The 113323-nt window shown below is 64.2% G+C and carries 101 protein-coding genes and 2 tRNA genes (1 of these 103 cut by a window edge); 51 read left to right on the top strand and 52 right to left on the bottom strand.

All coding sequences use genetic code 11. The features are described 5' to 3' along the window. Positions 1-917 carry the 5' portion of a sensor histidine kinase gene (locus tag AC1DN9_RS19280; RefSeq protein WP_478102964.1) on the bottom strand. The gene continues 568 nt to the left of window position 1, outside the view, so the window shows 917 of its 1485 coding nt (coding positions 1-917); it begins with the start codon at positions 915-917; its stop codon lies off the left edge, out of view. 41 nt (positions 918-958) lie between these two features. Between AC1DN9_RS19280 and AC1DN9_RS19275 the strand changes: the two genes are divergently transcribed. Together AC1DN9_RS19275 and AC1DN9_RS19270 are read left to right on the top strand one after the other, a co-directional pair. Continuing rightward, positions 959-3235 (top strand): glycoside hydrolase family 3 N-terminal domain-containing protein, encoded by a 2277-nt coding sequence (locus AC1DN9_RS19275; protein ID WP_478102962.1) that lies wholly within the window; start codon positions 959-961, stop codon positions 3233-3235. A 7-nt stretch (positions 3236-3242) separates the two neighbouring features. After that, positions 3243-4304, top strand: coding sequence for a DUF72 domain-containing protein (locus AC1DN9_RS19270; RefSeq protein ID WP_478102960.1), 1062 nt, complete (start codon positions 3243-3245; stop codon positions 4302-4304). Between the two features lie 10 nt (positions 4305-4314). On the opposite strand, the gene AC1DN9_RS19265 is transcribed toward AC1DN9_RS19270, so the two are convergent. Continuing rightward, a complete protein-coding gene (locus AC1DN9_RS19265) occupies positions 4315-5055 on the bottom strand; it encodes an SDR family oxidoreductase (RefSeq protein WP_478102959.1) in 741 nt (246 codons plus the stop codon). Between the two features lie 156 nt (positions 5056-5211). On the opposite strand from AC1DN9_RS19265, the gene AC1DN9_RS19260 reads away from it, so the two are divergent. The 3 genes from AC1DN9_RS19260 (at position 5212) to AC1DN9_RS19250 (ending at position 7225) form a co-directional block, all read left to right on the top strand. After that, entirely contained in the window at positions 5212-6096 is an 885-nt protein-coding gene (locus tag AC1DN9_RS19260; protein ID WP_478102958.1) for a LysR family transcriptional regulator, read from the top strand. 65 nt (positions 6097-6161) lie between these two features. After that, entirely contained in the window at positions 6162-6758 is a 597-nt protein-coding gene (locus tag AC1DN9_RS19255) for an antitoxin Xre/MbcA/ParS toxin-binding domain-containing protein (protein ID WP_478102957.1), read from the top strand. Next, positions 6755-7225 (top strand): RES family NAD+ phosphorylase, encoded by a 471-nt coding sequence (locus AC1DN9_RS19250; RefSeq protein WP_478102955.1) that lies wholly within the window; start codon positions 6755-6757, stop codon positions 7223-7225. Before AC1DN9_RS19255 ends, AC1DN9_RS19250 begins: the two co-directional genes overlap by 4 nt. Before the next feature lie 6 nt (positions 7226-7231). Here AC1DN9_RS19250 and AC1DN9_RS19245 read toward each other — a convergent pair whose 3' ends face one another. The 6 genes from AC1DN9_RS19245 to AC1DN9_RS19220 all read right to left on the bottom strand — a co-directional run bounded on the left by AC1DN9_RS19245 (position 7232) and on the right by AC1DN9_RS19220 (position 14456). Beyond that, positions 7232-9244, bottom strand: a complete 2013-nt coding sequence (locus AC1DN9_RS19245; protein ID WP_478102954.1) for an acetyl/propionyl/methylcrotonyl-CoA carboxylase subunit alpha — start codon at positions 9242-9244, stop codon at positions 7232-7234. 16 nt (positions 9245-9260) lie between these two features. Continuing rightward, positions 9261-10880, bottom strand: a complete 1620-nt coding sequence (locus tag AC1DN9_RS19240) for an acyl-CoA carboxylase subunit beta (protein ID WP_478102952.1) — start codon at positions 10878-10880, stop codon at positions 9261-9263. A gap of 57 nt (positions 10881-10937) precedes the next feature. Next, positions 10938-11807: a phosphatidylglycerol lysyltransferase domain-containing protein gene (locus AC1DN9_RS19235; protein WP_478102950.1), complete on the bottom strand. Its 870-nt coding sequence runs from the start codon at positions 11805-11807 to the stop codon at positions 10938-10940. Next, a complete protein-coding gene (locus AC1DN9_RS19230; RefSeq protein ID WP_478102949.1) occupies positions 11804-12613 on the bottom strand; it encodes a TIGR03084 family metal-binding protein in 810 nt (269 codons plus the stop codon). The genes AC1DN9_RS19235 and AC1DN9_RS19230 overlap by 4 nt, the downstream gene beginning before the upstream one ends. 30 nt (positions 12614-12643) lie before the next feature. Further along, positions 12644-13819, bottom strand: a complete 1176-nt coding sequence (locus AC1DN9_RS19225) for an acyl-CoA dehydrogenase family protein (RefSeq protein ID WP_478102948.1) — start codon at positions 13817-13819, stop codon at positions 12644-12646. A gap of 61 nt (positions 13820-13880) precedes the next feature. Then, positions 13881-14456 carry a DUF2889 domain-containing protein gene (locus AC1DN9_RS19220; RefSeq protein ID WP_478102946.1) on the bottom strand — a complete coding sequence of 192 codons (576 nt, stop codon included), beginning with the start codon at positions 14454-14456 and terminating at the stop codon, positions 13881-13883. A 180-nt stretch (positions 14457-14636) separates the two neighbouring features. Here AC1DN9_RS19220 and AC1DN9_RS19215 point away from each other — a divergent pair, with 180 nt between their 5' ends. Then, entirely contained in the window at positions 14637-16445 is a 1809-nt protein-coding gene (locus AC1DN9_RS19215; protein ID WP_478102945.1) for an acyclic terpene utilization AtuA family protein, read from the top strand. A gap of 54 nt (positions 16446-16499) precedes the next feature. On the opposite strand, the gene AC1DN9_RS19210 is transcribed toward AC1DN9_RS19215, so the two are convergent. The 3 genes from AC1DN9_RS19210 to AC1DN9_RS19200 form a co-directional block, all read right to left on the bottom strand. Beyond that, complete coding sequence (locus AC1DN9_RS19210; RefSeq protein ID WP_478102944.1) at positions 16500-16721, bottom strand: nucleotidyl transferase AbiEii/AbiGii toxin family protein; 222 nt, start codon at positions 16719-16721, stop codon at positions 16500-16502. After that, entirely contained in the window at positions 16718-17413 is a 696-nt protein-coding gene (locus tag AC1DN9_RS19205; RefSeq protein ID WP_478102943.1) for a type IV toxin-antitoxin system AbiEi family antitoxin domain-containing protein, read from the bottom strand. Before AC1DN9_RS19205 ends, AC1DN9_RS19210 begins: the two co-directional genes overlap by 4 nt. A 200-nt stretch (positions 17414-17613) precedes the next feature. After that, positions 17614-18549: a LysR family transcriptional regulator gene (locus AC1DN9_RS19200; protein ID WP_478102941.1), complete on the bottom strand. Its 936-nt coding sequence runs from the start codon at positions 18547-18549 to the stop codon at positions 17614-17616. A gap of 140 nt (positions 18550-18689) precedes the next feature. Between AC1DN9_RS19200 and AC1DN9_RS19195 the strand changes: the two genes are divergently transcribed. The 4 genes from AC1DN9_RS19195 (at position 18690) to AC1DN9_RS19180 (ending at position 23151) form a co-directional block, all read left to right on the top strand. Further along, complete coding sequence (locus AC1DN9_RS19195) at positions 18690-20027, top strand: DUF3100 domain-containing protein (RefSeq protein WP_478102940.1); 1338 nt, start codon at positions 18690-18692, stop codon at positions 20025-20027. A 23-nt stretch (positions 20028-20050) separates the two neighbouring features. Continuing rightward, complete coding sequence (locus AC1DN9_RS19190; protein WP_478102938.1) at positions 20051-21220, top strand: M20 aminoacylase family protein; 1170 nt, start codon at positions 20051-20053, stop codon at positions 21218-21220. Between the two features lie 7 nt (positions 21221-21227). Beyond that, entirely contained in the window at positions 21228-22622 is a 1395-nt protein-coding gene (locus tag AC1DN9_RS19185) for an L-serine ammonia-lyase (RefSeq protein WP_478102937.1), read from the top strand. 91 nt (positions 22623-22713) lie between these two features. Further along, positions 22714-23151 (top strand): PaaI family thioesterase, encoded by a 438-nt coding sequence (locus tag AC1DN9_RS19180; RefSeq protein ID WP_478102935.1) that lies wholly within the window; start codon positions 22714-22716, stop codon positions 23149-23151. Between the two features lie 21 nt (positions 23152-23172). On the opposite strand, the gene guaA is transcribed toward AC1DN9_RS19180, so the two are convergent. Continuing rightward, the gene (guaA, locus tag AC1DN9_RS19175) at positions 23173-24786 is read right to left on the bottom strand and encodes a glutamine-hydrolyzing GMP synthase (RefSeq protein ID WP_478102934.1); all 1614 of its coding nucleotides are present in this window, start codon (positions 24784-24786) and stop codon (positions 23173-23175) included. Positions 24787-24796: 10 nt separating this feature from the next. After that, positions 24797-26266: an IMP dehydrogenase gene (gene guaB / locus AC1DN9_RS19170; protein ID WP_478102932.1), complete on the bottom strand. Its 1470-nt coding sequence runs from the start codon at positions 26264-26266 to the stop codon at positions 24797-24799. Between the two features lie 172 nt (positions 26267-26438). Between guaB and AC1DN9_RS19165 the strand changes: the two genes are divergently transcribed. Continuing rightward, complete coding sequence (locus AC1DN9_RS19165; RefSeq protein WP_478102931.1) at positions 26439-26948, top strand: DUF4124 domain-containing protein; 510 nt, start codon at positions 26439-26441, stop codon at positions 26946-26948. 8 nt (positions 26949-26956) lie between these two features. Here AC1DN9_RS19165 and AC1DN9_RS19160 read toward each other — a convergent pair whose 3' ends face one another. Next, the gene (locus tag AC1DN9_RS19160; protein ID WP_478102930.1) at positions 26957-27292 is read right to left on the bottom strand and encodes an RnfH family protein; all 336 of its coding nucleotides are present in this window, start codon (positions 27290-27292) and stop codon (positions 26957-26959) included. After that, positions 27292-27738, bottom strand: coding sequence for a type II toxin-antitoxin system RatA family toxin (locus AC1DN9_RS19155; RefSeq protein ID WP_478102928.1), 447 nt, complete (start codon positions 27736-27738; stop codon positions 27292-27294). The genes AC1DN9_RS19160 and AC1DN9_RS19155 overlap by 1 nt, the downstream gene beginning before the upstream one ends. A 62-nt stretch (positions 27739-27800) precedes the next feature. On the opposite strand from AC1DN9_RS19155, the gene smpB reads away from it, so the two are divergent. The 5 genes from smpB (at position 27801) to AC1DN9_RS19130 (ending at position 30790) form a co-directional block, all read left to right on the top strand. Next, a complete protein-coding gene (smpB, locus tag AC1DN9_RS19150) occupies positions 27801-28280 on the top strand; it encodes an SsrA-binding protein SmpB (protein ID WP_478102927.1) in 480 nt (159 codons plus the stop codon). Positions 28281-28291: 11 nt separating this feature from the next. Beyond that, entirely contained in the window at positions 28292-28891 is a 600-nt protein-coding gene (locus AC1DN9_RS19145; RefSeq protein WP_478102926.1) for an LbetaH domain-containing protein, read from the top strand. A 225-nt stretch (positions 28892-29116) separates the two neighbouring features. Next, positions 29117-29623: a sigma-70 family RNA polymerase sigma factor gene (locus AC1DN9_RS19140; RefSeq protein ID WP_478102924.1), complete on the top strand. Its 507-nt coding sequence runs from the start codon at positions 29117-29119 to the stop codon at positions 29621-29623. A 13-nt stretch (positions 29624-29636) separates the two neighbouring features. Next, positions 29637-30365, top strand: coding sequence for an anti-sigma factor family protein (locus tag AC1DN9_RS19135; protein WP_478102923.1), 729 nt, complete (start codon positions 29637-29639; stop codon positions 30363-30365). A 44-nt stretch (positions 30366-30409) separates the two neighbouring features. Further along, a complete protein-coding gene (locus tag AC1DN9_RS19130; protein WP_478102922.1) occupies positions 30410-30790 on the top strand; it encodes a COG4315 family predicted lipoprotein in 381 nt (126 codons plus the stop codon). A gap of 66 nt (positions 30791-30856) precedes the next feature. Here AC1DN9_RS19130 and AC1DN9_RS19125 read toward each other — a convergent pair whose 3' ends face one another. The 13 genes from AC1DN9_RS19125 to AC1DN9_RS19065 form a co-directional block, all read right to left on the bottom strand. Next, the gene (locus AC1DN9_RS19125; RefSeq protein WP_478102920.1) at positions 30857-31270 is read right to left on the bottom strand and encodes a YXWGXW repeat-containing protein; all 414 of its coding nucleotides are present in this window, start codon (positions 31268-31270) and stop codon (positions 30857-30859) included. Between the two features lie 67 nt (positions 31271-31337). Further along, positions 31338-32258 (bottom strand): DMT family transporter, encoded by a 921-nt coding sequence (locus tag AC1DN9_RS19120; RefSeq protein WP_478102919.1) that lies wholly within the window; start codon positions 32256-32258, stop codon positions 31338-31340. Beyond that, the gene (gene typA, locus AC1DN9_RS19115; RefSeq protein ID WP_478102918.1) at positions 32258-34090 is read right to left on the bottom strand and encodes a translational GTPase TypA; all 1833 of its coding nucleotides are present in this window, start codon (positions 34088-34090) and stop codon (positions 32258-32260) included. The genes AC1DN9_RS19120 and typA overlap by 1 nt, the downstream gene beginning before the upstream one ends. After that, entirely contained in the window at positions 34087-35031 is a 945-nt protein-coding gene (gene truB, locus AC1DN9_RS19110) for a tRNA pseudouridine(55) synthase TruB (RefSeq protein ID WP_478102916.1), read from the bottom strand. The genes typA and truB overlap by 4 nt, the downstream gene beginning before the upstream one ends. A gap of 2 nt (positions 35032-35033) precedes the next feature. Continuing rightward, positions 35034-35405 (bottom strand): 30S ribosome-binding factor RbfA, encoded by a 372-nt coding sequence (gene rbfA, locus AC1DN9_RS19105; protein WP_478102915.1) that lies wholly within the window; start codon positions 35403-35405, stop codon positions 35034-35036. Positions 35406-35426: 21 nt separating this feature from the next. Then, positions 35427-38351 carry a translation initiation factor IF-2 gene (gene infB, locus AC1DN9_RS19100; RefSeq protein ID WP_478102914.1) on the bottom strand — a complete coding sequence of 975 codons (2925 nt, stop codon included), beginning with the start codon at positions 38349-38351 and terminating at the stop codon, positions 35427-35429. A 24-nt stretch (positions 38352-38375) separates the two neighbouring features. Beyond that, entirely contained in the window at positions 38376-39860 is a 1485-nt protein-coding gene (gene nusA, locus AC1DN9_RS19095; protein ID WP_478102912.1) for a transcription termination factor NusA, read from the bottom strand. Between the two features lie 17 nt (positions 39861-39877). Further along, a complete protein-coding gene (rimP, locus tag AC1DN9_RS19090) occupies positions 39878-40501 on the bottom strand; it encodes a ribosome maturation factor RimP (protein WP_478103038.1) in 624 nt (207 codons plus the stop codon). 149 nt (positions 40502-40650) lie between these two features. After that, positions 40651-41874 carry a YbfB/YjiJ family MFS transporter gene (locus AC1DN9_RS19085; RefSeq protein WP_478102911.1) on the bottom strand — a complete coding sequence of 408 codons (1224 nt, stop codon included), beginning with the start codon at positions 41872-41874 and terminating at the stop codon, positions 40651-40653. 20 nt (positions 41875-41894) lie between these two features. Next, positions 41895-43508 carry an ABC transporter ATP-binding protein gene (locus AC1DN9_RS19080; RefSeq protein ID WP_478102910.1) on the bottom strand — a complete coding sequence of 538 codons (1614 nt, stop codon included), beginning with the start codon at positions 43506-43508 and terminating at the stop codon, positions 41895-41897. Continuing rightward, positions 43505-44557, bottom strand: a complete 1053-nt coding sequence (locus AC1DN9_RS19075; protein ID WP_478102908.1) for an ABC transporter permease — start codon at positions 44555-44557, stop codon at positions 43505-43507. The genes AC1DN9_RS19080 and AC1DN9_RS19075 overlap by 4 nt, the downstream gene beginning before the upstream one ends. Further along, positions 44550-45578: a microcin C ABC transporter permease YejB gene (locus AC1DN9_RS19070; RefSeq protein ID WP_478102906.1), complete on the bottom strand. Its 1029-nt coding sequence runs from the start codon at positions 45576-45578 to the stop codon at positions 44550-44552. Before AC1DN9_RS19070 ends, AC1DN9_RS19075 begins: the two co-directional genes overlap by 8 nt. 28 nt (positions 45579-45606) lie before the next feature. Further along, a complete protein-coding gene (locus tag AC1DN9_RS19065; RefSeq protein WP_478102905.1) occupies positions 45607-47406 on the bottom strand; it encodes an extracellular solute-binding protein in 1800 nt (599 codons plus the stop codon). A gap of 37 nt (positions 47407-47443) precedes the next feature. Here AC1DN9_RS19065 and fabI point away from each other — a divergent pair, with 37 nt between their 5' ends. After that, the gene (gene fabI / locus AC1DN9_RS19060; RefSeq protein ID WP_478102903.1) at positions 47444-48232 is read left to right on the top strand and encodes an enoyl-ACP reductase FabI; all 789 of its coding nucleotides are present in this window, start codon (positions 47444-47446) and stop codon (positions 48230-48232) included. A 63-nt stretch (positions 48233-48295) separates the two neighbouring features. Next, positions 48296-49210 carry a DNA ligase gene (locus AC1DN9_RS19055; RefSeq protein WP_478103036.1) on the top strand — a complete coding sequence of 305 codons (915 nt, stop codon included), beginning with the start codon at positions 48296-48298 and terminating at the stop codon, positions 49208-49210. A 21-nt stretch (positions 49211-49231) separates the two neighbouring features. Here the strand turns inward: AC1DN9_RS19055 and AC1DN9_RS19050 are convergent, their stop codons facing one another. Further along, positions 49232-49786 carry a fasciclin domain-containing protein gene (locus AC1DN9_RS19050; RefSeq protein ID WP_478102902.1) on the bottom strand — a complete coding sequence of 185 codons (555 nt, stop codon included), beginning with the start codon at positions 49784-49786 and terminating at the stop codon, positions 49232-49234. Positions 49787-49892: 106 nt separating this feature from the next. Further along, positions 49893-52163 (bottom strand): Orn/Lys/Arg family decarboxylase, encoded by a 2271-nt coding sequence (locus AC1DN9_RS19045; protein ID WP_478102900.1) that lies wholly within the window; start codon positions 52161-52163, stop codon positions 49893-49895. A gap of 108 nt (positions 52164-52271) precedes the next feature. Here AC1DN9_RS19045 and AC1DN9_RS19040 point away from each other — a divergent pair, with 108 nt between their 5' ends. The 4 genes from AC1DN9_RS19040 (at position 52272) to AC1DN9_RS19025 (ending at position 54977) form a co-directional block, all read left to right on the top strand. Next, entirely contained in the window at positions 52272-52703 is a 432-nt protein-coding gene (locus AC1DN9_RS19040) for an NfeD family protein (protein WP_478102899.1), read from the top strand. Positions 52704-52739: 36 nt separating this feature from the next. After that, a complete protein-coding gene (locus AC1DN9_RS19035; RefSeq protein WP_478102898.1) occupies positions 52740-53672 on the top strand; it encodes an SPFH domain-containing protein in 933 nt (310 codons plus the stop codon). 59 nt (positions 53673-53731) lie between these two features. Further along, a tRNA-Ser gene (locus AC1DN9_RS19030) sits at positions 53732-53822 on the top strand. Positions 53823-54017: 195 nt separating this feature from the next. After that, the gene (locus AC1DN9_RS19025) at positions 54018-54977 is read left to right on the top strand and encodes a tyrosine-type recombinase/integrase (RefSeq protein ID WP_478102896.1); all 960 of its coding nucleotides are present in this window, start codon (positions 54018-54020) and stop codon (positions 54975-54977) included. 48 nt (positions 54978-55025) lie between these two features. Here the strand turns inward: AC1DN9_RS19025 and AC1DN9_RS19020 are convergent, their stop codons facing one another. The 3 genes from AC1DN9_RS19020 to AC1DN9_RS19010 form a co-directional block, all read right to left on the bottom strand. Further along, a complete protein-coding gene (locus AC1DN9_RS19020) occupies positions 55026-55565 on the bottom strand; it encodes a hypothetical protein (protein ID WP_478102895.1) in 540 nt (179 codons plus the stop codon). 46 nt (positions 55566-55611) lie between these two features. After that, the gene (locus AC1DN9_RS19015; RefSeq protein WP_478102894.1) at positions 55612-56520 is read right to left on the bottom strand and encodes a DUF2971 domain-containing protein; all 909 of its coding nucleotides are present in this window, start codon (positions 56518-56520) and stop codon (positions 55612-55614) included. Positions 56521-56851: 331 nt separating this feature from the next. Next, positions 56852-57280 carry a hypothetical protein gene (locus AC1DN9_RS19010; protein ID WP_478102892.1) on the bottom strand — a complete coding sequence of 143 codons (429 nt, stop codon included), beginning with the start codon at positions 57278-57280 and terminating at the stop codon, positions 56852-56854. Positions 57281-57604: 324 nt separating this feature from the next. On the opposite strand from AC1DN9_RS19010, the gene AC1DN9_RS19005 reads away from it, so the two are divergent. Continuing rightward, positions 57605-58927 (top strand): hypothetical protein, encoded by a 1323-nt coding sequence (locus AC1DN9_RS19005; RefSeq protein WP_478102890.1) that lies wholly within the window; start codon positions 57605-57607, stop codon positions 58925-58927. A 770-nt stretch (positions 58928-59697) separates the two neighbouring features. Further along, positions 59698-60033 carry a hypothetical protein gene (locus AC1DN9_RS19000; RefSeq protein WP_478102889.1) on the top strand — a complete coding sequence of 112 codons (336 nt, stop codon included), beginning with the start codon at positions 59698-59700 and terminating at the stop codon, positions 60031-60033. A gap of 87 nt (positions 60034-60120) precedes the next feature. On the opposite strand, the gene AC1DN9_RS18995 is transcribed toward AC1DN9_RS19000, so the two are convergent. The 4 genes from AC1DN9_RS18995 to AC1DN9_RS18980 form a co-directional block, all read right to left on the bottom strand. Continuing rightward, complete coding sequence (locus tag AC1DN9_RS18995; protein ID WP_478102887.1) at positions 60121-61338, bottom strand: branched-chain amino acid ABC transporter substrate-binding protein; 1218 nt, start codon at positions 61336-61338, stop codon at positions 60121-60123. 121 nt (positions 61339-61459) lie between these two features. Further along, a complete protein-coding gene (locus AC1DN9_RS18990; protein WP_478102885.1) occupies positions 61460-61879 on the bottom strand; it encodes a hypothetical protein in 420 nt (139 codons plus the stop codon). Beyond that, complete coding sequence (locus tag AC1DN9_RS18985) at positions 61879-62316, bottom strand: DNA polymerase III subunit chi (RefSeq protein ID WP_478102884.1); 438 nt, start codon at positions 62314-62316, stop codon at positions 61879-61881. The genes AC1DN9_RS18990 and AC1DN9_RS18985 overlap by 1 nt, the downstream gene beginning before the upstream one ends. Further along, positions 62313-63818, bottom strand: coding sequence for a leucyl aminopeptidase (locus AC1DN9_RS18980; RefSeq protein ID WP_478102882.1), 1506 nt, complete (start codon positions 63816-63818; stop codon positions 62313-62315). The genes AC1DN9_RS18985 and AC1DN9_RS18980 overlap by 4 nt, the downstream gene beginning before the upstream one ends. A 21-nt stretch (positions 63819-63839) precedes the next feature. Here AC1DN9_RS18980 and lptF point away from each other — a divergent pair, with 21 nt between their 5' ends. From lptF to AC1DN9_RS18950, 6 genes are all read left to right on the top strand, one after another. Then, on the top strand, positions 63840-64946 hold the full coding sequence (lptF, locus tag AC1DN9_RS18975; protein ID WP_478102881.1) for an LPS export ABC transporter permease LptF: 1107 nt from the start codon (positions 63840-63842) through the stop codon (positions 64944-64946). Next, on the top strand, positions 64943-66049 hold the full coding sequence (lptG, locus tag AC1DN9_RS18970; protein WP_478102880.1) for an LPS export ABC transporter permease LptG: 1107 nt from the start codon (positions 64943-64945) through the stop codon (positions 66047-66049). Before lptF ends, lptG begins: the two co-directional genes overlap by 4 nt. Before the next feature lie 12 nt (positions 66050-66061). Then, entirely contained in the window at positions 66062-66430 is a 369-nt protein-coding gene (locus tag AC1DN9_RS18965; protein ID WP_478102878.1) for a sirohydrochlorin chelatase, read from the top strand. Between the two features lie 64 nt (positions 66431-66494). After that, complete coding sequence (locus tag AC1DN9_RS18960; protein ID WP_478102876.1) at positions 66495-67436, top strand: CysB family HTH-type transcriptional regulator; 942 nt, start codon at positions 66495-66497, stop codon at positions 67434-67436. An 11-nt stretch (positions 67437-67447) separates the two neighbouring features. Next, the gene (locus AC1DN9_RS18955) at positions 67448-68605 is read left to right on the top strand and encodes a pyridoxal phosphate-dependent aminotransferase (RefSeq protein WP_478102875.1); all 1158 of its coding nucleotides are present in this window, start codon (positions 67448-67450) and stop codon (positions 68603-68605) included. A 110-nt stretch (positions 68606-68715) separates the two neighbouring features. After that, positions 68716-68874 (top strand): DUF3309 family protein, encoded by a 159-nt coding sequence (locus AC1DN9_RS18950; protein WP_478102873.1) that lies wholly within the window; start codon positions 68716-68718, stop codon positions 68872-68874. Between the two features lie 48 nt (positions 68875-68922). On the opposite strand, the gene hrpA is transcribed toward AC1DN9_RS18950, so the two are convergent. Then, positions 68923-72708, bottom strand: coding sequence for an ATP-dependent RNA helicase HrpA (gene hrpA, locus AC1DN9_RS18945; protein ID WP_478103035.1), 3786 nt, complete (start codon positions 72706-72708; stop codon positions 68923-68925). A 136-nt stretch (positions 72709-72844) separates the two neighbouring features. Here hrpA and argA point away from each other — a divergent pair, with 136 nt between their 5' ends. The 16 genes from argA (at position 72845) to AC1DN9_RS18865 (ending at position 94147) form a co-directional block, all read left to right on the top strand. Continuing rightward, complete coding sequence (argA, locus tag AC1DN9_RS18940; protein WP_478102871.1) at positions 72845-74191, top strand: amino-acid N-acetyltransferase; 1347 nt, start codon at positions 72845-72847, stop codon at positions 74189-74191. A 152-nt stretch (positions 74192-74343) separates the two neighbouring features. Then, on the top strand, positions 74344-75543 hold the full coding sequence (dapC, locus tag AC1DN9_RS18935; protein ID WP_478102869.1) for a succinyldiaminopimelate transaminase: 1200 nt from the start codon (positions 74344-74346) through the stop codon (positions 75541-75543). 8 nt (positions 75544-75551) lie between these two features. After that, entirely contained in the window at positions 75552-76376 is an 825-nt protein-coding gene (gene dapD, locus AC1DN9_RS18930) for a 2,3,4,5-tetrahydropyridine-2,6-dicarboxylate N-succinyltransferase (protein WP_478102868.1), read from the top strand. Positions 76377-76457: 81 nt separating this feature from the next. Continuing rightward, positions 76458-77606, top strand: coding sequence for a PilT/PilU family type 4a pilus ATPase (locus tag AC1DN9_RS18925; protein ID WP_478102866.1), 1149 nt, complete (start codon positions 76458-76460; stop codon positions 77604-77606). Positions 77607-77622: 16 nt separating this feature from the next. Next, positions 77623-78798, top strand: coding sequence for a succinyl-diaminopimelate desuccinylase (gene dapE, locus AC1DN9_RS18920; RefSeq protein ID WP_478102864.1), 1176 nt, complete (start codon positions 77623-77625; stop codon positions 78796-78798). After that, a complete protein-coding gene (gene prmB / locus AC1DN9_RS18915) occupies positions 78795-79658 on the top strand; it encodes a 50S ribosomal protein L3 N(5)-glutamine methyltransferase (protein ID WP_478102862.1) in 864 nt (287 codons plus the stop codon). The genes dapE and prmB overlap by 4 nt, the downstream gene beginning before the upstream one ends. Before the next feature lie 157 nt (positions 79659-79815). Then, the gene (locus AC1DN9_RS18910; protein WP_478102860.1) at positions 79816-81840 is read left to right on the top strand and encodes an ABC-F family ATP-binding cassette domain-containing protein; all 2025 of its coding nucleotides are present in this window, start codon (positions 79816-79818) and stop codon (positions 81838-81840) included. Between the two features lie 13 nt (positions 81841-81853). Next, positions 81854-82426 carry a hypothetical protein gene (locus AC1DN9_RS18905; RefSeq protein ID WP_478102858.1) on the top strand — a complete coding sequence of 191 codons (573 nt, stop codon included), beginning with the start codon at positions 81854-81856 and terminating at the stop codon, positions 82424-82426. A 186-nt stretch (positions 82427-82612) separates the two neighbouring features. Beyond that, on the top strand, positions 82613-82846 hold the full coding sequence (locus tag AC1DN9_RS18900) for a hypothetical protein (protein WP_478102857.1): 234 nt from the start codon (positions 82613-82615) through the stop codon (positions 82844-82846). Positions 82847-83009: 163 nt separating this feature from the next. Further along, the gene (locus AC1DN9_RS18895; RefSeq protein ID WP_478102855.1) at positions 83010-88874 is read left to right on the top strand and encodes a GAF domain-containing protein; all 5865 of its coding nucleotides are present in this window, start codon (positions 83010-83012) and stop codon (positions 88872-88874) included. A gap of 179 nt (positions 88875-89053) precedes the next feature. After that, positions 89054-89410, top strand: a complete 357-nt coding sequence (locus AC1DN9_RS18890; RefSeq protein ID WP_478102853.1) for an STAS domain-containing protein — start codon at positions 89054-89056, stop codon at positions 89408-89410. Then, positions 89410-89847 (top strand): ATP-binding protein, encoded by a 438-nt coding sequence (locus AC1DN9_RS18885; protein WP_478102851.1) that lies wholly within the window; start codon positions 89410-89412, stop codon positions 89845-89847. Before AC1DN9_RS18890 ends, AC1DN9_RS18885 begins: the two co-directional genes overlap by 1 nt. A gap of 80 nt (positions 89848-89927) precedes the next feature. Then, positions 89928-90551, top strand: a complete 624-nt coding sequence (locus AC1DN9_RS18880) for a hypothetical protein (RefSeq protein WP_478102849.1) — start codon at positions 89928-89930, stop codon at positions 90549-90551. Between the two features lie 19 nt (positions 90552-90570). Continuing rightward, positions 90571-92433, top strand: coding sequence for an OmpA family protein (locus tag AC1DN9_RS18875; protein WP_478102847.1), 1863 nt, complete (start codon positions 90571-90573; stop codon positions 92431-92433). Between the two features lie 2 nt (positions 92434-92435). Next, positions 92436-92930 carry a Rab family GTPase gene (locus tag AC1DN9_RS18870; RefSeq protein ID WP_478102845.1) on the top strand — a complete coding sequence of 165 codons (495 nt, stop codon included), beginning with the start codon at positions 92436-92438 and terminating at the stop codon, positions 92928-92930. A gap of 2 nt (positions 92931-92932) precedes the next feature. After that, on the top strand, positions 92933-94147 hold the full coding sequence (locus tag AC1DN9_RS18865; RefSeq protein ID WP_478102843.1) for a PP2C family protein-serine/threonine phosphatase: 1215 nt from the start codon (positions 92933-92935) through the stop codon (positions 94145-94147). A gap of 8 nt (positions 94148-94155) precedes the next feature. Here the strand turns inward: AC1DN9_RS18865 and AC1DN9_RS18860 are convergent, their stop codons facing one another. Further along, positions 94156-95028, bottom strand: a complete 873-nt coding sequence (locus AC1DN9_RS18860; protein ID WP_478102841.1) for a hypothetical protein — start codon at positions 95026-95028, stop codon at positions 94156-94158. Between the two features lie 310 nt (positions 95029-95338). Here AC1DN9_RS18860 and AC1DN9_RS18855 point away from each other — a divergent pair, with 310 nt between their 5' ends. Then, on the top strand, positions 95339-97549 hold the full coding sequence (locus AC1DN9_RS18855; protein WP_478102839.1) for an LTA synthase family protein: 2211 nt from the start codon (positions 95339-95341) through the stop codon (positions 97547-97549). A 67-nt stretch (positions 97550-97616) separates the two neighbouring features. On the opposite strand, the gene AC1DN9_RS18850 is transcribed toward AC1DN9_RS18855, so the two are convergent. The 5 genes from AC1DN9_RS18850 to tolB form a co-directional block, all read right to left on the bottom strand. Further along, a tRNA-Lys gene (locus AC1DN9_RS18850) sits at positions 97617-97692 on the bottom strand. A gap of 57 nt (positions 97693-97749) precedes the next feature. Beyond that, positions 97750-98553: a tRNA threonylcarbamoyladenosine dehydratase gene (locus tag AC1DN9_RS18845; protein ID WP_478102838.1), complete on the bottom strand. Its 804-nt coding sequence runs from the start codon at positions 98551-98553 to the stop codon at positions 97750-97752. Between the two features lie 13 nt (positions 98554-98566). Next, entirely contained in the window at positions 98567-99304 is a 738-nt protein-coding gene (gene ybgF / locus AC1DN9_RS18840; RefSeq protein WP_478102836.1) for a tol-pal system protein YbgF, read from the bottom strand. Positions 99305-99306: 2 nt separating this feature from the next. After that, entirely contained in the window at positions 99307-99816 is a 510-nt protein-coding gene (gene pal / locus AC1DN9_RS18835; protein ID WP_478102834.1) for a peptidoglycan-associated lipoprotein Pal, read from the bottom strand. A gap of 19 nt (positions 99817-99835) precedes the next feature. Beyond that, complete coding sequence (tolB, locus tag AC1DN9_RS18830) at positions 99836-101062, bottom strand: Tol-Pal system beta propeller repeat protein TolB (protein ID WP_478102832.1); 1227 nt, start codon at positions 101060-101062, stop codon at positions 99836-99838. Positions 101063-101298: 236 nt separating this feature from the next. Between tolB and msbA the strand changes: the two genes are divergently transcribed. Beyond that, the gene (gene msbA / locus AC1DN9_RS18825) at positions 101299-103083 is read left to right on the top strand and encodes a lipid A export permease/ATP-binding protein MsbA (protein WP_478102831.1); all 1785 of its coding nucleotides are present in this window, start codon (positions 101299-101301) and stop codon (positions 103081-103083) included. Positions 103084-103198: 115 nt separating this feature from the next. Here the strand turns inward: msbA and rng are convergent, their stop codons facing one another. The 8 genes from rng to AC1DN9_RS18785 are packed head-to-tail and all read right to left on the bottom strand — an operon-like array spanning position 103199 to position 110086. Beyond that, a complete protein-coding gene (rng, locus tag AC1DN9_RS18820) occupies positions 103199-104725 on the bottom strand; it encodes a ribonuclease G (protein WP_478102829.1) in 1527 nt (508 codons plus the stop codon). A 12-nt stretch (positions 104726-104737) separates the two neighbouring features. Then, the gene (locus tag AC1DN9_RS18815) at positions 104738-105343 is read right to left on the bottom strand and encodes a Maf family protein (RefSeq protein ID WP_478102828.1); all 606 of its coding nucleotides are present in this window, start codon (positions 105341-105343) and stop codon (positions 104738-104740) included. 10 nt (positions 105344-105353) lie between these two features. After that, a complete protein-coding gene (rlmH, locus tag AC1DN9_RS18810) occupies positions 105354-105821 on the bottom strand; it encodes a 23S rRNA (pseudouridine(1915)-N(3))-methyltransferase RlmH (protein WP_478102827.1) in 468 nt (155 codons plus the stop codon). Further along, positions 105818-106492: a ribosome silencing factor gene (gene rsfS, locus AC1DN9_RS18805; RefSeq protein ID WP_478102826.1), complete on the bottom strand. Its 675-nt coding sequence runs from the start codon at positions 106490-106492 to the stop codon at positions 105818-105820. The genes rlmH and rsfS overlap by 4 nt, the downstream gene beginning before the upstream one ends. Beyond that, positions 106492-107112 (bottom strand): nicotinate (nicotinamide) nucleotide adenylyltransferase, encoded by a 621-nt coding sequence (nadD, locus tag AC1DN9_RS18800; RefSeq protein ID WP_478102825.1) that lies wholly within the window; start codon positions 107110-107112, stop codon positions 106492-106494. The genes rsfS and nadD overlap by 1 nt, the downstream gene beginning before the upstream one ends. A 1-nt stretch (position 107113) precedes the next feature. Continuing rightward, positions 107114-108040: an oxygen-dependent coproporphyrinogen oxidase gene (gene hemF, locus AC1DN9_RS18795; RefSeq protein ID WP_478102823.1), complete on the bottom strand. Its 927-nt coding sequence runs from the start codon at positions 108038-108040 to the stop codon at positions 107114-107116. Next, positions 108040-109335, bottom strand: coding sequence for a phosphoribosylamine--glycine ligase (gene purD / locus AC1DN9_RS18790; protein ID WP_478102821.1), 1296 nt, complete (start codon positions 109333-109335; stop codon positions 108040-108042). Before purD ends, hemF begins: the two co-directional genes overlap by 1 nt. Before the next feature lie 25 nt (positions 109336-109360). Continuing rightward, entirely contained in the window at positions 109361-110086 is a 726-nt protein-coding gene (locus AC1DN9_RS18785; RefSeq protein ID WP_478102820.1) for a YebC/PmpR family DNA-binding transcriptional regulator, read from the bottom strand. Positions 110087-110301: 215 nt separating this feature from the next. Here AC1DN9_RS18785 and AC1DN9_RS18780 point away from each other — a divergent pair, with 215 nt between their 5' ends. The 3 genes from AC1DN9_RS18780 to AC1DN9_RS18770 are packed head-to-tail and all read left to right on the top strand — an operon-like array spanning position 110302 to position 112890. Next, positions 110302-111333, top strand: a complete 1032-nt coding sequence (locus tag AC1DN9_RS18780) for a chorismate transformation FkbO/Hyg5 family protein (RefSeq protein ID WP_478102818.1) — start codon at positions 110302-110304, stop codon at positions 111331-111333. 16 nt (positions 111334-111349) lie between these two features. After that, positions 111350-112147 (top strand): lysophospholipid acyltransferase family protein, encoded by a 798-nt coding sequence (locus AC1DN9_RS18775; RefSeq protein WP_478102816.1) that lies wholly within the window; start codon positions 111350-111352, stop codon positions 112145-112147. Continuing rightward, positions 112114-112890, top strand: a complete 777-nt coding sequence (locus AC1DN9_RS18770) for a glycosyltransferase family 2 protein (RefSeq protein WP_478102814.1) — start codon at positions 112114-112116, stop codon at positions 112888-112890. Before AC1DN9_RS18775 ends, AC1DN9_RS18770 begins: the two co-directional genes overlap by 34 nt. Positions 112891-113323: the final 433 nt, after the last annotated feature.

Below are 113323 nucleotides of genomic sequence, written 5' to 3'. Positions count from 1 at the left end.
ATCGCCGTTCGCGCGGTCGCGAGTTCCGGCGGATCGTCATCGAGGAGCCGCCGGGCGGCCTGCGTGTTGGCCAGCATCGCCGTCAGAGGCTGATTCAGCTCGTGCGCCATGCCGGCGGCGAGTTCGCCCAGCGCGTTGAGCCTCGCGACCTGTCCCAGCCGCAAGAGATCTTCGGCGCGCTGCCGTGCGATCCGCTGGCGCCGAAACATGGCAGCGCCGCCGAGCACGAGTCCCACCGCCAGCGCCCACCCACTCATCGCGCCCCAAGGCAGTTCCGTCCACGACACCCGGCGCTCCGCCACGAGATCGAAGGCCTGGCTCTCCGAAGCCAGCACCTTGCGGAAGCCGAAGTGCCAGCCGCCGCCGGGTAGGGTTTCCGCCCCCGGCTGGACCACGAACTGCTGCCCTTCCCTTTCAAGCGTGACGCGGACCGGGCTGGTCTTCGGGTCCATCGGCCAGTCTCGCCATGGCACCGTCGTTGCGAGGTCGATGTCGATCACATAGCTGGTCGGGAGCGCACCGATCACCAGGCTGTAGCGACCGCCGGGAAAATCGTCCGCAACGAATTCGGGACGCCGCAATTCAAGCGAGCGGGCTGCCGCATCGGCGAGGCGGGGGTCGGACCAAGGCGCGTCGGCCTCGTGGCGCTGAACGCCAAGGATCGACGGATAGACAGACGGCAATCGCCGCTCGGGCTGACTCCCGCCGGGCACGGTTTCCAGCAGCGCGAGCGTCGCGAGTACCGCGTCGTACTGCACCACCTGCTGGCTCATCAGCCGGTGCGCGATGCGCCCGTTGACCTCGAAATCCTCGTGCAACTGCTGGATTTCGGCACGCGCAATCCAGGCCGCGCCGGCGCCGGTGACCAGCAGCCAGGCGAGCCACCAGCCACCCCGGGTGCGTAACCATTGCCTCATGGCGCGGATTGTGCCCGCGCTGTCCGCGAAAATCGGCAGCCATGAGTGTTTGCAGATTTCCGGCGGCCACCCTTGTCCTCTTTGTCGTGGCCGGCATTACGGGCTGTTCGACCGCCGTTCAGCAATCGGTTGCCGAAGCGCGTGTCGAATCACTGATCGGCCGGATGACGGTGGAAGAAAAGGTGGGCCAGCTGAGTCTTTACGCCCCGGCCGGTGTGGACATCGTCGCCAATCCTCAGGCTGCGAAGCAGAGCGTCGACCAGCAACTGACCGACATCCGCGCGGGGCGCGTGACCGGACTCTTCAATGACGAAGGCCTGGAAGGCAAGCGGCGCGCACAACAGGTGGCCGTCAACGAATCGCGGCTCGGCATCCCGCTGATCTTCGGCGCGGACATCATCCATGGCTTTCGCACGGTGTTTCCGGTGCCGCTGGCCGAAGCCGCCAGTTGGGAACCGGCGCTGGCTGAGCGCACGGCACGCGCTTCGGCGGAAGAAGCCAGTGCCGACGGCTTCCGGTGGACGTTTGCGCCGATGGTCGACATCGCGCGCGACGCCCGTTGGGGCCGCGGGGTCGAAGGCGCAGGCGAAGACGTCTACCTGGGCCGCCAGTTCGCCGCCTCGCGTGTGCGTGGCTTCCAGGGCCCCGATCTGTCGCGCGCGGATGCGATGCTCGCGACGCCCAAGCATTTCGCCGGCTATGGCGCCGCCGAAGGCGGGCTGGACTACAACACGGTCGACCTGTCGGACCGGACCCTGCGCGAGGTCTATCTGCCGCCGTTTCGCGCCGCGATCGACGCCGGCGCGCTGTCGATCATGAGCGCCTTCAACGAGATCGGCGGCATTCCGTCGAACGCCAATCCCGCGTTGCTTACCGGGGTGCTGCGCAAGGAGTGGCACTTCCAGGGCTTCGTCGTCTCCGACTACACCGCCGACGAAGAACTCATCGCGCATGGCTTCGCCGCGAATGGCCGTGAAGCGGCGCGGCGCGCATTCCTCGCCGGGACCGATGTCAGCATGCAGAGCGGGCTCTACATGAAGTACCTCCCCACCCTTGTCGCGGCCGGCGAGGTGCCGATGTCGCGGCTCGACGACGCGGTTCGGCGCGTCCTGCATGTCAAGACCAAGCTCGGGCTCTTCGACCAACCCTTCAGGGGCCTCGACGACAGCCAAGACGGTCCTCGCTTCGATGTGGGTGCGCATCAGGTGCTGGCGCGCGAGGCGGCGGCCCGCTCCATCGTGCTTCTCAAGAACGACGGTGATCTTCTGCCGCTGCCGAAGTCGGGCAAGAAGATTGCGCTGATCGGCCCCTTCACCGGTACGTCGGACCTGTTCGGGCCTTGGCGCATCTTTCCCGGCCAGACGCCGCCTGTCGGCATCGAGGACGCGCTGCGCGGCCGACTGTCGCCGCCCGAATCGCTGACTGTGGTGCGCGGTTCGGATGTCGACGCGCCGATCGATGGCGGCATCGCCGCGGCGGTGGCCGCAGCGAAAGACGCCGACATCGTGGTGCTGTCGATCGGCGAGAACGAACAGATGTCGGGCGAATCGCGTTCGCGTTCCGACATCGAGATTCCGAAGGCGCAGCAGGATCTCGCCGACGCGATCGCCGCGACCGGCAAGCCGGTGGTCATCCTGCTGCGCAACGGACGGGCCCTCGCGCTCAAGGGCGGCGTGCGCGGGGCGAACGCGATCGTCGTCACATGGTTCCTGGGTTCGCAGACGGGGCCGGCCATCGCCGACGTGCTCTTCGGCGACGTCAACCCATCGGGCCGGCTGCCTGTCAGCTTTCCGCAGATGCCGGGCCAGGTGCCCTACTACTACAGCCACAAGCGCACGGGCAGGCCGCAGCTTCCGGACGCGCCCTCACAGATGTACAAGGCGCGCTACCTCGACGCAACCAACGATGCGCTCTACCCCTTCGGCTACGGGCTGGGCTATGCGCGAGTGCGCTACGACGCGCTTGAACTCAAGTCCGGGCGAATGGAATGGAACGGCAAGCTGGATGTTCGCGCACGGGTCACCAATACCGGCGCGCGTGACGCCGAGGAAGTGGTGCAGCTCTACATCGGCGCCAGGGCCGCGAGCGTGACGCGGCCGGTGCGCGAGCTGAAGGGCTTCCGGAAGCTGCGCATCAAGCCGGGCCAGACGGTCGATGTGGACTTCACCTTGTCCCGCGCCGACCTGATGTTCATCGGGCAGGACCTGAAGCCGACCGTCGAGTCCGGTTCGTTCGACCTGTGGGTCGGCCCGTCGGCGACGCAGGGCATCAAGAGCAGTTTCGTGCTGGCTCCGGAACCGGAATCGGAATCGGGGTGAAGGGCTGATGCAGGAATCTCTTTTCGACGACCTGAGCGAGCCGGACGACGAGCCGGCACCCTCGCCGTCACTTGCTCCCGCTGCCGGGAAGCGTGCTGGCAAGCGCACGGCAAAGGTCCAGGCGGTTTCACCCGATCCGTTGCTCCAGGCGCTCGCGGCAGATCTTCCGCCGGGCCTGCGCCTGGGCACATCGTCCTGGTCCTTCCCGGGATGGAAGGACACAGTCTGGGACGGCGACTACGAACCATCCGTCCTGTCCAAACACGGCCTCGCGGCCTATGTCCAGCATCCGCTGTTTCGCGCGGTGAGCATCGACCGCAGCTTCTACAAGCCTTTGTCCGCCAGCCAGTTCTCGGTCTATGCGGCGCAGGTGCCGGAGGATTTCCGCTTCGTCGTGAAGGCGCCGAGCCTCGTCGCCGATGCCGTGGTGCGCGGCGAGGATGGGCGCGGTATGGAGCCCAATCCGGCCTTTCTGGACCCGATGCTCGCTGCGATGGAATTCGTCCAGCCGGCGCTCGATGGCCTGGGCGCCAAGCTGGGCGCGCTGGTGTTCCAGCTCAGTCCCCTGCCCGGCCCGATGCTGGGCCGGCTCCCTGAAATCCTCGACCGGCTCGGCGCGATGTTGAAGGCGATGCCGCCCCTGCGCCCTATCGCTCCCGACGCCGTGATCGCGGTCGAAGTGCGCAATCCGGAGTTCCTGACGCCTGCCTTCTGCGATGTGCTCCGGGAAGCAGGCGCGACTTACTGCCTCGGTCTTCACTCCAAGATGCCGCCCATCGAGGATCAGCTTCCGCTGCTGCGCGCCCTCTGGCCCGGACCGCTCGTGTGCCGATGGAACCTCCACCGGCGACACGGCGCCTATGGCTACGAAGAAGCCAAGACGCTGTACGAGCCGTTCGACAAGCTGGTCGACCTCGATCCCGAGACCCGGACCACCCTGGCGCGGGTGATCCACGGAACCACGAGCGCAGGCCATCGCGCCTACGTCACCATCAGCAACGAGGCCGAGGGCTCGGCGCCGCTGACCGTGCAAGCCCTGGCCGAGGCAGTGCGGCAATTGCGGCGCTGAAGGCGTCGGCTCAGACAAGGCCGCCGTTGACGCGCAGCGTCTGGCCGTTCACCCAACCGCCGGGAGCCGCCAGTTGAGCGACCGCGGTTGCGATGTCATCCGGCGTACCGAGCCGTTCCAGCGGCGCAGCCTTGGCGAGGCGCTCGACCGCTTCGGGCGTCTTGCCGTCGAGGAACAATGCGGTGGCCGTGGGTCCCGGCGCAACGGCGTTGACGGTGATGTTCCGTCCGCGCAATTCCTTGGCGAGGATGTTGGTCATGACCTCGATCGCGCCCTTGGTCGCCGCGTACACCGCATAGCCGGGCAAGGCCAGGCCGATCACACTGGTCGAGAAGTTCACGATACGGCCACCCGATTGAAGGCGGCTCGCGGCCTCGCGCAGGGTGTTGAAACTGCCCTTGACGTTCACAGCGAACAAGCGATCGAAGGTCTGGTCGTCCGTGTCCGCGAGATGCGGCAAGGCGGGCGGCATGATCCCCGCGTTGTTCACGAGCACGTCCACGCGGCCATAGGCGAGCAGCGCTTCGTCGAAGAGGCGGCGGGCGGCAGCCGGGTCGGCCACATCGGCCTGCACGGCCTTTGCCTCGCCGCCGGCGGCTGCGATGGTTTCCACCACCTTCGCGGCTTCCTTGGCGTTGCCGGCGTAGTTGACGATGACCTTGTAGCCATCCTTGGCAAGACGGGTTGCGATAGCGGCGCCGATGCCACGCGATGCGCCGGTGACGATGGCGACCTGTGAAGCGTTATTCATGACGGATTCCCATGGGTTGGGTTGACGTTGGTTGAGGGCTGATTTCGCCGCTCATTGCCGAGTCGGTGAATGAATTGTTCTGTCTATCGCCTTTCAGATAAATGCGTTAGATTTGCCTTCACTGTTCAATCAGAACAAACAATTGAGGGCTTTCAGATGGACCGTTTCGAAGCCATGCGAGTCTTCGTGCGCATCGTCGACCAGCGCAGCTTCACCAAGGCCGCGGACGAGCTTCAGCTGCCGCGCGCGACGGTCACGCACACCATCCAGCAGCTTGAAAGACGTCTCGGTGTTCGCCTGCTGCACCGGACCACGCGGCAAGTCAGCGCCACGCTGGACGGCGAGGCGTATTACCAGCGCTGCCAGCAACTGTTGGCCGATCTCGAGGAAACGGAGGCCGCCTTCACCCAATCGGCGGCGAAGCCGAAGGGCAAGTTGCGCGTCGACCTGCAAGGCACCCTCGCCCGGTATTTCCTGCTGCCACACATCGGCGATTTCTTCGACAAGTACCCCGACATCGAGCTGGAGATCGGCCTCGGCGACCGTTTGGTCGACCTGGTGCGCGAGCGCATCGACTGCGTGCTGCGCGCCGGCGAGCCGCGCGAGTCAAGCATGGTGGGCCGACGCGTCGCGCTGCTTGAGCAAGTGACGTGTGCGAGCGCCGCCTACCTTGACCGCTTCGGCGAGCCCATGACGCCGGATGAATTCCGCGCCCACCGCGCAGTGAACTACGCGAACGCCAGCGGCAAGGTCCTGCCCTTCGAGTTCACCGTCGACGGAGAACGGCAGGCGATGCAGTTGCGCGGCTCGGTCACGGTGAGTCATGCGGATGCCTACGTCGCCTGTTGCGAGGCCGGGCTGGGCGTCGTGCAGCTGCCACGCTACCACGTGCAGGAACTGCTGGCGTCTGGTGCGCTGCGCGAGGTGCTCACGGAATTCAGGCCTGCGCCGATGCCAGTTTCGGTGCTCTATCCACATCACAGGCAGTTGTCGGCGCGTGTGCGCGTCTTCGTGGACTGGGTGGCGGATCGGATGCGCTGAACGCTTGGATTCATTCAAATGCAACATACCAGCATTGCATTTGCAACTATGCTAGTGTCTGAGCCATGACTTCCACCCAACGATCGAGCAAACAACCGGCGGCCAAGACACGGCGATACCCCCGCCTCGGCTCGAAGCCTGTCGCCGTGGCGGCCGAAGACGCTGCCGCGTACGGCCAGGCCGCCAAGTTCCAGCGCGTGTTCGAGGCGGCCTATGGCAGCATCGGCGAGAACCGCCCCCTCTGGGTCTTTCACGCGGCCGGCAACGACGCGGCGCACGGCATCCTGCTCTTCAACCGCCAACAAGCGGCCGAAATGGCGGCATCCCCGGTCAGGGCCAGAGTCATCGACGAATGGTTCGCCGCCTCCGGACTGGAGCGCCGCAAGGACCTGCAGATCGCGCTCAACCTCACGCCTTCGATGCTGTCGCGCAAGGGCGGCGGCGACAAGGACCTGGACGCCACCGTGACCGAGCGCATGCTGCGCCACTCCGACCTCCTGGTCCGGGCCGCCGAGGTTTTCGGCGAAGACGGCCCGGCCTGGATGACCAAGTCCCATCCGCTGCTCGACGGCAAGACGCCGCTGGAATTCGCGTCCAACGAATTCGGCGCCGAGCGTGTGCGCGAAATCCTGAATGCGATCGAACACGGGGGCGTCGTTTGACGCTGCCCGTCTGGCGCATCGCGAGCACCAGGAATCTCACGCTCGACTCCCTGTGGATCGGCTCCACATTGGCTGCCGGGCGATGGCATCCCTTGCCGCCTGTCGGAAAACCGGTGGTCTACGCGGGTTCGAGCCGGTCCATCTGCCAACTGGAAATGCGCGTGAATTGCAACGGCATTGCGCCGAGGAATCTGGCGCTGATGCGGCTCGACTTGCCCGATGAGGCGACGCTCGATGCGAGCGTCATGTCCGCCCTGCCCGCGGACTGGGTGACGAACCAGGCTCTGACGCAGGCGGTCGGGCTGCAATGGCGCGAGCGGGGCCAGACCTTGGGCCTATGGGTTCCTTCAGCAGTCGAGCCGGGCGACCTGAACCTGGTCATCAATCCCGATCACCCTCAGTACCGGCACATCGCGGTGCATGTCGAGCGCAATCCTCTCGAGTTCGATCCCCGGATGTTCAACTGAAGCGCCTCACCGGCCCGCTTCGACGGGCTCGGCCGCATCAGCTTCGATCTCGGCCACCACGCGGCTGGCCGCCACCTGATCACCGTTCGAGACATGCACCGCCGCGAGCCTGCCGCTCAACGGCGCGGTGTGGACGTGCTCCATCTTCATCGCCTCCAGCGTCACGATCGGCTGGCCGGCTCGGACCTGTTGACCCACCTCGGCCAGTACGGCAACCACGCGTCCATTCATCGATGCGCGCAGCTTGCCATCCCCGCCCGACTCGCCTTGTCGCGCCGGGGCAGCGCGGCTCTTGTCCTCCACATGCAACGAGAGGCCGCGGTAGTGCATGAGCAGCATCGGGCCGTCGCGATGGTAGGTAGCGCTTTCGAGCACGCCGTCGCAAATGACTCGCACCGCGTCGTCGCCGAGCGTGATCAACTCGATGGCAAAAGTCGTTCCGCCCAAGGTGACATCGAAGTGCCGCCGTTCGGACAGCACCATGCCGGCACTGCGAAGCTGCCCGGCAAGTTCGAAGCGCGCCGATATGGGCAGGCTGTGCCACATGCGACGTCCTTGCGGCTGTGGGCGACGCTCGCCGGTCGTCTCGTAGAGAAGCACGGCGGCGAGCGCCGCGGCCCGCTCTTGCGTGACGGCGTCTGTCGCAAGCAGTTCGTCGTGATGCTGGCCAATGAAGGCCGTCGTCGCTCCGCCGCTTGCGAATACCGGATGCGAAATGCAACGCCGCAGGAAAGCCTGATTGGTCGTCACGCCGAGCGCCACCATGTCTTCAAGGCCTGAGACGAGCTTTCGCCGCGCCTCGTCGCGCGTGCGGCCGTGACTGATGATCTTCGCGATCATCGAGTCGTAGAACGGCGGGATTTCGCCGCCGTCCTGCAACGCTTCTTCAACGCGCAATCGCGCGGGCATCCTCCAGAGTGCGACCGCGCCGCTTTGCGGCATGAAGCCCTTGTCGACATCTTCCGCGCACAGCCGCACTTCGATCGCATGGCCGTCAAGACGGACATGCTCCTGGGACAACGGCAGCGGCTCGCCGGCCGCGACGCGCAGTTGCAGTTCCACCAGATCCAACCCGGTCACGGCCTCGGTCACGGGGTGCTCCACCTGCAACCGCGTGTTCATCTCCATGAAGTAGAAGTTGCCTTCGCGATCGAGCAGGAATTCGAGCGTTCCCGCGCCTTCGTAGCGAATCGCCTTGACCGCCGCCACTGCCGTTGCGCCCATGCGCTCGCGGAGTTCGGCATTCACTGCGGGCGACGGCGCCTCCTCGATCAGCTTCTGATGGCGCCGCTGCACCGAGCAATCGCGTTCGCCAAGATGGATCGCGTTGCCGTGGCGATCCGCAAAGACCTGGATCTCGATATGGCGCGGCTCGACGATGGCACGCTCGAGGATCACCTCCGGATTCCCGAACGCGCTCTGCGCCTCCGAGCGCGCGCTGCGCAGCAGGTCGGGAAACTCCTCCGCGGACGAGACAAGCCGCATGCCGCGGCCTCCCCCACCGGCCGTGGCCTTGATCATCACCGGGAAGCCGATGCGCGCGGTCTCTCGTACCAGGCGCTCCTCGCTCTGGTCTTCGCCCTGGTAGCCCGGAATGCAAGGCACGCCGGCCGCCTGCATCAAGGTCTTGGCGCCGGCCTTGTTGCCCATCGATGCGATGGCCTCGGCCGAGGGGCCGATGAAGACCAGTCCCGCGTCCTTGCAAGCCCGCGCGAAATCTTCGTTTTCCGCGAGAAAGCCGTAGCCCGGATGCACCGCGTCGGCACCGCTGAGCTTTGCGGCTTCGATGATCGCAGGGATGTTCAGATACGACTGCGCCGGCAGCGGTTCGCCGATGCACACGGCCTGATCGGCCTCTTGTACGTGGCGCGCCTGGGCGTCCGCGGTGGAGTAGACGGCCACGGTGCGATAACCGAGAGAGCGCGCGCTGCGGATCACGCGCAATGCGATCTCGCCGCGATTGGCGATGAGCAGCTTGTGAAAAGGCGTGGCGTGGGAAGTGGGTGCGGGTGCGGTCATGAATGGAACCCGTAGGTCATGGGCGGGCCACCGAGAACTGCATCTTTTGCGGTTGGCGCAATTCAGCTTCGCGGCAGATCGAGAGCACGTTCGAGAGCACGGCGCGCGTGTCGCGCGGATCGATCACGCCGTCGTCGAGCACGCGCGCGCTGGTGGTGAACACGCTCATCTGGCTGTCGAAGCGCTCGATGATGCGGCGCTCCAGATCGTCGAGCTTCGCCTGGTCGACCTCGCCCTTGCGCTTCATTGCCGCCTCGGTGACCATGACCATCGTCCTGGCAGCTTGCTCACCCCCCATCACCGCAGTCTTGGCGTTCGGCCATGAAAAGCAGAAGCGTGGATGAAAGCCGCGGCCGCACATACCGTAGTTGCCGGCCCCGAAGGATGCGCCGCAATAGATCGTGATCTGCGGCACGGTGGCATTGGTCACGGCCTGGATCATCTTCGAGCCGTGCTTGATCATGCCGCCCTCCTCGTAGTCCTTGCCCACCATGTAGCCGGTCGTGTTGTTGAGGTAGAGAAGCGGCGTCTTCGACTGGCAGCAGGCCTGGATGAAATGCGTGGCCTTGGTCGCGCCGGCCAGGTCGATCGGGCCGTTGTTGGTCACGATGCCCAGCGGCAGTCCTTCGATCTTGATGTGGCCCACCACGGTGGCGCTGCCGTAGTTTTCGCCGAATTCGAGAAACTCCGAGTCGTCGGCGATGCGCGCGATCACCTGCTTCATGTCGACCGGGCGCTTGGGATCCATCGGCATGATGCCGAGCAACTCCTCGGCGTCGTGGCGCGGCGGCTTGTAGCGCCGCGGCGGCTCCTGTGGCAGGTCGCGATTCCAGTCGATGTTGGCGAGGATCTCGCGCGCGATGCGGATGGCGTCGCGGTCGTCCTCTGCAAGATAGTCGCCCAGGCCCGAGATCGACGTGTGCATCACCGCGCCGCCGAGTTCTTCTTCGGTCGCGATCTCGCCGGTGGCGGCCTTCAGCAGCGGCGGCCCGGCCAGGAAGGCCCGCGAACGCCCGCGCACCATCACGATGTAATCCGACAGGCCCGTCTGGTAGGCGCCGCCTGCCGTCGATGAGCCGTGCGTCACGGTGATGACGGGCAAGCCGGCGGCCGACATGCGCGCGAGGTTGCGAAACAGGCTCCCGCCGGTGATGAATTCCTCGACCTTGTAGGTCATGAGATTGGCGCCCGCGCTTTCGACGAGTTGCACGTACGGCAGCTTGTTCTCCAGCGCAAGTTCCTGAATGCGCAACTGCTTCGGAATGCCCATCGGCTGCAGCGCACCGGCATCGATGCCGGAATCAGATGCATTGACCATGACGCGCACGCCGGAGACCCAGCCGATGCCGGCGATCACGCCGCCCCCCGGAACGCTTTTCTCCAAGTCGGGGTTGTCCAGGCCCAGTCCCGCAAGCGATGAAATCTCGAGGAAAGGCGTGCCGGGATCGAGCAGAAGAGACAGCCGCTCGCGTGGGAGCAGTTGGCCGCGCTTCTCGAAGCGTTCGCGTGATTTGGCCGATGTCGCGATGCTGCGCTGCTCGTAGCCACGCACGCGCTCGATCAAGGCCTGCATGCCTTCGGCGTTCGCCTTGAAGGCTTCGCTGCCGCTGGAAATGGTCGATTCAATGGTTGCCATTCGTCGAGCTTAGGCACCGGGTCCCGGCCGGTCTTGCGCGAAGTGGCTGCATCGCCGTCAGGCACGCCGACGAACCCGGAATTTGGGGATCAGCGCGGAGGGCCCGTACGAGCGCTTGCTGCGCCGGAAACCCGGCAGTCCCATGTCCTGCTCGAAGTTGAGCCAGGTGACCGGGCGCGCGAAGGCGCGGCAGAAGTGCTGGAACATGTGCGGATAGATGCCGATATGGCTGTCGAGGCCTTTGGCGAAACGCATCACGAACACGCCCGGCTGCAGCGCCTGCGCCAGGACGAAGCCTGCGGGGAAACCGTTCGCGAAATGGACAAAGCCTTCGAATCCGAAGCGCGCGGCATGGTCGAGCGCTTCGATGCAGGCCGCTTCATCGGCTTCACCCTCGCTTTTTCCCTTTTGCGCCATCCAGCCGCGCAGCACCTCGCGTGCCGCGCCGGTCCATGCTTCGCCGAAGGGCTCGGCCGAGAGGGTGTGGGTGGCCAACAACTGCCGTACTTGGCTGCGTTTCGCGGCGAGTGCGCGGCCCGGGTAGTCCGCGAACTGTGTCGCTGCGTAGAGATAGTCGGCGTCGTCCGGTGAATCCGACAGGCTGAAGACCTCGGATGGCAGCGCGTCGGCATCGCGCCGCGCTACCGGATAGAGGCAATCGTGGCCTTCGAGCAGCCCGAGCAGGACTTCGAGCGGCGCGTCCGCGGACGCAAACAGGGGCATCAGGTGTCGTGTTCCGTCGTAGGTTCGACCCGACACGCACGGCCACTCGCCGGGAAGATAGCGATAGTCGTGCGCGGCACGGAACAGATAGAGATTGGAGAAAGTGTGGTCGGACAGACACCACTCGGCGCTGCCCTCACGCAGCCGCGAAAGCGCCGCCTCGATCGGCGCCTGCATATCGAGCGCCAGCGGCAATCCGGTCATGCGTTGGCGTCATCCACCTTGCGCACGCCGGGTGCCGGCGGGTCGGCGGGAGGACCGGCGAAGCATTGCGCGATCGACAGCCATTGCTTCGCGCTGCCTTGCGTATAGCGCAGCGCCGTGTCCGCAACGTTGCGCCGCTGGGTCACGAGCAGACAGAAATCGAGCGCGGTGCCGCGCACCGACTCCGTCGAAGTCGGATCGCCCCAACGCCAGGTTTCGCCGTCGGGCGCTTCGAGTTCGATGTACGGCACCACGGGCGGTACCGGCAGTCCTCGATTGACAAAGGTCCACCCGAAGGTCGTGACGCCAATGTGCGCGATGTGCTTCAGGCGCGCCGTGCCGGGCCTGCGGCGCCGGAGCACGTCCCACACATCCTGGCCATGCGCCCAGGTCTCCATCAGGCGCGCTGTGGCGAAGGAGCGCGCGCTCATCATCGGCCCGTACCAGGGCAGCCGCGCCTTGGGGTCGAGGCCCGCGAGCACATCGGTCAGGCGCATCGCGATCGGCTCCCAGAGCGCGAGAAGTGCTGCACCATCGAGGTGGCCGTATTTGTCGCGCGCGATCGTGCTGAACTCCTTGCCGGCGGCGAGCATCTCGTTGAGCACCTGGGCATCGCGTGCGAAGGCGTCTGCATCGGTGACCGCGAGCAAGGCGGTCTCGTCGAAGAAGCAGAGGTGGGCCACTTCGTCCCAGGGCGTCCAGCCGTAGAACTCGCTGCGCAGGCGCCATTGCCCGGGTGTCAGCGTGCGGCAGAGGTCCGCGAGCGCACGGTATTCGGCGCGGAGATCGTCGGCGGTATCTTTCATCGTGCTTGCCCTGGTTATCTCAGCGGCCGATCAAAGGCCGAGTTGGCGCGCCGCCAGGTCTTTCATGACCTCCTCGGAGCCGCCGCCGATCATCATGACCTTGACCTCGCGGTAGATGCGTTCGCTGCGCGTGCCGCGCATGAAGCCCATGCCACCGAGAAGCTGCACGGCCTGGTCGGCGCAGAACTGCATTGCCTGCGTGGCCTGCACCTTGGCCAGGCACACGCGCGCCACCAGCCGTGCAGGGTCGGCCAGCTTGTGCTCGATGCGGTAGGCCAGGTCGTAGACCAGCGTGCGTGCGGCGTCGATGCGCAGCGTCATGTCCATGAGCTTGTGTCTCACTACCTGGCGTTCGGACAGCGGCATGCCGAAGATGGTGCGCTGCCGCGCCCAGTCGACAGCCTCTTCCAGGCACACCTCCGCAAAGCCGCAGGCCGACGCCGACATGAAGAGGCGCTCGCTGTTGAAGTTGTTCATGAAGGTCTTGAAGCCCTTGTTCTCGACGCCCACGAGATTCGCCGCAGGCACGCGGCAGTTCTCGAAGCGCAGATGCGCCGTGTCGGAACTCCACCAGCCCATCTTCTTGAGCGGCGAGCGCGTGAGGCCGGGCGTGTCGCCGTCGATCACCAGCACCGAAATGCCGCCGGCACCCTTGTTGGCCGGGTCGGTGCGCACGGCGGTGGTGATGAAATCGGCGCGCATGCCGGACGTGATGAAGGTCTTCTCGCCGTTGACGATGTAGTGGTCGCCTTCACGGACGGCCGTGGTCTTCAGGGCCGCCACGTCCGAGCCGCCCGAGGGCTCGGTCACGGCCAGCGCCGCGATCTTCTCGCCGGCGAGCACCCGCGGAATCACACGCTGTTTGAGCGCCTCGCTGCCCGCCAGGAGGATGGGCGGCAAGGCGATGCTGTGGGAGTTCAGCGAGGCCTGCAGGCCGCCACCGCCGCAACGCGCGAATTCTTCGGCCACCACGATTTGATAGAACACGTCTGCCGGGGTGCCGCCGTAGGCCTCCGGATAGCCGAGGCCTTGGACGCCAAGCGACGCTGCGCGCGCATAGAGTTCGCGGGGGAAGGTCTCGGCCTCATCCCATTCGGCGACGAAAGGCGTGATTTCCTTCGCCACGAATTCGCGCAGGCTGGCGCGGAACTGCTCATGCTCTGGCGAGAAATAGAAAGGGAGCGGCGGCGCCTCCAGAAACTCCATGGATGTCTCCTTGTCCGCCAAGGCTAGCCGCGCCGAGGCCGGACGGTCTTGCGCCGACTGGCTATGACTGCGGGTCCACCTCGGCGTCCGGATCGTCCTTCCCCGGCCGATACCAGCGTGGATAGAACAGTGCCACGCGCGGTCCGTCGCTCGCCAACGCGTGGCAGCCGTCGAGCTGGAAGGGCTTCTCCGTCTCCGACACCGTGAGGTTGGTGCCGGCGAGCGTCTGGATGACACCGGTCGCCATGGTCCGAAGCAACTCCGACATGTGGGTGCAACCGCGAATCCCGCCGAAAAGCTTCGAGATGTGACGGTTGAATCCCGCCCCCACGCGCAGGCCGATCAGCCCTGCGTAGTTCGGCGCGATGTCGCCGCAGGCATCGGGAAACGGCGAATCCTCCGTTGCGGCGACTGCATCGACGATCAGCGCCGAGTTGTCCACCGTGAGACGCAGCCACATCGAATGGATCGCCTCACCGCCCGGCCTTTCGCCGCCCGGAAACTTGAAATGCTGGTCGCGAACGTCGCGAAGGTGACCTTCGATGTCCCAGAGGCCATCGTTGCGGCGATAACCGCGGATGGTGATGGTTCGGCCGTGGGCAGGAGCGCGCTCGGCGGTAGGTGGAGGCAATGACATGGCAGATGCCGCGCAGGAAAGACACATGGAACATGAAGCAGCGGCCATCCGATCATGCCCCAGCGCCTCGTCGGTTGTCTCCTCCGCAGCGCTTGCCCCCACGCAGCGAGTTGGCGCAAGCGTCGCCCCGCCCTCCTCGCCTAAGCTCGCTTCATCCGTTGCCATAGAGGACCGTTCGCCATGACCACGCCCACGCCCGCCGCCGTGCAGAAGACCGTTCGCGTCGGGGGTGCCTCAGGTTTCTGGGGCGACAGCATGGTGGCGGCGCCGCAGTTGGTGAAGCTCGGCCGCCTCGACTACCTGGTGTTCGACTATCTGGCCGAAACGACGATGGCGATCCTGGCCGCGGCGCGCGCCAAGAAGCCGGAGATGGGCTACGCCACGGATTTCGTCGACATCGCGATGAAGCCGGTGCTGGCAGAGGTCAAGCGCCAGGGCATCAAGGTCGTGAGCAATGCCGGCGGCATCAATCCGCACGGCTGCGCTGCCGCGCTCCAGGCATTGGCCGAGGCCGAAGGCGTGGCACTGCGCATCGCGGTGGTCGAAGGCGATGACGTGAGCGCGCAGATGCCCGTCGTGCGCGATGCCGGCACGAAGGACATGTTCACCGACGAGTCGCTGCCTGAGAAGGTATTGAGCGCCAACGCCTACCTGGGCGCACTTCCCATTGCCGCCGCGCTGGCAGCGGGCGCCGACGTGGTCATCACGGGCCGCTGCGTCGACAGCGCCGTCACGCTCGGCCCGCTGATGCACGAGTTCGGCTGGCGCGCCGACGACTACGACCTGCTTTCCTCCGGCAGTCTGGCGGGCCACATCATCGAATGCGGCTGTCAGGCGACAGGCGGCCTGCACACCGACTGGGCAGATATCCCCGACTGGGCTCACATCGGCTATCCGATCGTCGAATGCCATGCCGACGGCAGCTTTGTCGTGACCAAGCCCGAAGGCACCGGCGGCAAGGTGATACGGGCGTGCGTGGCCGAGCAACTGCTCTACGAAATCGGCGACCCGGGCGCCTACATGCTGCCCGACGTGAGCTGCGACTTCCGGGAAGTAACGATCGAGCAGCAAGGCGCCGACCGGGTGCGCGTGAGCCCGGCGCGTGGCCGTGCGCCGTCGCCGAGCTACAAGGTCTCGGCAACCCAACTGGACGGTTTCCGTTGCGCTGGGAGCATGGTGATCGTCGGTATCGATGCCGAGAAGAAGGCGGTGCGCACGGCCGAGTCGATCATCGAGCGAACGAGCGAAATCCTCGCCGAAATGGGCCTGCCGCCGTTCACGTCGACCTACATCGAGGTGATCGGCGCTGAATCGCTCTATGGCCCGCACGCGCGTACGCGGCATGTGCGCGAGGTCATGATGCGCGTGGTTGCCAACCATCCCCAGAAGGCCGCGCTGGCGATGTTCGCGCGCGAGATTGCACCATCGGGTACTTCGTGGTCACCCGGTACCACGGGGCCCGGCGGCGGCCGGCCGGCGGTGTCGCCGCTGATCAAGCCCTTCGCCTTTTTGCTCGCCAAGGAGGCGGTGCCGATGGCTTTCGTGCTCGATGATCAACGACACGCCGTGGCGGTGCCGCCAGCCGTCAGCCCGGCGCAGGCCGTGGCGATCGCAGAGCCCCCGACCTTCGCGGAAGACGGCGGCCAACAAGTGGAAGTGCGCCTGATCGAACTAGCCTGGGCGCGCAGCGGCGACAAAGGCAACCTGTCGAATATCGGCCTCGTGGCGCGCCGACCTGAATGGCTGCCGCTCATCTGGTCGCGCGTCACGCCCGAGGTGGTGGGCGCGTATTTCGCGCACATGGTGCACGGCAAGTTCGAGCGCTTCTACCTGCCGGGCATCGCGGGGATGAATCTGCTGCTCCATGATGCTTTGGACGGCGGCGGGCCGTCCTCCATGCGCATGGACCCGCTCGGCAAGGGGATGGCGCAGATGCTGTTGGACATGACCGTGCCTATTCCGATCGCCGAGGCTTCGAAGCTGCTCTGAGCACGCTGGTGTCAGCTTGGTAAATCGATTCCGCGTGCCGCACCTGCACCCGGTTCAGCGCTCGACCAGAGGGATGTCTTCGGAGTAACGCAGAGGCTGCTTGAAGAGCAGCTTGTGGATGGCGGTACCGCCGCGAAACGCGATCTTGCCGGCCAGGGAGGGTGCATTGAACAGGTCGCACAAGGCGCGGCAGATGATCAGGTCCTGCTCAACCTGTCGTGGGTCGGGCCAAGGCGTCTTCGCGCTCCAGGCCTGAATATATGCAGAGGGGATCAAGTGTCGATTTCCAGGGTTTCATTGATGATCAGCTTCCATCTCGAATCCTTCTCTTGAAGGTCGGGGAGCGATTCGATCAGCGGTTTCACAGAGGGATCCAGAAGAACGAGCGTCCTGGCTTTCTTGGCGAAGGATTCGAGCGCTCGGGCTTGCCGTTCGTGACCGGCTCGTTCCAGCAGATAGCCGAGCCGACGCACTGAAGAGTTTTCGTAGGCATCGGCAATGCGAGCCAGCAAACGCGGGTCGGCTTGGGCACCGATGTCACTCGCGATCTGCGCGACGCCGCTGATGCCGGCGGCCTTGTGAAGGTAGCGGGCGGAATCCAGCAAGGTCAACTCGACGCCGGCAACGTTGGCGAATCCGGCGGCGCTCTTCAGTTGTGCCAGATACTCGGGTCGATTGACCTGCTCAAACGACGCGGAGGTCTGGTAGAGAAATTGGAGGCGATGGCGGCCGATCTCGAAGTCCCTCAGTTGCCGAGGCACCACCACCTGGAAAACCATGGCCGCTTGATGAGAGGAGCCGTGGAATGCAGCCGCCCGAAGCAACGAAACGCGATAGTCGAGATTCTGGTGCTTCATCAGGGGACCGATCCATTGCGCCGGATCCGGCGCACCGGCGATCCGGTCTTCGGGGCGAAGAATGAGATAGAACCCGTGTCGCGGATTGGCGAGCCGCCGCTTCTTCGTCAATCGCGTAATGGATGCGGCCAGGGCTCTAGGCTGAACGCCGAGAGCGGTCAGTGCTTCCTCCTGGGAGAAGTAACCGCGACCCTGTTCGAGTTGAGCGTCAAGAAATTGGCCTAGCGATGGCATTCCGAATCATACGCAAAACTCTACACAATTCTTCGTTTTTTGCATACGATTTGGAATAAGCCAACTCCTTCGCCCAGTCAGCGGCCGGCCATCGAACCAGGACCGGCATTCGACACCGTATCGCTCACGATCTGTCGCAACAGTTCGGTCGCCGCTGGCGCCAGCACCCGGCCGTGGCGCGAGATGATGTGCGTGCGCCCTTGATACAGCAGCGGATTCTTCATGGGCAACGCGCTGATTTCCGACGTATCCAGATGCGCCGGAAGCGACAGGCGGGTCGAAAGCGCGTAGCCCAGTCCCGCCGCGACGAAATGCCCCAGCGCGCTGAATGAACTCGTCGTGAGCAACGCATTGAGGCGCACACCCTCGCTGATTTCCGCCGCCTCGATGTGCTGGCGCACGCCGAAGCTGCGATGCAGAGTCGCGCCGGGATACGGCGTCAGGTCGGCCAGCTTGAGCGGACGATCCAGCAGCGCCAGCGGATGCGTCTTCAGGACCAGGGTCTCGATGGGCTGTGGATGCGAATGGTGCGAGCGCAGGCGTTCGTCCTTCGGCGGCTGGAACAGCATGCCGATATGCGCCCGCTCGTCGACGATGCGCTTGACGATCTCGTCGCTGCTGCCGACATCGAGCGCAATGGTGATCCCGGGATGCGCGCGCATGAAGGTGCGAAGGCTGTTGCGCATCAGCCAGTCGACGAATCCTTCGCCAGCCACGATGTCGATGTGGCCGCGCTCGACCTTGCGGATGCTGTCCATCTGCGCCAGCAAGTGCTGCTTCTGGCTCTGCTGGCGGCGCAAATAGCCGGCCAGAAGTTCGCCCGCGTCGGTCGGCACGACACCCCGGCCGCGGCGCTCCAGCAGGCGCGTGCCGCATTCCGTTTCCAGAAGGCCGATCGCGCGACTCACGGCCGACGGGTCCATGTCGAGCACTTCGGCCGCGCCACGGACCGAGCCGCTTTCGAGGACCTGCATGAAGTAGCGCAGCCGGCGCGTTTCCAACTTGTCGTCCATTCGGATGCTCCGGGATCGTTCGGCGAGCGTTGCATTTAATGCAACAAAGATCCGGACATTTTGTCATTGATGCACGAAGTCCTTTCTTTGAGACTTGCCGCACCCGCCCCGGGTGTCTTCAAGAAGGTCGAACACTTCCCATGACTTCCGCCTCCGTCACGCTCGCCCCCGAATCTTTGAATTGCTCCGGCTCCGGCAAGCTCAAGCTCGTTGTCGTGTCCCTGGTCGTCGTGACGATCGCGGAGCTGATCGGCGCCACGCAGTTCAAGCTGGGCCCTGGAAAGGTCGTTCTACTGCCGATGTTGTGGGCGCTGCTGATCGCCGCCGCCTGGGGCATCGCATCCCGTCGGCTGCCTTCGACGGCGCGCGTGACGGTCGGCCTGCAGGGCTACGCGGGCGGATTGCTCAATGCGGGCCTGCTGCTCTTCATGGTCAAGCTGGGCTTGACGGTCGGCGCCGCGCTGCCGCAAGTCAAGCAAGCCGGATGGGCGCTGGTCTTCCAGGAATTCGGCCATGCGCTCGGCACGCTCGCGCTGGGGTTGCCGCTTGCACTGCTGCTGGGCATCAAGCGCGAAGCCGTGGGTGCGACCTTTTCGGTGGGACGCGAAGGCAATCTGGTGATCATCGGCGAGAAGTACGGCATGGACTCGCCCGAGGGGCGCGGCGTGCTCGCCGAATACATCACCGGAACGGTACTCGGCGCGTTGTTCATCGCGGTGCTGGCGGGCTTCATCACCAGCTTGCACATCTTCGACCCGCGTTCGCTCGCCATGGGCGCCGGCGTCGGCTCGGGCAGCCTGATGGCCGCCGCCATCGGCGCGATCGGCGCTCAGCAACCGGCGGACATGCTGCCCCAACTCACCGCCATCGCCGCCGCGTCCAATCTGCTGACCACGGTGGTCGGCTTCTACTTCACACTCTTTCTCTCGCTGCCGCTGTGTTCGTGGTTGTACGGCAAGCTGGAGCCAGTGCTCGGACGCTTTTCGAAGCGCCAACCGGCGGACAGCGCTGCGTTGACCGGTGCAAGCGCCGGCATGGGCGCATCCGAACTCTCCTTTGCGGACAAGCTGGTGGCATGGACCGTGATCACTGGCGGCGTGATGATCGGCAACCTGCTGTCTTACAAGGTGCCGCTGTGGGAGTCGCTCGTCGGCATGCTCGCGATCGTCGCCATCGTGCTGCTGGTCGACATTGCCAAGCGGCTGATTCCGAAGATGCCGATGGTGCTGGTGCTCTCGCTGGTGGCGACCGTCTTCGGCGTTCCCGGCCTGCTCCCCTTCTCCGATGCGCTCATCGCCGTGACGGCGAAGCTCAATTTCCTGGCGTTCACGACACCGGTGCTGGCGCTGGCGGGCTTCTCTGTCGCCAAGGACCTGCCGATCTTCCGGCAGCTTGGATGGCGCATTGTCGTCGTCTCGCTGACTGCGACTGCCGGCACCTTCATTGGCGCGACATTGATCGCCGAATTCTTCCACTGACCACGACAGAACCGGAATCCACCATGTACCGTGACCCCGAGATTGCCGAAGACACCCGCGCCCGCATGCTGGCCTGGCGCCACGACATCCACGCCAATCCAGAAACCGCCTTCGAGGAACACCGGACCGCCAATGTCGTCGCCAATGCGCTGATGCTGATGGACATCCCCGTGCATCGCGGACTCGCGGGCACCGGCGTGGTGGGCACGCTCCGAAACGGCGACGGCCCGAGCATCGCGCTGCGCGCCGACCTCGATGCGCTCAACATGACCGAGCTCGGCGACCGCGCTCACAAGTCCACCTGCGCCGGCAAGATGCACGGGTGCGGCCACGACGGCCACACGGCCATGCTGCTGGGCGCGGCCGACCACCTGGCGCGCCACAGGCCCTTTGGAGGCACCGTGCACTTCGTTTTTCAGCCGGCCGAAGAAAACGAAGGCGGCGGCCGCAAGATGGTCGACGAAGGCCTCTTCGACCAGTTTCCCGCCGATGCGGTCTACGGCATGCACAACTTCCCGGGCATGCCGCGCGGCCATTTCGGGATTCGCACCGGCACCATGACCGCCTACCTCGATACCTTCGAGATCGTCATCACCGGCAAGGGCTGCCACGGCGCGATGCCGGAGACCGGCGTCGATCCGGTCATGATTTCCGCGCAACTGATCAACGCCCTGCAGACCATCGTGAGCCGACGCATCGGGGCGACCGAATCGGCGGTGGTCAGCGTCACGCAGATCCATGGCGGCGACACCTGGAACGTGGTCCCCGAAACCGTCGTGCTGCGCGGCACGGCACGCACGCTCGACGCCGCCATCCAGGACAAGCTGGAAGCCGCGATGAACCAGATCTGCAGCGGCATGGCACAGACGCACGGCGCCATCGTCGCGCTCAAGTACATGCGCGGCTATCCCGGCGTGGTCAACACGGCAGCCGAAACGGCGGCCGCCGTGAGCGCCGCCGCCAGCCTCGTCGGCGAAGCGCAGGTCCATACCGACATCAAGCCCGCCATGGGCTCGGAAGACTTTGCCTTCATGCTGCAGAAGCGGCCCGGCGCCTACATCGGCATCGGCGCGGGCGAAGGCCCGGACGATCCGCCGGTGCACAACCCCTACTACGATTTCAACGACGCGATCCTGCCGCTCGGCGCTGCCTACTGGGTGGCGCTGGTCAAACAGCAGCTTCCGGTTGCATAGTGCGCGCATGCTGTCCGTCTTCGATATCTTCAAGGTCGGCATCGGTCCGTCGAGTTCGCACACCGTCGGTCCGATGCGCGGCGCGCGCATGTTCGCGGACGCGCTGGACCGCGAAGGACTGCTGGCGCGGACTGCACGCGTCCATGTGATCCTCTACGGTTCGCTCGGCGCAACCGGCCGCGGTCACGCGACCGACGTGGGCGTCATCCTTGGCTTGCTCGGCGAGGCGCCTGACACCGTCGACCCCGCGACAGTGCAGTCTCGGATCAATGCCATGCGGCGCTCGGGCGAGCTGATGCTGCTGGGGCGTCAGCGGGTCGCGTTCCAGCAATTGCGCGACATCGAGTTCGCGGGCGACGAATCCCTGAGCGAGCATCCCAACGGAATGCGCCTGACCGCGTTGGCTGCCGATGGGTCGGTGCTGACGGACCGCTGCTACTTCTCGGTCGGCGGCGGCTTCGTGGTGGAACGCGGCGCAGAGGCTGGTCCGGCGGAAGCGCCCGGCGCTCTCGCATGGCCGCATCCCTTTCGCACCGGCGATGAGCTCATGTCGCAGGCCCGGGCCAGCGGACTGTCGGTGGCGCAGCTGATGCTCGCCAACGAAAGCGTCTGGCGCGCACCGGTGGATGTGCGCGCAGGTGTCTTGCGCATCTGGCAGGTGATGCAGGAATGCGTGCGTCGCGGCTTCGGCATCGACAACGCCGCCGCTTCCGAACGCCTGCCCGGCTCCCTCAACATCCGTCGTCGTGCACCGCAGCTCTACCGCGAACTGCTGGCGCGCGACGGCAGCGTCGAAGGTGCTGATCCGTTGGCGGCGATGGACTGGGTCAACGCCTTCGCGATGGCCGTCAACGAGGAAAACGCCGCGGGCGGCCGCGTCGTCACGGCGCCGACCAACGGCGCAGCGGGCGTTGTGCCTGCCGTGCTGCACTACTATGACAAGTTCGGCCGAGGTGCATCGGAAGACGGCATCGTCGAATTCCTGCTCACCGCTGCTGCCATCGGCATGCTCTACAAGGCCAATGCGTCCATCTCGGGCGCGGAAGTCGGCTGCCAGGGCGAGGTCGGCGTCGCCTGCTCGATGGCAGCCGGCGCCCTCGCGGCCGCGATGGGAGGCACGCCGGCGCAGGTCGAGAATGCCGCCGAGATCGGCATGGAGCACAACCTCGGCCTCACTTGCGACCCGGTCGGCGGGATGGTGCAGATCCCCTGCATCGAACGCAATGCGATGGGCGCCGTCAAGGCCATCAATGCCGCGCGCATGGCCCTGCGCGGCGACGGCAGCCACTATGTGTCGCTCGACGCGGTGATCCGCACCATGATGCAGACCGGCGAGGACATGAAGTCGAAGTACAAGGAAACGTCGCTGGGCGGTCTGGCGGTCAACGTCGTGGAGTGCTGACCACGAGAGGCGCAACTGTCGCGTCCGCAACCTTCGGGCAGGGCGAAGCTCGCTAAGCTGCGCTGCATGAGTGTTTCGGAGGTTGCCCAGCATGAACACGACCGAATCCATGACCGAGCAGGTACGCCGCTCGGTACTCGCCGTGCCGATGGCGCAAACGCTGAAGCTTGCGTTTCGCCGAATCGAACCCGGTGATGTGGAACTGGAGATCCCGGTGCAGGACGCCTGGTGTTTTCGACCTGGGCAGCTCCAAGCTACCGCGATCTTCGCCGCAGCCGATTTCGCGGCGGTGTCGGCGGCCGGTACGCTGTTGCCGCCGGGCTTTATCAACGCGACGATTGATACGTCGTTGAAGCTCGTGGCGCCTGCGCGTGGCAGTCACCTGGTCGCGCGAGGGCGGGTGGTGAAGGCTTCGCGCACGCTCACAGTGTGCGCGGCCGATGTGTTTGCCGTGGATGGTGGCAAGGAAACGCTGTGCGCTACCTTGCTGGGGACCGCCCGGAACATCGATGCGGCTACGGCGTCGTGATCGCGAGCCGGGGGTCTCGGATCACTCCCACTCGATTGTCGCCGGCGGCTTGCTGCTCACGTCGTACGTCACGCGATTGATGCCGCGCACCTCATTGATGATGCGGCCCGACACCTTCTTGAGCAGCGCATAGGGCAATTCGGCCCAGTCCGCCGTCATGAAGTCGCTGGTCTGCACGGCGCGCAACGCCACGACATAGTCGTAGGTGCGCCCGTCGCCCATCACGCCTACGCTCTTCACCGGCAGGAAGACGGTAAAAGCCTGGCTCGTGAGGTCGTACCAGCTCTTGCCGGTAGCGGGATCGATGAAGTTGCGCAGTTCCTCGATGAAGATCGCATCGGCACGGCGCAGCAGGTCGGCGTATTCCTTCTTCACCTCGCCGAGGATCCGCACACCCAGCCCAGGGCCCGGGAACGGATGGCGATAGACCATCTCCGGCGGCAGGCCCAGCGCCACGCCCAACTCGCGCACTTCGTCCTTGAACAGGTCGCGCAGCGGCTCCAGCAGCTTCAGGCCCAGTTGCTCGGGCAGGCCGCCGACGTTGTGATGGCTCTTGATCGTGACAGCCTTCTTGCTCTTGGCGCCGCCGGACTCGATCACATCCGGATAGATGGTGCCTTGCGCCAACCACTTGGCACCCTTCGCCCCCGCGCTCGTGAGCTTGGCAGCCTCCTGCTTGAACACGGTGACAAACTCGCCGCCGATGATCTTGCGCTTGGCTTCGGGATCACTGACACCCGCCAGCTTGCCGAGGAAGAGCTCGCTCGCGTCGACACGGATCACCTTGGCGTGCAGCTTGCCGACGAACATGTCCATGACCATGTCACCTTCGTTCAGCCGCAGCAGGCCGTGGTCAACGAAGACGCAGGTGAGCTGGTCGCCGATCGCGCGATGGATCAGCGCAGCAGCCACCGACGAGTCGACGCCGCCCGAAAGTCCGAGGATGACTTCCTCGTCGCCCACCTGCTGGCGGATGGCTTCGACGGCTTCTGCGATGTGATCGCGCATGACCCAGTCGGGACGTGCGCCGCAGATCCCGAGCACGAAGCGATCGAGGATTGCCTTGCCCTGCTGCGTGTGCGTGACTTCGGGGTGAAACTGCACGGCGTAGAAATGCCTGTCCTCGTCGGCCATGCCGGCGATCGGGCAGCTTTCGGTCGATGCCATCAGCTTGAAGCCGGGCGGCAACTCGGTGACCTTGTCGCCGTGGCTCATCCAGACGTTGAGCATGCCGTGACCTTCGTCGGTCGTGAAATCGACGATGTCCTTGAGCAGTTCGGTATGGCCGCGCGCCCGAACGGCCGCAAAGCCGAATTCGCGCTTGTGCCCGCCCTCGACCTTGCCGCCCAACTGGTGCGCCATGGTCTGCATGCCGTAGCAGATGCCCAGCACCGGCACGCCGAGTTCGAACACCGCCTGCGGCGCCTTGTCGGTCGTGTCTTCGTAGACGCTGGCGTGGCTACCCGAAAGGATGACGCCCTTCAGGCTGCCGTCTTTCGCGTAGTCGCGAATCCACTCGTCCGTGACGTCGCAGGGGTGCACCTCGCTCAGCACGTGCGCCTCGCGCACGCGACGGGCAATCAGTTGCGTGACTTGCGAGCCGAAATCGAGAATCAGGATCTTCTGGTGTTGCATGGCTGACCGATCACTCGGCGCGGTAATTGGGCGCTTCCTTCGTGATCTGCACGTCGTGCACGTGGCTCTCGCGAATGCCTGCGGTGGTGATTTCGACGAACTCGGCCTTGTTCTTCATGTCCTCGATCGTGGCGCAGCCGCAGTAGCCCATGCTGGCCCGCAGGCCGCCGGACATCTGATAGACGATGGACACCATCGAGCCCTTGTAGGGAACCCGGCCCTCGATGCCTTCAGGCACGAGCTTGTCGGCGTTGGGATTGCCGGTGGTGGATTCCTGGAAGTAGCGGTCGGCACTGCCCTGCTGCATCGCACCAATGGAACCCATCCCGCGATAGCTCTTGTAGCTGCGGCCCTGGAACAGCACGATCTCGCCCGGTGCCTCCTCGGTGCCGGCGAACATGCCGCCCATCATCACCGTGCTTGCGCCGGCGGCAATGGCCTTCGCAATGTCGCCCGAATAGCGGATGCCGCCGTCGGCGATGAGCGGAATGCCGGTGCCCTGCAATGCGGTCGCGACGTTGTCCACCGCCATGATCTGCGGCACGCCGACGCCGGCCACGATCCGGGTGGTGCAGATCGAGCCCGGGCCGATACCGACCTTGACTGCATCGGCACCCACATCAGCCAGCGCACGGGCTGCGTCGCCGGTGGCGATGTTGCCGCCGATCACGTCGACCTGCGGATAGTTCTTCTTGACCCAGCGAACCCGCTCGATCACGCCGGCGCTGTGGCCATGTGCGGTGTCGACGACGATCGCATCGACGCCGGCCTTCACGAGCGCCTCGACGCGCTCTTCGGTGCCCTCGCCCACGCCGACCGCAGCGCCCACGCGCAGGCGACCGCTGGCGTCGCGTGCCGCGTTGGGGAAGCTGGTCTGCTTGGTGATGTCCTTGACGGTGATCAGGCCCTTGAGCTCCCAGGAATCATTGATCACGAGCAGGCGTTCGAGCTTGTGCTTGTTGAGCAGGGCCTTGGCGTCGGCGAGCGTGGTGCCGTCGGGCACGGTGATGAGCTTGTCGCGCCGGGTCATGATCTCGCTGACCGGAGCGTCGTAGCGGCTCTCGAAGCGCAGATCGCGGCCGGTCACGATGCCGACCACCTTGCCGGCATCGCAAACCGGGAATCCGGAAATGCCGAGCTGCTCCGAGAGGGCCATCACCTGCCGGACGGTATGCGTCGGGGTGATCACGACGGGGTCGCGCAGCACGCCCGACTCGTAGCGCTTGACCTTGGCGACCTGGGCGGCCTGCTCTGCGGCGGTGAAGTTCTTGTGGACGATCCCGATGCCCCCTTCCTGCGCCATGGCGATCGCGAGGCGGGCCTCGGTCACTGTATCCATCGCGGCAGAGACCAGCGGGAGATTGAGCGTGATGTTTCGGGAGAGCCGGGTGGCGAGAGAGGTGTCCTTGGGGAGGACTTGGGAGTACGCTGGCACCAGCAACACATCGTCGAAGGTGAGCGCTTTGCCGAGAAGGCGCATGGGTGAAGCTCCAAAAGACGGATTGTAACGATGGCTCGACGCCTCCCGATGCCGTGGGGAATTGCGCTTTCTCGCACGCATTCGACGGGAAACGCGGCCGAAACGGTGCTCAATGTTGCAAAAACGCCAGCCGCCACGTTGCAAAACGTAAGGCGGCGCTAAACTGCCCGCCATGAAACTCGCGCACCTTGCTGTCATTGGATCGGTCTTCCTCCTGCCCCTGGGTGCCCAGGCGCAATGGCAGTGGATCGACAAGGACAACAAGAAGGTGTTCAGCGATCAACCGCCGCCGGTCGACATTCCTGACAAGAACATCCTTCACAGGCCTAACACGCCTTCCAAGCGCGTGAATTTCAGCACTCCGGCAGCGCCCGCTGAACCTGGCGCGCCAGCCGCGGCACCGCCCGCCGCCCCCAAGCCGTCGGGCGTCGACAAGGATCTTGAAGAGAAAACGCGCAAGGCCGAGGAAGCCGAGAAAGCCAAACAGGCCGCCGAGACTCAGAGAATCGCGCAGGCCAAGGCCGAGAACTGCGATCGCGCGCGTCAGGGCAAGGCAACCATGGACAGCGGCATTCGCGTGGCGCGCATCAATGCACAGGGCGAGCGCGAGATCATCGACGACGCCGCCCGGGCCAGCGAGCAACAGCGCTTGCAATCCGTGATCGACTCTGACTGCAAGTAGACAGAACCTTAGTAACCGGCTTTGCCGCCTTTGCGGCGGCGAGCGAACAGGCCCGTTCCGCGCGCGCCTTGCTGCTTGAATCGTTCGCGCCGCGCCACCTTGGGGTCGACCGTGAGCGGGCGGCACAGTTCGACGCGATCGAGATCGGCCAGGACCTGGCTCCATGCCACTTGCCGTCCCCAGATGCCCGGCGCGGCCGCTTGCCAATCGAATTGCGGAAAAGCTGTGGCGAGGCCGGTGGCGAGTACCGCATCCCTCACAGAGGAACCCTCGGGCACACGCACGACCTCCTCGAACACCTCTCGGGGTGCGGGCGAACACACCACGGTCACTTGCAGCAGCATCAGGCCGCGCCGTAGATGTGCTCGGCACGCTTGACGAAGGCCTCCACCAGGTTCGAAGCGATCTTGTCGAAGACGGGGCCAACCAGCGCCTGCAGCGCGAAATTGTTGAAGCCGTAGCTGAGATTCAACTCGACGCGACATGCACGCTCGCCATCGTCGCCAACCGGCGTGAACTTCCAGACGCCATCGAGATTGGAGAAAGGCCCGTCAACGAGCTTCAGATGGACTTCGCGGCCCGGCACATGGGTGTTGCGCGTGGCGAAACTGTGGTGAAAACCGCTGAAAGCGAGCCCGACTTCGGCGGTCATGCCGAAGTCGTCCTGCTCGTTCACCTTCGAGCGGTCGCACCACGGCAGAAACTCCGGGTACTTCGCGACGTCGGTGACCAGGGCATACATCTCGTCGGCGCTGTACCAGATCAGAACGGACTTGTGGACGGTTTTCATAGAATCGGCACAGCGTGCGCGACGGATTGTATTGAAGCCATGCAGACCTCACCTGATTCACCATGGCCACCAAAAAAAAGCAAGACACCTCCTCCCGGATCGCGGACAACAAGAAAGCCGCATACAACTACTTCTTCGAGGAGCGCTTCGAGGCCGGGATGGTGCTCGAGGGCTGGGAGGTCAAGTCGCTGCGTGAAGGCAAGGTGCAACTGACCGACGGCTATGTCGTGATCCGCGACGGCGAACTCTTCGTGATCGGCTGCCAGATCAACCCGCTGCGCTCCGCGTCGACGCACGTCACTCCCGATTCGGTGCGCACCAAGAAGCTCCTCTTGCACAAGGAGCAGATCCGCCGGCTGATCGGCAAGGTGGAGCAAAAAGGCTATACGCTCGTGCCGCTCAACCTCCACTGGAAGGCCGGCAAGGTGAAATGCGAAATTGCACTGGCGAAGGGCAAGGCCGAGCATGACAAGCGTGACACCATCAAGGACCGTGAAGGCAAGCGCGAGGTCGAGCGCGCGATGAAGAGTCGAAGTCGCTGAAGGAACCACCCATGGCGCTCCAACCCCTCGACGCTACGCGCGTCAATCCGCTTCAGGGCGGCCCGAGCTTTTCGCTGGGCAACCGGATATCGCGCGCCGTGTGGAACCTCACCTGGGCCCTGTTCGCCTCGTGGACGCCGCCACAGTTGCACTTCTGGCGGTGCTTTCTGTTGAAGCGCTTCGGCGCACACTTGGGCGAGTCCTGCGATGTGCGCGGCAGTGCCCGGGTCTGGTATCCCCCTCACCTCCACCTGGCAGACCGCGCCATGCTGGCTGAGCGCGTGATTTGCTACAACATGGCGCCGATCTCCCTCGGCCGCGGAGCGCTGGTCTCGCAGGGTGCGCACCTCTGCGCCGGCAGCCACGACATTTCTTCGGCGGATTTTCAATTGACGGCCCAGCCGATCAACATCGGCCCGCGGGCCTGGATCGCGGCCGAAGCTTTCGTCGGGCCGGGTGTCGACGTGGGCGAAGGTGCGGTTCTGGGGGCGCGAAGCGTCGCTTTCCGATCGCTCGATCCATGGACCGTCTACGGCGGGAACCCCGCCAAGCCGCTCAAGCGCCGCGTGCTGCGCGACGGGACCGGCAGCAATCCCGGCGGTGCGGCCTGATTTATTTCGAGGCGGATGGAATAAACGCCGTGGCGGCGGCGTTCATGAGGCAAGCAACCGAAGACGGTTGACCTGTTTCAAGGAAGAACTTCCATGTCGCCCATCAATCTGCCGCTTGCCGTCCTGGTCGCATACGTCACGATCCTGAGCGGCTACCTGGCTGTTTGCGATCCGGATCATCCGGCGCCGATCTGCCGGGCCATCCAGCACTGAAAACCCAGGGCCATGGATTCAAGCGCCATCGTCGAACAGATCCCGAGCCTGCGGCGCTATGCCCGTGCGCTCACCGGTGACCGCTGGGCGGCTGATGATCTCGTGCAGGACACGCTCGAGCGGGCCTGCAGCAAATGGCGTTTGTGGATCGTCGGAACCGACTTGCGGGCCTGGCTCTTCACGATCATGCACAACGTGTTCGCAAGCCAGGTCCGTCGTGCGCCGCCGCGCGCTTCGGTGGATGTGGACGATGTGGTTCACGAACTGCGCAGTGTCGATTCGCATCGCGATGAGGCGATCGATCTCCAGCGCTGCCTGCTGCTTCTGCCCGAGGACCAGCGCGCCGTGCTGCTGCTGGTGGCACTCGAGGATCTTTCTTACGCCCAGGTTGCCAAGGTGCTCGGCGTCCCGGTCGGCACGGTCATGTCGCGCCTCTCACGGGCGCGCAGTCGCCTGCAGGATCTGATGGAAGGGACGACGACACCGGCCCATCGCACGGGCCTGCGTCGCCTCAAGTAACCGGCCCATTGCCATGAAAACGCCCACTCCCCCCATCGACGATCTGCCCGGCTGGGACGCCCAGCGAGAAGCGTTGCGTCAGTTGCATCGTGAAGTCCTCGACGAACCGGTTCCGCCTGCGTTGCTGGCCGCCGCCGGGCTTGCCGCCCGGCATCACGCCCGGCAAGCCCGCTGGATGCGATGGGGCGGTATGGCCGCCGGCATCGTCGTTGCGTTCGCGGCCGGATGGCTGGCCAACACTCAGTGGACATCTCAGACCGGATCGCTTTTGGCTCGGGGACCCGCAACGCGCGAATTCGTCCACGCCGCGGCTGTGGCTCATGCGGTCTATGTGCCCGAGAAGCGACATCCCGTCGAAGTGGCCGCCGCAGACCAGCAGCATCTCGCGCAATGGCTTTCCAAGCGCCTCGACCGGCCGCTCAAGGTGCCGGATCTATCGGCACAGGGCTACGCCCTCGTTGGTGGACGCCTGCTGCCGGGCAGCGAAGGCGCACGCGCGCAATTCATGTTCGAACGCGCGACCGGGGAGCGTGTCACGCTCTACATCGGCAGTCTGGGCGCGCCCGAAAAGGCCTCACGCCCGGATGAAACAGCATTCCGGTATTCGACGGACGGTCCGGTGCCGACCTTCTATTGGGTCGACCGAGGGTTCGGCTATGCACTGACCGGGCCGCTTTCGCACGACACGTTGCTCAGCATCGCCACCGTCGTATACCGTCAGCTTGAAAAGGCCGGCGGATAGACTGTCCACTCGCACTTGTTTTTTTAACCGAAGGAGAAAACTTCATGAAACTGCTCAGCGCCTCGATCCTTGCCGCTGCCCTGCTTGCTGGATGCGGAAGCATGTCGCCTGCGCCGGACACGCCCACGCGCACCGCCGACGGCGTACTGATCGGCCCGACCGGCATGACGCTGTACACCTTCAACCGCGACGCCGTCGGGAGCGGCAAGTCCGCCTGCAATGGTCCGTGCGCCACCGCTTGGCCGCCGCTGACGGTCGCAGACACGGCCAAGCCGATGGGTGCCTACACCATCATCGTGCGCGATGATGGCAAGAAGCAATGGGCCTACAAGGGCGCACCGCTCTACTACTGGTCCAAGGATACGAAGGCCGGTGACAAGACCGGTGACGGATTCAATGGGGTCTGGAAGGTCGCGCGTCCCTGACCTGGGCGAACGATCGATTGGGGCCGGCCTGCGTCGGCCCTTTTCTTTTCTGGCCGCCAGGGACGATCAGCAGCGACCCTTCTTGGCCTGACCGGGCGGGCAGTGATAGTGGTCATCGTCGTCCCTGTCGTGGCCGTGACCGTGGTGATCATGACCCTTCTTGTACTTGACCGGTTTCCAGTTCGGCTCGACCCAACGCCATCCGCCGTCGGCGCGCACCCAGCGACCCGGCGCATATTCGTAGTCGGGACGTGCGGGCTGCCAGTACCCCTGGTTCCACGCGTAAGCGTTCTCGCGATACCGCCAGTTGCCCGGCACCCAGACATAACCCGGACGCGGCGGCGGCAAAGGCTCGATGCGCGCAGGCGGGGGCGCTACGGCAACAAGCCCGGGCACGTTGATGTTGATCGACACCTGCGCCGAAGCGCAGAACGGCGCGGCGCCCAGGGCGCAGGCAAGGAGAGTTGCTGAAAGTCGCATCTGCTGTGGGGTCCTAAAACGATTCAACGCCGAGGGCTGACCCCCGCCGTCAGTGATTCACCTGATTTCAAGATGTGCCGGACAAGGCGGCAGCTGGCACGCGCCGCTCGCGCATGCCCAGAAGTTCGTTGAACACCAGCGCGCCGATGACCAAGGCGCCGCCTGCGAGAACGCTCGACTCCGGCTCCTCGCCTGCACCGATCCAGGCCAGCGCGATGCCGAAGATCACCTCAAGGAGGCCCAGAAGCGATACCTCTGGTGCCTTCAGGATGCGCGCGCACATCACCGAAAGGACGCAGGGAATCGCGAGTTGGAAAAGTCCGAGGAAGGCCAGCAAGCCGAGGTCATGCACGTCGGCCTGCAACGGCCACGCCAGCGGCAGCGTGACGAGGGAGGAAATCATGGCGCCGATCAACACGGCGGGAACGAGATCGACGTCATGGCCCTTTGCATGAGCGTGCTGAACCACTGTCCAGTTGCAGGCTGCGGCAAGCGGTACGCCCAGCGCCACGAATGTGCCGAGCAGCGAGCCTTCAACGATCTGCGCGCCGTACATCCAGCCGATGCCGAGGCCGGCCACGATGATGGCGCCCCAGGTGCGCGCTGCGAGCCGATGTCCGATGAAGATTCGTGCCCCCATTGCAGTGAACAGCGGCCCCAGGGCCATCGTGACGAGCACATTGGCAACACTCGTCATGGTGAGCGCGACCATGAAGGCCGTGAACATCACGCTCCAGCAGACGCCGGAGATCCATAGCTCGCGACCGCCATGCCGGATTCTGGAAAAGACCGCCCTTCCCCGCCATATCGGCAGGATCACCAGCAGCGAAACGACCGTGAAGAAGCTTCTCCAGAAAGTCACCTCGAAGCTGCGCGCATGCTCCAGATGGCGCGTGACGACACCCGCCGTGGCCCACATGAGGGTCACGACAACCATCAGCCAGGCTGCACGGCCGTGCGTCAGTCCACGGCCGCCGGCGGATTGCATCAGGCGCTCTCGCGGGAAGCGCGCTTGCGCTCGTGTTCCTTGAGGTAGCGCTTGCGCAGGCGCACGCTCTTGGGCGTGATTTCGACCAACTCGTCGTCCTCGATGAATTCCACGCCGTATTCCAGCGTGAGATCGATTGGCGGCGTGATCTTGATCGCGTCTTCCTTGCCCGACACGCGGAAATTGGTCAGCTGCTTGGTGCGCGTCGCATTGACCACGAGGTCGTTGTCGCGGCTGTGTATGCCGACGATCATGCCTTCGTAGACCGGGTCGTTCGCACGCACGAACATGCGGCCGCGATCGTCCAGCTTGCCCAGGGCATAGGTGAAGATCTCACCGTCGTCCATGGAGATCAACACGCCGTTCTTGCGGCTGCCGATTTCGCCCTTGTGCGGCTCGTAGCTGTCGAAGATGTTGGAGATCAGGCCCGATCCGCGCGTCAGGTTCAGGAATTCATTCGTGAAGCCGATCAGGCCTCGTGCCGGAATGCGGTATTCGAGGCGCACGCGGCCACGGCCGTCTGGTTCCATATTGACGAGTTCGCCCTTGCGCTCGCCCAAGGCTTGCATGACCCCGCCCTGGTGCTGCTCTTCGATGTCGGCCGTCACCAGTTCGATCGGCTCGTTCTTCACGCCGTCGATGTCGCGGAACACCACGCGCGGCTTCGACACGGCCATCTCATAGCCTTCGCGACGCATGTTTTCCAGCAGGATTGTCAAGTGCAGTTCGCCGCGACCCATGACCTCGAAGACGCCTTCTTCGTCGGTTTCCTTCACACGCAGGGCCACGTTGTGCTGCAACTCCTTCTGCAGGCGGTCCCAGATCTGGCGGCTGGTGACGAACTTGCCTTCACGGCCAGCCAGAGGGCTTGTGTTGACGCAGAAATTCATCGTCAGGGTCGGCTCGTCGACCTTGAGCATCGGCAGAGGCGTGGGATCCACAGGATCGGTCACCGTGACGCCGATGCCGATCTCGGGGATGCCATTGATCAGCACGATTTCACCCGGACCCGCCTCGGTGGCCTGAACGCGTTCGAGACCCTGGAAGGTCAGAACCTGGTTGACGCGGCCCTTGATCGCCTTGCCGTCCGGTCCTTCCATCACGACGACATCCATCATGGGCTTGATAGTGCCCGCATTGATGCGACCGACGCCGATCCGGCCCACGAAGGTCGAGAAGTCGATGGCGGAAATCTGAAGCTGCAGAGGCGCCTCAGGATCACCGTCATGCGCCGGCACGTGCTTGAGGATGGTGTCGAACAGCGCCGACATATCGGGACCCCACTGCTCGCCGTGCTCGCCCTCTTCCAACGACGACCAGCCGTTGATGCCCGATGCGTAGACGACGGGGAAGTCGAGCTGCTCGTCGGTGGCGCCGAGCTTGTCGAACAGGTCGAAGGCGGCGTTGACCACGTGGTCGGGACGCGCGCCGGGCTTGTCGACCTTGTTCACCACCAGGATGGGCTTGAGGCCAAGGGCCAGCGCCTTCTTGGTCACGAAGCGAGTCTGGGGCATGGGGCCTTCCTGCGCGTCGATCAACAGCACCACGCCGTCGACCATGCTCAGTGCGCGTTCGACTTCGCCGCCGAAGTCCGCGTGGCCGGGGGTGTCGACGATGTTGATGTGCATGCCCTTCCACGTGACCGCACAGTTCTTGGCCAGGATCGTGATGCCCCGCTCTTTTTCGATGGCGTTGTTGTCCATCACGGTGTCGACCACTTTCTCGTGCTCGGCAAAGGTGCCGGACTGGCGCAGCAATTGGTCGACCATCGTGGTCTTGCCATGGTCCACGTGGGCAATGATGGCGATGTTGCGGATCTGGTTGGTGCTCATGGTGTCGCTTCGGTCAAAAGTGTCTGCTGGATTTCGATGGGGTTCAGCAAGCGCCCCGGAATCAATTCGCCCGCCGTGACATGGGCCGTGCCCAGGAACGCGTGCGGCTCGCGGCCATATACGGCCACCTGCGGTGCGTCGGGCCAGTTGCCGCGGCGGCGCAGGCCCGAAAGGAACCGTGCCGCATCTTCGGCGCCGATCGTGACGGTCGTATGGCCGGCAACAAGCGCCTCGGAAGGCAAAAGCTGCATCAGGCGCTCTTCTTCACTCATGGCTTCGAGCGCTTCGAGCGTCACGCATTGGGAAATGTCGAAGCCACCGGTCGCGACCCGGCGCAAGAAGGTCAGATGCGCGCCGCAGCCGAGCGCTTCGCCGATGTCTTCGCCGAGCACACGAATATAGGTGCCCTTGCTGACCGCAGCGCGGATGTGAATGGTGTCGGCCGTCTCGGCCTTCAGCGTGAGTTCATGGATGACGACGTCGCGCACTGCGCGCTCGATCTCGATGCCCTCGCGCGCGTATTCGTACAGGGCCTTGCCGTCCTTCTTGAGCGCGCTGTGCATCGGCGGCACTTGGGAAATCGGCCCGGTGAACTTTGCTTCAACGCGCACAAGATCATCCGCCGTGATCGACACCGGGCGCTCGGCGATGACTTCGCCTTCGGCATCCCCGGTAGAGGTCTTCACGCCAAGAAGGGCGCGAGCTTCATAGATCTTGTCGGCATCAAGATGAAGTTGGCTGAACTTGGTGGCGGCACCGAAGCACAACGGCAGCACGCCAGTCGCGAGCGGATCGAGCGTACCGGTGTGCCCTGCCTTTTCGGCGCGCAGCAACCATTTGGCCTTCTGCAAGGCTTGGTTGCTGGAGAGACCCAGCGGCTTGTCGAGCAACAACACCCCATGCACAGGGCGCCGCTGCACCCGTGTGCGTGGCGCGTTCATCGTCAGTCGTCTTTGGAGCGCGACGCGACGGCCTGCGCGATCAGTGCGTTCATGTCGGCAGCGCGTTCGGTCGTGCGATCGAACTGGAAGTGCAGCGTCGGCACCGTGTGGATGTGCAGGCGCTTGAACAGGCCGTTGCGCAGGAAGCCTGCGGCCTGGTTGAGGGCCTCGGTGGTCTCGACCGGATCACCCACGAGCAGGCTGAAGAAAACCTTCGCATGCGCGTAGTCCGGCGTGACCTCGACCGCCTGGATCGTCACCATGCCCACACGCGGGTCCTTCAACTCGCGCGCGATCAACTCGGTCAGATCGCGCTGGATCTGATCGGCCACCTTGAAGGCGCGGTTGGGGGTTGCGGTCTTTCTTTTGGGCATGGATGAGGTCGATCCAGGTGCTTACAGCGTCCGGGCGATTTCCTTGATCTCGAAGAACTCCAGCTGATCACCTTCCTTGATGTCGTTGTAGTTCTTGAGCTTGATACCGCACTCGAAGCCTTCGCGGACTTCGCGAACGTCGTCCTTCATGCGCTTGAGCGAGTCGATCTCGCCGGTGTAAACCACCACGTTGTCGCGCAGCAGGCGGAAATGCGCGCTACGGTTGACCGACCCGGAGGTGACCATACAACCCGCGACAGTACCGATCTTCGAAGCCACGAACACGGTGCGGATCTCGGCGGAGCCGATGATTTCTTCGCGGCGCTCGGGCGCCAGCATGCCGGCCATCGCCGTCTTGAGCTCATCCACGGCGTCATAGATGATGCTGTAGTAGTGGATGCCGATGTTGTTGCCTTCGGCGAGCTTGCGCGCACCTGCGTCGGCACGCACGTTGAAGCCGATGACCATCGCCTTGGAAGCGATTGCAAGATTGATGTCCGACTCGCTGATGCCGCCCACTGCCGCGTAGACCACCTGCACTTTGACCTCGTCGTTGGAAAGCTTGAGCAGCGACTGCGCAAGCGCTTCCTGCGAACCCTGGACGTCGGCCTTGATGATGATCGGCACCATCTTGACCTCGCCGGCGGTCAGGTCGGAGAACATGTTCTCCATCTTGGCGGCCTGCTGCTTTGCCAGCTTGGTGTTGCGGAACTTGCCCGCACGATACGTCGCGATCTCACGCGCGCGGCGCTCGTCGCCCATCACCATGAACTCGTCGCCGGCTTGCGGGACTTCGGTCAAGCCCTGGATCTCGACCGGGATCGACGGGCCTGCAGTCTTGATGGTCTTGCCGTCCTCGTCGATCATGGCGCGCACGCGGCCATAGGTCGAACCGGCCAGCACCACGTCACCGGTCTTGAGCGTGCCGGACTGAACCAGCACGGTCGCGACCGGGCCGCGACCCTTGTCGAGTTGAGCTTCGATCACCAGACCCTTGGCGGCGGCATCTACCGGCGCCTTGAGTTCCAGGACTTCAGCCTGCAGCAGGACCTGTTCGAGCAGGTCATCCACGCCCTGCCCCGTCTTTGCGGACACGGGCACGAAGGGCGTGTCACCGCCGTATTCTTCAGGCACGACTTCTTCAGCGACCAGTTCCTGCTTGACGCGTTCGAGGTTGGCATCGGGCTTGTCGATCTTGTTGATTGCCACCACGATCGGCACCTTCGCCGCCTTCGCGTGCTTGATGGCTTCCTTGGTCTGCGGCATGACGCCGTCGTCCGCGGCAACCACCAGGATCACGATATCGGTCGCTTGCGCACCACGGGCACGCATGGCGGTGAACGCCTCGTGGCCGGGCGTGTCGAGGAAGGACACCATGCCACGTGCCGTCTGCACATGGTAGGCACCAATGTGCTGCGTAATGCCGCCGGCTTCGCCCGCTGCGACCTTGGCGCGACGGATGTAGTCCAGCAACGAGGTCTTGCCGTGGTCGACGTGACCCATCACGGTCACGACCGGTGCGCGAGGCAGCGCCTCGGCCTGTTGCGCCGACACGTCCTCGTCGGTGAAGGCTTCGGGATCGTCCAGCGCGGCAACTACTGCGTTGTGGCCCATTTCCTCCACGATGATCATCGCGGTATCCTGGTCCAACGACTGGTTGATGGTCGCCATCTGGCCGAGCTTCATCAACTGCTTGATGACTTCCGACGCCTTCACGGCCATCTTGTGCGCAAGTTCCGAGACTGTGATGGTTTCAGGAACATGCACCTCGAGAACGCGGGCCTCGACCGGCGCCGCCGGTGCGCGTTCTTCTTGTCCGTTGCGGTCGCCGCCGCGACGGCCGCGAGGGCCTCCGCGCCAATTGCCGCGACCGACGCCGCCGCTGGCATCGCCGCGGGTCTTGATTTCCTTCTTCTTGGCCGTGTCACCAGCCCAGCTCGACGAGAGCTTGGCCGATTTGACTTCCTTGCCTGCACCGGGACCGCCTGCAGGCGCCGCAGCTCCAGGTGCGGCAGGTGCACCGGCACGGGCTGCAGGCGCGGTGGGCTTGTGCAACGTACCCTTCACGCCACCCTTGGCCGGATCGGCGGCGGGCTTCTCTGGCGCCTTGTGCGGCACCAGCACGCGGGCCGGCGCATTCATCATGGCGCGGATGGCCTCGGCTTCAGCCAAGGCCTTGCGACGGCGTTCGTCCAGGTCCCTGGCGCGCGCAGCTTCTTCATCTGCACGTGCCTTCGACTCGGCGGCGGCCTTGGCCTTGGCGTCGTCCTTGGCCTGCGCAGCAGCGGCCTCTGCGGCGGCCTTGCGATCCGTCACGGCGGGAGTCTCTTCCGGCGCTTCCGGAGCGCCTTCCGTGACCGTGGCTGCCGCGGCCGCTTCGGCAGCCTTCTTCTTGGCGGCTGCCTTGGCTTCCTGTTCAGCGCGTTCGGCTTGCTCAGCCTGCGCGCGCTCACGCGCCTCGGCTTCTTCGCGCAAGCGACGCTTCTCGATCAGCTCTTCTTCCTGACGGCGGATCAGCTCGGCTTGACGACGCGCTTCTTCCTCACGGCGGGTGAGTTCAGCTTCATCGATCTGGGGAGCTGCGGGCTGCGCGACGGCGGGGGCCTCGCCGTGCGCCGCCGGTTCGGCAGCTGCCGGATGACCTTCGTCGCGCTGGATGAAGGTGCGCTTCTTGCGCACTTCGACCTGGATCGTGCGGGCGCGGCCGGTGGCGTCGGCCTGCTTGATTTCGCTGGTCGATTTCTTCGTCAGCGTGATCTTCTTGCGCTCGGGCTCGACCGTGCCATGGCTGGCCTTCAGAAAGCCGAGCAATCGCTGCTTGTCGGCCTCGGTGAGCGCGTCGGTTGGCGCCTGCTTGGGCACCCCGGCACTCTTGAGCTGGTCAAGCAGGATTTCGGGAGTCTTCTTGAGTTCGTTCGCGAACTCGGCGACAGTGGTACTGGACATATTGGTTTCGTGCCTCCATGACCATCACTCTTGGCCGGCGAACCAATGTTCGCGGGCTTTCAAGATGAGGTTCTTGGCGTCATCGGCGCTCTGGCCGGTGATCTCGGTGAGTTCATCGACCGCAAGGTCGGCCAGGTCGTCGCGAGTGTGCACACCCGCCTCGGCCAATTTCGGAATAAGTGCCGGGTCTAGACCGGCGAGGTCGCGCAGATCCTGCGAAACACTCTCCACGTTCTCTTCGCGGGCGATCTCCATGGTCAGCAGCGCATCCTTGGCGCGCGACCGCAGTTCGTTGATCGTATCTTCGTCGAAGCTTTCGATCTCGAGCAGTTCGGAAATCGGCACATAGGCCACTTCTTCCAGGCTTGTGAAGCCTTCGGAAATCAGGATGTCCGCGATTTCTTCGTCGACATCCAGCTTTTCCATGAAGAGCTTGCGGCTGGCATCGGTTTCGGTCGCCTGCTTCTGAGCCGATTCGTTGGCGTCCATGATGTTGATCTTCCAACCGGTCAGGTCGGAAGCCAGCCGCACGTTCTGGCCACCACGGCCGATCGCGATCGCAAGGTTTTCCTCGTCGACCACGACGTCCATCGCATGCTTCTCTTCGTCGACCACGATGGATGTGACATTGGCCGGGGCCAACGCACCGATCACGAATTGGGCGGGATCCTCGCTCCAGAGCACGATGTCGACGCGCTCTCCGGCGAGTTCGTTGGTCACGGCATTGACGCGCGTACCGCGAACGCCCACGCAGGTGCCGATCGGATCGACCCGCTTGTCATGCGACAGCACGGCGATCTTGGCGCGTGAGCCGGGGTCACGGGCGCAGCTCTTGATTTCGAGCAGACCTTGCTCGATCTCAGGGACTTCCTGGCGGAAGAGCTCGATCATGAATTCGGGCGCGGCGCGTGACAGGATGATCGGTGCGCCGCGCAGCGTCAGGTCGACTTCCATGATCATGGCGCGCACGCGATCACCGTTGCGGAGATTTTCCTTGGCGATCATTTCGCTGCGGCGCAGACGCCCTTCGACACGGCCGGCCTCGACGATGATGTCGCCCTTGTCCAGCCGCTTGACGGTGCCGGTAAAGATCTTCTCGCCGCGCGACATGAAGTCGTTGAGCAGCATTTCGCGCTCCGCATCGCGGATTTTTTGAAGAATGACCTGCTTGGCGGCCATCGCGCCGATACGGCCGATCGGCACCGAATCCACGGCCTCTTCGATGTACTCGTCGACCTCGATGTCGGGCATCTCTTCCTTGGCTTCGAACAGCAGGATTTCCTGATCGGGCAATTGCAGACCGGCCTCGTCGGGGACCACATGCCAACGGCGGAAGGTCTCGTAGTCACCGCTGTCACGGTCGACGGCGACGCGAATGTCCACGTCGCCCTGGTAGAGCTTCTTGGTAGCTTGCGCCAAGGCAGACTCGACAGCGCCGAAGACGACGTCACGTTCGACGTTCTTCTCGCGCGAGATCGCATCCACCAACATCAACATTTCGCGATTCATGCCACCACTCTCCTCGTTCAGTCCGACACCACCGTGCCAGGTTTGGGCCTGCGCCCCTTGAAATCCACTATCGGGGCGAGCCGCGCCTCGCGCAACTCGTCCAAGGCAAAACCCAGCGCCTGCATCGGCGCAGGCGCGCGCTTCTTGCTGATCTTCTGGCCGGGCTTCGGCGCCGGTCTGCCTTCGGGCTCCTGGGTCCAGACGATCTGCCACCCATGCGAGCCATCAGTCCCTGCGACGCGCTCCAGCGTGCCGCGAAATTTCTTGCGATTGGCCGCCACGTGGCCACCCGCCGCGGCACCCATCGGCGCCTTGAGCGTGATGTCGATCACCTCGCCGGCAAAACGCTCAAAATCCTGCTCATTGCGCAACGGTCGGTCAATACCTGGAGACGACACCTCGAGCCGCTTGTAGTCAGCGCCATCCACCTCGAGCGCGAATTGCAACTGCCGCGTGACCTTTTCGCAATCCTCGACGGTCACGAAGGGTTCGGGCGCCCCGGCGGCCGCATCTACAGATTTGGGGCCACCCCAGGGCAAATCAATCGTAACGCGCAGCAATCCCCCGGCCGACCGCTCGATCTCGACCAGGTCGTAGCCGAGTCCGGCCACGGTTTGTTCCACTGTCTGCTGCAATGCCACGTGTCTGTTTGCGCCCTTGATGTACCAGATGTCTGTGCCCGATGCCGCCGCCCGCTTTTGCGACATCAAGAAAATGCTTCGACCAATAAAAAACGGGCGGTTGGTACCCGCCCGTTTGGTCGTGAGCCTCGAATTATATGCCAAACGCGTTACGAATTCAGCGTTTTCTGAGCTCCAGACCGTTGTTTGGCCCCTTGCGAATGCCACCAAACGTGCGTAAAAAGCGCCGCGCCAATACCCAGAGCGGCCGCCGCGCCCAACAGGGGTACCGCAAATGACCCAGTGCGTTGCGCCAGCGGCGCCGCGAACAAAGGGCCAAGAATCTGGCCGGCGCCATACGAGCCTGTCGCATAACCAATCAGACCAGCAGAGGAATTTCCGCGCAGGCGACGCGCTTCCCGCATGGCGAAAAGAGTAATGGCCGTGAAGGGCATTCCGAGCAGCAGGCTGCTCAGGGCGAGCCCTTCGATCGTCGGCCATGTCACCGACAGTACTGCGCCCAATGCCTGCAGCGTATAGCCGACCGCAAGCAGCAAGCGGTTATCCCAATGAGTCGGTGCACGTGCCCCAATGAGCGCACCGGGAACAACCGCCAAGCCAAAAAGCGGCCAGAAAAAATCTGGCCAGGAAGAGCCCGGCAGCGCCTGATGCGCGATCACTGGGAGAAACGTCGCGGTAATGATGTATCCGAAGCCTGCCAGCCCGTAGAGCGCCACCAACCAGCGGGCGTCGCTGCGGTCGGTAGGCGGCTCAGCGGACGTAGGTGCACCCGTCGGCCGTGCATGCGCATCGACGTGGGTCGCTTCACCGTCCGCGAAGATGCGCCAGATCAGGGCGATCAGCACCGCCGACAGCAGGCCGAAGCCGATCCAACCAGCCTCGGACCCCCAGCGTCCCGTCGCCCCAGCCAGAAGACCGGAGATCGCGATGCCGATGCCGGGCCCACCGTAGATGACACCGGCCAAGGCCGGCGCTCTTGTTTCAGCCAGCCGCCGCAGCCCCCATCCGGAAGCAAAGACGAAGGCCCAGGCACTCATGACGCCAGCTGCCAGGCGCAAGACGCCCCATGCGGGGAACCCATGGAGCACCCCCATGCCGAACAGCAGCGCCGCCGTGGCGACGAGACTGCCGCGAATCATGCTGGCGGGCTTTGCCCGAATCAGGGCACAACTGAGCGCACCCACGAAATAGCCGAGGTAGTTGAGCGATGCGAGCACGCCGCCGGCCTGCAGGTCCAGCTTGCCTTCGCGCAGCATGATGGGAAGCATGGGCGTGAATGCGAAGCGCCCCAAACCCATCACCACGGCCAGAGCGACCATGCCGGCGAGCGCTGCGCGCCAGGCTTCTCGCCTGTCCTTGCTGATCAGCGACATTTGGCGTTCTCGAATCGTTTCTAATCAGCCAGTGCTGCAGCAACCAACTTCTGCGTGTAGGGGTGTTCGGGTGCGTCGAGCACACGCTCAACCGGGCCGGACTCGAGGATCGCACCATCTTTCATCACGATGACCTGATGCGCCATCGCGCGGATCACCTCCACGTCGTGCGTGATCAGCAGATAGCTCAGGCCGCGTTCACGCTGCAGACGCTGCAACAGACCCAGCACCTGTTTCTGGATGGTCACATCGAGCGCACTCGTGGGTTCGTCGAGCACCAGCAGGCTCGGATCGACGATCAGCGCCCGCGCAACCGCGAGACGCTGCCGCTGCCCGCCGGAGAATTCGTGCGGATAGCGGTCCAGGAGCGCCGGGAATTGCGCCTCGGTCAATCCCACGTCGGCCAGCGCCTGAAGCGCCCGTGTTCGACGTTCCGCCGGAACGAGTTCAGGCGCGTGGACGGTCAGGCCCTCGGCGACGATCTGCTCGACCGTCATGCGCGGTGACAGCGACGAGAACGGGTCCTGAAAGACCACTTGCATGACCCGACGCAGCGCGCGATTGCTGGCTCCGCCCTTATCCCAGCGCCGACCGGCGACGTCCAGTTCGCCTTGGTGCTTCAGCAGCCCGAGCGCCGCCAGCGCCAGTGTGGATTTGCCCGAACCGGACTCGCCGACGACACCCAGGGTTTCGCCGGGCGCGATGCTGAAGTCGGCGCCTTGCACCGCGATGAACTCGCCCTTGCGAAACCAGCCAGTCACACCCGGCCTTGAGACTGGATAGCTCACGCGCAGCCCCTTGGCAGTCAATACCGGCGTGCTGCTTCCTGCCGGGACAGGATCCACATCCCGCGTCGGCCGGCTGTCGATCAGCTTGCGTGTGTAAGGGTGGCGAGGTGCGCCGAACACGGTCGACACGGCACCATGCTCGACGATGTGGCCGTCTTCCATGACCGCCACGCGGTCCGCGAATCGGTGCACCAGATTGAGATCGTGGGTGATGAGCAGCACTGCCATGCCGTACTTCCGCTGCAGTTCCGCCAGCAGTTCGAGGATCTGCGCCCGGACCGTGACATCGAGCGCCGTGGTTGGCTCGTCGGCCAGCAGCAGTCGCGGCCTGCAAGCCAGCGCCATCGCGATCATGGCGCGCTGGCGCTGCCCGCCGGACAACTGATGCGGAAACGCCCTCGCCCGCCGGGCCGGCTCGGGAATGCCGGTATCTGCCAGCAACTGCACCGAGGCTTCGTGCGCCGCCTTGGCGGACAACGCCTGATGCAGTTCGAGCACCTCGGCAATCTGGTCGCCCACCGTGTAGAGCGCATTGAGTGCGGTCATCGGCTCCTGGAAGATCATCGCGATCTCCTTGCCGCGGATGCCACGCAGCCGTGGCTCGGGCAGAGACAACAGGTCACGCCGGGAACCCGCGGATTCCTCTCCAGCAAAGTCGGCGACTCCCGAGATGTCTGCGTTTTGCACCAGTCGCAGCAGGCTCAGGGCGGTGACGGTCTTGCCCGAACCCGATTCGCCGACCAGTGCCAGCTTTTCTCCCTGCGCGATGCTGAAGTCGATTCCATGCACCACTTCCTTGTCGCCGAAGGAGACCCTGAGCCCCTCGACCTTCAGCAAGGGCGTCATCTGTCGGCCTTTCGCGGATCGAGCGCGTCGCGCAGCGCGTCGCCCATGAAGGTCAGCAGCATCAGCGTGACCACGAGCACCCCGAAGGTGGACAACGAGATCCACCAGGCGTCGATATTGGCCTTGCCCTGGCTCAACAGTTCGCCGAGTGATGGAGTGCCAGGCGGCACACCGAGGCCCAGGAAATCGAGCGAAGTCAAAGCCAGGATCGCCGCACTCATGCGAAACGGCAGAAAGGTCACGACCGGCGTCATGCTGTTGGGCAGGATGTGCCGCCACATGATGTGCAGGTTGCCCACGCCGAGCGCGCGTGCGGCGCGCACGTAGTCCATCTGCCGATTTCGAAGGAACTCGGCGCGCACATAGTCGGAAAGGCCCATCCAGCCGAACAGGCTCAGCAGAATCAACAGCAGCGCGACACTCGGCGCGAAGACGGCGCTGAAGATGATGAGCAAGTAAAGCTCGGGCATCGAACCCCAGATCTCGATGAAGCGCTGGAACGCGAGGTCGGTCTTGCCTGCAAAGTAGCCCTGCACGGCGCCCGCCGCCACGCCGAGCACGGTTCCGATGGCCGTGAGTGCGAGGCCGAACAGCACGCTCACCCGGAACCCGTAGATCAACTGCGCCAGCAGGTCGCGGCCGCGGTCGTCGGTGCCCAGCCAGTTGTCGCGCGTCGGTGCCGCTGGACTCGGCGACTTGGCGAAGTAGTTGAGCGTCTTCGGGCCGTACGGGTTGGGCGCGTAGATCGCCCAGTTGCCGCCTTGTGTGATGCGTTCGCGGATGAAGGGGTCAAGGTAGTCGGTCGGGGTCTCGAAATCGCCGCCGAAGGTCTTTTCGGAATAGTCGCGAAGGACCGGGAAATACATCTTTCCCTCATAGCGCATGACGAGCGGCCGGTCGGTCGAGAGCACTTCGGCGAAGAGGCTCAGGACAACCATGACGACGAACAGCACCAGACTCCAATAGCCCAGGCGATCACGCTTGAAACGCAGCCACGCGCGGCGTCCCGGACTCAGCGACACGGGCTGGGCGGTGCGGGCGCTAGTCAAACTTCACCCTCGGATCGACCCATACGTAGCAGAGATCGGAAATGAGCTTGGTCAGCAAGCCGATCAGCGTGAAGAGATAGAGCGTGCCGAGCACGACCGGGTAGTCGCGCCGGATCACGCTTTCGTAGCCCAGCAGGCCGAGCCCGTCGAGCGAAAACAGTGTCTCGATGAGCAGCGAGCCGGTGAAGAAGGCGCCGATGAAAGCCGCCGGGAGGCCGGTGACGATCGGAATCAGCGCATTGCGAAACACGTGCTTCCACAACACCTGCCGCTCGCCCAGGCCCTTGGCCCGTGCGGTCAGGACGTATTGCTTGCGGATCTCCTCCAGGAAGGCGTTCTTGGTCAGCATCGACGTCACGGCGAAGCTGCCCAGCACCATGGCGGTCACCGGCAAAGTGATGTGCCAGAGATAGTCGACGATGCGCGCACCCCAACCGAGGTCGTCCCAGTTGGCAGAAGTCAGGCCGCGCAGCGGAAACCATTGCAGCTGTCCGCCGAAGACCACCAGCAGCGCCACCCCGAGCACGAATCCCGGAATCGCATAGCCCACGAGGATCAGCAAGGTAGTGACGAGATCGAAGCGCGTGCCTGCGCGCACCGCCTTGGCGACACCCAGCGGCACCGCGACGCCGTAGCTGATGAAGAAGGTCCAGAGCCCGAGGCTGATCGAGACGGGGAGTTTTTCAAGGATCAGCGACCACACATCCTTGTTCTGGAAGAAGCTGCGGCCCAGGTCGAAACGGGCGAACTGGCCCAGCATTTGGAACAGCCGCTCGTGCGCCGGCTTGTCGAAGCCGTAGAGCGCCTTGATCTCCGCCAGCCGCTTGGGATCGACCCCTTGATTGCCACGGTAGTTGGAGCCGCCCGATTCGACGCCCCCGCGCCCGCCCGCCTTCGCTTCGGCGAGGTACTGCTCCACCGGCCCCCCCGGCACGAACTGGATCACGAAGAAGGTCACCAACAGCACGCCGAGCAGCGTCGGGATGAACAGCAGCAGCCGCTTGAGGACATAGGACAGCATGGCGTCTCGGGCTCCTGTTTCCTATTTCCTATTTGGCCCACCAGGTCGACATGACCCAGTCTTCGGCCGCTGCATACGGTGGCATCGGTGCCTTGTAGGCCAGACGCCAGGCGTTATAGGCGAGGCGATGCGCAGTCAACGTCCACTGCGGGATCAGGTAATGGCTGTGCATGATCACGCGATCGAGCGCCCGGCAGGCCGGAAGAAGTTCGGCCTTGGTCTCCGCGCGCACGATTTCGGTGACCAACGCGTCGACCGCCGGACTGCTCACGCCCATGTAGTTGCCCGAACTCTCCGTCGTCGCTGCCTTGCTGCCGAAGATGTCCGCAAGTTGCTGGCCGGGATTGTTCGTGCCCGGGAAGTTGATGGTCGTGATGTCGAACTCGAACTTGTCCAGGCGCTGCTGGTAGAGCGCGAAGTCGACCGAAGCGAACTTCAGCGTGATGCCGAGCTTCTCGAGATTGCGCACCCACGGCGACACGGTACGCGCCCCGCCCTCCTTGCTGTCCAGGTATTCGAGCTCCATCGGGTCGCCCTTGGCATTGCGCAGGGCGCCGTCGCGGTATTCCCACCCGGCCTGTCTGAGCAGATCCTGCGCACGGCGCAAGTTGTTGCGCAGCGATTCCCCGGGTCCTTCGGTCGTTGGCGGTTCATACATCGGCCCGAACACCTCGTCGGGGACCTTTCCGCGCCAAGGCTCCAGCAGCTTGAGTTCTTGCTCGGAGGGCATGCCCTCTGCTGCGCAATCGGTGTTGCCGAACAGATCCCTCACGCGCGGATAGCCGCCATAGAACATCTGGCGGTTCATCCACTCGTAGTCGAGCGCCAGGCCCAGCGCTTGCCGGACTCGCCGGTCCTGCAGCAGCGGACGCCGGCTATTGAGCACGAAACTCTGGAATCCCGAAGGCAGCCGATGGGCAAATTCGCGCTTGACCAGCTCGCCGGTATCGAAGCGCTTCCCCGTCACGCGGCGCGCCCAGTCGCCCGCCGAATAGAAGCTCATCATGTCGAACTCGCCGGCCTTGAATGCCTCCAGACGCGCCGTGTTGTCCTTGTAGATCTTGATGGTGATGCGGTCGAAATTGTTCGTGCCGCGCCGAACGGCAAGGTCGCGCGCCCAATAGTTGGGGTCGCGCACGTAGGTGATGTCCTTGCCGAAACGCACAGGTCCGATCTTGTAGGGGCCGCTTCCGATGGGGATGTCCATGACCACCTGGTCGAAAGGCTTGGCCTTGCCATTCTCCATGCCCCATCGGCGGCTGAAGACGGGCAATCCACCGACGGTCAGCGGAAGTTCGCGATTCGGCTTCTTGAACTTGTAGCGAATGGTGCGGGCATCGATCACTTCGGCACTTTCGACATCTTCGAGCATGGTCTTGAAGCCCGGAGACACATAGGGGCCGATCAGGGTGTCATAGCTGTACTTGACGTCGGCCGCCTCGACCGGCGTGCCATCGTGAAAGCGCGCCTCCGGCCGGAGTCTGAAGGTTGCGCTGAGCCGATCGGGCGAAACGACCACATCCTCGGCCAGAAGACCATAACCGGACGCCGTCTCGTCCATCGAGCCGACCAGCAGCGAATCGAACATCAGGTTGGCCAGATACGCCGGTGCCGCGCCCTTGATCGTGAAAGGGTTGTACTTGTCGAAGGTGGAATAACGCAGGTTGCTGACCAGCCGCAACTCTCCGCCCCGTGGCGCGTCGACGTTGACGTAGTCGAAGGCCTTGAAGCCGGGCGGGTACTTGAGGTCGTCCCACATGGCATAGCCATGCGCCGCCCATGCGGGAACCGCACACACCAGCAACCAGCAGAACCAGAGAACCCGCATGCGAGAATTCTGCCCAAGATTTTCACGAGGTCGTTCCATGGGCTTTCTTTCTGGCAAAAAACTTCTGATCACCGGCGTGCTGAGCAACCGCTCCATCGCCTACGGCATCGCCAAGGCCTGCCACGCGCAAGGCGCCGAACTGGCGTTCAGCTACGTGGGCGAGCGCTTCAAGGATCGCATCACCGAATTCGCCGCCGACTTCGGTTCGAAGCTGGTCTTCGACTGCGATGTCGGCGACGACGCACAGATCGAGAAACTCTTCGCCGATCTTTCGCAGACCTGGCCCAAGTTCGACGGCTTCGTGCACAGCATCGGCTTCGCGCCGCGTGAGGCGATCGCCGGCGACTTCCTCGACGGCTTGTCGCGCGAGTCTTTCAAGATCGCGCACGACATCAGTGCCTACAGCTTCCCGGCCATGGCAAAGGCGGCCCTGCCCTACCTCAACGACAAGTCGGCGCTGTTGACGCTGACCTACCTCGGGTCGATCCGCGCCCTGCCCAACTACAACACCATGGGTCTCGCCAAGGCTTCGCTCGAAGCCTCGGTGCGTTACCTCGCCGAATCGCTCGGTCCCAAGGGCATGCGCGTCAACGGCATCAGCGCCGGTCCGATCAAGACGCTGGCTGCCAGCGGCATCAAGGACTTCGGCAAGCTCCTCGCTGCGATCTCCAAGGTGGCGCCGATCCGGCGCAACGTCACGATCGAGGAAGTCGGCAACGTCGCAGCCTTCTTGCTGAGCGACCTCGCGAGCGGCGTCACCGCGGAGATCACCTATGTCGACGGCGGCTTCAGCAACGTCGTCGGGGGCATCTCGGAATCTGCCTGAACCGGCGCGCCGCCGCGTTTCATAATCCTGGCATACCAAAAATGCCAGGGAGTTGACTTGAGTATTTCTATTCGCAAGAGCGGCAAGGGCGGAGCCACGTCCGTGGCGCTGCCGCGCCGCACGCTGTTGCTCGCGGCCCTTGGCGCCGCATTCGGGCTTTCGAGGCCGGGCGATGCCCGCGCGCAGAGCACCCCCAAGACGCCGCCGCCTCTCATGCTGGCCGAGGTCTATCGCCACGGCATGTCGCTCAGCGACTACTGGGTCAGCGAGAAATACGACGGCGTGCGCGGATACTGGGATGGCCATGAACTGCGAACCCGCAGCGGCGAGCGGATCGCCGCGCCGAGATGGTTCGTGGAGGCGCTGCCCCCGATACCGCTGGACGGCGAACTGTGGGCTGGCCGCGGCCGTTTTTCTCATGCAGTCTCGACCGTGCGAAGCCAGGACCCGTCGGATGCCGCGTGGCGCGAGATGCGCTACATGGTGTTCGACCTCCCCGCCGAGCCCGGCGACTTCACGACACGACTCGCGCACCTGCGCCAACTGTTTCCCATTACCACCGTCCCCTGGGTGGTGGCCGTGCCGCAGCAGCGCGCCACGACTTCGGAGGAACTCGACGCTTTGCTTGACAAGACGATCACGATGGGCGGCGAAGGCCTGATGCTCCATCGTGGCGCGTCGCTGTATAGAACGGATCGAAGCACTGACCTCCTCAAGGTCAAGCCCCATGACGATGCGGAGGCGCGCGTCGTCGCCTACGTCGGCGGACGTGGCAAGCACGCCGGCCGAATGGGTGCCATGCTGGTCGAAACGCCCGACGGCAAGCGCTTCAAGCTGGGCGGCGGCTTCAGCGACGCGGAGCGCGAGAAGCCACCGGCCATCGGCACCTGGGTGACCTATCGCTACAACGGCAAGACCTCGTCCGGCCTGCCGAGGTTTGCGCGCTTTGTCCGCGTGCACGACGACGCCGATTTCTGAAGCGTTCCGTCAAGCGGTGCGCTACTTGGGCAACAGCACCTTGTCGACCACGTGAATGACGCCGTTCGACTGGATCACGTCGGCCGTCGTCACCGTTGCGGTGTTTCCGTTCTCGTCGGTAACCATCACCTTGCCGCCGCTCGACTTGGCGACGAGCGTGCCGCCCGAGGCCGTCTTCAGTGGCGCCATGCCCTTCCCGGCCATGATCTGCTTCATCAACGTGGCGGCGTCCAGCTTGCCGGGCACGACGTGGTAGGTCAGGATGGTCGTGAGCTTGGCCTTGTTCTCCGGTTTGAGCAGCATGTCGACCGTGCCGTCAGGCAATGCCGCGAAGGCGTCGTTCGTCGGCGCGAACACCGTGAATGGGCCAGGGCCCTTGAGGGTGTCGACCAAGCCTGCGGCCTTCACTGCCGCGACCAGCGTGGTGTGATCCTTTGAATTGACGGCGTTGTCGATGATGTCCTTGGTCGGGTACATCGGCGCACCGCCGACCATGACCTGTGCAAAGGCGGAGGCGCCGGCTGCCATGGCGACGGCAAGGGTGATCGACGCGAAGCGATGGGTGCTGCTCTTCATGAAAGGCTCCTGAAGGTTGATACCGCTGCAGAAGGCGCAACGGCTGCAACCAATACGCGGCGCCTTCCATATCGGATTCAATCCTCAGGGCCCAGCCGGCCCCGACTTACGCCGCTCGCACGCAGTCGGCGTAGTAGCGCTTCTTGCCCGAGTCGTCGACCCGCCCAACCAGCCCGTGGATGTCGGTTTCGAAACCCGGGCATTGGGTGTTGAACTCCCGCGCGAACTTCAGGTAGTCGACGATCTTCTTGTTGAAGACTTCGCCCGGGATCAGCAGCGGAATGCCGGGCGGGTACGGGGTGATCAGGCTCGTGGTGATGCGCCCTTCCAGCTGGTCGATCTCCACGCGCTCGGTCTTGCGATGCGCGATGTGCGCGAAGGCGTCGCTCGGCTTCATCGCCGGCGTCAGGTCGCTCAGGTACATCTCGGTGGTCAGACGCGCGACGTCGAAGCGTGCGTAGAGCTGGTGGATGTGCTGGCACAGGTCGCGCAAGCCGAGACGCTCGTAGCCTGGATGCTGCTGGCAGAACTCCGGCATGATCCGCCACATCGGCTGATTGCGCGCGTAGTCGTCCTTGAACTGCTGCAGCGCGGTGAGCAGCGTGTTCCACCGGCCCTTGGTGATGCCGATTGTGAACATGATGAAGAAGCTGTAGAGGCCGGTCTTCTCCACGATCACGCCGTGCTCAGCCAGGAACTTGGTGACAACGGCGGCCGGAATACCGGTCGGCGCGAACTTCCCGTTGAGGTCCAATCCCGGCGTCACGATGGTCGACTTGATCGGGTCGAGCATGTTGAAGCCGTCGGCCAGCTTGCCGAAACCGTGCCACTTCGCAGTGCGGGATTCGCCCTTGATGATCCAGTCGTCGGCACGGCCGATGCCCTCGTCGACGAGCTTCTCGGGGCCCCAGACCTTGAACCACCATTCGTCCTTGCCGAACTCTTCCTCGACCTTGCGCATGGCGCGACGGAAGTCCAGCGCTTCGAGGATGCTCTCCTCCACCAGCGCGGTACCGCCGGGCGGCTCCATCATTGCGGCCGCAACGTCGCAACTGGCGATGATCGCGTACTGCGGGCTGGTCGACGAGTGCATCAGGTAAGCCTCGTTGAACAGATCGCGGTCGAGCGCACGATTCTGCGAGTCCTGCACCAGCACGTGGCTGGCCTGGCTGATACCGGCAAGCAGCTTGTGGGTCGACTGGGTGGCGAACACCAGCGAATCCTTGGGCCGCACGCGGCGCTTGCCCATCGCGTGATAGGCGCCGTAGAACGGATGGAAAGCCGCATGCGGCAACCAGGCCTCATCGAAGTGCAGCGTGTCGACGTAGCCGTCGAGCATGCCCTTGATCGTCTCGGTGTTGTAGATCACGCCGTCGTAGGTCGATTGTGTCAACGTCATGACGCGCGGCTTGACCTTGTCGGCATCCACGTGCGAGAGCAGCGGATTGGCGCGAATCTTGGCCTTGATGGCCGCAGGCTCGAATTCACTCTTCGGAATCGGGCCGATGATGCCGAAGTGATTGCGCGTCGGCTTCATGAAAACCGGAATGGCGCCCGTCATGATGATCGCGTGGAGGATCGACTTGTGGCAGTTGCGGTCGACCACCACCACGTCGTCCGGCGCCACGGTGTGGTGCCAGACCATCTTGTTGCTGGTGCTGGTGCCGTTGGTGACGAAGAAGCAGTGGTCGGCATTGAAGATGCGCGCCGCATTGCGCTCGCTGGCCGCGACCGGGCCGGTGTGATCGAGCAACTGGCCGAGTTCTTCGACCGCATTGCACACGTCCGCCCGCAGCATGTTCTCGCCGAAGAACTGGTGGAACATCTGCCCGACCGGGCTCTTCAGGAACGCCACGCCGCCCGAATGACCCGGGCAGTGCCACGAATAGGAGCCGTCTTCCGCGTAATCGATCAGCGCCTTGAAGAATGGCGGCTGCACGCCTTCCAGGTAGCTCTTGGCCTCGCGGATGATGTGGCGCGCCACGAACTCCGGCGTGTCCTCGAACATGTGGATGAAGCCGTGCAGTTCGCGCAGGATGTCGTTGGGAATGTGCCGCGAGGTCTTGGTTTCGCCGTAGATGTAGATCGGCACGTCGGCGTTCTTGCGCCGCACTTCGCCAATGAAATTGCGCAGATTGAGCACGGCCGGATCAAGATCGGGGCCGACCGTGAATTCCTCGTCGTCGATCGACAGGATGAAAGCGCTCGCGCGGCTCTGCTGCTGCGCGAATTGGCTCAAATCACCGTAGCTGGTGACGCCAAGCACCTCGAAGCCCTCGCTCTCGAAGGCGTGCGCCAGTGCGCGGATGCCGAGCCCCGAGGTGTTCTCGGAGCGGAAGTCCTCGTCAATGATGACGATGGGGAAGCGAAATTTCATGAACAGGCTCCGGACGGGCAAATAGGCGCGAAGTGTACGGAATTCGGATGAAGCTGACGTTCAGCTTTGACACAATCCCCTGCACCTAAAACAAAGAGAGGAATCGTCATGGCGAGTTCCACCATTTGGTGGCTGATTGCGGGTGCGGCCGTCGTCCTCGAACTCCTGTCCGGGACCGGCACGCTCTACCTGCTGCTGATGGGCGTCGGCTTCGCCGCTGCGGCGCTTTCCGCACATGCCGGCGCCGGGTTCGACACGCAATTGATCGTAGCGGCGGTGGTCAGCGTGTCGGCCGTGATCGCCTGGCACGCGATTCGTCGCAAGCGCCCTCCAGAGCCGCCGACCGGCGCCAATCCCAACGTCAACATGGACATCGGCGAACACGTCCACGTCGATGCATGGAATGAGGACGGCACTGCCACAGTCCGCTACCGTGGCGCGCAATGGACCGTGGTCGCCCGACCCGGCAGTACGCCCTCGGCCGGCGAGCACAAGGTGACCCAGGTGATCGGCAGCCGCCTGGTCGTCGAGAAGGTCTGAATCGGACATCCCCAAAGAGAGCAAAGAGAGAATTCAATGGAATACGCAGCCGTCCCCCTGGTCCTCCTGATCATCGCGATCATCGTCATCACGCAAACGATCAAGTTCGTTCCGCAACAGAACGCCTGGGTGCGCGAGCGCCTCGGCAAATACCACGGCACCATGACGCCGGGCCCCAACTTCCTCATCCCCTTCATCGACAGGGTCGCCTACAAGCACAGCCTGAAGGAAATCCCGCTCGACGTGCCGAGCCAGGTCTGCATCACGCGCGACAACACGCAACTGCAAGTCGACGGCATCCTTTATTTCCAGGTGACCGACCCGATGCGGGCAAGCTACGGTTCGTCGAACTACATCTTGGCCGTGACCCAACTCGCACAGACTTCGCTGCGCAGCGTCATCGGCAAGCTCGAACTTGACAAGACTTTCGAAGAGCGCGACATCATCAACGCGCAGGTCGTCGCCGCGATCGACGAAGCGGCGCTGAATTGGGGCGTGAAAGTCTTGCGCTACGAAATCAAGGACCTGACGCCGCCCAACGAGATCCTCCACGCCATGCAGCGCCAGATCACCGCCGAGCGCGAGAAGCGCGCATTGATCGCGGCTTCCGAAGGCCGGCGCCAGGAGCAGATCAACATCGCTACTGGCGAGCGCGAAGCTTTCATCGCACGTTCCGAAGGCGAAAAGCAGGCGCAGATCAACAACGCGCAAGGCCAGGCGGCTGCCATCACCGCCGTGGCCGAGGCAACGGCGGGTGCCATCGAGCGCGTGGCTGCCGCAATTCGCCAGCCCGGCGGCGAACAGGCCGTGCAGCTCAAGGTGGCGGAACGCGCGGTCGACGCCTACGGCAAGGTCGCGGCCGACGCCACGACCACGTTGATCGTGCCAAGCAACATGAACGAAACGGCCGCCCTTATCGCCTCCGCGATGCGCATGGTGCAGGCCGGCAAGGCATCGAGCAGCAGTTGACGCCATTCACGCGCGGCGGCCGAGAACAAGGTCCGCGCACTGCTACAATCGCGGGCTTCGGAGCGGTGGATGAGCGGTTTAAGTCGCACGCCTGGAAAGCGTGTGAGGGTTAATAGCCCTCCGCGGGTTCGAATCCCGCCTGCTCCGCCAATGCCCTTTTTCGCTTCCCATGAAGTGAACCCCCAAAAGCCTCGCAAACCCGCATGAATACAGGGTTTGCGAGGCTTTTTTGTTGCGCATCCGGTCGCCTTCGTTCGCATAAGTCCATATTGGCGAGGTAGGTTCAAAGGTAGGTAGCAACGAAGGGGCGCGCGAACATGGCACGGGGCATCGACAGCGGCGAGCGTGGCGAAAGCCGTCAAGGGGCCGGACAAACTGCACAGCGATGGCGGCGGTCTCTGGCTGCAAGTCAAGGGCGAAGCCGGGGCAAGCTGGATTTTCAGGTACGACCGCCAGGGCAGGCGGCGCCACATCGGGCTCGGGCTCATTCATACCATCGACCTCGCCCATGCGCGCGACCTCGCGAAGCAGCATCGCATCGCCCTGCTCGAAGGCCGCGACCCTGCTGGCGAGCGTGCCGCGTTCAGGCGAACTGCCCCTGCCCGTGCAGCGGCGGAAGCTGCACGTGGCAAGACATTCGCCGAGTTCGCCGAAGAGTACGTGACCAAGCGCGAACCCGAATGGGCCGACAAGCTCGTGAAGGCCGCCGCAGCGGCAGGCAAGAACGCTCCGAAGAAAGGTAGCGCGAACCAGTGGCGACAAAGCCTGCGCGACTACGTGAATCCGATCGTCGGAGATCTTCTGCCGAGCGAGATCGGGAACACTGAAATAGAGCGCGTGCTCGCACCGATCTGGCTCACGAAGAACGAGACCGCCCGGCGCGTGCGCAGCCGCATCGAGCTCATCCTCGGCGCGGCAATGGTCAAGGGCCTGTGCCCGAAGGGGCCGAACCCTGCCGCCTGGAGCGGCAATCTGGAACACCTGCTCGCGAGCCCGAGCAAAGTGGCCGCGGTGAAGTCGATGCGGTCCCTGCCCTGGCCACTGGTGCCAGAGTTCGTGCGCGCGTTGCGAAAGGTCAAGAGCGACAGCGCGCGCGCCGTCGAGGTCGGCATGTTGACCGGCGCTCGCTCCAACGAAATCCGTGGCATGAAATGGGAGCACCTGCGCGGGCTCGACGGCCCGGGCATCACACACCCCGTGCACGGGGGGCGAGTGCAGGCAGCCAACGGGGCCACGGCGCGAGGGCCCATGCTGGCCCTCCAACGCGCGGTCCATGCTTGTGCGTGCGTGTGCGTCACCCTATAGGGGACGCACACACGCACAACGCACAAGCGCGACGGCGGATAGCCCTGCTCAACCGGTGGCCCGTCGGATGTCCACTCCTTGAGCGAACACCTGACCGCAGTCTGGAACTTTGCTGCTCATGAGACCGATGAAGTAGAAGTCCCCATTGAGCGTGACGCACGCACGTGTGAAGGCCTCTCGCGGGTCCGTCAGGTTCAAGTGCGCGACGCAGCGCAGCGCGAGGCACCGGGCACGAATGAAGTCCGAGTTGAAGGACAGCTTGGCTTGTGTCGACTGGTGCGCGATGACGTGGGCGAAGTCATTGCGGGTCCTTCGGATGGCGTGAAGGTCTTTGCGAACGGAATCAGTCATGAAGCCGAACACGCATGCGAGGTCGATCTTTGCGGCGAAGGCCGATAAAGGCCCCATGCCGGTGAAAAGTGCTCGTCGAGCGTCGTCGTGCGGATGCAGGACCGACTCGATGGCACTCTGCAACGCTTCCTCGACCCACGCCGCGCCGACAACCGCGCACGCGCGTTCCGATTCGCCATTCAGTTCGGCAATCAGCGCCGCCTCTCTCTCTCGCGCCTCTTCGGAGTACGGGTCCATGTGTTCCTTCTTGCGGTCGACTGTCGTGGTGTGGCTTGGGGGTTGCTTACCAGGTCCGGTACGGTATGTCCGCCGCCCATATCTCTCTCCCTGGCGGATCTACACGCGAGCTAAGGAAGCCCGACAGCGAGTTGAACGCGAGATTTGAATGCGGCGTCGGTCCGACGAACACTCGGGGGAGAAGAAGCTTTCCGTTCGGCGCTGTCGGCAGTTTGAACGTCACATACGGAATGAGCATCGATGTTCCGGGTCGGTGGCGAATTTCCGAGAGGTCTACCCGTGACACGTCTTCGGACACGACCCGCCACTCCCGTTCCTCGTGGAACGCCCCGTGCTTGAGAACCGCGGCAACCTTCAGCAGGTCGGACTCCATCGCTTCAAACGCAGGATAAAAGCGATTGTCGGGATGGCGCTCCGTTGTGCTTGCCTCGCCGACAGCCCGCGCATGCTTCACCACCGCCGCGACCACCTCTTCGAGAAGCTTCCGTTGCGACGCCCGGTCATAGATGCATTGAACGAGGGAAAAACTCTGCGCCTTTGCCGCCTTCGCGAGTTCGTCAGGCTCGAACCCCAGGCTGTATCCATTGCCTGCTGGACAGTAGCCTCGCCACTGGCTCAGCAAGTTGCCGACTTCGCTAAAGCACGCTGCAAACAGTGCATGCCCGTGCTTGAAACGCTGTCCGGACCAAACGGCGAACTGATCCAGCACCTCTGCGTCCTGAATCAACCCATCGCGCGAGAGGTTGGTAGACACGCTTTCAATAAGCTGCGCAGCATTGTCTAGCTCAGAAGCATCGGACATGTAGCGGATGTCGCTCGCCCAAAGCTCCTTTCCTTCGATGATGCTCTTCATGTTCGCCAGGGTCGCATAGTGGAAAAGCTGCGTCGTCGGACGCTTTCCATAGATGCGCTCGACGATTGTGTTCAACGGCGAAGAAGTTGCGGCGTCGTTCATTGAAATGTTGGATGACGGGTTCGGGTGGGGACCGACTGTAGCGGGTCGCTCGCGTGCTTCTCGCGGGGCATGGCGCCGAACGGGGGGCGGGTCGCGAGACCCAGCGCGGACCGGGGAAACCCTGCATTGCCCGCGAACAGAGCTTTTTTTGCCAAAGGGACGCGGCCTCACCCGCTCGCGAACTGAGCGTTTTGCAGCTATCAAAGAGAGCATCCTGACCGCTCGCATCGGTGCCGTGATCGCGCCTGAACGCTGCGCAAGTCGTCGCGTCGTCGCTCGATTCGAGTCGCACCGGCCCGTTATGGGGGCCTGGAAATGCCTCACTTGGCGGCTACCAAGCCTTCGCGTTGATAGCGGACATGGTCGCGTGGTCCGCGCGCTCCGCGTTGTCACCACTCAACATGTGGTCGAAGGTATACGACTGACCTGGCGCGATGTTGCGCACGCTCGCAGGCCATGGCTCGTCGACGACGATCAGGTTTCCCCCCTTGTCGAAGACCTTCACCTGCATCTGCACGCCACAGGCCACCGCGTTGTTGTTCGTCAGTTCAGCGAAGAAATGCGCGGCGAACTTTTCGCGACTGCCGCCCTTCATGGCGATGTCGAACTTGTCAGGCCAACAGCCCTTCGCCGCGACCGGGGCGGCGGCAGCAGTAGGCCGCTCCCCGTTCGAACTCGCCGACAAGTAGAACGACCCGATGCCTGCGACGACGACGACCGCCACCGCCGCGATCACGATGTTTTGAAGTGTTTTGTTCATTGGTCATCGCCAGCCGCTAGCATTGACGCCAGTCACGGCGTGGCCCCTTTCACGTTGATGATGAGCAAGCCCCGCAGCGGTCGAAACGCAGCGGGGCTTGCGCCTTGTACTCCCGAATCGGGCTAAGGAGCGCGCGAACCACCTCGACGCACTGCCGCCTACATCGGCCCTGATCGCGTCTCCTGTGCCCGTTTTGGCCGGTCGCAACGCGCATCCGGCGCCGCGCTCGCCCGTCAATCCTCAGGAGAGGCGTGGCTCTGCTGCTCTTCCACGCCTGCTCAACCGCGAGCAACTCCACCCGACTGGTGGTCTAAAGTTGAGAACATGGAAAGAAAATCAAAAAAATCGGTTTCCGCGCCGTCAGATGTCGTCAAACTGAAACTTTCGCCGGGAGATGTACTGCTTTCTTCAATGGCGCTGCCCTATCCCGGCGCAATCGTTACTGGGACGAAGGGCAGTAAAAACGAGCCGTTTGAACCGTATCTTGACTTTCGCAGCATTCGGCGTTTGTTGGAGTTTCTGGAGCACGTTGTTCTCTGCGAACGACTTATTCTCCAGGTGCCTCAGTACGCGTCCGTGAGCGAAAGACTCATCAGAGGCAAAGCGTGGGGGGACTTCGCAGTTTTTCAGGCTGTGGGCGATCTCGACTACACAACAGAGAGTCTTGGTAAGCGCCTCGAGCAAGCAGGAGTTCTTTTTCCTGCGCAACTGGCTATCGGCACTTCCACAGCTGACGATCTGGTGGGGGCGCTCTTGCCGAACAGCGGTTGGATGAAGAAGCGTTTCGCCTACTTCGCTGATGGGGCGACCCATTTGCCGATTAAGAGGCAAGCTTCATACATCAACGCGCAGATGGCGGCACATGTCGGTGCGCCTCTGCATATCCTTGAAGCCGCGGGCTTGACAGGAATCCCTTTCATTCAGAGCGACTATGAGGCCAAAGGTCTCGCTGGATACGAGCGAGAAGCGCTGCGTGTTCGTCGATCGGTGACGCAGCTACTGTTGGATCGCCTAAATCACGGAGCACGAAAGGAAATTGAAAAGCTGGCGGACGTGGGGCCGGTCTCCGTGTTCCCAGAGACCCCCATTGCTCGCTTGATAGTGAGTGAGGCGAAGACCCCTGAAGGACTGGTTGAGACGGCGCTTGCGCTTCGGGGCGAGTTCGCAGGCTTTCGTAGCGCAATGAATCAACTTCAATCGGATCTCGTAAGTGAATCGCTATCGTTGTCGGTCCGTTTGAAAAGGCTCCATGAGCTTGAGCAGCTTGCGGACGCTCTTTGGAAGGAACCTAGGAAGGATCTTCGGACGAATGCTCAAGCAATCTCTGAAGCGCTTTTCGCAATTCCTGAAGTCGTGGCCACACCGTCAGTCAACTCGGTGGCGAGCCTGGCAAACAAACTAATCGCTCTCCCTGTTGAGAGATTGATCGGGCTCTACAAACATCGAAAGATCCGTTTGCTCCAAAAGGCCAAACGCAACTTTCTCCACAACAACGATGCGACTGCAAAGCTCGCGGAAATCTTTGGCGTTTCTGAAACTGTTGCGCGATCGAGCGCACGGAACGGACGGGTCCTCAGACCGGCATTCGTAAAGGCGAATCCCGAATGGATGGAGATGTACGCTCGTTTGAAAGAGACGAAAGGCTGAACCGGGGCTGTAGCTTCAGCGAAGACCCAGGAGCCCAGATATTGGCCGCAGACATTTTCCCGTTGGCAATTCGACGCATCGGGCGTAGTCTTCGGCAGTAACTGCGCAACGGTGGCAATCCGGCGTGAACCCGGCGCACCTTCATCGGGAGGAAGCGCCATGATGAGCACTCGTCAGGCGCGCGCGCAGATTCTGCGCGGCGACGGTCCCCCCGTCCCCACACTCGGCGAACTGCTGCGCCGCAAGTTCGCGCAGGACGCCTGCGACTGCGCCCGGCGCGCAGCCACCGCAGTCGACGCCGATGCAGCGATTCGCGCTGCCCGTGCGCACGCCACGCAGCGGGCTCACGAAGGGCCCAGATCGGGCCATAGAGCGCACTTTTGCCCGAGGCGACTGCTCTGCGCTGTCCAGCAGCATGGACGCCCCTGACGGCGCGCGCTACAAGCCCCCGCCTTTTCGGGGACTTTCGAGGAAGTCATCGACGCTGACATGCCGCTTAAATGGGCATTTGTTGAGGTAGGCGCAAAGGTAGGTAGCAGCGGCCTACTTTCCAGAAAACCGTATGGATATTGCGTTTCCACAGACCAGTGAGGGACGCCTGCTCCGCCAGTGGACCTTTTCAGGTCCATTTTTTTGCTCAAAATCCAAGCACTCCCCCTCGGTGACTCGGGTCCGAATCGCAACGCGCCGACCAGCAAGTGATCGCCCTCCCGATCTCGCGTGTTTCCGCTCATTGCCCTACGATGCATCCTGGCTACGAGGAGTAGACGATGCGGATGATCACTTGTTCACTTACCGCGATCGCACTGCTTGCAGGATGCGCCGCACCGAACACGCCGGAGGTCGAGTACGGCCCGCAAGCTGAGGCTGGCGCCGCGCCCCCGCAAACGCAAGCCATGCCGGTCGCATACGTGCCTGCATCCAGGCCCACCGGCCGGGACACCTACAACGCCGAGAAGCTCGCCAAGAACCGGGCCTGCGCCGCCCAGCCCTTGGCAAGCCTGAGTGACAAGGGCCCCGGCTTCGAGACCTACAGCGTGCCCTGCAGCAATGGCCGCTCGATCGCGATTCGTTGCGAGTTCGGCAACTGCAGGGTGCTCCAATGAGAGGGGCCGGATTTGCATAGACACAGCTTCGTACGGCCATGAAAAAAGGGCCCGAAGGCCCTTTTTTCAGATGTGGCGTGTGAGCGCTCAGCTCGCTCCGCGCACCACGGCGATTTGCGTACGCGTACCATTCTTGTAGGTGTACAGCGTCAGCGCACCGTTCTTGATGTCGCCCTTTTCGTCGAACGAGATCGGACCGGTCAGGCCCTTGTATTCGATCTTGCTGATTTCAGGCAGGTACTTCTCGGGATCGGAAGATCCGGCCTTTTCCATGGCTGCAGCCAGCACGTTCACGGCGTCATAGACGTACGGTGCATAGATCTGCACTTCGACGCCATTCTTTTCCTTGAACTTGGTCTTCCAGGCTTCCAGAGGTGCCTTGAAGTCGCCTTCGACACCGCCAGCTTCGGCGCACACGACCATGTCTTCACCGATGGCATCGCCAGCCAGCTTGGCCAGTTCTGCGGTGCACAGGCCGTCGCCGCCCATGAACTTGACGGTCATGCCAAGCTGCTTGACCTGCTTGAGCATCGGGCCGCCCACGGCGTCCATGCCGCCGAAGAACAGCACGTCGGGGTTGGTGCCCTTGAGCTTGGTCAGGATGGCGTTGAAGTCGGTCGACTTGTCGGTCGTGAATTCGTGGCCGACGATCGTGCCGCCGGCAGCCTTTGCGGCCTTTTCGAATTCTTCGGCGACGCCCTGGCCGTAAGCGGTGCGGTCGTCGATCACGGCAATGTTCTTGCCCTTGAGCGTTTCGACCGCGTACTTGCCCAGCGTGCCACCGAGTTGCGTGTCGTCAGCCACCACGCGGAACGTGGTCTTGAAGCCTTGGCGCGTGTACTTGGGGTTGGTCGCCGACGGCGAGATCTGTGGAATGCCGGCGTCGCTGTAGAGCTTGGAGGCCGGGATGGTCGTGCCCGAATTCAGGTGACCGACCACACCGTTGACCTTGCTGTCGACCAGCTTCTGTGCCACTGCCGTGCCTTGCTTGGGATCGCCTGCGTCGTCTTCGGCGAGCAGTTCGAACTTGGCGACCTTGTCGCCGATCTTCACGCCCTTGGCATTGAGGTCCTCAATGGCCATGCGTGCGCCGAGTTCGTTGTCCTTGCCGAGGTGGGCGATGGCACCGCTGGTCGGCCCAACGTGGCCGATCTTCACGACGAGTGCGTCAGCCGGAGGTGCTGCCGGTGCGGGTGCCGCTGCGGTCGGCGCGGGGGTAGCGGCCGGAGCGGCGGCTTCTTCCTTCTTGCCACAGGCCACAAGCGCGATGGCAGCCAGAGCGACCGCAGTCCATTTCAATTGCATGGGAACCTCCAGAACTTAATAAGTAGAGTTGAAAACCGGTCTTTGGATCCGGGCGCTTTAACTCAGCAAGTATCGCGCCGCGAAGCTCAGCGCCCACGCGCTTTTCGACCTGGCGCGCAGTTTAGCCCAAGGAATGAGGGCCGAAAGTTGGCGTAGACCCTGGGTTTTCCGAAAGCTCATGAGACAGCGATTCGCTGACCAGCGCACGCAGTACCGCTTCGATTTCCTTGCGCAGACCGGGGATCATGGTGTCGAGGTGGTGCTGAACGGCAGCTGACACGACATCGCTCAATCGCTCCTCCATCTGCAGGTCGACGCGCTGCAGCACGCGGTGCAGCAATTGCTCTTCGAGGCGGAAGGCGCTGGCCTCCGAAAGCCTGACCTCGGGGCTCAGCGCGACGGCTTGCGAGGGCTCCACCGTAGCGGGCACAACCTCGACAGGCGCCGCATCTTCAGCAACAGGCGCTGGCTGCGGCGCTTCTTCGACCACCGTGGTCAGCGTAGGAACAAAACGCGGCGGCGTGCGTTGCGTGGACACCATCAGTTCGCACTCCCGGCATAAGGATAGGTGCGGATGGCGTAACCGCGATCCTTGTAGTGCCGCCAACGCGCCCGACCCGCCAGCTTGTCGGCTTCGTCGCTGCCGACGATGTCGATCAGCCGCTCGAACCGCTCGAACCTCACCGGCAGGTCGGCACCAAGATTCACGAGGATGGGGCGGTCCGGCAGCGATGCTGTGCCACTTTCAGCAAGCAATACCGGAGAACGCGTCACGACGTGAGCGTCATCGTCGCAACGGCAATGAGCGATGAATTCACTCGGCTGCAGCGTCCATAGCGACTGGTCGATGGCGTCCAGCGTCGCCGCATCGGCCATCACCACCAGGCGCGCGCCGTGAGCGCTGACGGCCTTCCGCAGCAAACGGCAGGCATAGCTCACCTTGTCCGGCATGTTGTAGTGGCCGTCGATCTCAGTCACTTCTTCGCCCGCCCCTTCGCTGCGGCCTTCACGACCTTGCGTGGCGCAGCCTTCGCGACATCTTCGCGGCTCCGGGTCATCAGGTAGTTCAACAGCAAGCCGACCGGCCGACCGCTGGCACCCTTGGCCGCCCCGCTCTTCCATGCAGTGCCTGCAATGTCCAGGTGGGCCCACGGGAAATCGGAGGTGAATCGCTGAAGGAACTTGGCGGCGGTGATTGCACCCCCCGCACGACCGGCGATGTTGGCCACGTCGGCAAAGTTGCTCTTGAGGCCTTCGGCATAGTCGTCATCGAGCGGCATGCGCCAGCAACGGTCGAGCGCGGCCTCGCCGGCGGCGCCCAAGGCCGTCGCCAACGCGTCATCGCTCGAGAACAGGCCGCTGCGCACGCCACCCAGCGCGATCACGCAAGCGCCCGTCAGCGTGGCGATGTCGATGACAGCGGCGGGCTCGAACCGCTTGGCGTAGTTCAGCGCATCGCACAGGATCAGCCGGCCTTCCGCATCGGTGTTGAGCACTTCGATCGTCTGCCCCGCCATGCTGGTCACGACATCACCCGGCTTGACGGCCCGCCCGTCGTTCATGTTCTCGCACGAAGGGATGAGGCCGACAACGTTGATCGCGGGCTGGATATCGCCAAGTGCACGGAACACACCCAGCACGCTGGCGGCGCCGCACATGTCGAACTTCATCTCGTCCATTTCGGCGGCCGGCTTGAGCGAGACGCCGCCGGTGTCGAAAGTGATGCCTTTGCCGACCAGCACGACGGGCGCCTGGTTCTTGGGCGCGCCGTGATAGCGCAGGACGATGAAGCGCAGCGGCTCGGCCGAGCCTTGGGCCACCGCCGAGAACGCGCCCATTCCGAGCTTTGCGACCTCCTTGGGGCCGAGCACCTCGCATTTCACGTTCGGGAGCTTCGCGAGTTCTTGCGCGACGCCCGCCAACATCGTCGGCGTGCAGTAGTTCGCCGGGCGATTCGCCCACTCCTTGGCCAACTCGATGCCTGAGACCGTGGCGGCCGCCTCATCGAAAGCCTGACGCAGCGGCGCCGCATCCGTCACGCCGAAGCTCAGTTGCCGGATCGTCCTCAGTTCGGCCTTGGATTTGGTGGTGCCATAGACGTAGCTGGCGTCAGCCGCCGCGATCACCGCGCTGCCGAGCCCGGCCGCATCGATGGCCTGCGCGGCCACGACAGTCACGCGCTTGGGGTTCGACCCCTTGGCCGCGCCGATGGCCGCAGTCACCGCCGTCCGGACCGACGCCGGCTTGCCGTCGCCCAGCGAAACCAGCAGCAAGCGCGGTGCGGACACCCCGGCCGGGCGATAGAGCGCGAGCAGCTTGCCGGCCTTGTCGGGCAGGTCGCCGGCCTTGCGGGCGTCGGCGATCAGGGTGGAGAGTGCGTCCTTGGAGGTGCCGATTGCGGAAGCCACGAGGACGATGAGAACGTCCGTTTTCTCGGTGGCGGCCTGGGCGATGGAGAGGGTCTTGAGTTGAAAGTCCATAATCCTTTTTTTCCCAAGACGATGTTATTCCATTCCTCCATACGCAAGGAGCTGTCACGCACCTTCGGTGCCACCCTGGTGGTGCTGGTCACCATCGTGATGACCATGATGCTGATCCGAACGCTCGGATTGGCGTCCAAGGGCAGCGTGAATCCCTCCGAGGTCTTCCTTGTGATGACCTACACGGTGCTCGGCTACATGCCCACCATCCTGAGTCTCTGCCTGTTCATTGCGATCGTCGGCACGCTGTCGCGCATGTACCGCGACAGCGAGATGGCGATCTGGTTTTCCAGCGGTCGCGGGCTGGTTGCCTTCTTGCGCCCACTCTTCGGCTTCGCATGGCCGATCCTGCTGCTGGTCGCGCTATTTGCCCTGGTCGGCTGGCCGTGGGCCAATTCGCAGACCGACGGCATGCGCCAGCGCTACGAAAGCCGCAGCGACATCGAGCGAGTGGCGCCCGGCGAATTCCGCGAGTCCGCCGGCCGGCTGCGCGTGTTCTTCATCGACAAGGATGCGCCTGACAGCGCCACGGCGAACAACGTCTTCATCTCTTCGATCGAACGCAATCTGCACATCATCACGTCGGCGCGTCGCGGCCACATGGAAGACATCGACGGCAAGCGATATTTGCTGCTGAGCAACGGACAACGGCTGGAACGGCCGCTCACCCCGACCGACGGCATCAAGATCAGCGAATTCGACACCTATGGCGCCAAGGTCGGTGGCAGCGGAAGCGATTCGCCTGACGCTGCCCCCGTGCGCACTCGCACCACCCTGACCCTGCTGCGCGACCCGACGCGCGACAACCTGGGCGAATTCGCCTGGCGTGTCGGCATGCTGTTTGGCGCGGCGAATTTCGTGATTCTCGCGCTGGCCCTTTCCAGCGTGAATCCGCGCGTCGGCCGCAGCGGCAACTACCTTTTTGCGCTGTTCGCCTTCATCCTCTACTACAACATGCTCAACCTGGGGCAGAACTGGGTGAGTTCAGGCAAGTACAGCGTGGGTGGGTTCATGCTCGCGCTCCATGGCGGCGCGCTGGCGTTCGGCCTCCTCTGGCTCACAAAACGACATTTCAATTGGGGCTTCATGGCACGCCGCGCCCGGCCCGCAAAGACACCCAACGCGTGAAAACAATCCGTCGTCTGATCTACGTGGAGGTCATGAGGTCCGTGGGCTTCGTGGCGCTCGGTTTCCTGAGCCTGTTCTTCTTCTTCGACTTCGTCGACGAACTGCAGTCCATCGGCAGACCTGAAACGCTTGGCTATACCGCGGCTCAGGCCCTTGCCTACGTGGCGATGCTGATTCCCAGCCACCTCTACGAATTGCTGCCGATCGCCGTGCTGATCGGCACGATCTTCGTCATGGCACGGCTTGCGCAGAGTTCCGAATTCACCATCTTGCGGACCAGCGGGCTCGGCCCTTGGCGTGCGTTGCGAACCCTGCTTTTGCTGGGCTTGGGCTTCGTCATCCTGACATTCGCGGTCGGAGACTATGTCGCGCCTTTCACCGACCGGACTGCACAGTTGCTCAAGGCGCGTTTTCAGAATGCCTATTCGCTCGTGGGCAACACCGGCGCGTGGCTGAAGGAAAGGCAAGGCGACATCTCCTTCGCGGTCAACGTCGCCACGATGGAGCGCAACGGCACGCTCAAAGACCCGCGCATCTTCGAGTTCGACGAAAAAGGGTTCATCACCTCGCAAGTGAGTGCCGCCTCGGCGCGCGCCGAAGACGGCCACTGGACACTCGTCGACGTCGAGCGTCAGGAATACGACACGCGCGGCGTCGACCAGGCCCGCATCATCACGACGAAGATCCCGATGGTCGAATGGCCGACTTCGCTCACGCCGGAAATGGTGTCGGTCGCCCTGCTTCGCCCGGATCGCATGCGGACGCTCGACTTGTTCGACTACATCCGACATCTCGATGCCAACGGCCAGACGGCGCAACGCTACGAGATCGAGTTCTGGCGCAAGGTGTTCTATCCGCTCTCATGCCTCGTGATGATCGTGCTGGCATTGCCCTTTGCCTACCTTCATTTCCGCCAGTCGGGTATCACGACCTACGTCTTCGTCGGCGTGATGATCGGCATCAGCTTCTTCCTGCTGAACAACGTCTTCGGCTATCTGGGCAACCTCGGCAACTGGCTGCCCTGGATGACGGCGGCCGCACCCGGGCTGATCTACTCGGTGATGTCGCTCGCCGCCTTCACGTGGCTGGTGTTGCGGCGCTAGCACGCAGCGACGATGCAGGCCTCTCGCGGCATCATCCTGTTCGCGCACGGTTCGCGCGATGAACGCTGGCGCGCCCCGGTGGAGGCCGTGGCCCGGCGCGTTGCCGCGCTCGATCCGTCGGTGAAGGTCGCATGCGCCTATCTTGAACTGATCGCCCCCGACCTCCGCACCGCGGCGGCCACACTGATCGGCGACGGCGCCACGGCGATCCGGGTGGTGCCGCTTTTCCTCGGCATGGGCCGGCATGTGCGCGAGGATCTTCCCCGCCTGCTCGATGAAATGCGTGCGCTGCATCGCGATGTGGCTTTCGTGCTCGCGGGTGCGGTCGGCGAAGAGCCTGAAGTGATCGAACTCCTCGCCCGCAAGTCACTGGAATCCTGATCCCCAGCTGATTTTTCATAGATTCCGAAGGCATAATGAATTCCTAAATAAGACGGAATTTGTTATGAATCTTCACCAATTCAAGTTCGTTCAAGAGGCGGTGCGGCGCAATCTCAATCTGACGGAAGCCGCCAAGGCGCTACACACCTCGCAGCCGGGCGTGTCCAAGGCCATCATCGAACTCGAAGAAGAACTGGGCGTTGAAATCTTTGCGCGTCATGGCAAGCGCCTGAAGCGCGTGACCGAGCCCGGACAGCATGTGCTCGCCAGCATCGAACTGATCATGCGCGAAGTCGGCAACCTGAAACGCATCGGCGAACAGTTCAGCGCTCAGGATAGCGGCACTCTTTCCATCGCTACGACCCACACACAAGCGCGCTATGTGTTGCCGGTCCCGGTGGCCAAGCTGCGCGAGGCCTATCCCAAAGTGAACGTGAGCCTGCACCAGGGCTCGCCCGATCAGGTGGCTCGCATGGTGATCGACGAGATCGCCGAGATCGGCATCGCGACCGAGTCGCTCTCCGACTACACCGAACTCGTGACGATGCCCTGCTACGAATGGCAGCACGTGCTGGTGCTGCCCAAGGAGCACCCGCTGGCGGACAAGGAGCGCATCTCGCTCGAAGACCTGGCCTCCGAGCCGATCATCACCTACCACCCTTCGTTCACCGGCCGCACGCGCATCGACCATGCCTTCGCGCAGAAGAAACTGACCCCGCGCATCGCGCTGGAAGCCATCGATTCCGACGTGATCAAGACCTATGTGCGGCTCGGTCTCGGCGTGGGCATCGTGGCCGAGATGGCGGTACGCGACGACTCCAACGCCGACCTGGTGGTGCGACCGATGGGTCACATCATCGGCGTCAACATCGCCCGCGTCGCTTTCAAGCGCAGCGCCTACCTGCGCAACTTCGTCTTCAAATTCGCCGAGCTGCTTTCGGACCGGCTCGATCGCAACCTGATCGCCAAGGCATTGAGCGGTCATCATCAAGACTACGAACTGTGAGCACCCGTACCGTGACCGCCCGCACACCCCAAGTCGAGACCAAGCTGCCCGCCGTCGGCACGACCATCTTCACCGTTATGTCGGCGCTCGCGACCGAAAAGAACGCGGTGAACCTCGGTCAGGGCTTCCCGGACTTCGGCTGCGATCCCAAGCTGCTTCAGGCGGTGACGGATGCGATGGCCGCGGGCCACAACCAGTACCCGCCGATGCCCGGCATCCTTCCGCTGCGCGAGGCGATCGCCGCGAAGGTCGCAACGCTGTACGGCCGCAGCTATGACCCGCAAAGCGAGATCACCATCACGGCGGGTGCAACGCAGGCCATCATCACGGCCATCCTCGCCGTGGTGCGGCCGGGCGACGAGGTCATCGTGCTGGAGCCCTGCTACGACAGCTACGTGCCCAACATCGAACTGGCCGGCGGCACCGTGGTGCGCGTGCCGCTCACGCCCGGAACCTTCCGGCCCGACTTCGACAAGATCGCTGCCGCCATCACGTCGCGCACGCGCGCCATCATCGTCAACACGCCGCACAATCCGAGCGCCACCGTGTGGACGGAGGCCGAAATGCGCCGCCTCGAAGAGTTGCTCGCGCCGACCGACGTCCTGGTGATCAGCGACGAGGTGTATGAGCACATGGTCTACACCGGCGCTCGCCATGAAAGCGTGGCCCGCTTTCCCGACCTTGCCGCGCGCACCTTCATCGTCAGCAGCTTCGGCAAGACCTATCACGTCACCGGATGGAAGGTCGGCTACGTGGCCGCACCCGCATCGCTGACGGCCGAGTTCCGCAAGGTGCATCAGTTCAACGTGTTCACCGTCAACACGCCGATGCAGCATGCGCTTGCCAGTTACATGGCCGATCCAGCGCCTTACCTCGAGCTGCCGGCCTTCTACCAGCGCAAGCGCGACCTGTTCGCCGCAGGGCTCGCGAAGACGCGGCTCAAGCTGCTGCCGAGCGCCGGCACGTACTTCCAATGCGTCGACATCAGTGCGGTGAGCGACCTGAACGAATCCGACTTCTGCCTTTGGCTGACGAGCGAGATCGGCGTGGCCGCCATCCCCTTGTCAGCCTTCTACGGCGACGCATTCGACCAGCGCGTTGTGCGCTTCTGCTTCGCCAAGAAGGACGAAACGCTGCAAACCGCCCTGGACCGACTGGCGCGGCTCTGACACGAACGGTAGGAGAGTCCTGACCATCGGAGGGGGCGCCTTCCGGCGATGGATTCGACCGCCAGCAAGGACCATGGACTCCTGCAAACATCCTGCCCTAGGAGAAGTCCATGTCACTTTCACTGATTCTGCTGATCATCCTGATCCTGATGCTGGTGGGCGCGCTGCCGAGCTGGGGCTACAGCCGCAGCTGGGGCTATGGTCCCAGCGGTGGCTTGGGCCTGGTGCTCTTGGTCGTGGTCGTGCTGCTCCTCATGGGACGGATATAGATCCAGCCGCGGCATCCGCCGGCAAGGCCCGCTTCGGCGGGCTTTTTTTCAGCTTTCGAGTTGTACCCAGAGCTTGTCGAGCCGCTTCACGCTCACCGGCTGCGGCGTGCGCAGCTCCTGCGCGAAGAAGCTCACTCGCAGCTCTTCGAGCAACCAGCGGAATTCACCCATCCGCTCGTCGACCGCGCCCTTGCGCTCCGCAAACAGGCGCCAGTAGCGCTGCTCCTGTGGCCGAAGCTCGGCCAGGCGCTGCGCATCGCGCGCAGGATCGCCTCGCAGCTTGTCGAGCCGCAGCGTGATCGCCTTGAGGTAGCGCGCGAAATGCTGCAGGCGCGGCCATGGCGTATCGGCAATGAATCGCTTGCCGACCAGCCTTTGCAACTGCTGCATGGCATCGGCGGTGGCAGTGGGCTGATTCTTCGTGTCCTTGATCTTTCGCGCGGCGACGGCGTATTCGGCCAGGATGACACCCGCCAGCCGCGCAACCTCGTTGGCGATCAGCGTGAGTCGCCCGCGCCCCTCGTCCACTCGCCGCTTGAAGCCGGCCTCGTCGGTCGGCAACGGGTCCTGAATGAACGCGCGGTCGAGCGCCACGTCGATGATCTGCGCACGCAGTTCCTCGGACGTGCCCAACGGCATGTATGCGACCGCCATTTTCTGCAGATCGGGAATGTTCTTCTCGAGGTACTTGAGCGCGTCCTTGATCTGCAGCGCGAAGAGGCGGCGCAGCCCGTGGCGGTGCTTCGCGGCTGCCACGGCGGGCTCGTCGAAGACTTCGATCGTCACAGCGTCACCGCCGTCGACCAGCGCGGGGAAGCCGATCAGCGATTGCGAACCTCGCCGCACTTCCATGAGCTCCGGCAATTCGCCGAAGGCCCATGCCGTGTAGCGCTGCCCGGCTGGCAAGGCCGGCGTCGCCGCAGGGACGTCCGGTCTTTCCGAATTCTTCTCCTGGCCATCGCCCTCCGCAGCTGATGGCCGCGCCGGCGCGGCCTTGACGTTGAGCCCTGCCAACGCTTGGAAAGCACCTCGCGCCTGTGCCCCCAGTTCCGCCCTCAAGGCTCCGAGGTTGCGGCCCATGCCAAGCTGGCGGCCGTGTTCGTCGACCACACGCAGGTTCATGAACAGGTGCGGCGGCAGCATGTCGAGCTTGAAGTCGGCGCGCTTCACATCGAGGCTGGTGTGGTCGCGCACGCGCTTCAGCAGGACGTCGGTCAGTGATCCGTGGCCGAAGACCTCGGCCGCGGAAAGTTCATCCGCCAAGCGAGCGGCCGATTCAGGCAGCGGCACCAGCCGGGCGCGCGGCTTCTGCGGCAGGCTCTTGAGCAACGCCTGGACTTTGTCTTTCAGCATGCCGGTCACCAGCCATTCGCAACGCTCTTCGCTCACCTGGTTCAGGACGAAGAGTGGGACGGCGACTGTCAGCCCGTCCTTGGCGTCGCCCGGTTCGTGCAGATAGGTCGCCGCGCAGTCCACGCCGCCCAGTCGCAGGGTCGGCGGAAACGATTGCGTGGTGATGCCGGCGGCCTGGTGCCGCATCAGTTCGTCGCGCGTCAGGTAGAGCAGCCGTGGCTGGGCCCTCGACTGCGCGCGGTACCAGTTCTCGAAAGTGATGCCGCTCGACACATCCGGCGGTAGTTGGGCGTCGTAGAAGGCGTAGATCAGTTCGTCGTCGACCAACACGTCCTGCCGCCGCGACTTGTGCTCCAGCCCTTCGACCTCCCGCACCAACTTGCGGTTGGCGGCGAGAAAAGGCAGCTTGCTCTCCCACTGGCCACCGACCAGCGCCTCACGCATGAAGATCTCGCGCGCGGCGACAGGGTCGACCTTGCTGAAATCGACACGCCGCCCGCTGTAGACGACCAAGCCGTAGAGCGTGGCGCGTTCCAGCGCGGCAACCTGTGCGCCCTTCTTCTCCCAGTGCGGATCGAGCAATTGCTTTTTCAGCAGATGGCCTGCGACCTGCTCGAGCCATTGCGGCTCGATATTCGCGATGCCGCGGCCGAAGAGGCGCGTGGTCTCGACCAGTTCCGCGCAGACGATCCAGCGCCCGGGCTTTTTCTTGAGATGCGCGCCGGGATGCCGGTAGAACTTGATGCCGCGCGCACCGAGGTAGGCCTCGTCGTCTTCGAGCTTCCAGCCGACATTGCCGAGCAGGCCCGAGAGCATCGAGAAATGCAATGCCTCGTAGCCGGCTGGCTGGGCGTTGATGCGCCACTTGTGCTCCGTCACCACCGTGAGCAACTGCGAATGGATATCGCGCCATTCGCGCACGCGCCGGACGTTGATGAAGTTCTGGCGCAGCAGTTGTTCGTACTGCCGGTTGCTGAGCTTGTGCGTGTCGCCATGGCCGCCGCGCGCGTCGTGAATCCACTTCCAGAGGCGCAGATAGCCGCTGAACTCGCTCTTCTCGTCGTCGAACTTGGCATGTGCCTGGTCAGCCTGCTGCTGGGCGTCCATCGGCCGGTCGCGGACATCCTGCACCGACAAGGCGCTCGCGATCACCAGCACTTCTTCCAGCGCGCCGCGCGCGCGCGCCTCCAGGATCATCCGCCCCACCCGAGGATCGAGCGGCAGCTTGGACAGTTCTGCGCCGGTGGCCGTCAGCTCATTGGCGTCATCCACGGCGCCCAGTTCGTTGAGCAACTGATAGCCGTCGGCGATCGCGCGCCGCTGCGGCGCTTCCAGAAAGGGAAAGCGCTCGACGTCGCCCAAGTGCAGCGACTTCATGCGCAGGATCACGCCCGCCAGCGATGAGCGCAGGATTTCCGGGTCGGTGAAGCGCGGCCGGCCCTCGAAGTCCTTCTCGTCGTACAGGCGGATGCAAATACCGTCGGCCACCCGGCCGCAGCGTCCCGCGCGCTGGTTGGCCGCGGCCTGGCTGATCGGCTCGACCAGCAACTGCTCGACCTTGCTGCGGAAGCTGTAGCGCTTGACGCGCGCCGTGCCGGCGTCGATGACGTAGCGAATGCCCGGCACGGTCAGCGACGTTTCGGCAACGTTGGTCGCCAGCACGATCCGCCGGCCGGTGTGGCCGTCGAAGATGCGATCCTGCTCTGCTTGGGAGAGCCGTGCGAACAGCGGCAGCACTTCGGCGTTGCGCATCACCGGTTGGTGGCTCAGGTGCTTGCGCAAATGGTCGGCCGCCTCGCGGATTTCGCGCTCGCCGGGCAGGAAGACGAGGATGTCGCCGGCGTTGTGCGGATCGCGCCAGAGTTCGTCGACGCCGTCGGCGATGGCATCGTTGAGGTCGTAGTCCCGCGATTCCTCGAAGGGCCGGTAGCGCTGCTCCACCGGATAGGTCCGCCCCGACACCATGATCGTCGGCGCAGGCCCCTTCGCCGAGGCGAAATGCTGCGCAAATCGATCGGCATCGATCGTGGCTGAGGTCACGATCACCTTCAGGTCCGGCCGGCGCGGGAGGATTTCGCGCAGGTAGCCCAGCAGGAAGTCGATGTTGAGCGAGCGCTCGTGCGCCTCATCGATGATGAGCGTGTCGTAGGCCTTGAGCAGCGGATCGGTCTGCGTTTCCGCCAGCAGGATCCCGTCGGTCATCAACTTGACCGACGCATCGCGCGACAGGCGATCCTGGAACCGCACCTTGAAGCCGACCACATCGCCCAGCGGGGTCTTCAATTCTTCGGCGATGCGCTTGGCGACGGACGAAGCGGCGATGCGGCGCGGCTGCGTATGGCCGATCAGCCGGCCCTTGCCGGGCGGCGCGTTGAGCTTGCCCCGACCCAGCGCCAGGGCAATCTTTGGCAACTGGGTGGTTTTGCCCGAACCCGTCTCGCCGCAGACGATCACGACCTGGTGCGCGTCGATGGCGGCCATGATTTCGTCGCGCCGGGCCGACACCGGCAGGGATTCAGGGAACTCGATTCGAAGAGGAGACGAAGACAAGGCGGGCAGTTCGGGGAAAATCGCCGATTATCTTGCGACCGGCCTTTTCGTCCTCTTGCTCCTGCCAATGTCCACCGTCTTCAACTTCACTTTCGTGCCCTGGTTTCGCTCGGTCGCGCCCTACATTCACATGCACCGTGGCAAGACCTTCGTGGTCGCCATGGCCGGCGAGGCGATTGCAGCCGGCAAGTTGCAGAACATCGCGCAGGACCTGGCGCTGATCCAGAGCATGGGTGTCAAGGTGGTCCTGGTGCACGGATTCCGGCCCCAGGTCAACGAACAACTGCATGCCAAGGGCCACGAGGCGAAGTACTCGCACGGTATCCGCATCACCGACGGGGTCGCGCTGGACTGCGCCCAGGAAGCCGCGGGGCAACTGCGTTACGAGATCGAGGCCGCCTTCAGCCAAGGCCTGCCCAACACGCCGATGGCAGGCTCGACGATCCGCGTGATCTCGGGCAATTTCATCACCGCGCGGCCGGTCGGCGTGGTCGACGGCGTCGATTTCCAGCACTCGGGTCTCGTGCGCAAGGTCGACGCCGCCGGAATCCGCCGCGCGCTTGAATTCGGTGCGATGGTGCTGATGTCGCCTTTCGGCTTCTCGCCGACCGGTGAAGCCTTCAACCTGACCATGGAAGAAGTCGCGACCAGCGTGGCGATCTCGATCCAGGCGGACAAGCTGATCTTCCTGACCGAGATTCCGGGCATTCCGGTCGACACCAGCCTGCCAGTCAGCGAAGACAACCCGGTCGACACCGAATTGCCGCTCGACGAGGCGAAAAAGCTGCTCGCCACCCTCTCGCGGCCGCAGCGACCGACGGACGCAGCCTTCTATCTGCAGCATTGCGTGAAGGCCTGCGAGGCCGGCGTCGAGCGCAACCACATCCTGCCGTTCAGCGTGGATGGATCGCTGTTGCTGGAGGTCTACGTGCACGACGGCATTGGCACCATGGTGATCGACGAAAAGCTCGAATCGCTGCGAGAAGCGACGGCGGACGACATCGGCGGCATCCTGCAGTTGATCGAGCCCTTCGAGCGCGACGGCACGCTGGTGAAGCGCAGCCGCACGGAAATCGAGCGCGACGTCGGCCAGTACACGGTGATCGAGCACGACGGCGTGATCTTCGGCTGCGCGGCGCTGTATCCCTATCCGGAAGCCAAGACGGCCGAAATGGCGGCGCTGACCGTGTCGCCACAGTCGCAGGCGCAGGGCGACGGCGAGCGCATCCTCAAGCGCGTCGAGCAGCGCGCCAAGGCCCAGGGACTCGAAAGCATCTTCGTGCTGACGACGCGCACCATGCACTGGTTCCTGAAGCGGGGCTTCCAGCAGGTCAATCCCGACTGGCTGCCCGAGGCGCGCAAGCGCAAGTACAACTGGGACCGCAAGAGCCTGGTGCTGGTCAAGAAACTTTGAGCTCGCCCCCAGGCTCCGCGCACTTCGTGTCGCTTCGCCAACCCCCTGCCGGGGGCAACACCGGCGGCCCGGCAAAGCCGGTTCCGCGGTGTTCCCCGGAGGGTCGAATCAGTTGGCACTTTGCTACCCACGCTCCCTGATAATTCGAGCCCATGAATCCCCTGCTCGCCAAACTGCAGCCTTACCCCTTCGAGCGGCTGCGCCAACTTTTTGCGGGCGTCACGCCGAACCCCGAATTCGCGCCCATCAGCCTGGGCATCGGCGAGCCCAAGCATCCGACGCCCTCCTTCATCAAGGAGACACTCTCCAACAGCCTGGGCGCCCTCGCGGTGTATCCGGCGACTGCCGGCGAACTCAAGCTGCGCCAATCTTTCACCGGCTGGCTGCAGCGCCGTTACGGGCTGGACCTGGACGCGGCCACCCAGGTGCTGCCCATCAATGGATCGCGCGAGGCGCTCTTCGCGCTGGCCCAGACCGTCGTCGATGCGACCCGATCGCCGACCCCGGTGGTGCTGTCGCCCAATCCGTTCTATCAAATCTACGAAGGCGCGGCCTTCCTGTCGGGCGCCGAGCCGTACTACGTGCCCAGCGTGCCGTCGCGCAATTTCGCGGTCGACTGGGACAGCGTGCCGGCGGACGTCTGGGCGCGCACGCAGCTCGTGTTCGTCTGCTCGCCCGGCAATCCGACCGGCGCCGTGATGCCGCTGGACGAGTGGCAAAAGCTCTTCGCCCTGTCGGACCGGTACGGCTTCGTGATCGCCGCCGACGAGTGCTACAGCGAAATCTACTTCCGCGACGAACCGCCTCTGGGCGGACTCGAAGCGGCCGCGAAGCTTGGTCGTGGCGATTTCCGCAACCTCATCGCCCTCACCTCGCTGTCCAAGCGCAGCAACGTGCCGGGCCTGCGCAGCGGCTTCGTGGCGGGTGACGCCTCCATCATCAAGTCCTTCCTGCTCTATCGCACCTATCACGGCAGCGCGATGAGCGGCACGGTGGCCGCGGCCAGCATCGCCGCCTGGAACGACGAAGCCCACGTGGTCGAGAACCGTGCCCAATACCGTGCCAAGTTCGCCGCCGTGACGCCGCTGCTCGAGCCGGTGCTCGACATGCGCCTGCCCGACGCGAGCTTCTATCTCTGGGCCGGCGTCCCTGCCTCGTGGCAAGGCGACGACCCGGCCTTCGCCCGGGCGCTCTACGCTCAATACAATGTGACGGTGCTGCCCGGCAGCTATCTCGCCCGCGACGTGGCCGGCACCAATCCCGGCCGCGGGCGCATCCGGATGGCGCTGGTAGCCGATACGGCCGAGTGCACAGAAGCCGCCGAGCGCATCGTGAAATTCATCCAGAACTGAGCTTTTCCATGACCCAACAACTCCAGCAGATCATCGACGCCGCGTGGGAAGACCGCGCCAACATCTCCGCCACCAGTGCGCCGAAGGAAGTCCGCGATGCGGTCGAGCACGTGATCGCCGATCTCAACAACGGCACCCTGCGCGTCGCAACCCGCGAAAGCGTCGGTCAATGGACCGTGCACCAGTGGATCAAGAAGGCCGTGTTGCTGTCGTTCCGCCTGCGTGACAACGAGCAGATGCAGGCCGGCTCGCTCGGCTTCTACGACAAGGTGCCGACCAAGTTCTCGCACCTGTCGGCCGGCGAACTGAAGGAAGCCGGCGTGCGCATCGTGCCGCCGGCCGTCGCGCGCCGCGGCAGCTACATCGCCAAGGGCGCGATCCTGATGCCTTCGTACGTGAACATCGGGGCCTATGTCGGCGAAGGCACCATGGTCGACACCTGGGCCACCGTCGGCTCCTGCGCGCAGATCGGCGCCAACGTACACCTGTCCGGCGGCGTCGGCATCGGCGGCGTGCTGGAGCCGCTGCAGGCCGGCCCGACCATCATCGAGGACAACTGCTTCATCGGTGCGCGCTCCGAAGTGGTCGAAGGCGTGGTGATCGAGGAAAACTCGGTGCTGTCGATGGGCGTCTACATCGGCCAGAGCACGCCGATTTATGACCGCACCACGGGCGAAGTCACCTATGGCCGCGTGCCATCAGGCTCGGTCGTCATCAGCGGCACCTTGCCCAAGGACAACGGCAAGTACAGCCTGTACGCAGCAATCATCGTCAAGCGCGTCGATGCGCAAACCCGCGCAAAGACTTCGCTCAACGATTTGCTGCGCGACTAAGAAAAATACGCGGACGGCCGCCTGAGGGGGCGGCCCGATGCGAGGCCAGTTTTACAACCAAGAGTCGAGGAGAGAGAGCCGATGAACACGATGGAGCGAATTCTTCGTTTGATGGCAGAACGCAAGGCGTCTGATATCTACCTTTCGGCCAACTCTCCGGCGTTGATCCGGATCAACGGCAACTGCATGCCGATCAACGCGCAGGTGCTTCCACCCGAAGCCCCCCTCAGCCTGCTGGCCGAAGTCGTGCACGAAAGCCGCATCGCCGAGCTGGAACGCACCGGCGAGCTCAACATGGCGATCGGCCTCGACGGCGCCGGCAACTTCCGCATCAGCGCGATGCGCCAGCGGGGCAGTTATGCCGTGGTGGTGCGGCACATCGCCTCGGTCATTCCGTCCTTCGAAGACCTGAACCTGCCCGAGATTCTCAAGACGCTCGTGATGGAAAAGCGCGGACTCATCCTCATGGTCGGCTCGACCGGCGCCGGCAAGAGCACCACGCTGGCTTCGATGCTCGACTACCGCAACGAGAACGCCACCGGCCACATCCTGACGGTCGAGGAACCGATCGAATTCACCTTCACCAACAAGAAGTCGATGGTGAACCAGCGCGACGTGGGTAGCGACACGCAGTCGCTCCAGATCGCGCTCAAGAACGCGTTGCGCCAGGCACCCGACGTGATCCAGATCGGCGAAATCCGCGACCGCGAGACGATGACGGCCGCGATCGCCTACGCGCAATCGGGCCACCTCTGCGTCGCCACGCTGCACGCCAACAACAGCTATCGGGCGCTGAACCGGATCTTGAGCTTCTATCCGGTGGAAGTGAGGGCCACTCTGCTGGGGGACCTTGGCGGCGCCTTACGCGCCATCGTCGCCCAACGCCTGTTGCGCACGCCGAACGGCGCGCGCGTGCCGGCGCTCGAAGTGCTGCTGAACACCGCGCTGGTGGCCGAACACATCGGCAAGGGCGACTTCTCGGCGGTCAAGGAAGCCATGGAGCAGTCCATGGCCGAAGGGTCTCAGACCTTCGAGGAAGACATCGCCCGCCTGATCACCGAAAATCTCGTCACCCGCGAGGAAGGCTTGGCGCAAGCCGATTCGCCGACCAACCTGATGTGGCGCCTGCAGAACCGCAAGGCACCCGCCGCGCGGCACGAAGAACGCTCCATCCTCGACCAGGTCGAGGAACCCACATTCACTGACATCACGCTCGACGTGCGTCTGTGAGCCAACTGCCCTTTCGATGTCCCGAACGCTCCAGCTTGCCGAACAACTGATTTCACGACCCTCGGTCACCCCCGACGACGCGGGGTGCCAGGGCCTACTCGGCGAACGCCTGGCACGGCTTGGATTCCAGCTCGAAACCATCGAAAGCGGCCCTTCGGACTTCCGGGTGACCAACTTGTGGGCGGTGCGCCCCGGCGCTGCAGGCAGCGAGTCGCGCACGATCGCCTTTGCGGGCCATACCGACGTCGTGCCAACCGGTCCGCTCGAACAGTGGACCAGCCATCCTTTCACACCCACGCACCGCGACGGCAAGCTCTACGGCCGCGGCGCTTGCGACATGAAGACATCGCTGGCTGCCTTCGTCGTCGCGATCGAGGAATTCCTCGCCGCCACGCCGGACCCTCGCCTGTCCCTGGCCCTGCTGCTGACCAGCGATGAGGAAGGCCCCGCGAACGACGGTACCGTCGTGGTTTGCAACGCGCTGGCTGCGCGCGGCGAGCGCATCGACTACTGCATCGTCGGCGAACCGACCGCCGTCGAGCGCTGCGGCGACATGATCAAGAACGGCCGCCGCGGCACCATGAGCGGCAAGCTGACCATCAAGGGCGTGCAGGGGCATATCGCCTATCCGCATCTGGCGAAGAACCCCGTGCACGCGTTCGCGCCGGCCCTGGCCGAACTGGTCGCCATCAACCAGGCCGGCGGCTGGGACAGCGGCAACGCCTACTTCCAGCCGACCAGTTGGCAGATCAGCAACATCCACGCAGGCACCGGCGCCAGCAATGTGATTCCGGGCGCGGCGGTGATCGACTTCAATTTCCGCTTTTCGACCGAATCCACACCCGAATCGCTGCAACAACGCGTCCACGCGGTGCTCGATACGCACGGCCTGGACTACACCCTCGCCTGGACCATCGGCGGCCTGCCCTTTCTCACGACGCCGGGCGAACTGGTCGAGGCGGTGCAGCAGGCCATCCGCGATGAAACCGGCATCGAGACCGAACTGTCGACGAGCGGCGGCACCAGCGATGCGCGATTCATCGCCAAGATCTGCAAGCAGGTGGTGGAACTGGGGCCGACCAACGCCAGCATCCACAAGATCGACGAGCACATCGCGGTCGCCGAGATCGAGCCGCTCAAGAACATCTACCGCCGCACCCTGGACAGGCTCGAAGCACTGCTTCACGTATGAGCACTGTCATCGAACTGATCGAGGCCGGTGCCCAGCAGCTGGCCGATGCGGGCGTTTCCTTTGGGCACGGTACGAGCAACGCGTTCGACGAAGCCGTCTGGCTCGTACTTTGGCGCCTTGGCCTGCCGCTCGACGATCTGGACGGCGTAGCGGATCGCCCTGTGGCGCCTGCCGACGCTGCGCGCATCGCCGCGCTCTTTGCGCAACGCATCGAGACGCGAAAGCCCGCCGCCTATCTGACCAAGGAAGCGTGGCTGCAAGGCGTGCCCTTCTACGTCGACGAGCGCGCCATCGTCCCGCGAAGCTTCATCGCCGAACTGCTGGCCGACGGCAGCATCGACCCGTGGCTCGGCGAACATACGCGCAACGTGCTCGACCTGTGCACCGGCAACGGCAGCCTCGCGGTGCTGGCGGCGATGACCTATCCGGACGTCACCGTCGATGCCGCCGATCTTTCCACCACGGCGCTCGAAGTCGCTGCGATCAACGTGACGCGGCATCAGCTCGACGCGCGCATCACGCTGATTGAATCCGACGGCCTGGCCGGCGTGCGCGGCCCCTACGACCTCATCCTCTGCAATCCGCCCTACGTCAACGCGCAGAGCATGAGCGCCCTTCCCGCCGAATATCGCGCCGAGCCCGAACTGGCCCTGGCCGGAGGCGCCGACGGCATGGATTTCATCCGCCGGCTGCTCGCCGAAGCGCCGGCCCGGATGAGCGAATCCGCCGTGCTGGTCCTCGAGATCGGCAACGAACGCCCCTACTTCGAAGCGGCCTTTCCGCAGCTCGAAGTGATGTGGCTCCCTACGAGCGCGGGAGAAGACCACGTCCTGCTGGTCCCGCGCGAGTCTCTCAAATGAAGCTCGCCCCCAGGCTGCGCGCACTTCGTGTCGCTTCGCCACCCCCCGGCCGGGGGCAACACCAGCGGCCCGGCGGAGCCGGCTCCGCGGTATTTCTGGCCTCGCGCGCGCCAGTCTCATGCGTCTCACATCGCACGATGCGTGGTGGAAAACTGAAATGATCACCCTCAAGAACGTCATCCTGCGCCGCAGCGCCAAAGTGCTGCTCGACGGCGCCAGCGTCACCATCAATCCCGGCGAAAAGGTCGGCCTGGTGGGGCGCAACGGCGCCGGCAAGTCGACCTTGTTCGCGCTTTTCAACGGCTCGCTTCATGAAGATGGGGGCGACTTCTCCCTGCCGAAGCAGTGGCGCATGGCGCAGGTCGCGCAGAACATGCCCGAAACCGACGAGTCCGCGACCGATTTCGTGGTTGGCGGCGACACCCGGCTGGTCGAGTTGCGCGAGGCGCTCGCCCTCGCCGAAGCCGGCCACGAGGCCGACCCCGACGATCACGATATGGGCATGGCCCTGGCCCACGCCTACACCGATCTGGCCGATGCCGGTGAGCATGACGCCGTGCCTCGCGCCCAGGCGCTGATCCTGGGGCTGGGGTTCAAGGTGCACGAACTCGACCAGCCCGTCAACAGCTTCTCCGGCGGATGGCGCATGCGGCTTCAGTTGGCACGCGCGCTGATGTGTCCGAGCGACCTGCTGCTGCTTGATGAACCTACCAATCACCTGGACCTCGATGCGCTCGTCTGGCTGGAAGCATGGCTGCAGAAGTACGCCGGCACGATGATCGTGATCAGCCATGACCGTGAATTCCTCGATGCGGTGACCGACGTGACGCTGCACATCGAGCACGCCAGACTCACCCGCTACGGCGGCAACTACAGCGCCTTCGAAACCCTGCGCGCCCAGCAGATGGAACTGCAGCAATCCGCCTTCGCCAAGCAGCAGGACAAGATCGCCCATCTGCAGAAGTTCATCGACCGCTTCAAGGCCAAGGCCAGCAAGGCCAAGCAAGCACAGAGCCGGGTCAAGGCGCTGGAGCGCATGGAAAAGGTCGCGCCGCTGTTGGCCGAAGCCGACTTCAGCTTCGAGTTCAAGGAGCCGGGCAACATCCCGAACCCGATGCTCTCGATCAGCGATGCGAGCTTCGGCTACCGGAGCGAGGACGAGCTGCCCAAGATCATCCTGACCGGCGTCAACCGCTCGGTGTTGGCCGGCCAGCGCATCGGCATCCTGGGCGCCAACGGCCAGGGCAAGTCGACGCTGGTCAAGACCATCGCGCGCGAAATGGGCGCTCTCGCCGGCACGGTCACCGAGGGCAAGGGCCTGAACATCGGCTACTTTGCGCAGCAAGAGCTTGACGTTCTACGTCCGCAGGACACGCCGCTCGAACACATGGTCCGCATGGCGCGCGAACTCGGGTCGACGGTCAAGGAGCGCACGGGCGAGCAGGATCTGCGCGGGTATCTCGGCAGCTTCAACTTCAGCGGTGACATGGTGAAGCAGGCGGTCGGCACGATGAGCGGCGGCGAGAAGGCGCGGCTGGTGCTGGCGATGATGGTCTGGCAACGCCCCAACCTGCTGCTGCTCGACGAACCCACCAACCACCTGGATCTGGCAACCCGCGAAGCCCTCGCGGTGGCGCTGAACGAGTTCGAAGGCACGCTGATGCTGGTGAGCCACGACCGGGCACTGCTGCGATCGGTCTGCGACGAGTTCTGGCTGGTCGGCCGCGGCAAGGTCGGCGACTTCGACGGCGACCTCGACGACTACCAGCGCTACCTGCTGGACGAGGCAAAGCGCCTGCGCGAAGAAGCCAAGCTGGCAACCCGCGAAGCTGCTGCGGCCGAAGAAGAGGTCGCGCCACCGGTGCAAGTCGCGAAGGCCCCAGCGCCAGCCGCCCAGGAGGCGACCCTTTCCGGCAAGGACCAGCGCAAGCAGGACGCACAGGAACGCCAGCAACGCAGCGAGCAGGCCAGACCGCTCAAGCGGGAGCTCGCACAAGTCGACCAGCGATTGGCGGCTGCCGGCAGCGAAAGGGCGTCCATCGAGCAACGGCTTGCGCAACCGCTCCCCGCTGCTGAAATCGCCGAGGCCGGCAAGCGACTGAAGGCACTCAACGACGAGATCGAGCAACTCGAGGAACGCTGGCTGACCCTGTCGGGTCAACTGGAAGCGCTCGCCGCCTGATAATGCACGCGGCATGTCTTCCGCCTTCGATCTCGCCCAAGGTGACCCGCAACTGATTGCGGCCATCCGCCGCAGCCGCCGCCTGTTGAGCCGCAAGGCCCTGATGGCTGCCGCGGTGGGCGCGGTCCCTATTCCGGGCATCGACTGGGCGGCCGACGCCACCCTCCTCTCGCGCGTCATTCCGCAGATCAGCGCGGAATTCGGTCTGTCGGTCACGCAACTCGACCGCCTCGCTCCCTACGACCGCGAACGCATCCAGAAAGCAGCCACGGCCGTCGGCGCATTGCTCGTGGGCCGCCTGCTCACGCGAGAGTTGCTGATCAGCCTGGCCCGTCACGCCGGCTTCCGGATGACGGCGAGGCAGGCTGCGAGGTACGTTCCCATCGTCGGACAGGTTGTATCCGCAACACTCAGTTACGCGGCGCTCCGAGCATTGGGGGAATTGCACATCAAGGATTGCGTGAAAGTCGCCCAATCTGTCCGTCATCTCTTGCCACCGCCGGACGCGCCGATCAAGCCCCGGCCCGAAGGACCGAAGCCGCCTTCCCGTCTGGGCGGCGTCTGGAATCGCCTCAAATTGCGTTAGCAAGTACGGGGTTATTTGTCCATGACGCCCTGTTGGACTCCCGCGACACCTGATGCAACACTGGTGTGCAAGCGGTGGATAATGCGCCGAAGCCACATGGGTCAGGCTGGTGTCAGTTCTTGGGAGCGTAGGTTCGGATCAAAAAAGATCCACTCCGCACGACGGTTTTTCGGAGGAGCGGAATATATGAATGAGACAGACCTTGCAGCGTCGGTAGAGCGGCTGATGGCCCGAGTCGACTACTACCTGCATTGTGAATTGGACGAAGAGTATGACCACGACAGACCGGAGACTGCGCGCCGGCTGCTGGAAGCTGCACTTCGACAAGAACTGATTCGCGCCGGTGCGGTCGGCATCGTCTCCACCATCGCAGTTTCACGAGAGCCGTCGATGCACGGCAACGACGCAACCGCGGGCTGACCCGCCATAGAAGACAAGCATACAAATCGGGCCGCATCAGCGGCCTGATTCGTTATGGAGGCCTGGGGAGCGCTCCCATGCAACGAATGCCTCTTCGCCGCTAGACTCCACGCCGTGTGCGCCACCGCGCATCAACCCGCTGATCGCTGAAGGCAAATGCCCCATGGCTGAGTCCCGATCTCGACCCCTGTCCAAACACGCGCCGCGTGCCGACAGCAAACTGCGCGATCCGCGCGAGCGGCTGGTCGACGCTGGCCTGCGACTGAACGCCCTTCGCAGCGCCCAAGAGGTGTACACGCTGTTGGTCGACGAGGCCGCCCGGCTCATTGGCGCGCAGCGTGTGCTGCTGGTGCTCGAGACCGACGCCGGCCTGCACAACGCCGGCGCGGCCCTGCCGCCTCGCGAAGACGCTGCCAAGCTGCTCGATGCCATCACGCCCTGGCTGACTGAAACACGCCGCAGCCGCAAGGCGACCCTGCGGCATGGCCCCGAGGGCGCCAAAGCCGTCGAACAGCGCTCGTGCCTCATCGCGCCGTGGGTCGTGCAACAGGAACTGTTCGGCTATCTCTACGCCGACATCGAAGGCCCTTTCGGACGTTTCGACCGCGCAGACCGCGACCTCCTCGACACCCTGGTACATCAGGCCGCAAGCGMCCTGGCAAACATCCGCATCCAGGAAGACCTCCGGCGTGAATTGACCGACCACGCGAGCGCGCTCGGGCAGCGTTCCAACGAACTCACGCTCATCAACAGCATCCAGCAAGGCATGGCGGCCAAGCTGGGCTTCCAGGCCATCGTCGACCTCGTGGGCGACAAGCTGCGCGAACTGTTCGACACCGGCAATCTGAACATCGTGTGGTGGGACGACAAGACCAATCTCGTCCAGGTGCTCTACCGCTACGAACACAACCGCCCCCTCCCGTTGCTGCCGGCGCGGCCCCTGCAGCCGGACGAGCCGCTGGCGGGATTGCTGCGCACGCGCCATGCCGGTGCGGCCAACACGCGCGAGGAGCAGACCCGGATAGGCCTTCGTCCCTCGCCCGGAACGGACTGGGCGCTTTCAGTCTGTGCCGTCCCGATCATCGGCCGCGATCGCGCCCTGGGCATCATCTCGCTGCAGAACCATGAACGCGAATACGCCTTCGGGGCGCATGAACTCAGGCTGCTCGAAACGGTGGCGGCCAGCACGGGCCTGGCGCTGGAGAACGCACGCCTGCTCGATGAGACCGAGCGCCGAGGCCGCGAGATGGAAGACGCGCTCGCCCACCAGACCGCCGCGGCCGAGGTGCTGCAGGTCGTCGGCAGCTCGGTGGCCGACCCCGGGCCCGTGTTCGACAAGATCCTCGAATGCTGCGCGCGCCTGTTCGACGGCAGCTCTTTCGCCCTGATGATGACCGACGACCAGGGGAACCTCGAGCTGACACGCTGGCTGATGACGGCGGCCGGTCGCGCCGCGATGAACGGCGAACGTCTGGCCGAGCTTGCCGAGCAGATGCAGTCGAACTACCCGATGTCGCTGGCTGGAACCTCGGCTGAACGATCCTTTCGCACCGGCGATCTCGTGGAAATCCCCGACGTACTGAACGATCCCGCCGCGCCGCCGGTGTTGCGCCGCCATGCTGCGCATGCGGGGACGAGCTTCGCGAATCTGTCGGCGCCGCTGATCTGGGAAGGCCGCGGCATCGGCATCCTGAGCATGCAGCGCGCCGAGGTCGGCCCGTTCCGGCCCAGCGAGCGCGCCCTGCTCAAGACCTTCGCCGACCAGGCCGTCATCGCGATCCAGAACGCGCGCCTGTTCAACGAGACGCAAGTCGCGCTGCACAAGGTCGAGGAGCGCACCGCCGAGCTGACCGAGTCGCTCGAATACCAGACCGCGGTCAGCGATGTTCTGCGCGTCATCAGCGAATCGCCGACCGATGTGATGCCGGTGTTCGAGGCCATCCTGGACTGCACCATGTGGCTGTTCGAGGGGCCGGCGTCCGCGGTATTCACCTTCGATGGACGCATGGTGCACCTGGCCGCGACCCGCAACTGGTCCGCGGAGGCGTTGGAGGCCGGGCGCGCGGTGTGGCCCGCACCGCCCGACCCGCGCCAGCTGAACGGCCGAGTCATCGTGGAGCGAAGGGCCCTGAACATCGAGGACGCGTGGTCGGATCCGAACTACGACCGCAGACTGGCGAACAGCGGGAACAGGCGCCGGGTGATCGGCGCGCCAATGCTCAAGGACGGCGCGCCGATCGGCGTGATCACGACCGCTTGGCCGGAACCCGGCCCTACGCCGCAACGGCAGATCGACCTGCTCAAGCTGTTCGCCGACCAGGCCGTGATTGCAATCGAGAACGTGCGGCTGATCAATGAAACCCGCGAGGCGCTCGAGCGCCAGACGGCCACCGCCGACATCCTGGCCGTCATCAGCGGGTCACCGACTGACGTGCAGCCCGTGTTTCAAGCCATTGCCAGGCATGCGCGGTTGTTGTGCAAGGCACAGGTGGGTGCTACGTCGTATCTGGAGGGCGGCGTGGTGCATCTGGCCAGCGTGTGCGGCACGTCTACAGAAACCGAAGCGGCGATGCGCAACGTGTTTCCGGTGGCGCTCGAACTGGCACCGCCCAATCTGCAACGCGCGATTCGCGAACTTGCGCCGGTCCAGATTCCCGATGTGCGTGTCGAACCGGGTTACCCCGACGTCGAGGCCGCGCAACGGATGGGTTTTCGCAGCATCATGTCCGTGCCCCTTCTTCACGAAGGACGGGCGATCGGCACCATCGGCGTGGCGCGCGAAGAGCCGGGGTTGTTTCCCGACACGGCGGTCGCGCTGCTGCAGACCTTTGCCCGCCAGGCGGTGATCGCCATCGAGAACGTGCGCCTGTTCAGGGAGACTCGGGAGGCGCTGGAGCAGCGCACCGCCAGCGCCGACGTGCTGCAGGTCATCAGCAGTTCGGTCGCCGACACCGCGCCGGTCTTCGACAAGATCCTGGAGAGTTGCGCCCACCTGTTTCGCAGTTCCGAACTGGGCATCCTGACCATCGACGAGGAGAACCAGATGCTGCGTTCCGCCGCCTACCGCGGCGAGGCTGAGCACGCAGTGAAGCGCATTTTCCCGCTGCCCTTGCGCGACGAGGAGGTCCATCGGGCGATCCGCGACAACCGCGTGCTGCGCTATGCCGACGTGATGAACGGGGCCGACACACCCAAGGGCGTGCGCAATGTCGCAGTCATGCTCGATATCGGCAACTACTCGCAAGTCTTCGCGCCCATGCAGTGGGAAGGCCGGGGTATCGGCACGCTGTACGTCATCCGCCGACCGCCGCAGCCCTTCAGTGACCAGGAAGCAGCGCTGCTGAAGACCTTCGCCGACCAGGCCGTGATCGCGATCCAGAACGCGCGGATGTTCAACGAGACCGCCGAAGCGCTGGAACGGCAGACGGCGACCGCGGACATCCTGAAGGTCATCGCAAGCTCACCCGCCGACGTGCAGCCGGTATTCGCCGCCATCGTGCACAGCGCGCGGCAATTGATTGACGGCTTTTCCGCGACGTTGGTGCGCCGCATCGGGGATTCGGTCCACCTTGCTGCCTTTACACCCACCACCGAGGAAGGCGACCAGGCGCTGAAGAACTTCTTCCCCGCGCCGGTGGCGTCCGACTACTTCATCGACCAGACGCTGGCAACCGGCGAGCCGCTTGTCTGCGAAGACACCGAGTCGAATACCCAGATCTCGGAGGCATTACGTGAACTCGCGCGGCGCAGGGGATGGCGAGGCCAGGCCGTTGTGCCGCTGGTGCATGAAGGCTTGCCCATCGGCCTGATCAGCGTGACACGAAAGGCGGCCGGTCCGTTCCCCAGGCACCAGATCGAACTTCTCAAGACCTTTGCGGACCAGGCCGTGATCGCGATCGAGAACACGCGGCTTTTCAACGAGACGCAGGAAGCGCTCGAACAACAGACCGCCACAGCGGACGTCCTGCAAGTCATCAGCGAATCGATGGAGAACGCGCAGCCGGTGTTCGACAAGATCCTGGAGAGTTGCCAGCGCCTGTTCTCCGGCTCGCAGCTCGGCATTTCGCTGATGGGCGACAACGACGGGCTCGTGCACCTGGCAGCGCATCGCGGATCCGCCCGCGAAACGCTGGAGCGCTTCTATCCCCGGCCCATCGACCATTCGCCCTTCGGCGACTCCATGGCCGGGCCCGAGGTCCTTCACCTTCCGGACGTGCTCGCCGAACCGTATCTGCCTGATTTCATGCGCGAGGTGGCCGACCAGATGGGCAACTTCGCGATCCTGATTGCGCCACTGGTGTGGGAAGGCAAGTACATCGGTTCGATCCACGTCGCGCGCCAGCCGCCGGAGGCGTTCACCTGCAAGGAAATCAAGCTGCTCGAAACCTTCGCCGACCAGGCGGTGATCGCGATCCAGAACGCGCGCCTGTTCAACGAGACCAAGGAAGCGCGCGCAGCGGCCGAGGCCGCGAATGAAGCCAAGAGCGCGTTCCTCGCCACGATGAGCCACGAGATCCGCACGCCGATGAACGCCGTGATCGGCATGAGCGGTCTGCTGCTCGACACGCCGCTCGACACCGAGCAGCACGACTACGTCTCCACCATCCGCGATTCGGGGGATGCGCTGCTGACCATCATCAACGACATCCTCGACTACTCGAAGATCGAGGCCGGGCGCATGGATATCGAATCGCATCCGTTCGATCTTCGCGATTGCGTGGAGTCGGCACTCGACCTGGTCAGCACGCGCGCCGCCGAGAAGAAGCTCGACATCGCCTATGTGTTCGAAGGCGACATTCCGCTGGGCGTGAGCGGCGACCTCACGCGTCTGCGGCAAGTCCTGCTGAACCTGCTGAGCAATTCGGTGAAGTTCACCGAGGCCGGCGAGGTGGTGCTGACGGTCAGGTCGAGCCCCCTGCCTGCGGGCAAGGTCGGCCTGACCTTTGCCGTGCGCGACACGGGCATCGGCCTCTCGGCGCAAGGTATGAGCAGGCTGTTCCAGTCCTTCTCGCAGGCCGACTCCAGCACCACGCGCAAATACGGCGGTACCGGCCTGGGCCTCGCCATCAGCAAGCGCCTGGCCGAACTGATGGGTGGAACCATGTGGGTCGAGAGCGAAGGCCCGGGCAAGGGCTCGACCTTCTTCTTCACCATGGAAGCGCCGATCGCCGAGATGCCGCCGAGCAAGCGTCGCATCGTCACCGGCGTTCAGGCTGAACTCCAAGGCAAGCGGGTGCTGATCGTCGACGACAACGCGACGAACCGCCGCGTGCTCGCGCTGCAGACCGCCAAGTGGGGCATGGAATCGCGCGATGTCGAATCGCCGCGGGAGGCGCTGCAATTGCTCGACCAGGGCGAGCGCTTCGACCTCGCGATCCTCGACATGCACATGCCCGAGATGGACGGCATCGAACTGGCGCGGCGCATTCGTGCCAGCCATGCAACGCTTCCGCTCGTGCTCTTCAGCTCCCTGGGGCGGCGCGACGTGGGCGATGCCGAATCGCTTTTCAATGCTTTTCTCTCGAAGCCGATCCACCAATCGCAATTGTTCGACACCCTGGTGAGCCTGCTCGCACACGAGTCGGCCGCGAAGCCAGTCCCCAGCGCCGCGGCCAAGCCCCAGATCGATCCGACGATGGCGGCACACCATCCGTTGCGGATCCTGCTGGCCGAGGACAACGCGGTGAACCAGAAGCTCGCGATGCGCCTGCTGCAGCAGATGGGCTACCGCGCCGATCTCGCTTCGAACGGCATCGAGGCGGTGGAATCCGTGCAGCGCCAGACCTACGACGTGGTGCTGATGGATGTGCAAATGCCCGAACTCGACGGGCTCGACGCCACCCGCCAGATCTGCACGCTGATGGAGGCCGAGCGCCGGCCGCGCATCGTCGCGATGACCGCCAATGCTATGCAAGGCGACCAGGAGATCTGCATCGCCGCCGGCATGGACGACTATCTGACCAAGCCGATTCGCGTCGATCGGTTGGTCGAAGCCCTGCGCAATGTTCCGCCGCGCACTGACAGTTGAATGCGCGTTCCGCCCATCGACGTGACCAAAATTTGGGCGTAAGCTAGAAGAAGGTTCTACCTGTCGATCGTAAGACGCTCTTGTTTTGTTTTAGGAACAAGAAGCCGTTTTTGCGATTGAGGCAATTCTTGCGGCGGAGGACCGATCCGGAACCCATCGATATCGACTGCGGAGACCGTATGGATCTGAGAAGCGAACAGCTGGCTGACGGCGTCGAAAAAATCAGTCTCGTCGGCCGGATGGACAGCATCGGCGGGCATGACATCGATACGCGCTTTGCCGCGCTCGTGGCGACCCGGAAGCTTCTCGCCGTGGTCGACCTCTCCGAAGTGTCGTTTCTGGCTTCCATCGGCATTCGCACGCTGGTCATCAATGCGAGGGCCCAGTCCATGCGCGGTGGCGGCATGGCGCTGGCAAACCCTCAGCCCCTTGTTGCGGAGGTGCTCAAGATGGCAGGCATCGACACGATCATCCCGGTATACCCAGACGTCGACACAGCCTGCAGCGCGCTGATGGCGCTCGCCGAAAGCCGCTGATGTCCCCCAGCGACGGGGATCCAAGCGCATCCCTGATCGTCGGCAGCGAATTGCGCGAACTTTCGCGCGTGAGCGCCTGGATCCAGGATTGGGCAAAGAGTCAGCGACTTCCGGCAAAGGTCGCACAGAAGCTCGACCTCTGCTCGACCGAGGTGGTAACCAACATCATGAACTACGCGTGCAACGAACAGGCGCAGCGTATTCACCTGCACCTGGCCTGGCAAGGCGAAGACGTGGCCCTGGAGGTCGAGGACGAGGGCAGCGAGTTCGACCCTCGGCAGGTTCCGGAACCGGCCCGGGCCACCAACGTCCACGACGCGCGCGTCGGTGGCTGGGGCATCCCCATCGTTCGCCGCTTCTCCGACGACCTGCGCTACCGCCACGAAGACGGGCGCAACTGCCTGACGCTGCTCTTCCGAGCCGGAAAGCCACCATGACCGACCCCCTTGATTCCGGAGATTCGCATCACGACGCCGACGGCGTCGCCCTCTCAATCCACTACCGAGGAGATATTTCGATGGGAACTGCAGCCAAGAACTCACCAATGATCGATGCGCAAAGCGCACTGGCGGCCCAGGCGGCGCTCGCCACCCAGGGCAACGGCGCGGGCGAGGCGTCCGGCGTCGACAAGATGCGCGAATTGCTGTTCGGCAACCAGATGCAGGACTACGACAAGCGCTTTTCCATTCTCGAAGACCGCTTCCAGCAAAGGATGCGCGATCTGGAATCGGAGTCGTCCCGCAGCCTGACCAATCTCGAAACCACGATCAAGAAGCAGCTCGAATCGGTCGCCGGCCAGTTCCGCGAGGAAAAGGATCTGCGCGCCGACGCCGACAAGGAGCTGGAGCGCAGCTTGCGCGATCACACCCAGGCGCTGGAAAAGCGCCTGGCGCAGGTCTCGGACCAGCTGGCACGCCAGGAGCGCGACTTCACGGATCGCCTGAGCCATGAGGTCCAGGGCCTGCGCGAAGAGATGCGCAAGCGCCAGGACGACATGCGCGCGACGACCGAGCGGATGTTCGCCGAGCTCAGCAACGTCAAGACCGATCGCAATCTGCTCGCGGGACTGTTTGTCGAGATCGCCAAATGCCTGAACCAGGACGTATCGCCCAAGGGCAGCAACGGCAGCGAGCGCGGATGAGCGCCGGGACGGGTGCGCGGTGAACGCACGCCTGTCGCTGGCTCCGACGAGCACCCCCGGCAGCCCGGCCGATGAGGACCGGAGCCGGCGGCTGGCCGGACTTTTGCTGGAGCTGGCCCGTTGCGTCAACCCGGACGTGGCCGCGACGGTGCCGAGTTCCCTGGACCACGATCCGCGGTTGGAGGCCTTGCGCGGCGTGCTGCTCGAACGCGAGCAGGTGGCCCTGGCGAGACTGCAACAGAAATTCGACGATCCGCGCGAATTCGCCGATGCGGTGGGCGCGGTGCTGCCCGCCGCCTTCACGCTGGCGGCGGAGCAGGACGACCGCCTCGGCCAGGTGATCGCCCCCACGGTCGAACGCGCCACCCAGGCGTCGATCCGGAGGAACCCGGGCACGATGGTCGACATCCTCTACCCCGTCATGGGGCCGGCGATTCGCAAGGCCATCGCCGAGACCCTGGAGGGCACGCTCCAATCAGTCAACCAGGCGCTCAAGCACAGCCTGTCATGGCGCGGCCTCAAGTGGCGCATCGAGGCCTGGCGCACCGGCAGCACCTTCGGCGACGTGGTTCTCAAGCACACGGCCGTGTTCCGGGTCGAGCACCTTTTCCTCATCCATCGCAAGACCGGCCTGCTGCTTGCGCACGTCGCCAGGGACGATGCGACGACACGAGACCCGCAGTTGGTCTCGGCGATGCTCTCCGCGATTCAGGATTTCGTGCGCGATTCGTTCGACGAATCCGGCAGCGGCGGCACGAGCGGGCGCGGCATCGACAGCCTCCGGCTGGGCGACTTGTTGCTGTGGTGCGAAGAAGGCCCGTTGGCTTTCCTCGCCGCGGTGATCCACGGCAATCCGCCCGCCATGGTGCGTACCCGGATCGGGGAAACGCTGGGAGTCATCCACAGCGAATGGCGCAACGAACTCGAAGACTTCGAAGGCGACACCGACCCCTTCGAGGCCGCCGGAGAGCGCATGCGCCCCTGCCTGTTGTCCCAGACCTCGGAGACGCACAGGAAGTTTTCGCCGCTGCTCTGGATCATCCCCTTGGCACTGCTGCTGGCGCTGGGCTACTGGCTCGCGCAACGGATCATCGAGAGTCGCCGCGTCGATGCCTATGTTTCTGCGCTGCAGGATCAGCCGGGCATCGTCGTGACGGCCGCCGATCGCCGCGACGGAAAGTGGTTGGTGTCCGGACTCCGCGACCCGCTGGCCATGCCGCCGGAAGCGCTGCTGGAAAAGTCGCGTCTGGATCCCTCGCGCGTCGTCGGGCGGTGGGAGCCCTACCAGGCACTGCATCCGGCCATCATGCTGAAGCGGCTGCAGGCGACATTGAATCCGCCGCCGACGGTCAAGCTCACGCAGGATGCCGGCGGCATTCGCGCCACTGGCAGTGCCACCCAACAGTGGACAGACAAGGCACGCACCTACCTGCTGACCTTGCCCGCCGGCGCCCCGAAAGTCGATCTCAGCGCCCTCAAGGACGTGGAGGATCCAACCTACGTTCGCCTGCGCGACGCCATCCAGTCGCAGCTCATTCACTTCGATTTCGGCATGCCGCGACCTGCGGCAGACCAGGAGGGCAAGCTCGATGCCATCGCCAAGGACATGCGTGAATTGGTTCAGGTTGCCCGCGACTTGGGGTTCCCGGTGAAGGTCACCATCGTTGGCCATGCCGATGCCACAGGCAAGGACACCTCCAACCTCGCACTCAGCGTAGGCCGCGCGGAGGTCGTGCGTTCCATGCTGCGCGCGCGCGGGATCGATCAGGGCTTGCTCGCCGTGCGCGGCGCCGGCCCACTGGAACCCCTCCGGCCCGGCGCCAGCGAAGACGAGTTGTCGATGAATCGGCGCGTGTCCTTCGCCGTGACCACGGGCGAATAACCATGCTTCAAAAGAAGATCTGCCTGCTCGGAGCTTTCGGCGTCGGAAAGACCAGCCTGATACGCCGCTATGTCGACTCCATCTTCTCGGACGCCTACCTGACCACCGTCGGCGTGAAGATCGACAAGAAGGTATTGACCGTCGGCACGGAAGAGATCGCTCTCATCCTCTGGGACATCGCCGGCGAGGACGAGATCGCAGCCGTGCGCGTGAGCTACTTGCGCGGCGCCGCGGGCTATCTCCTCGTGGTGGACGGCACGCGGCCGGAGACGCTGGACACCGCGGAGTCCATCCAGAAGCGCATCACCGCGGAAATCGGCGCCGCGCCCTTCTTCGTGCTGCTCAACAAGGCGGACCTCGTGGAGGACTGGGCGCTCCCGCCGGAACGGATCGAGGTGCTGGAGGCGGCGGGCTGGATCTTTCGCCGTACCAGCGCCAAGACGGGCGATAGCGTCGAAGAGACCTTCGCGGCACTGGCGGCGCGGCTTGCGCGATAGTCATGCTGGACCTGCCGACACGGATCTCCGATTCGCTTCTGCTGCTGCTCCATTCGCAGCGCGTTCTGGCGCACTTTGTCGTGGATGGCTCGTTGAACCTGGTGCAGGCCGGCGGACACCTGGAACACTACGGGCTGGCTGATCTTCGGTCCGGTGGCTGTGCATCCGACCAGATCCCGTTCCTCGAAGGCTTGCTGCCGCTGGCGGAGACCCCGTTTCTCATTCGCTCCATGGAAATGCCCAGCGGGCGCGTGGCAGACGTTCATTTCTTCGCGGATGACAACACCGTCTGGATTCTTCTGCTCGACGTGACGGCGGAATACGAGGAGGCCCGGCGCGTGCAGCAGAAGGCCTATGACATGACTTTGCTCAGCCAGCGCGAAGCTCGCCTCATCGCACAGCTCGAATCGGCCAATGAAGAACTGACGCGGACCCATCGCGATCTCGCCGCATCCCGCGAAGACCTTCAACGCACCCACGACAGGCTGCAGCAGGAGTTGCGCGACGCCGAGCGCTACGTTCGCGCGATCCTGCCTGCGCCGCTGTCGGAGCCTTTGGTGGTCGACTGGCGCTTCGTTCCGTCGACCGAATTGGGCGGCGATTCGTTCGGCTACCACTGGGTCGATGACGAGCACTTCGCGCTCTACCTCATCGACGTCTGCGGCCACGGCGTGGGCTCCGCCCTCCTTTCCGTGGCGGTCGCCGACACGCTGCGCTCGGAGGCGCTTGCGCATATCGACTTTCGCAATCCCGGCGAGGTGCTCACGGCGCTCAATCTGGCCTACCAGATGGAAAGTCATGGCGAGCTGTTCTGCACCGTCTGGTACGGGGTCTACCATCGCAAGTCAGGCCGCCTGCGCTTCGCCTCTGCCGGACATCCGCCGGCCATCCTCGTGAGCGGACCTTGTGAAGCCCTTGGCGAGGGGAAACAACTCCAGGCATCGGGGCCTTGCGTTGGCATCTCCCCCACAGCCCGCTACCAGGAAGGAGAGTGCGTCTTGCAGTCCCCTGCACGGCTCTTCATCTTCAGCGACGGGACCTACGAAATCAGAAGGCCCGATGGGTCCATGCTGGAGTTCTCTGCGTTCACAGAGCTGCTCGCACGGCCGGTGCAGGACGGTCGGTCCGAGTTGGACAGCCTGCTGGACTACGCGCGGGATGCGCACGGGCCGGGTGTGCTCGAGGATGATTTCACGATCATCAAGATGGCGCTGTGAGGCCCGCGTCACGCGTCCTTGTCGCTCTCGCCCGGCTTCTTCCCCGTCCCTCGCAGCTGCACAAGGCGCTGAAGTGAATCGAACCAGAACGGCGCTCCGAACAACACCGACAGCCCGGTCAGCAACCAGCCCGCCATCTGTTGCCATGTCTTCGGCGTTTGCAGGTCGAACGCCTTGACGCTGTCGGTTGTCCAGCCGACGGGCAGCTTGGCCATGGAGTCGACAACCGACGTGAGCGATTGGCCGTCGACCTTTCCGCTTGCGGCAATCTGCGCGGTATAGGCTGGGCGAGCCCATATCGCGCTGAAGACGCCGACGCTGTCGATGTTCAGCGCCGCAGCCACAGCCAGGCCAATGACGACAGACACGACTTGCGTGCGGCGCTTGTAAGACCCCGCCACACGTTCCATGCCGGAGTCGAACCAGGTGGAGAGCTGCGCTTCGAGCACCGCACGCTCTCCGTTTGCGCGCCGATACATCCCCGCCAGCATGCCCCGGATCTGGGGATCGCCGACGCTGTCGATGGCAGTCGCGAGGTTCGAGCCATCCTTGCCCGCCGCGGCGGCGTTGGTCTGGATACTGTCCAGCAACGCCTGGGCAAAGTGCAAAGGGTCCATGTACGACGGCTTGGCCTTCAGGTCTTTCTCGCTCGTGATCGTCAAGGTGCCACGCGGATTGACCAGGGCGTGCCGATAGATCGACAGCGCCAGGGAATTGAATTGCTGGTCGTTCAGCAAGTCCTTGACGCCCTTCAGCAGCCCCTTGGCACGCAAGCCCAGCATCGAAGCGATGGCCTCGTTGATCTGGCTCGTTATCAGGCTGACGGATGCAAAGCAGAACACCAACCCAATGGCAACTTCCAGCACTGTGCTGTTGAACATGTCAGGCCTCCGCGAGCATCTTGGCCGAACGTAGCCGAGAACATCGATTCGCGCATCTACAGGAAGAACTACAGCTTTTGCGCCATCGCCGCGGAAGCGGCGGCCCGTTGACCCGCTCGATCGACAGGCACGTATCGGAGCAGGAACCGGGATCGCAAACTTGGACACCCCTGGGCGGCTGCGATTGATCGCAAGTCCTCTTCTGGACAAGCACAAGTTTGTGTCAACGGTGTGACAAACATGTAAAAGAAAGTATTATCCATGCGTTGCGTCCTTTCCCCTGGACGTGGGCACGCGGAGGACCTCGCACGTGAGCACCTTGCCAAAAGAAGAATTCGCCCCTGATTCGAAGCGCCACCCCTGGCTCACTGCATGGCTCCTGATCGCGCCCTTCGCGATCTGGCTGCTGCTGGACAAGACGGCCAAGTTCTCGCTGACGTTGATGGAGCCCCAGTTGCAAGGGATGCCACGCAACCAGACGCCGCGAGAGTTCCTGATGTGGATGTTTTTCTACGGCTGGTTTCGCCTGGCTTGCGCCTTCGTCGCAGCCTTTGTCCTTCAGAAGATCTTCTTTCGAAGGCGGCCAATGGCGCTGTGGCCCCTGTGGGCGCTGGTCTGGATCGGGATGGCGGCGTTTTTCGCCTGGTACCTTCCTGGCCGCACTTTCATGGGCCTTCTCATCGCCGGAACGACCGCAGCGATCCACCAGATCCTGGTGTACCTCGACTGCATGTGGCGCGAACTGGCGACGGCGTCGCTCCTGGCGCTGACGGTCGGCCTGCTGTTTCGCTTCCTGCCCGTTGCGCTCCACCGCGGACTCCGCTGGATCGTGATGGCGATCGTCGTCGTGCTGTGCATGCTGATGGGGGCCGATTTCGCCTACGAGGCGGCGATCGGGCAGCCGGCAAACGCGGCCGTGGTGCTTTTTGCGATAACGAGCTGGCAGGACATGATGCCGCTCGTCAAGTCGGAGGTCACGCCGACGCGCGTGCTCGCCATCCTGGGTGGTGGTGCATTTGCGGTCGCGTGGTTCTACTGGCTGAGCCGTCGAAAGGCGGGGAGTGGGGCGTCCCTTCGCCTGGATCGCCAGGCCTTGCTGGCCGCCGGAATCGGCTCGCTGGCCCTACTGATACCCCTCAACTCGACCGACTTGTCGCCGTTCGAACGGCACAGGGAAGGCACGGTCATCGCCTTCCTGAGATCGACGGCGTCGTCGGCCACGCGGGACGTGGCTCTGCGCGTCGAACAAGAATTCGATTCAGACGGGCAGCCGCCCTGGCACAGCATCGACATGACGCTGCAACCCACTGCCAAGACCCGGCAGGCTAACGTCGTGATCGTCATGCTCGAGTCGGTGCGCGCCATTTCCACGTCGGTTTACCAGCCCGACTTGCCGACGACGCCATTCCTGCGAAGACTGTCAAAGGACAGCCTGATGGTGGAAGACATGAGCGTCGTCTATCCGCGTACCAACGGCGCCTGGATGGCCATCCTGGGCGGCCAATACCCCCTGACCATCGAAGGCGTGACCCGCTGGACGGAGGAGAACAAACGCCAGCGTCGCATCCACGCGTTGCCGTCGCTGCTGGCCGCGCAAGGCTACTCGACGGCCTTCTTCACGCCGACGGATCTGAACTTCATCGACGAAATCGATGTCGTGCGCGCTCTGGAGTTCGAGCACATCGTCTCGGACCCCGAACTGAAAAAGGATGGGGGCAAGCGCGTCAACTACCTGGGCGGCGCGGACGAATCCATGATCGAACCGATCCTCGAGTGGTCGGCGGCGCAGCAGAAGGCCGGCCGGCCCTTCCTGACTGCGATCATGACCAACGTCGGGCATCACCCCTACATGACGCCCGAAACCTGGAAGAAGGTGCAGTTCCCTGGCGTCACCGACGAGCGGCTCAACGACTACTACAACTGCCTGCTGTACATCGACGGCTTCCTCGACAAGCTGATCCAGGGCTACGCGAGGCAGGGCCTGAGGGACAACACCATCTTCATCATCCTCGGCGATCACGGGCAGCCCATGGGCGGGCACGGTCTCAAGCAGGCCTACAACGGTCTCTACCAGGAAAGTGTCCAGATTCCCACGCTGATCTACGCGCCCGGGATGCCGGAACTCAAAGGTGTGATCAAAGGTGCGCGGCAGCAGATCGACGTGGTGCCCACCGTGCTCGAACTGCTTGGCTATGAAGGCCGGGGCGGACGGTTGCCCGGCGTCTCGCTGCTCGCGCCGCCGGACCAGGACCGCGAAGTTTTCATGTCCACCAGCATGGACGGCTCTGCGTTGGGGGCCCGGCAGGGCTCGCTGAAGTTCATCTATTACTACGACCGCACCCCGATGGAGGTCTTCGATCTGGCGACCGATCCTACGGAGTCGCGTCCGCTGGTCGTTCCGAACGAACAGCTCGCACTCATGAAGCGCAAGATGCTCGAGTGGAAGATCAAGAGCGAGCTGTCGATGCACGCGAAGCGCGAGCCAAACGCGACAACGGCCTCCGCATGGGAAAGGCGCTGACCGCCGCCGCAACAAAAGAGCCCGCTACCAATCTGGCAGCGGGCTCTTCAATAACTATGCAATTGAGTGGTAGGACGTACTGGATTCGAACCAGTGACCAACGGATTAAAAGTCCGCTGCTCTACCAACTGAGCTAACGTCCCCTACCGATTTCTCGCTTCTTCATTCCTTGCCGACGTCGAGTCCGGCAAAGCCCGAAATTATAGCGCGCCATTTTTGGCAATCCGGTCCAAAACCCAGCCTGCCGCACATTGACCGAACGTGGCGGTCACGCTCACCACCGAACCGTATCCGTGACAGTTGAGCGAGCCATCGCCCTCCACCGCGCACGAAGCATCGGGCGGTGCCACACTCTCGCGGCTGAACACGCAGGTCACGCCCATCTTGCGCCCTTCGCGCGGTGCGCTGTGCTCCTTGCGCAGTCGTTGGCGCAACTGCGCAAGCAACGGATCGTGAGTGACCAACGCCAGGTCATCGACATCGACCTTGTGCGCAAGGCGCTTGCCGCCGGCAGCGCCCACCGTGATGAAGCCAGTGCCGGTTTCACGCGCCCATGCCGCCATCGTCAGCTTCGCCCGAACCTGGTCACAAGCATCGATGACCGCGGTGGGTGATCCATTCGCGTCAATGGCCGTGGCGAGCAGCGACAGCCAATTGCCCGGCTCGACGAATTCGTCAATGGCCACAACTTCGCAGGACGGATTGATCTGCGCGATGCGTTCACGCATGGCCCCGACCTTGGCCTGTCCCACGGTGGCATCGAGCGCATGAATCTGGCGATTGATGTTGGATTCGGCGATGTGATCGAGATCGATCAACGTCAGCCGTCCCACGCCGCTGCGGGCCAGCGCCTCGACCGCCCACGAACCGACGCCGCCGATCCCGACGACCAGCACATGGGCCGATCGAATGGCGGCCGCGCCTGCGACTCCGTAGAGCCGCTCCAGCCCACCGAATCGGCGGGCCAGATCCGCGTCGTCGGCGGTGACGACATGAGAAGGCATGGTGCTCAACAAGCTAGCGCAGGCGCGAAAGCCGCTCGCGCCCGGCCTGTGCAGCTTCGGACTGCGGGTAGGCCTTGGTCAGATCTTCCAGCGTCTTTTTCGCCGCACGCGTGTCCTTCAATTCGATCTGGCAGTTCGCGATCGACAGCACGGCCTCGGGTGCCTTCGCATGATCAGGCGCCAATGTGAGCATTGACCTGAAATTGGCGATCGCCTCGTTGTAGTTGCGTGTCGCGTACTGCGCATTGCCGAGCCAGAACAGCGCGGATGCGTTGTAGCCGCTCTGCGGATAGCGTTTGACGAAATCGGCGAACGCCGTTTGCGCCTGTGCGAACTGGCCGGCCCTGAAGACGCCCAACGCCGCGTCGAAGTCGGCCTTCTCCTTGGGATCGGCATTGAACTCGCGTCCATCGATCGACACCTTTGAAGGCTCGTTCTTCTTGAGCTGGTTGTCGACTTCGGTCTGCCGCTGCTGCATCTCGGTGAGGGTGCGCGTCAGTTGCTCGTTCTGGCCGGTCATGCGTTGGAGATCGCCGCGCATCTGCTCGATCTGGTTCTGCAGATCGAGCAAGCTGCGTCGCAACTGCGCGTTCTCGTCGGCGCCCTGCGTACGCATGGTCTCGACGCGCTGGCGCAGATCGAGAATCGCGCGCCGTGCCTCGTCGTCCTCGAAAAGCGCGGCCTGTGCGCCCAGGGAGGCGCACAACAAGGCAACTGCGAGGGCCGCCCCTCGCAAGGAAACACGGGGCATCATCAACGGTAGGTGATTTCGGCGCGGCGGTTTTGCGCCCACACGTCCTCACCCGAGCCTTGCACTGCCGGCTTTTCCTTGCCGAAGCTCACGGCTTCGATCTGGCTGTCGTTGACGCCGAGCAGGGTCAGCGAGCGACGAACCGCTTCCGAGCGCTTCTGTCCCAGCGCAAGGTTGTATTCGCGGCCGCCTCGCTCGTCGGTGTGCCCTTCGATGGAGATATGACGCTGCGGATTCGCCTTCAGGAAGCGGGCGTGTCCGTCGATCAGCGACTGGAACTCGGGCTTGACCGTGTAGCTGTCGAAGTCGAAATAGATGATCCGCGCGACACCGACCGGGCCCTGCGCGGTTTGTGCATTGGGGTCGATGGTGACCGGCGCAACGCCGCTGGCCGCACCGCCCGAGCCTTGGCCGCCGCGATCAACCACAGGTGTGTCGTTGAGCTTGGTGCCCGACGAGCAACCGGCGATCAGCGCCACGATGGCCAACGAATAAATCGTACGTTTCAACATTTCGAACTCCTCAAGTTAATCATTGCTTTTGAAACGGACCCCAGTCCGGTTCGCGGATGTCTCCCGCCTGTCCCGCCAGGCGTGCTTTTATTTTTCCGTCCAGCGTCGTCGTCATGAGCGCCTCGCGGCCTTGGAGCTTGGTGGCGTAGACGATCAACTTGCTGTTTGGAGCAAAACTCGGACGCTCGTCGGCGGTGGTGTCGGTGATGGCCTGCACATTGCCGCTCGCCAACTCCATCACATGGAGTTTGAAGCCACCATTGACGCGCGAGATGTAGGCCAACCACCGGCCGTCGCCGCTGATGGCTGGAGAGATGTTGTAGGTGCCGGTGAAGGTGACCCGTGTCGGGTTGCCGCCACTGGCACCCATCTTGTAGATCTGCGGCGCACCGCCGCGGTCGCTCACGAAGTAGATGGTGCCGCCATCTGCCGAGTAGAACGGCTCGGTGTCGATGCTGTTGCTCTGCGTGAGCCGGCGCGGCTCGCCGCCACTGGAAGAGATGGTGTAGAGCTGCGAGCCGCCATCGCGGCTCAAGGTGACGGCCAGCGTGCTGCCGTCGGGCGCCCAGGCCGGCGCGCTGTTCGAGCCGCGGAAGTTGGCGACAAGTCGGCGCTGGCCGCTCGCGACGTTGTGCACGTAGACCACGGGCTTGCGCGACTCGAAGGACACGTACGCGAGCTGCGTCCCGTTGGAAGACCAGCGGGGTGAAATGATCGGTTCGGGGCTTGCGAGTGCCGCCTGTGCGTTTTCGCCGTCGGCATCGGCGACCCAGAGGCTGTAGCGGCTGCCGGCCTTGGTGACATAGGCGATGCGCGTGGAGAAGATGCCCTTTTCACCGGTCAGCTTTTCGTAGACGTAGTCGGCGATCCGGTGCGACGCGAGGCGCAGGTCGCCCTGCGGCACGGTGTAGCTCTGACCACCGAGGTCCTGGCCTCGAACCACGTCCCAGAGGCGGAAGCGAACGTCGTAGCGTCCATCCGCAAGACGGGTCACGCTGCCGACGACCAGCGAATCGGCCGTGCGCTGACGCCACAGGCTGAGGTCGGGCCGCGAGGTTTCGTCGAGCGACTGGCCCGATGCATCGACGCCGCGGAACTGCCCGCTGCGCTCGAGGTCGGCCTGAACGATCGTGGAGATCTTTTGCGGCGAGGCGTCTTCACCCTTGAAAGGGGCAAGCGCGATCGGCAGCTGCGTCAACCCGACCCCCGAGACTTCAACCCGAAACTGGGCGAGCGCGGGGATCATGGGGGAGGCAGCGAGAGCCGCAATCAAGGCGCGGCGAGCGAGGAACGATGAAGAAGGGGTTGGGGGAAAGTCTTGCAACTGCTTTTTCATGCGGTTCGGAGAGGTTTCCGAGGAATAAGTTTCTTGTCTCGGACTTGACGAGGCCACATGGTACACATTGCGATGCCCGTAGCGTCACAAAACGTGTATGACCCGGCGCGGTCCTACAGGAAAGCGCGAACGTAGAATGCGCCGCCATGCAGCCCTCCCCCGCCGCCGAAGTCGCGCGCCCCCCCTTGATGCGCCGACTCGCGCGACTGATGGCCTGGTTCGGCGGTTCGCGCCGCTGGTGGGCCCTCGGATTCTTTACAGCCCTGATTGCCGCGCTCACCGAGCCCCTGATGCCCGCCTTGGTCAAGCCGCTGCTCGACCGTGGTTTCACACGTGGCCAGTTGGCTCTTTGGATCGTGCCGGTGTGCATGATCCTTCTCTTCGCGGTCCGCGGGCTGGCGCAGTTCATTTCGCAATACGCACTCGCGCGCATCGCCAATGAAGGCATGCAGCGGCTTCGGCGCATGCTGTTCGAGAAGCTGCTGGCGGCCGAGCTCGCGCTGTTCTCGCGGCAATCCGCCAGCACCTTGTCAAACACCGTCGTGTACGAGGTCCAGACCGGCGGCATGCTGTTGGTGCAGGCCTTGCTGGGCCTGTCGCGCGACGGACTGACGCTGATCGCGCTGCTGTTCTATTTGCTTTATCTGAACTGGAAGCTCACGCTGATCGTCGGCGTGCTCGTGCCGGGCGTCGGCTGGATCATGAAGGTCCTGTCGAAGCGCCTCTACCATCTGACGCGGCTCGGCCAGATCGCGACTGACGAACTCGCCTACGTCGTCGAGGAAAACGTGCTGGCTCATCGCGTCGTGCGTCTGCACAACGCCCAGGCCAGCCAGACGGACCGCTTCGAGCGCCTGAGCCACAGCCTCAACCGGCTGGCGGTGAAATCGACCATTGCGTCAGCTGCCATGACGCCGCTGACGCAACTGCTTGCCGCCGTTGCACTGTCGGTGGTGGTCGTGATCGCCCTTTGGCAAAGCAATGAACAAGGCCTGACCGTCGGCGGTTTCGTCGCCTACATCGCCGCCATGCTGATGCTGATCGCGCCGATCCGGCGGCTTGCCGACATGGCGAATCCGATCACTCGCGGGCTCGCGGCACTTGAGCGCGGCCTCGAACTGGTAGATACCGTGGGTGCCGAACCGCAAGGTCGTTTCGAAGTGCGCCGCGCCGAAGGACGAATCGAGCTTCGCAAGGCGCGTGTGACCTATCGCGGAGACGACGAATCGAGGGCGCTCGATGATGTCGATCTCACCATCGAGCCGGGTGAGGTCGTGGCTTTCGTCGGTCCTTCAGGGTCCGGCAAGACGACGCTGGTGAATCTTCTGCCGCGCTTCGTGCTGCCGAGCGGCGGCAAGGTGCTTCTCGATGGACACGACGTCGCAGAGTGGCAGCTCAAGAGCCTGCGTACACAGTTCGCAATGGTGAGCCAGGACGTCGTCATGCTGAATGACAGCCTCGCGGCCAACGTGGCCCTCGGCGCCGAGATCGATCGCGACCGGATCAGCGACTGCGTGGCCGCTGCAAACCTGACGGTGCACGTCGAGAGCCTGCCGAACGGCATCGACACCGTGCTGGGCCACAACGCGACGCAGTTGTCCGGCGGCCAGAGACAGCGACTCGCCATTGCTCGGGCGCTCTACAAGGATGCGCCCATCCTGCTGCTCGATGAAGCCACGTCAGCGCTCGACACGGAATCAGAGCGCTCGGTGCAGGAGGCCCTCCAACGCCTGATGCAAGGCCGCACGACCCTCATCGTGGCCCACCGTCTCTCGACGATCCAGCACGCCGATCGCATCGTCGTGATGGACCATGGCCGCATCGCCGAACAAGGCAGCCACGCCCAGCTGATGGCGCTGGACGGCCTCTATGCCCGCCTCCAAAACTTGGCCGTCCGAGGCGCAAAACCCGGCCAAGACCCGACCATCTGACCACAGCGCACAGCGCAATCCCAGAAACACCGCGGAACCGGCTTTGCCGGGCCGCCGGTGTTGCCCCTGGTAGGGGGTGGGCGGCTACACGAAGTGAGCCAACCTGGGGGCGAGCCTAAAGAAGCACGATGTCGTATTGGCCTTGCCCCATTTGGGGTTCGGCTTGCAATGAGATGGGTTTGCCGATGAAGTCGCTCAGCCCGGCGAGGTGCTGGCTTTCCTCGTCGAGGAACAGTTCGATCACCTGGGGCGAGGACACGATCCGGAATTCGCGCGGCGTGAACTGTCGCGCCTCCCGCAGGATCTCACGCAGAACGTCGTAGGCCACGCTGCGCGCCGTCTTCACGATGCCCTGCCCGCTGCAGGCAATGCATGGCTCGCAAAGCATGTGTGCCAGCGACTCGCGGGTGCGCTTGCGCGTCATCTCCACGAGCCCGAGTTGCGAGAATCCACCGGCCGTGGTCTTGACCCTGTCGCGCGCAAGCTGCTTGCGGAATTCGGCCAGCACCTGTTCGCGATGATCGTCGCGCGCCATGTCGATGAAGTCGACGATGATGATCCCGCCCAGATTGCGCAGACGAAGCTGACGCGCGATGGCCTGCGCGGCTTCGAGATTGGTCTTGAAAATCGTGTCGTCGAAATTGCGCGCCCCGACAAAGCCGCCGGTGTTCACATCGACGGTGGTCAGCGCCTCGGTCTGGTCGACCACCAGGTACCCGCCCGACTTGAGTTCGACACGCCGCCCCAGCGCCTTGGCGATTTCCTCGTCGATCGAATAGAGATCGAAGATCGGCCGCTCGCCCTTGTAGAGCTGCAGCTTGCCCGCCGCCTGCGGCATGAATTCAAGACCGAACTTGAGCAGCACGTCGAACTGCTCGCGCGAATCGATGCGGATCGTCTGCGTGTCTTCGCTGGTCATGTCGCGCAGCACACGCTGCAGCAGGCTCAGGTCCTGGTGCAACAACGACATGGGCGGCATGCGCACCGACAGTTCGCGAATGCGCGACCAGGTCTTGCGCAAGTAGGCAATGTCTTCGGCCAACTCGGCGTCGCTCGAATCCTCGCCATTGGTGCGCAAGATGAAGCCGCCGGTGTTCGCGGGAACCACGCCGCCGCCGTCGGCCGCTGCGGCCGCCTCGATCAGCACCTGCATCCGGCTGCGCAGCGCATCACGAAGGTCGGGCGGGATCTTCTGCGAAACACCGACGTGGTTGTCCTGCGGCAGAAAGACCAGCAGTCGACCAGCGATGCTGATCTGCGTGGACAGCCGTGCACCCTTCGTGCCGATCGGATCCTTGATCACCTGAACCAGCAGCGATTGCCCCTCGAACACCTGCTTTTCGATCGGAACCATCACGGCGGCATTGCGATGGTCGCGCTCCGGCGATGCCGTGCTGGCACGTGAGCCCGGGGTGAACGGTGAAAGGATGTCCGCAACGTGCAGGAAAGCGGTCCGGTCCAGCCCGATATCGATGAAGGCCGACTGCATGCCCGGCAGCACCCGCGACACCTTGCCCAGGTAGATATTGCCGACCAGCCCCCGCTCCAGCGTTCGTTCCAGGTGGAGTTCCTGGACAGCGCCGTGCTCGACCACGGCGACGCGCGTCTCTTGCGGGGACCAGTTGATCAGGATGTCTTGCATCGGTTGTGAGGTCTAAAGCCTGAAGCCAGCCTGGCGCAGCAGCCGGGCGGTCTCGAACATCGGGAGGCCCATGATGCCCGAATGCGAGCCGCTGATGTGTTCGATGAATGCTGCCGCCCTGCCCTGGATGGCATAGGCGCCCGCCTTCCCCATCGGCTCGCCGCTGGCGACGTACGCCGCGATCTGCGTCGGATCGATCGCCGCGAAGCGCACATGGGACACATTGAGGAGCGCCTGGCGTTCGGCACCGTGTTGAAGCGCGATGGCGGTCATCACGCGGTGGGTACGGCCGGACAGCATGGCGAGCATGCGCTCGGCATCGGGCTCGTCTTCCGGTTTGCCCAAGATCGTGCGTCCCAGCGCGACCGTGGTGTCGGCGCACAGGATCGGCGCGCCAGGAAGTGCCAGACGCTCGTGCCGCCGGACGGCCGCATCGAGCTTGAGCGCCGTGACCCGCTGTACGTAGGCCGTGGGCGATTCGCCGAGCTGCACGGCCTCCAGCGCCTCCGCGTCCTCTTCGGGGCCCGCGAGAAGCAGTTCATGACGAACACCCAATTGCCCGAGCAGTTGCGCGCGTCGCGGGCTCTGCGAAGCGAGGTAGATGAAACCGGGGTTCATGCCAGTCGGCTCATTCGCGGTGATAAGGATGACCCGCGTTGACCGACCAGGCACGATAGAGCTGCTCGACCAGCAGCACCCGCGCCATCGCGTGCGGAAGTGTCAGGTCGGAAAGCCGGATCCGCTCATGCGCGGCGGCCTTGAAGGCGGGGTCCAGTCCGTCGGGACCGCCGATGACCAATGCGACATCGTCGCCCTCGCCCTGCCAGGCTTGCAGCCGGGCAGCGAGCGCTTTCGTGGTGAGAGAGGTCCCGCGCTCGTCCAGAACAACGATACGCATGCCATTGGCGATGGCCCCCTCGATCCTCTCGCGCTCCGCAGCGTAGAGCGTTTCCAGGGTCTTGGAACCGCGAGGCTCCGTCTTGACCGCCCGGAGTTCGAGCTTCAGCTCAGGCGGAAAGCGCTTGGCATAGTCGTCCCAGGCGGTCTGCGCCCAGTCGGGCATGCGCTGCCCGACTGCGACCACCAGCAGTTTCATGACCTGGAGGCAGCGGTCTTGCGCGCAACCTTCTTGGCTGCCGGTGCGGTCTTCCTCGCAGGCGCTTTCGCGGCGGCCTTCTTGGCAGGCTTGGAAGGCGCCTTGTTCACGACCACGGTCTTGACGACCGGCTTGGGTGCCGCTTTCTTCGCTGCAACCTTCTTGGCCGCGGGCTTCTGCTTGGCGGCTTGCTCGGCAGCGCGGATCGCTGTCTTGGCTGCGCTCGAACGGCGCAGCGAGGTGTTCTTCGCGGCAGGCGCCTTCTCTTCGTACTCGGAGGCCCTGACCGCCGTGGGCTTCGTCGCACCCAGCTTGGTGCGCACGGGCTTGTCACCCCAGATTTCCTCGAGGTGGTAGTACTGGCGGATGGCCGGCTGCATGATGTGCGCGACCGCCGCGCCGCAATCCACGATGATCCATTCGCCGTTGGCTTCACCTTCGACCCGCGGCTTGTGGAAACCGGCCTCGCGCACAGCGTCGAGCACGCTCGCGGCGAGCGCCTTGGTCTGACGGTTGGAGGTTCCGGAAGCGACGATCACGCGCTCGAACAGTGGAGACAGATGCTCGGTATCGAAAACCTGGATGTCCTGCGCCTTGACGTCCTCTAGGCCATCGATGATGGCTCGCTGGAGTTTCTGGGTGTCTTTTTTGGCGGCGGCTTCAGTTCTCATCAGGCGGATCGGTAGAGATGGTGTTGTTCAATATAGCGTGCAACCGCCGGCGGAACCAGTTCGTACAGGCCCTCACCATGCGCGGCGCGCGCCCGAATGTCGGTCGCGCTGATGTCCATTGGCGGGAGTTCGAGCTTTTCGAATCGCGCGCCGGCTGGAAGGGATGGCAGTTTCGAAGGATCGAATTCGCCAGAAGAGCCCGTGGATATTGCGCGATATGCTACGGAAATTATAGCGGTCGAAAGAATGTCCTCCCAACCGTGCCAGCGGGGAAGCGACAGAGCCTGGTCCGCACCCATGATCAGCACGAGTTGCGCGGCCGGATGTTCTTGTTGCAATTCGCGCAGGGTATCGAGTGTGTAGGTGGGCCCGGGGCGGTTGATTTCGCGAGGATCGACCTCAGCGTTTGCAAGTCCGGCGAAGGCAAGCCGCGACATGGAGAGTCGATGCTTGGCTGCACTCAGCGTGCGCTCCTTGTGCCAGGCCTGCCCTGTCGGAAAGATCCGCAGTTCGGCCAGATCGAGTTGCGCAAGTGCCGCTTGCACCAGCGCAACGTGCGCCTCGTGGGGCGGATCGAAGGCGCCGCCGAAGACGCCGATCCGCGGTTTCATCAGAGCCATTTCAGAGCCATTCGCGCCGCACGATGAAGTCGCTGTAGAGCGCCGCCTCCGCGCTTCCGGGCTCGGGCTGCTGGCGATAGGCCCAGCTGGCGAGCGGCGGCATGGAGAGCAGGATCGATTCGGTGCGTCCGCCGGATTGCAGGCCGAAATGCGTGCCCCGGTCCCACACGAGGTTGAACTCCACGTAGCGACCGCGGCGGTAGAGCTGGAATTCGCGTTCGCGCTCACCGTAGGGTGTGTCGCGGCGGCGCTCGACGATCGGCATGTAGGCCGGCACGAAGGCATCGCCGACCGAACGCAGCATGGCAAAGCTTTGCGCGAATCCGAGTTCGGAGAAGTCGTCGAAGAAGATGCCGCCAATGCCGCGCTGCTCGTTGCGATGCTTCAAGAAGAAATAGTCGTCGCACCAAGTCTTGAAGCGCGGGTATTTGTCCTCGCCGAAAGGTGCGAGCGCATCGCGGCAAGTCCGGTGGAAGTGGACGGCATCTTCCTCAAAGCCGTAGTACGGCGTGAGATCCATGCCGCCGCCGAACCAGCACACGGGTGATGCATCGGCCGGCAGCGCAGCCAGCATCCGAACGTTCATGTGCACTGTCGGCACGTATGGATTGCGCGGGTGGAACACCAGCGACACACCCATGGCTTTGAAAGGCGCGCCAGCAAGCTCAGGCCGGTGCTGCGTCGCGGAAGGCGGCAGCTTCGAGCCCCGTACTTGCGAAAAGCCGCAACCCGCGCGCTCGAACAACACACCGCCTTCGAGGATGCAGGTCAGTCCGCTGCCCTGCAAGACTTCGCCGGGATCCTTGTGCCATTCGTCGCGAACGCAACGGCCACCGTCGGCCGCCTCGACGGCCGCGACGATGTTCTTCTGCAAGCCGCGAAGGTAGTCGCCGACTTCCGCCGGCTCGACGCCTGGCGGGGTTTGCATCAAGATTGCGAACCGCGCGCGTGCACGGCGCGGTGCCCGATGTCCTTGCGGTACTGCACGCCATCGAACTGGACGCGTGCCGCGACCGCATAGGCGCGCTGCTGCGCCTGCTTGACGCTGTCGGCCAGCACGGTCACGCAAAGCACGCGCCCGCCGCTGGTCGTGAGTTCGCTGCCTTCGAGCGTGGTGCCTGCGTGGAAGACCACGGCATCGGGCGATTCGGGCGGAATCCCGGTGATGCGATCACCCTTGCGCGGCGAGAGCGGGTACCCATGTGCCGCCAGCACGACGCCGAGCGCCACGCGGCGATCCCAATCCAGCTCGACCTGATCGAGCGTGCTGTCGGTCGCGTGCCAGAAGACTTCGAACAGGTCGGACTTGAGCCGCAACATGATGGGTTGCGTCTCGGGGTCGCCCATGCGGCAATTGAATTCGAGCGTCTTGGGGTGACCCGCAGCATCGATCATGAGACCGGCGTACAGGAAGCCGGTGTACGGAATACCGTCCTTTTCCATGCCTCGGATTGTCGGCAGGATGATTTCGCGCATGGCGCGCGCATGCACCTCGGCGGTCACGACCGGCGCGGGCGAATAGGCGCCCATGCCGCCGGTGTTCGGTCCCTCGTCGCCGTCGAGCAGTCGCTTGTGGTCCTGGCTGGTGGCGAGCGCCGTCACGTTCTTGCCGTCGCACAGGACGATGAAGCTGGCTTCTTCGCCCTGGAGAAATTCCTCGATGACGACCCGGGCGCCGCCTTCGTTGTGCGAGACGCCGAACTTGTTGTCGAGCAGCATGAAGTCGATGGCTTCGTGCGCCTCCGCCAGCGTGGTGGCAACGACGACACCCTTGCCGGCCGCGAGCCCGTCGGCCTTGATCACGATCGGCGCGCCCTTGGCGTCCACATAGGCGTGCGCAGCGGCGGCATCGGTGAAGGCTTCGTACTCGGCGGTCGGGATGCCGTGTCGCTTCATGAACGACTTCGAGAAGGCCTTGGAACTCTCCAACTGCGCGGCGGCCTTGGTCGGCCCGAAGATGCGCAGGCCATGCGCGCGAAATTCGTCGACCACGCCTGCCGCCAGCGGCGCCTCAGGCCCGACGACGGTCAGCGAAATCTTTTCCTGCTGCGCCCACGCGCGCAGCGCCGCGGGCTCCGAGATATCGACGCACTCGTAGCGCGCATCGGTGCGCGTACCACCATTGCCCGGCGCAACGTAGACCTTGCTCACGCGTTGCGACTGCGCCAGCCGCCATGCCAGCGCATGCTCGCGGCCCCCTCCCCCGATCACCAGTACCTTCATTCGCGGGCCTTCGTTCGCGCGTCCATCATTCGGACAACGCAGCGTTGTGATAGACATCCTGCACGTCGTCCAGGTCTTCCAGGACGTCGAGCAGCTTTTGCATCTTCGCGGCGTCTTCACCGGCGAGGTCGATGGTGTTTTCGGCGCGCATCGTGACCTCGGCCACTTCGGGCTTGAGGCCGGCCGCCTCGAGGGCGTTCTTGACGGCCTCGAAATCGCCGACAGCCGTGAGCACCTCGATGGCGCCGTCGTCGTCGGTGATCACGTCTTCGGCGCCAGCCTCGAGCGCCACTTCCATGACCTTGTCTTCGCTGGTACCCGGCGCGAACACGAACTGCCCGCAGTGCTTGAACTGGAAGGCCACCGAGCCTTCGGTGCCCATGTTGCCGCCGTGCTTGGCAAAGGCATGACGCACTTCGGCGACGGTACGGACGCGGTTGTCCGTCATGGTGTCGACGATGATGGCCGCGCCGCCGATGCCGTAGCCCTCGTAGCGGATTTCCTCGTAGTTGACGCCTTCGAGGTTGCCCGTGGCCTTGTCGATGTTGCGCTTGACGGTGTCGGCCGGCAGATTCACCGCCTTGGCCTTTTCGACCGCCAGCCGGAGCCGTGGATTGGCGCCGAGGTCGCCGCCGCCCGTGCGCGCGGCCACCATGATTTCACGGATGGCGCGGGTCCAGAGCTTTCCTCGCTTCTCGTCCTGCCGGCCCTTCCGATGCTGAATATTTGCCCATTTGCTGTGTCCGGCCATGGCTCAATCTCTCGCTATCCTGAGTTTTCAAAAGCAAGGAGCGAGTTTACTGTCCGGCGCGGGCCGCGACCGGCGCAATGTGACAGGCGGTGAAGCGGGCGTCGATGCCTTTTTGGGATAATCCCGCGCTGATGCGCCATCCGCCTTCCTCGGCATCTTCTTCTTTGGATCACCCAGCCACCGCGCATGAACATTCCTACCATTGTCGAGGCCAAGTGACAGCAAGAGTACCTTTCGGGGCGCCGCCCCTGCGCGTCGAGCGTCTTTCCTTGCCTGAGAGCCTGGCCCTTGCCGCCAGCGGGCGTTCACCCTTCGGTGCGCTTGGCTACGGAACCCCCGATGGGCTCCCGTGGATGCCGACCGTGAATGCACGCGTGCTGTCGGCGCGTGGCGCCATGGCGGACGTCTGGCACGCCAGCGAACACATCGAATCCGGAACGACCGGCGTCGTGCGCTGGCGCTGCGACGGGCACTGGATGCTCGGCGCGATCGACCTTGACGAAGCCGTCGAAAAGCAGGGGCTGGCCACGCTCGCCCAGCGGGCTTATCACGATCTTTTCCGGTCGCTGGAGCAAACAGGCAGCGCGCACCTGCTGCGCATCTGGAACTACCTCCCGCAGATCAATGGCGACGGCGGCGGTCTCGAACGCTACCGGCAGTTCAACCTCGGGCGGCAAGAGGCGTTCGTCGAAGCGGGCCACGCTGCGTTCGAAGGGGCACCGGCGGCCTGTGCGCTCGGCATCCATCAAGGTGCGCTCTGCATCCGATTCCTCGCCGGGCGCACGGCACCGTTGCCGATCGAGAACCCGCGGCAGGTCTCGGCCTACCGCTATCCGCCGACCTACGGGCCGCGCGCACCCACCTTCTCGCGCGCCGCCATTGCGGAGATCGGCGGCGGCGAAGTCGCGCTCTTCATCTCCGGAACGGCCAGCATCGTCGGGCACGAGACCGTGCACATCGGCGAAGTCCTGGCCCAGACGCAGGAAACACTGCGCAACCTGGACGCGGTGATCGCCGCGGCCAATGAGCGTACGACCGCCAGGTTCGACCTCTCCGCGCTGGATTGCGTGGTGTATGTCCGCCACGTGGCCGACGCGCCGATCGTGCGGCGGGTGCTCGAAGAGAAGCTCGGCGCGGACGCGCACACGGTCAGCCACGCGGTCTACCTCGAAGCCGATATCTGCCGCCAGGATCTTCTGGTGGAAATCGAAGCCCATGCCGTTGCCAGCGGCAGCTTGCGCGCTTGACGACGCGCCTCTTGCGATGAACCGGCCGCTTCGTCAGGCGCTCTCGATCCCGCTCGCGTTGCCGCTCTACATCCTGCTCGCCTTGCTGGGGAGCATTTCCCTCGTCTGGAACCTGATTGCGATGCTGCTCTACCCGGTGCTGCCCCTGGAAACTGGGCGCACACTGGGCCGAACGGTCATCGCGCGCGCCTACCGCTTCTTCTGGGCCGCGGCGTCCTTCAGCGGCATGATGCGCATCGACGCCAGTTGCCTCGACGCCTTGCGCGACGAACGCGGCCTGATCTTCGTGGCCAACCATCCCACCATGCTCGATGCCCTGCTGTTGGTGGCAAGGCTGCCGCGCAGTGCCTGCATCATGAAAGCCGACCTGATGCGGAACATCTTTCTCGGTGCCGGTGCACGACTGGCGCGCTACATCCGCAACGACTCAGCCCGCACGATGGTGCGTCTGGCCGTCGAAGACCTCAGGAACGGCGGGCAGTTGGTGATCTTCCCCGAGGGCACGCGGACCGTGACGCCGCCCCTGAATGCCTTCAGGCCCGGCGTCACGCTGATCGCCAAGCTGGCGCAGGCACCGATCCAGACCGTTTTCATCGACACAGATTCGCCCTACCTGGCCAAGGGGTGGCCGCTGTGGCGCGTACCGCCCTTGCCCATCGTTTTCACGCTACGGTTGGGACAACGCTTCGCGCCCTCCCAGGACAGCGATGCGCTGCTGCAGCAAATCGAACAATACTTCCGCCAATCCATGGAACAGCGCGCTCCCCACGCGCAGCCCGCATGCCAGACGTCTCGCGCACCCACCTTGTCCTGATCCCCAGCTACAACACGGGCGAACGCCTGTTCTCGACGGTCAACGCGGCACGTGCTCAATGGAATCCGGTGTGGGTGGTGGTTGACGGCAGCACCGACGGCACCGCCGAACGCATTCAGCAGATGGCAGCGTCCGATCCGGGATTGCGGGTCTGGGTACTGCCGCACAACCAGGGCAAGGGTGCCGCTGTGCTGCACGGCCTGCGTGCCGCCCAGGAGGCTGGCTACACGCATGCACTCACGATGGATTCCGATGGGCAGCATCCGACGGACCTGATCCCGGCTTTCATGAAAGCGTCACAGGCTCGGCCCGAGACGATGGTGCTCGGCCGCCCCGTCTTCGATGCGAGCGCGCCGCTGTTGCGGGTGCGCGGCCGGCGCGTCTCGAACAGTTGGACCCAGCTTGAAACCCTGTTCGCAGGCGTCGGTGATTCGCTCTATGGGTTTCGGGTCTATCCAGTCGCCGACCTGATCGCCACGATGGCCCGCCAACCATGGATGCGTCGCTTCGACTTCGACACTGAAGCGGTCGTGCGACTGGCCTGGCGCGGGGTCAAGCCGGTCAACATCGATGCGCCGGTGAAGTACCTGACGGCTGAAGAAGGCGGGGTTTCGCACTTTCGCTATGTGCGCGACAACCTGCTGCTCACCTGGATGCATGCGCGGCTGATGGTGGAATTTGTGCTGCGGTTGCCGGGGTTGCTGTTTCGCAAGTTGCGAGGGGCTCCGCCGTTTCAGGCTTGAATTCGAGGGGTTGGGGTTGGGGTGGCGGAGGCGGGCGGTGTGCGCTGGGCCGGCCGACGTCACCGGCCGCTTCGCGGCTGCCCTGCGCTGCTCGCGGTACGCGGGGTCCGCGCGAAACTCGCTTCGCTCAAACACGCGCAGCCCTGATCCGCGTACCGCTGCGCTGCTCGGCGGTGCCTCAACGGCCGCCCCAACGCACACCGCCCGCCTCCGCGGAGAGGGTCGGGGTAGTTTGTCCGCCTCCGTCGCTGTGATGAACTCGCAGGCCATGTGCGTTCGAGACGCACGCATCCGTCGCACACCCTCGGAGCCCGGTATGCGGTGCGGGCTGTGCGACCCTTCTGCGCCGCCGAAGCGCGCAGCCTCAGGCGGATCAGGGCCGCGTGTGTCTGAGCGCAGCGAGTTTCACGCGGACMCCGCCTGAGGCGAGCAC

Source organism: Variovorax sp. 05L425, assembly GCF_056397705.1.
Note: the sequence above shows the minus strand (reverse complement) of the source record. Positions and strands in the feature narration are given on the sequence as shown.

What these genes read in the sequence shown, in the direction of transcription:
- AC1DN9_RS19275 (WP_478102962.1), top strand. Translation starts at nt 959, where the DNA reads ATGAGTGTTTGCAGATTTCCGGCGGCCACCCTTGTCCTCTTTGTCGTG.
- AC1DN9_RS19270 (WP_478102960.1), top strand. Translation starts at nt 3,243, where the DNA reads ATGCAGGAATCTCTTTTCGACGACCTGAGCGAGCCGGACGACGAGCCG.
- AC1DN9_RS19265 (WP_478102959.1), bottom strand. Translation starts at nt 5,055, where the DNA reads ATGAATAACGCTTCACAGGTCGCCATCGTCACCGGCGCATCGCGTGGC.
- AC1DN9_RS19260 (WP_478102958.1), top strand. Translation starts at nt 5,212, where the DNA reads ATGGACCGTTTCGAAGCCATGCGAGTCTTCGTGCGCATCGTCGACCAG.
- AC1DN9_RS19255 (WP_478102957.1), top strand. Translation starts at nt 6,162, where the DNA reads ATGACTTCCACCCAACGATCGAGCAAACAACCGGCGGCCAAGACACGG.
- AC1DN9_RS19245 (WP_478102954.1), bottom strand. Translation starts at nt 9,244, where the DNA reads ATGACCGCACCCGCACCCACTTCCCACGCCACGCCTTTTCACAAGCTG.
- AC1DN9_RS19240 (WP_478102952.1), bottom strand. Translation starts at nt 10,880, where the DNA reads ATGGCAACCATTGAATCGACCATTTCCAGCGGCAGCGAAGCCTTCAAG.
- AC1DN9_RS19235 (WP_478102950.1), bottom strand. Translation starts at nt 11,807, where the DNA reads ATGACCGGATTGCCGCTGGCGCTCGATATGCAGGCGCCGATCGAGGCG.
- AC1DN9_RS19230 (WP_478102949.1), bottom strand. Translation starts at nt 12,613, where the DNA reads ATGAAAGATACCGCCGACGATCTCCGCGCCGAATACCGTGCGCTCGCG.
- AC1DN9_RS19225 (WP_478102948.1), bottom strand. Translation starts at nt 13,819, where the DNA reads ATGGAGTTTCTGGAGGCGCCGCCGCTCCCTTTCTATTTCTCGCCAGAG.
- AC1DN9_RS19220 (WP_478102946.1), bottom strand. Translation starts at nt 14,456, where the DNA reads ATGTCATTGCCTCCACCTACCGCCGAGCGCGCTCCTGCCCACGGCCGA.
- AC1DN9_RS19215 (WP_478102945.1), top strand. Translation starts at nt 14,637, where the DNA reads ATGACCACGCCCACGCCCGCCGCCGTGCAGAAGACCGTTCGCGTCGGG.
- AC1DN9_RS19200 (WP_478102941.1), bottom strand. Translation starts at nt 18,549, where the DNA reads ATGGACGACAAGTTGGAAACGCGCCGGCTGCGCTACTTCATGCAGGTC.
- AC1DN9_RS19195 (WP_478102940.1), top strand. Translation starts at nt 18,690, where the DNA reads ATGACTTCCGCCTCCGTCACGCTCGCCCCCGAATCTTTGAATTGCTCC.
- AC1DN9_RS19190 (WP_478102938.1), top strand. Translation starts at nt 20,051, where the DNA reads ATGTACCGTGACCCCGAGATTGCCGAAGACACCCGCGCCCGCATGCTG.
- AC1DN9_RS19185 (WP_478102937.1), top strand. Translation starts at nt 21,228, where the DNA reads ATGCTGTCCGTCTTCGATATCTTCAAGGTCGGCATCGGTCCGTCGAGT.
- AC1DN9_RS19180 (WP_478102935.1), top strand. Translation starts at nt 22,714, where the DNA reads ATGAACACGACCGAATCCATGACCGAGCAGGTACGCCGCTCGGTACTC.
- guaA (WP_478102934.1), bottom strand. Translation starts at nt 24,786, where the DNA reads ATGCAACACCAGAAGATCCTGATTCTCGATTTCGGCTCGCAAGTCACG.
- guaB (WP_478102932.1), bottom strand. Translation starts at nt 26,266, where the DNA reads ATGCGCCTTCTCGGCAAAGCGCTCACCTTCGACGATGTGTTGCTGGTG.
- AC1DN9_RS19165 (WP_478102931.1), top strand. Translation starts at nt 26,439, where the DNA reads ATGAAACTCGCGCACCTTGCTGTCATTGGATCGGTCTTCCTCCTGCCC.
- AC1DN9_RS19160 (WP_478102930.1), bottom strand. Translation starts at nt 27,292, where the DNA reads ATGCTGCTGCAAGTGACCGTGGTGTGTTCGCCCGCACCCCGAGAGGTG.
- AC1DN9_RS19155 (WP_478102928.1), bottom strand. Translation starts at nt 27,738, where the DNA reads ATGAAAACCGTCCACAAGTCCGTTCTGATCTGGTACAGCGCCGACGAG.
- smpB (WP_478102927.1), top strand. Translation starts at nt 27,801, where the DNA reads ATGGCCACCAAAAAAAAGCAAGACACCTCCTCCCGGATCGCGGACAAC.
- AC1DN9_RS19145 (WP_478102926.1), top strand. Translation starts at nt 28,292, where the DNA reads ATGGCGCTCCAACCCCTCGACGCTACGCGCGTCAATCCGCTTCAGGGC.
- AC1DN9_RS19140 (WP_478102924.1), top strand. Translation starts at nt 29,117, where the DNA reads ATGGATTCAAGCGCCATCGTCGAACAGATCCCGAGCCTGCGGCGCTAT.
- AC1DN9_RS19135 (WP_478102923.1), top strand. Translation starts at nt 29,637, where the DNA reads ATGAAAACGCCCACTCCCCCCATCGACGATCTGCCCGGCTGGGACGCC.
- AC1DN9_RS19130 (WP_478102922.1), top strand. Translation starts at nt 30,410, where the DNA reads ATGAAACTGCTCAGCGCCTCGATCCTTGCCGCTGCCCTGCTTGCTGGA.
- AC1DN9_RS19125 (WP_478102920.1), bottom strand. Translation starts at nt 31,270, where the DNA reads ATGCGACTTTCAGCAACTCTCCTTGCCTGCGCCCTGGGCGCCGCGCCG.
- AC1DN9_RS19120 (WP_478102919.1), bottom strand. Translation starts at nt 32,258, where the DNA reads ATGCAATCCGCCGGCGGCCGTGGACTGACGCACGGCCGTGCAGCCTGG.
- typA (WP_478102918.1), bottom strand. Translation starts at nt 34,090, where the DNA reads ATGAGCACCAACCAGATCCGCAACATCGCCATCATTGCCCACGTGGAC.
- truB (WP_478102916.1), bottom strand. Translation starts at nt 35,031, where the DNA reads ATGAACGCGCCACGCACACGGGTGCAGCGGCGCCCTGTGCATGGGGTG.
- rbfA (WP_478102915.1), bottom strand. Translation starts at nt 35,405, where the DNA reads ATGCCCAAAAGAAAGACCGCAACCCCCAACCGCGCCTTCAAGGTGGCC.
- infB (WP_478102914.1), bottom strand. Translation starts at nt 38,351, where the DNA reads ATGTCCAGTACCACTGTCGCCGAGTTCGCGAACGAACTCAAGAAGACT.
- nusA (WP_478102912.1), bottom strand. Translation starts at nt 39,860, where the DNA reads ATGAATCGCGAAATGTTGATGTTGGTGGATGCGATCTCGCGCGAGAAG.
- AC1DN9_RS19085 (WP_478102911.1), bottom strand. Translation starts at nt 41,874, where the DNA reads ATGTCGCTGATCAGCAAGGACAGGCGAGAAGCCTGGCGCGCAGCGCTC.
- AC1DN9_RS19080 (WP_478102910.1), bottom strand. Translation starts at nt 43,508, where the DNA reads ATGACGCCCTTGCTGAAGGTCGAGGGGCTCAGGGTCTCCTTCGGCGAC.
- AC1DN9_RS19070 (WP_478102906.1), bottom strand. Translation starts at nt 45,578, where the DNA reads ATGCTGTCCTATGTCCTCAAGCGGCTGCTGCTGTTCATCCCGACGCTG.
- AC1DN9_RS19065 (WP_478102905.1), bottom strand. Translation starts at nt 47,406, where the DNA reads ATGCGGGTTCTCTGGTTCTGCTGGTTGCTGGTGTGTGCGGTTCCCGCA.
- fabI (WP_478102903.1), top strand. Translation starts at nt 47,444, where the DNA reads ATGGGCTTTCTTTCTGGCAAAAAACTTCTGATCACCGGCGTGCTGAGC.
- AC1DN9_RS19050 (WP_478102902.1), bottom strand. Translation starts at nt 49,786, where the DNA reads ATGAAGAGCAGCACCCATCGCTTCGCGTCGATCACCCTTGCCGTCGCC.
- AC1DN9_RS19045 (WP_478102900.1), bottom strand. Translation starts at nt 52,163, where the DNA reads ATGAAATTTCGCTTCCCCATCGTCATCATTGACGAGGACTTCCGCTCC.
- AC1DN9_RS19040 (WP_478102899.1), top strand. Translation starts at nt 52,272, where the DNA reads ATGGCGAGTTCCACCATTTGGTGGCTGATTGCGGGTGCGGCCGTCGTC.
- AC1DN9_RS19035 (WP_478102898.1), top strand. Translation starts at nt 52,740, where the DNA reads ATGGAATACGCAGCCGTCCCCCTGGTCCTCCTGATCATCGCGATCATC.
- AC1DN9_RS19020 (WP_478102895.1), bottom strand. Translation starts at nt 55,565, where the DNA reads ATGGACCCGTACTCCGAAGAGGCGCGAGAGAGAGAGGCGGCGCTGATT.
- AC1DN9_RS19015 (WP_478102894.1), bottom strand. Translation starts at nt 56,520, where the DNA reads ATGAACGACGCCGCAACTTCTTCGCCGTTGAACACAATCGTCGAGCGC.
- AC1DN9_RS19010 (WP_478102892.1), bottom strand. Translation starts at nt 57,280, where the DNA reads ATGAACAAAACACTTCAAAACATCGTGATCGCGGCGGTGGCGGTCGTC.
- AC1DN9_RS19005 (WP_478102890.1), top strand. Translation starts at nt 57,605, where the DNA reads ATGGAAAGAAAATCAAAAAAATCGGTTTCCGCGCCGTCAGATGTCGTC.
- AC1DN9_RS19000 (WP_478102889.1), top strand. Translation starts at nt 59,698, where the DNA reads ATGCGGATGATCACTTGTTCACTTACCGCGATCGCACTGCTTGCAGGA.
- AC1DN9_RS18995 (WP_478102887.1), bottom strand. Translation starts at nt 61,338, where the DNA reads ATGCAATTGAAATGGACTGCGGTCGCTCTGGCTGCCATCGCGCTTGTG.
- AC1DN9_RS18990 (WP_478102885.1), bottom strand. Translation starts at nt 61,879, where the DNA reads ATGGTGTCCACGCAACGCACGCCGCCGCGTTTTGTTCCTACGCTGACC.
- AC1DN9_RS18980 (WP_478102882.1), bottom strand. Translation starts at nt 63,818, where the DNA reads ATGGACTTTCAACTCAAGACCCTCTCCATCGCCCAGGCCGCCACCGAG.
- lptF (WP_478102881.1), top strand. Translation starts at nt 63,840, where the DNA reads ATGTTATTCCATTCCTCCATACGCAAGGAGCTGTCACGCACCTTCGGT.
- AC1DN9_RS18965 (WP_478102878.1), top strand. Translation starts at nt 66,062, where the DNA reads ATGCAGGCCTCTCGCGGCATCATCCTGTTCGCGCACGGTTCGCGCGAT.
- AC1DN9_RS18960 (WP_478102876.1), top strand. Translation starts at nt 66,495, where the DNA reads ATGAATCTTCACCAATTCAAGTTCGTTCAAGAGGCGGTGCGGCGCAAT.
- AC1DN9_RS18950 (WP_478102873.1), top strand. Translation starts at nt 68,716, where the DNA reads ATGTCACTTTCACTGATTCTGCTGATCATCCTGATCCTGATGCTGGTG.
- hrpA (WP_478103035.1), bottom strand. Translation starts at nt 72,708, where the DNA reads ATGGCCGCCATCGACGCGCACCAGGTCGTGATCGTCTGCGGCGAGACG.
- argA (WP_478102871.1), top strand. Translation starts at nt 72,845, where the DNA reads ATGTCCACCGTCTTCAACTTCACTTTCGTGCCCTGGTTTCGCTCGGTC.
- dapC (WP_478102869.1), top strand. Translation starts at nt 74,344, where the DNA reads ATGAATCCCCTGCTCGCCAAACTGCAGCCTTACCCCTTCGAGCGGCTG.
- dapD (WP_478102868.1), top strand. Translation starts at nt 75,552, where the DNA reads ATGACCCAACAACTCCAGCAGATCATCGACGCCGCGTGGGAAGACCGC.
- AC1DN9_RS18925 (WP_478102866.1), top strand. Translation starts at nt 76,458, where the DNA reads ATGAACACGATGGAGCGAATTCTTCGTTTGATGGCAGAACGCAAGGCG.
- dapE (WP_478102864.1), top strand. Translation starts at nt 77,623, where the DNA reads ATGTCCCGAACGCTCCAGCTTGCCGAACAACTGATTTCACGACCCTCG.
- prmB (WP_478102862.1), top strand. Translation starts at nt 78,795, where the DNA reads ATGAGCACTGTCATCGAACTGATCGAGGCCGGTGCCCAGCAGCTGGCC.
- AC1DN9_RS18910 (WP_478102860.1), top strand. Translation starts at nt 79,816, where the DNA reads ATGATCACCCTCAAGAACGTCATCCTGCGCCGCAGCGCCAAAGTGCTG.
- AC1DN9_RS18905 (WP_478102858.1), top strand. Translation starts at nt 81,854, where the DNA reads ATGTCTTCCGCCTTCGATCTCGCCCAAGGTGACCCGCAACTGATTGCG.
- AC1DN9_RS18900 (WP_478102857.1), top strand. Translation starts at nt 82,613, where the DNA reads ATGAATGAGACAGACCTTGCAGCGTCGGTAGAGCGGCTGATGGCCCGA.
- AC1DN9_RS18890 (WP_478102853.1), top strand. Translation starts at nt 89,054, where the DNA reads ATGGATCTGAGAAGCGAACAGCTGGCTGACGGCGTCGAAAAAATCAGT.
- AC1DN9_RS18885 (WP_478102851.1), top strand. Translation starts at nt 89,410, where the DNA reads ATGTCCCCCAGCGACGGGGATCCAAGCGCATCCCTGATCGTCGGCAGC.
- AC1DN9_RS18880 (WP_478102849.1), top strand. Translation starts at nt 89,928, where the DNA reads ATGGGAACTGCAGCCAAGAACTCACCAATGATCGATGCGCAAAGCGCA.
- AC1DN9_RS18870 (WP_478102845.1), top strand. Translation starts at nt 92,436, where the DNA reads ATGCTTCAAAAGAAGATCTGCCTGCTCGGAGCTTTCGGCGTCGGAAAG.
- AC1DN9_RS18865 (WP_478102843.1), top strand. Translation starts at nt 92,933, where the DNA reads ATGCTGGACCTGCCGACACGGATCTCCGATTCGCTTCTGCTGCTGCTC.
- AC1DN9_RS18860 (WP_478102841.1), bottom strand. Translation starts at nt 95,028, where the DNA reads ATGTTCAACAGCACAGTGCTGGAAGTTGCCATTGGGTTGGTGTTCTGC.
- AC1DN9_RS18845 (WP_478102838.1), bottom strand. Translation starts at nt 98,553, where the DNA reads ATGCCTTCTCATGTCGTCACCGCCGACGACGCGGATCTGGCCCGCCGA.
- ybgF (WP_478102836.1), bottom strand. Translation starts at nt 99,304, where the DNA reads ATGCCCCGTGTTTCCTTGCGAGGGGCGGCCCTCGCAGTTGCCTTGTTG.
- pal (WP_478102834.1), bottom strand. Translation starts at nt 99,816, where the DNA reads ATGTTGAAACGTACGATTTATTCGTTGGCCATCGTGGCGCTGATCGCC.
- tolB (WP_478102832.1), bottom strand. Translation starts at nt 101,062, where the DNA reads ATGATCCCCGCGCTCGCCCAGTTTCGGGTTGAAGTCTCGGGGGTCGGG.
- msbA (WP_478102831.1), top strand. Translation starts at nt 101,299, where the DNA reads ATGCAGCCCTCCCCCGCCGCCGAAGTCGCGCGCCCCCCCTTGATGCGC.
- rng (WP_478102829.1), bottom strand. Translation starts at nt 104,725, where the DNA reads ATGCAAGACATCCTGATCAACTGGTCCCCGCAAGAGACGCGCGTCGCC.
- AC1DN9_RS18815 (WP_478102828.1), bottom strand. Translation starts at nt 105,343, where the DNA reads ATGAACCCCGGTTTCATCTACCTCGCTTCGCAGAGCCCGCGACGCGCG.
- rlmH (WP_478102827.1), bottom strand. Translation starts at nt 105,821, where the DNA reads ATGAAACTGCTGGTGGTCGCAGTCGGGCAGCGCATGCCCGACTGGGCG.
- rsfS (WP_478102826.1), bottom strand. Translation starts at nt 106,492, where the DNA reads ATGAGAACTGAAGCCGCCGCCAAAAAAGACACCCAGAAACTCCAGCGA.
- nadD (WP_478102825.1), bottom strand. Translation starts at nt 107,112, where the DNA reads ATGGCTCTGATGAAACCGCGGATCGGCGTCTTCGGCGGCGCCTTCGAT.
- hemF (WP_478102823.1), bottom strand. Translation starts at nt 108,040, where the DNA reads ATGCAAACCCCGCCAGGCGTCGAGCCGGCGGAAGTCGGCGACTACCTT.
- purD (WP_478102821.1), bottom strand. Translation starts at nt 109,335, where the DNA reads ATGAAGGTACTGGTGATCGGGGGAGGGGGCCGCGAGCATGCGCTGGCA.
- AC1DN9_RS18785 (WP_478102820.1), bottom strand. Translation starts at nt 110,086, where the DNA reads ATGGCCGGACACAGCAAATGGGCAAATATTCAGCATCGGAAGGGCCGG.
- AC1DN9_RS18775 (WP_478102816.1), top strand. Translation starts at nt 111,350, where the DNA reads ATGAACCGGCCGCTTCGTCAGGCGCTCTCGATCCCGCTCGCGTTGCCG.
- AC1DN9_RS18770 (WP_478102814.1), top strand. Translation starts at nt 112,114, where the DNA reads ATGCCAGACGTCTCGCGCACCCACCTTGTCCTGATCCCCAGCTACAAC.